78 protein-coding genes and 5 pseudogenes (1 of these 83 running past the window's edge) are annotated in these 94,801 nt (G+C 56.1%); 49 read left to right on the forward strand and 34 right to left on the reverse strand.

Features of this window, described 5'->3' with window-relative positions:
- Positions 1 to 430: the 5' portion of a GNAT family N-acetyltransferase gene (locus tag HA48_RS00240; RefSeq protein WP_128599244.1), read on the reverse strand. Its footprint begins 65 nt before the window's first position; 430 of the gene's 495 nt are visible here — the first part of the coding sequence; it begins with the start codon at positions 428 to 430; its stop codon lies beyond the left edge, outside the window.
- A gap of 342 nt (positions 431 to 772) precedes the next feature.
- On the opposite strand from HA48_RS00240, the gene gntR reads away from it, so the two are divergent.
- The 3 genes from gntR to gntU all read left to right on the forward strand — a co-directional run bounded on the left by gntR (position 773) and on the right by gntU (position 3,789).
- Positions 773 to 1,768, forward strand: coding sequence for a gluconate operon transcriptional repressor GntR (gene gntR, locus HA48_RS00245; protein WP_128599245.1), 996 nt, complete (start codon positions 773 to 775; stop codon positions 1,766 to 1,768).
- Between the two features lie 141 nt (positions 1,769 to 1,909).
- A complete protein-coding gene (gene gntK / locus HA48_RS00250; RefSeq protein ID WP_128599246.1) occupies positions 1,910 to 2,446 on the forward strand; it encodes a gluconokinase in 537 nt (178 codons plus the stop codon).
- Positions 2,447 to 2,448: 2 nt separating this feature from the next.
- The gene (gene gntU, locus HA48_RS00255; protein ID WP_128599247.1) at positions 2,449 to 3,789 is read left to right on the forward strand and encodes a gluconate transporter; all 1,341 of its coding nucleotides are present in this window, start codon (positions 2,449 to 2,451) and stop codon (positions 3,787 to 3,789) included.
- A 79-nt stretch (positions 3,790 to 3,868) separates the two neighbouring features.
- On the opposite strand, the gene HA48_RS00260 is transcribed toward gntU, so the two are convergent.
- The 6 genes and pseudogenes from HA48_RS00260 to HA48_RS00285 all read right to left on the reverse strand — a co-directional run bounded on the left by HA48_RS00260 (position 3,869) and on the right by HA48_RS00285 (position 10,242).
- Positions 3,869 to 5,494: a Na/Pi cotransporter family protein gene (locus tag HA48_RS00260; RefSeq protein ID WP_128599248.1), complete on the reverse strand. Its 1,626-nt coding sequence runs from the start codon at positions 5,492 to 5,494 to the stop codon at positions 3,869 to 3,871.
- A gap of 106 nt (positions 5,495 to 5,600) precedes the next feature.
- Entirely contained in the window at positions 5,601 to 6,593 is a 993-nt protein-coding gene (locus tag HA48_RS00265; RefSeq protein WP_128599249.1) for an ABC transporter ATP-binding protein, read from the reverse strand.
- 2 nt (positions 6,594 to 6,595) lie between these two features.
- Positions 6,596 to 7,381, reverse strand: coding sequence for an ABC transporter permease (locus HA48_RS00270; protein WP_128599250.1), 786 nt, complete (start codon positions 7,379 to 7,381; stop codon positions 6,596 to 6,598).
- A 1-nt stretch (position 7,382) separates the two neighbouring features.
- Positions 7,383 to 8,234, reverse strand: coding sequence for an ABC transporter permease (locus HA48_RS00275; protein WP_128599251.1), 852 nt, complete (start codon positions 8,232 to 8,234; stop codon positions 7,383 to 7,385).
- A complete protein-coding gene (locus tag HA48_RS00280) occupies positions 8,231 to 9,043 on the reverse strand; it encodes an alkaline phosphatase family protein (RefSeq protein ID WP_128599252.1) in 813 nt (270 codons plus the stop codon). Before HA48_RS00280 ends, HA48_RS00275 begins: the two co-directional genes overlap by 4 nt.
- Before the next feature lie 138 nt (positions 9,044 to 9,181).
- A pseudogene (locus tag HA48_RS00285) lies at positions 9,182 to 10,242 on the reverse strand (ABC transporter substrate-binding protein).
- A 226-nt stretch (positions 10,243 to 10,468) separates the two neighbouring features.
- On the opposite strand from HA48_RS00285, the gene HA48_RS00290 reads away from it, so the two are divergent.
- A complete protein-coding gene (locus HA48_RS00290) occupies positions 10,469 to 11,167 on the forward strand; it encodes a UTRA domain-containing protein (RefSeq protein WP_128599253.1) in 699 nt (232 codons plus the stop codon).
- A 70-nt stretch (positions 11,168 to 11,237) separates the two neighbouring features.
- A complete protein-coding gene (gene psiE / locus HA48_RS00295) occupies positions 11,238 to 11,648 on the forward strand; it encodes a phosphate-starvation-inducible protein PsiE (protein ID WP_128599254.1) in 411 nt (136 codons plus the stop codon).
- Positions 11,649 to 11,657: 9 nt separating this feature from the next.
- On the opposite strand, the gene HA48_RS00300 is transcribed toward psiE, so the two are convergent.
- From HA48_RS00300 to HA48_RS00315, 5 genes are all read right to left on the reverse strand, one after another.
- A complete protein-coding gene (locus tag HA48_RS00300; RefSeq protein ID WP_128599255.1) occupies positions 11,658 to 12,764 on the reverse strand; it encodes a CfaE/CblD family pilus tip adhesin in 1,107 nt (368 codons plus the stop codon).
- Positions 12,765 to 12,887: 123 nt separating this feature from the next.
- Positions 12,888 to 15,527, reverse strand: coding sequence for a TcfC E-set like domain-containing protein (locus tag HA48_RS00305; RefSeq protein WP_128599256.1), 2,640 nt, complete (start codon positions 15,525 to 15,527; stop codon positions 12,888 to 12,890).
- A 49-nt stretch (positions 15,528 to 15,576) separates the two neighbouring features.
- Positions 15,577 to 15,987 (reverse strand): CS1 type fimbrial major subunit, encoded by a 411-nt coding sequence (locus HA48_RS00310; protein WP_341864959.1) that lies wholly within the window; start codon positions 15,985 to 15,987, stop codon positions 15,577 to 15,579.
- Positions 15,906 to 16,076, reverse strand: coding sequence for a hypothetical protein (locus HA48_RS22340; protein ID WP_244182772.1), 171 nt, complete (start codon positions 16,074 to 16,076; stop codon positions 15,906 to 15,908). The genes HA48_RS00310 and HA48_RS22340 overlap by 82 nt, the downstream gene beginning before the upstream one ends.
- Positions 16,077 to 16,129: 53 nt before the next feature.
- Complete coding sequence (locus tag HA48_RS00315) at positions 16,130 to 16,834, reverse strand: fimbrial protein TcfA (protein ID WP_128599258.1); 705 nt, start codon at positions 16,832 to 16,834, stop codon at positions 16,130 to 16,132.
- Positions 16,835 to 17,051: 217 nt separating this feature from the next.
- Between HA48_RS00315 and ubiC the strand changes: the two genes are divergently transcribed.
- Both ubiC and ubiA read left to right on the forward strand, forming a co-directional pair.
- Entirely contained in the window at positions 17,052 to 17,570 is a 519-nt protein-coding gene (gene ubiC, locus HA48_RS00320; protein ID WP_128599259.1) for a chorismate lyase, read from the forward strand.
- Between the two features lie 23 nt (positions 17,571 to 17,593).
- On the forward strand, positions 17,594 to 18,460 hold the full coding sequence (ubiA, locus tag HA48_RS00325; RefSeq protein WP_244182773.1) for a 4-hydroxybenzoate octaprenyltransferase: 867 nt from the start codon (positions 17,594 to 17,596) through the stop codon (positions 18,458 to 18,460).
- 62 nt (positions 18,461 to 18,522) lie between these two features.
- Here the strand turns inward: ubiA and plsB are convergent, their stop codons facing one another.
- A complete protein-coding gene (gene plsB / locus HA48_RS00330; protein ID WP_128599261.1) occupies positions 18,523 to 20,946 on the reverse strand; it encodes a glycerol-3-phosphate 1-O-acyltransferase PlsB in 2,424 nt (807 codons plus the stop codon).
- Between the two features lie 127 nt (positions 20,947 to 21,073).
- Here plsB and HA48_RS00335 point away from each other — a divergent pair, with 127 nt between their 5' ends.
- The 4 genes from HA48_RS00335 (at position 21,074) to HA48_RS00350 (ending at position 23,998) form a co-directional block, all read left to right on the forward strand.
- Complete coding sequence (locus tag HA48_RS00335) at positions 21,074 to 21,442, forward strand: diacylglycerol kinase (RefSeq protein ID WP_128599262.1); 369 nt, start codon at positions 21,074 to 21,076, stop codon at positions 21,440 to 21,442.
- A gap of 105 nt (positions 21,443 to 21,547) precedes the next feature.
- Positions 21,548 to 22,162 (forward strand): transcriptional repressor LexA, encoded by a 615-nt coding sequence (gene lexA, locus HA48_RS00340; RefSeq protein WP_128599263.1) that lies wholly within the window; start codon positions 21,548 to 21,550, stop codon positions 22,160 to 22,162.
- A gap of 138 nt (positions 22,163 to 22,300) precedes the next feature.
- Complete coding sequence (gene dinF / locus HA48_RS00345; RefSeq protein WP_128599264.1) at positions 22,301 to 23,623, forward strand: MATE family efflux transporter DinF; 1,323 nt, start codon at positions 22,301 to 22,303, stop codon at positions 23,621 to 23,623.
- A 162-nt stretch (positions 23,624 to 23,785) separates the two neighbouring features.
- Positions 23,786 to 23,998, forward strand: a complete 213-nt coding sequence (locus tag HA48_RS00350) for a CsbD family protein (protein ID WP_128599265.1) — start codon at positions 23,786 to 23,788, stop codon at positions 23,996 to 23,998.
- A 69-nt stretch (positions 23,999 to 24,067) separates the two neighbouring features.
- Here HA48_RS00350 and zur read toward each other — a convergent pair whose 3' ends face one another.
- Positions 24,068 to 24,589, reverse strand: a complete 522-nt coding sequence (gene zur / locus HA48_RS00355) for a zinc uptake transcriptional repressor Zur (protein WP_128599266.1) — start codon at positions 24,587 to 24,589, stop codon at positions 24,068 to 24,070.
- Positions 24,590 to 25,037: 448 nt separating this feature from the next.
- Here zur and HA48_RS00360 point away from each other — a divergent pair, with 448 nt between their 5' ends.
- The 3 genes from HA48_RS00360 to pspG all read left to right on the forward strand — a co-directional run bounded on the left by HA48_RS00360 (position 25,038) and on the right by pspG (position 27,860).
- Entirely contained in the window at positions 25,038 to 26,288 is a 1,251-nt protein-coding gene (locus HA48_RS00360; RefSeq protein WP_128599267.1) for a conjugal transfer protein TraF, read from the forward strand.
- 90 nt (positions 26,289 to 26,378) lie between these two features.
- A complete protein-coding gene (gene dusA / locus HA48_RS00365; protein WP_128599268.1) occupies positions 26,379 to 27,374 on the forward strand; it encodes a tRNA dihydrouridine(20/20a) synthase DusA in 996 nt (331 codons plus the stop codon).
- A gap of 219 nt (positions 27,375 to 27,593) precedes the next feature.
- A complete protein-coding gene (pspG, locus tag HA48_RS00370; RefSeq protein ID WP_128599269.1) occupies positions 27,594 to 27,860 on the forward strand; it encodes an envelope stress response protein PspG in 267 nt (88 codons plus the stop codon).
- A gap of 190 nt (positions 27,861 to 28,050) precedes the next feature.
- Here the strand turns inward: pspG and HA48_RS00375 are convergent, their stop codons facing one another.
- Positions 28,051 to 29,034 carry a quinone oxidoreductase gene (locus HA48_RS00375; RefSeq protein ID WP_128599270.1) on the reverse strand — a complete coding sequence of 328 codons (984 nt, stop codon included), beginning with the start codon at positions 29,032 to 29,034 and terminating at the stop codon, positions 28,051 to 28,053.
- Between the two features lie 73 nt (positions 29,035 to 29,107).
- Here HA48_RS00375 and dnaB point away from each other — a divergent pair, with 73 nt between their 5' ends.
- From dnaB to HA48_RS00405, 6 genes and pseudogenes are all read left to right on the forward strand, one after another.
- Complete coding sequence (dnaB, locus tag HA48_RS00380; protein ID WP_128599271.1) at positions 29,108 to 30,514, forward strand: replicative DNA helicase; 1,407 nt, start codon at positions 29,108 to 29,110, stop codon at positions 30,512 to 30,514.
- A gap of 128 nt (positions 30,515 to 30,642) precedes the next feature.
- Positions 30,643 to 31,134 (forward strand): Lrp/AsnC family transcriptional regulator, encoded by a 492-nt coding sequence (locus HA48_RS00385; RefSeq protein ID WP_128599272.1) that lies wholly within the window; start codon positions 30,643 to 30,645, stop codon positions 31,132 to 31,134.
- Positions 31,135 to 31,364: 230 nt separating this feature from the next.
- Positions 31,365 to 31,979, forward strand: coding sequence for a YitT family protein (locus HA48_RS00390; protein WP_128599273.1), 615 nt, complete (start codon positions 31,365 to 31,367; stop codon positions 31,977 to 31,979).
- A 43-nt stretch (positions 31,980 to 32,022) separates the two neighbouring features.
- Positions 32,023 to 33,214: pseudogene (locus HA48_RS00395) on the forward strand (amino acid aminotransferase).
- Between the two features lie 134 nt (positions 33,215 to 33,348).
- Entirely contained in the window at positions 33,349 to 33,765 is a 417-nt protein-coding gene (locus tag HA48_RS00400; RefSeq protein ID WP_128599274.1) for a secondary thiamine-phosphate synthase enzyme YjbQ, read from the forward strand.
- 2 nt (positions 33,766 to 33,767) lie between these two features.
- Positions 33,768 to 34,118 carry an MmcQ/YjbR family DNA-binding protein gene (locus HA48_RS00405; protein WP_128599275.1) on the forward strand — a complete coding sequence of 117 codons (351 nt, stop codon included), beginning with the start codon at positions 33,768 to 33,770 and terminating at the stop codon, positions 34,116 to 34,118.
- 6 nt (positions 34,119 to 34,124) lie between these two features.
- Here the strand turns inward: HA48_RS00405 and HA48_RS00410 are convergent, their stop codons facing one another.
- Together HA48_RS00410 and uvrA are read right to left on the reverse strand one after the other, a co-directional pair.
- Complete coding sequence (locus HA48_RS00410; RefSeq protein WP_128599276.1) at positions 34,125 to 35,189, reverse strand: NAD(P)-dependent alcohol dehydrogenase; 1,065 nt, start codon at positions 35,187 to 35,189, stop codon at positions 34,125 to 34,127.
- A 277-nt stretch (positions 35,190 to 35,466) separates the two neighbouring features.
- Positions 35,467 to 38,295 (reverse strand): excinuclease ABC subunit UvrA, encoded by a 2,829-nt coding sequence (uvrA, locus tag HA48_RS00415; RefSeq protein WP_128599277.1) that lies wholly within the window; start codon positions 38,293 to 38,295, stop codon positions 35,467 to 35,469.
- Between the two features lie 222 nt (positions 38,296 to 38,517).
- Here uvrA and ssb1 point away from each other — a divergent pair, with 222 nt between their 5' ends.
- A complete protein-coding gene (gene ssb1, locus HA48_RS00420; RefSeq protein WP_128599278.1) occupies positions 38,518 to 39,069 on the forward strand; it encodes a single-stranded DNA-binding protein SSB1 in 552 nt (183 codons plus the stop codon).
- A gap of 60 nt (positions 39,070 to 39,129) precedes the next feature.
- On the opposite strand, the gene HA48_RS00425 is transcribed toward ssb1, so the two are convergent.
- A complete protein-coding gene (locus HA48_RS00425) occupies positions 39,130 to 40,188 on the reverse strand; it encodes a hypothetical protein (protein ID WP_128599279.1) in 1,059 nt (352 codons plus the stop codon).
- A gap of 94 nt (positions 40,189 to 40,282) precedes the next feature.
- A complete protein-coding gene (locus HA48_RS00430) occupies positions 40,283 to 40,810 on the reverse strand; it encodes an isochorismatase family protein (protein ID WP_128599280.1) in 528 nt (175 codons plus the stop codon).
- A 126-nt stretch (positions 40,811 to 40,936) separates the two neighbouring features.
- Between HA48_RS00430 and HA48_RS00435 the strand changes: the two genes are divergently transcribed.
- Together HA48_RS00435 and HA48_RS00440 are read left to right on the forward strand one after the other, a co-directional pair.
- Positions 40,937 to 41,767, forward strand: coding sequence for an AraC family transcriptional regulator (locus HA48_RS00435; protein WP_128599281.1), 831 nt, complete (start codon positions 40,937 to 40,939; stop codon positions 41,765 to 41,767).
- Positions 41,768 to 41,840: 73 nt separating this feature from the next.
- On the forward strand, positions 41,841 to 42,791 hold the full coding sequence (locus HA48_RS00440; protein ID WP_128599282.1) for a DMT family transporter: 951 nt from the start codon (positions 41,841 to 41,843) through the stop codon (positions 42,789 to 42,791).
- Between the two features lie 925 nt (positions 42,792 to 43,716).
- Here the strand turns inward: HA48_RS00440 and HA48_RS00445 are convergent.
- The gene (locus HA48_RS00445) at positions 43,717 to 44,112 is read right to left on the reverse strand and encodes a transposase (RefSeq protein ID WP_128599283.1); all 396 of its coding nucleotides are present in this window, start codon (positions 44,110 to 44,112) and stop codon (positions 43,717 to 43,719) included.
- 526 nt (positions 44,113 to 44,638) lie between these two features.
- Between HA48_RS00445 and HA48_RS00450 the strand changes: the two are divergent.
- Positions 44,639 to 45,893: pseudogene (locus HA48_RS00450) on the forward strand (oligosaccharide flippase family protein).
- Between the two features lie 8 nt (positions 45,894 to 45,901).
- Positions 45,902 to 46,852 carry an ATP-grasp fold amidoligase family protein gene (locus tag HA48_RS00455; protein WP_128599284.1) on the forward strand — a complete coding sequence of 317 codons (951 nt, stop codon included), beginning with the start codon at positions 45,902 to 45,904 and terminating at the stop codon, positions 46,850 to 46,852.
- 54 nt (positions 46,853 to 46,906) lie between these two features.
- Here HA48_RS00455 and HA48_RS00460 read toward each other — a convergent pair whose 3' ends face one another.
- Positions 46,907 to 47,188: a YjcB family protein gene (locus HA48_RS00460; protein ID WP_128599285.1), complete on the reverse strand. Its 282-nt coding sequence runs from the start codon at positions 47,186 to 47,188 to the stop codon at positions 46,907 to 46,909.
- 253 nt (positions 47,189 to 47,441) lie between these two features.
- Entirely contained in the window at positions 47,442 to 47,870 is a 429-nt protein-coding gene (soxS, locus tag HA48_RS00465; protein ID WP_128599286.1) for a superoxide response transcriptional regulator SoxS, read from the reverse strand.
- Between the two features lie 97 nt (positions 47,871 to 47,967).
- Here soxS and soxR point away from each other — a divergent pair, with 97 nt between their 5' ends.
- From soxR to HA48_RS00485, 4 genes are all read left to right on the forward strand, one after another.
- The gene (gene soxR, locus HA48_RS00470) at positions 47,968 to 48,444 is read left to right on the forward strand and encodes a redox-sensitive transcriptional activator SoxR (protein WP_128599287.1); all 477 of its coding nucleotides are present in this window, start codon (positions 47,968 to 47,970) and stop codon (positions 48,442 to 48,444) included.
- A gap of 43 nt (positions 48,445 to 48,487) precedes the next feature.
- Positions 48,488 to 49,153, forward strand: coding sequence for a glutathione S-transferase family protein (locus tag HA48_RS00475; protein ID WP_128599288.1), 666 nt, complete (start codon positions 48,488 to 48,490; stop codon positions 49,151 to 49,153).
- Between the two features lie 272 nt (positions 49,154 to 49,425).
- Entirely contained in the window at positions 49,426 to 50,775 is a 1,350-nt protein-coding gene (locus tag HA48_RS00480; RefSeq protein ID WP_128599289.1) for an NCS2 family permease, read from the forward strand.
- 138 nt (positions 50,776 to 50,913) lie between these two features.
- Entirely contained in the window at positions 50,914 to 52,563 is a 1,650-nt protein-coding gene (locus tag HA48_RS00485) for a Na+/H+ antiporter (protein WP_128599290.1), read from the forward strand.
- A gap of 67 nt (positions 52,564 to 52,630) precedes the next feature.
- Here HA48_RS00485 and HA48_RS00490 read toward each other — a convergent pair whose 3' ends face one another.
- Positions 52,631 to 53,533 carry a LysR family transcriptional regulator gene (locus HA48_RS00490; protein ID WP_128599291.1) on the reverse strand — a complete coding sequence of 301 codons (903 nt, stop codon included), beginning with the start codon at positions 53,531 to 53,533 and terminating at the stop codon, positions 52,631 to 52,633.
- A 101-nt stretch (positions 53,534 to 53,634) separates the two neighbouring features.
- Between HA48_RS00490 and HA48_RS00495 the strand changes: the two genes are divergently transcribed.
- The 4 genes from HA48_RS00495 to HA48_RS00510 all read left to right on the forward strand — a co-directional run bounded on the left by HA48_RS00495 (position 53,635) and on the right by HA48_RS00510 (position 56,057).
- Entirely contained in the window at positions 53,635 to 54,060 is a 426-nt protein-coding gene (locus tag HA48_RS00495) for a CidA/LrgA family protein (RefSeq protein ID WP_128599292.1), read from the forward strand.
- Entirely contained in the window at positions 54,053 to 54,748 is a 696-nt protein-coding gene (locus HA48_RS00500; protein ID WP_128599293.1) for an LrgB family protein, read from the forward strand. Before HA48_RS00495 ends, HA48_RS00500 begins: the two co-directional genes overlap by 8 nt.
- Positions 54,749 to 54,823: 75 nt before the next feature.
- Complete coding sequence (locus HA48_RS00505; protein WP_167377130.1) at positions 54,824 to 55,369, forward strand: YfaZ family outer membrane protein; 546 nt, start codon at positions 54,824 to 54,826, stop codon at positions 55,367 to 55,369.
- 142 nt (positions 55,370 to 55,511) lie between these two features.
- Entirely contained in the window at positions 55,512 to 56,057 is a 546-nt protein-coding gene (locus HA48_RS00510) for a YfaZ family outer membrane protein (RefSeq protein WP_128599295.1), read from the forward strand.
- Positions 56,058 to 56,101: 44 nt separating this feature from the next.
- Here the strand turns inward: HA48_RS00510 and HA48_RS00515 are convergent, their stop codons facing one another.
- From HA48_RS00515 to acs, 3 genes are all read right to left on the reverse strand, one after another.
- The gene (locus tag HA48_RS00515) at positions 56,102 to 57,754 is read right to left on the reverse strand and encodes a cation acetate symporter (RefSeq protein ID WP_128599296.1); all 1,653 of its coding nucleotides are present in this window, start codon (positions 57,752 to 57,754) and stop codon (positions 56,102 to 56,104) included.
- Positions 57,751 to 58,080 carry a DUF485 domain-containing protein gene (locus HA48_RS00520; RefSeq protein ID WP_128599297.1) on the reverse strand — a complete coding sequence of 110 codons (330 nt, stop codon included), beginning with the start codon at positions 58,078 to 58,080 and terminating at the stop codon, positions 57,751 to 57,753. Before HA48_RS00520 ends, HA48_RS00515 begins: the two co-directional genes overlap by 4 nt.
- A 173-nt stretch (positions 58,081 to 58,253) precedes the next feature.
- Entirely contained in the window at positions 58,254 to 60,209 is a 1,956-nt protein-coding gene (gene acs / locus HA48_RS00525) for an acetate--CoA ligase (protein ID WP_128599298.1), read from the reverse strand.
- 580 nt (positions 60,210 to 60,789) lie between these two features.
- On the opposite strand from acs, the gene gltP reads away from it, so the two are divergent.
- The 7 genes from gltP to HA48_RS00560 all read left to right on the forward strand — a co-directional run bounded on the left by gltP (position 60,790) and on the right by HA48_RS00560 (position 74,486).
- Positions 60,790 to 62,091, forward strand: coding sequence for a glutamate/aspartate:proton symporter GltP (gene gltP, locus HA48_RS00530; protein ID WP_128599299.1), 1,302 nt, complete (start codon positions 60,790 to 60,792; stop codon positions 62,089 to 62,091).
- Between the two features lie 250 nt (positions 62,092 to 62,341).
- Positions 62,342 to 62,740 (forward strand): type II toxin-antitoxin system HicB family antitoxin, encoded by a 399-nt coding sequence (locus HA48_RS00535; RefSeq protein ID WP_244182774.1) that lies wholly within the window; start codon positions 62,342 to 62,344, stop codon positions 62,738 to 62,740.
- A gap of 91 nt (positions 62,741 to 62,831) precedes the next feature.
- Positions 62,832 to 63,230 carry a hypothetical protein gene (locus HA48_RS00540; RefSeq protein WP_208613089.1) on the forward strand — a complete coding sequence of 133 codons (399 nt, stop codon included), beginning with the start codon at positions 62,832 to 62,834 and terminating at the stop codon, positions 63,228 to 63,230.
- 443 nt (positions 63,231 to 63,673) lie between these two features.
- On the forward strand, positions 63,674 to 64,585 hold the full coding sequence (murQ, locus tag HA48_RS00545; RefSeq protein ID WP_128599300.1) for an N-acetylmuramic acid 6-phosphate etherase: 912 nt from the start codon (positions 63,674 to 63,676) through the stop codon (positions 64,583 to 64,585).
- Positions 64,585 to 66,024: a PTS N-acetylmuramic acid transporter subunit IIBC gene (gene murP, locus HA48_RS00550; protein ID WP_128599301.1), complete on the forward strand. Its 1,440-nt coding sequence runs from the start codon at positions 64,585 to 64,587 to the stop codon at positions 66,022 to 66,024. Before murQ ends, murP begins: the two co-directional genes overlap by 1 nt.
- A 461-nt stretch (positions 66,025 to 66,485) precedes the next feature.
- A complete protein-coding gene (locus HA48_RS00555; RefSeq protein WP_128599302.1) occupies positions 66,486 to 72,545 on the forward strand; it encodes an autotransporter outer membrane beta-barrel domain-containing protein in 6,060 nt (2,019 codons plus the stop codon).
- A 396-nt stretch (positions 72,546 to 72,941) separates the two neighbouring features.
- Positions 72,942 to 74,486: a methyl-accepting chemotaxis protein gene (locus HA48_RS00560; RefSeq protein ID WP_128599303.1), complete on the forward strand. Its 1,545-nt coding sequence runs from the start codon at positions 72,942 to 72,944 to the stop codon at positions 74,484 to 74,486.
- Here HA48_RS00560 and HA48_RS00565 read toward each other — a convergent pair.
- Positions 74,483 to 75,448, reverse strand: coding sequence for an AraC family transcriptional regulator (locus HA48_RS00565; protein ID WP_128599304.1), 966 nt, complete (start codon positions 75,446 to 75,448; stop codon positions 74,483 to 74,485). The genes HA48_RS00560 and HA48_RS00565 overlap by 4 nt on opposite strands.
- 103 nt (positions 75,449 to 75,551) lie before the next feature.
- Here HA48_RS00565 and HA48_RS00570 point away from each other — a divergent pair, with 103 nt between their 5' ends.
- The 4 genes from HA48_RS00570 (at position 75,552) to HA48_RS00585 (ending at position 80,223) form a co-directional block, all read left to right on the forward strand.
- The gene (locus HA48_RS00570) at positions 75,552 to 76,739 is read left to right on the forward strand and encodes an MFS transporter (protein ID WP_128599305.1); all 1,188 of its coding nucleotides are present in this window, start codon (positions 75,552 to 75,554) and stop codon (positions 76,737 to 76,739) included.
- Positions 76,740 to 76,977: 238 nt separating this feature from the next.
- Positions 76,978 to 77,187 (forward strand): YdgH/BhsA/McbA family protein, encoded by a 210-nt coding sequence (locus HA48_RS00575; RefSeq protein WP_128599306.1) that lies wholly within the window; start codon positions 76,978 to 76,980, stop codon positions 77,185 to 77,187.
- A gap of 215 nt (positions 77,188 to 77,402) precedes the next feature.
- A complete protein-coding gene (gene yncE, locus HA48_RS00580) occupies positions 77,403 to 78,458 on the forward strand; it encodes a 7-bladed beta-propeller protein YncE (RefSeq protein ID WP_128599307.1) in 1,056 nt (351 codons plus the stop codon).
- 121 nt (positions 78,459 to 78,579) lie between these two features.
- The gene (locus HA48_RS00585; protein WP_128599308.1) at positions 78,580 to 80,223 is read left to right on the forward strand and encodes a dihydroxyacetone kinase subunit DhaK; all 1,644 of its coding nucleotides are present in this window, start codon (positions 78,580 to 78,582) and stop codon (positions 80,221 to 80,223) included.
- Between the two features lie 67 nt (positions 80,224 to 80,290).
- Here the strand turns inward: HA48_RS00585 and sbmA are convergent, their stop codons facing one another.
- The gene (gene sbmA / locus HA48_RS00590; RefSeq protein WP_128599309.1) at positions 80,291 to 81,526 is read right to left on the reverse strand and encodes a peptide antibiotic transporter SbmA; all 1,236 of its coding nucleotides are present in this window, start codon (positions 81,524 to 81,526) and stop codon (positions 80,291 to 80,293) included.
- A 296-nt stretch (positions 81,527 to 81,822) separates the two neighbouring features.
- Here sbmA and HA48_RS00595 point away from each other — a divergent pair, with 296 nt between their 5' ends.
- Genes HA48_RS00595 through HA48_RS00605 form a run of 3 tightly spaced genes read left to right on the forward strand, consistent with a single transcriptional unit; the run spans position 81,823 to position 85,663 of the window.
- Positions 81,823 to 82,557 (forward strand): gluconate 2-dehydrogenase subunit 3 family protein, encoded by a 735-nt coding sequence (locus tag HA48_RS00595; protein WP_128599310.1) that lies wholly within the window; start codon positions 81,823 to 81,825, stop codon positions 82,555 to 82,557.
- A 2-nt stretch (positions 82,558 to 82,559) separates the two neighbouring features.
- Positions 82,560 to 84,344: a GMC family oxidoreductase gene (locus HA48_RS00600; RefSeq protein WP_128599311.1), complete on the forward strand. Its 1,785-nt coding sequence runs from the start codon at positions 82,560 to 82,562 to the stop codon at positions 84,342 to 84,344.
- Positions 84,345 to 84,355: 11 nt separating this feature from the next.
- Positions 84,356 to 85,663, forward strand: a complete 1,308-nt coding sequence (locus HA48_RS00605) for a c-type cytochrome (protein WP_128599312.1) — start codon at positions 84,356 to 84,358, stop codon at positions 85,661 to 85,663.
- A 102-nt stretch (positions 85,664 to 85,765) separates the two neighbouring features.
- On the opposite strand, the gene HA48_RS00610 is transcribed toward HA48_RS00605, so the two are convergent.
- The 4 genes and pseudogenes from HA48_RS00610 to HA48_RS00625 all read right to left on the reverse strand — a co-directional run bounded on the left by HA48_RS00610 (position 85,766) and on the right by HA48_RS00625 (position 91,883).
- Positions 85,766 to 87,151 (reverse strand): MFS transporter, encoded by a 1,386-nt coding sequence (locus HA48_RS00610; protein WP_128599313.1) that lies wholly within the window; start codon positions 87,149 to 87,151, stop codon positions 85,766 to 85,768.
- Positions 87,152 to 87,339: 188 nt separating this feature from the next.
- Positions 87,340 to 88,860, reverse strand: a complete 1,521-nt coding sequence (gene abgT / locus HA48_RS00615; protein ID WP_128599314.1) for a p-aminobenzoyl-glutamate transporter — start codon at positions 88,858 to 88,860, stop codon at positions 87,340 to 87,342.
- A 271-nt stretch (positions 88,861 to 89,131) separates the two neighbouring features.
- Positions 89,132 to 90,574, reverse strand: a complete 1,443-nt coding sequence (locus tag HA48_RS00620; RefSeq protein WP_128599315.1) for a M20 family metallopeptidase — start codon at positions 90,572 to 90,574, stop codon at positions 89,132 to 89,134.
- Positions 90,571 to 91,883: pseudogene (locus HA48_RS00625) on the reverse strand (amidohydrolase). The gene HA48_RS00620 and the pseudogene HA48_RS00625 overlap by 4 nt, the downstream one beginning before the upstream one ends.
- 113 nt (positions 91,884 to 91,996) lie before the next feature.
- Here HA48_RS00625 and HA48_RS00630 point away from each other — a divergent pair.
- A pseudogene (locus tag HA48_RS00630) lies at positions 91,997 to 92,895 on the forward strand (LysR family transcriptional regulator).
- A gap of 71 nt (positions 92,896 to 92,966) precedes the next feature.
- Entirely contained in the window at positions 92,967 to 93,404 is a 438-nt protein-coding gene (gene yjdN / locus HA48_RS00635) for a VOC family metalloprotein YjdN (RefSeq protein WP_128599316.1), read from the forward strand.
- Between the two features lie 72 nt (positions 93,405 to 93,476).
- Here yjdN and HA48_RS00640 read toward each other — a convergent pair whose 3' ends face one another.
- Together HA48_RS00640 and HA48_RS22235 are read right to left on the reverse strand one after the other, a co-directional pair.
- Complete coding sequence (locus tag HA48_RS00640) at positions 93,477 to 94,343, reverse strand: nucleoside-specific channel-forming protein Tsx (protein WP_128599317.1); 867 nt, start codon at positions 94,341 to 94,343, stop codon at positions 93,477 to 93,479.
- 250 nt (positions 94,344 to 94,593) lie between these two features.
- Positions 94,594 to 94,801: hypothetical protein (locus tag HA48_RS22235; RefSeq protein ID WP_208613090.1), on the reverse strand; the 208-nt coding region annotated here is incomplete at its 5' end.

Here is a 94,801-nt window from a genome sequence, read left to right on the forward strand (position 1 = left end):
TTGCGGTCCCTTCAATCTCAAAACCAAACTGCCGATACAGGCCAATCGCCTTTTCATTATCGGTAAATACCGTGAGCTCAACGCGCGTGACCTGCAGCCAGTTGTCGCACAGGTCCACCATTGCCGCCATGAGCGCTTTGCCTGCGCCGCGCCGGTGGAAGGCAGGATCAACGCCCATGCCGATCGTTGCCGCATGACGGCGCCGCGCTGTGCTTTGCACCTCCAGCGTTAGCTGCCCGGCAACCCGATCGTCAATGCACGCCACCAGCATAACCATGCCTGGCCGCATGTTATTGAGCCGCTCCTGCCAGAGCGCAGGCGACTGGTACGGCAGATGCAGTGTCCCCGCCTGGGTCTCTTCCTGGCTATACACATGGGTTAGCGCGGCCGCATCGGCGGGCGTAGCGTGGCGAATGACGATCTGACTCATGAGCGACTCCTTGTGCTGAGAGGATAAAATCCCTTTTAACATCAAGGAATTCTCCCAATGCGTCAATGAAAAATAGATCACGAAACAGGTTTACAAACGAGAATGATAATGATTATTATTGCTATGCGAGCTCGGGACGTCTCCTGACTAAACGGGTAAGCACGACATTGCTCACATTGCTTCCAGTATTTCTTAGCCAGCACGGGTGCTGGCTTTTTTTTTGTCTGTGATTCCCGCAGCACGGCAGGACGCGCTCTGCCAGACTCCCTTCCGGCGGCCCTGAAACCTGAACATGACAAAAAAATGATAGACTCAGCGTATCTCCGATTTCAGGCGCATACGATGAAGAAGAAAAGACCGGTACTACAGGACGTTGCCGATCGCGTCGGCATCACAAAAATGACCGTCAGCCGCTACCTGCGTAATCCCGATCAGGTCTCTGTCGCGCTGCGCGATAAGATCGCCGTGGCGCTGGATGAGCTGGGTTACATACCTAATCGCGCGCCCGATATGCTCTCCAATGCCACCAGCCGCGCCATCGGCGTGCTGCTACCCTCGCTCACCAACCAGGTATTCGCTGATGTGCTGCGCGGTATTGAGACCGTAACCGACGAAGCTGGCTATCAGACGCTGGTGGCGCACTTCGGCTATAACCCGCAAAAAGAGGAGTTACAGCTGCGCTCGCTGCTCGGCTGGAATATTGATGGCGTCATCCTGACGGAACGTACCCATACGCCCGGTACGCTGCGCATGCTGGAGGTGGCGGGCATTCCGGTGATTGAGATGATGGATTCAGTGACGCCGTGCCTGGATATGGCGGTGGGTTTCGATAACGTCGAGGCCGCACGCCAGATGACGCATGCTATCCTGAAAAAGGGCCATCGCCATACTGTTTACCTCGGTGCGCGGCTGGATGAGCGTACGCTGCAAAAACAGCAGGGCTATGAGCAGGCGATGCGTGAAGCGGGATTAACGCCGCACAGCGTCATGATGGAGGATGCTTCCTCCTTTAGCGCCGGTGCGCAACTGCTGCGTGAGGCGCAAAAGCGTCATCCGCAAACAGATAGCCTGTTCTGTACCAATGATGACCTGGCGGTCGGCGCAATGTTTGAGTGCCAGCGTCAGGGGCTGAAGGTGCCGGAACAGATGGCCATCGCCGGTTTTCACGGTCACGACATCACCCAGGTGGTCACGCCGCGCCTGGCAACGGTGCTGACGCCGCGCGAACGCATGGGGCGTGAATCAGCAGCTATGCTGCTGGCGCGCATTGGCGGCGATCGCAGCGTGACGCAGCCGCTGGATGTGGGTTTTGAAATTGCCGAAGGTGGCAGCATCTGATTTTGGCGAATATTTGAGTCAGTTCACACTTTCGTGCTTTTCCGGCTAACAAGGGTTGCCAGCGTTTGAGCGCGCTCAGACAATGGCTGCTGAATTTGTTATCGGTAACATTGGCAGAGAAGCTGCCGGAGCGCAAAAACAATGACAACGCCATCTCCTTCGCACCACGTCTTTATCCTGATGGGCGTTTCCGGCAGTGGTAAATCTGCCGTCGCCAACCAGGTTTCACACCAGCTAAGTACCGCCTTCCTTGATGGCGATTTCCTGCATCCGCGCAGCAACATCACGAAAATGGCCGAAGGGCATCCGCTGGATGATCAGGATCGCCAGCCGTGGTTACAGGCGTTGAATGATGCGGCTTTCGCCATGCAGCGTACGCAGGCAATCTCTATTATCGTCTGCTCGGCGCTGAAAAAGTCCTATCGTGACATGCTGCGTAATGGCAATCAGAACCTGAAATTTATCTATCTGAAAGGCGACTTCGAGACCATCGAATCACGTCTGAAAGCGCGTAAAGGTCACTTCTTCAAACCGCAGATGCTGGTCACCCAGTTTGAAACCCTGCAGGAGCCGGGTACGGATGAGCCCGATGTGCTGGTGGTGGATATCAATCACTCACTGGATGAGGTTGTTGCAGCCACGGTTGCGACCATCGAGGATGCCATCAACAAGGGTTAGTCATGAGTACCGCTACGCTGGTGTTAACCGCAGCAGGCTCTGTCCTGCTGCTGCTGTTTTTGGTGATGAAAGCCCGTATGCACGCTTTTGTTGCCCTGATGTTGGTCTCAATAGGGGCCGGTCTGTTCTCCGGCATGCCGCTGGATAAGATCGCCGAAACCATGGAAAAAGGCATGGGCGGCACCCTGGGTTTCCTGGCCATTGTGGTGGCGCTGGGCGCGATGTTTGGCAAGATCCTGCATGAGACCGGTGCAGTTGATCAGATTGCGATCCGCATGCTGAAGACCTTTGGTGAAAGCCGGGCGCACTATGCGATGGGCATTGCCGGGCTGATCTGTGCGCTGCCGCTGTTTTTTGAGGTGGCGGTGGTACTGCTGATCAGCATCGCCTTTGCCGTGGCGCGCCGTACCCACGATAACCTGGTCAAACTGGTGATTCCGCTGTTTGCCGGTGTAGCCGCTGCGGCCGCGTTTCTGCTGCCGGGCCCGGCGCCTATGCTGCTGGCCGCGCAGATGCACGCGGATTTTGGCTGGATGATTCTGCTGGGTCTGTGCGCCGCTATTCCGGGCATGCTGATTGCCGGCCCGCTGTTTGGCAATATTATTGCGCGTCACGTGCGCTTCAGCGCGCCGCCGGAAGATCATCAGCCGGCGATCGAAGAGGGAAAACTGCCGTCGTTCGGTTTTAGCCTGTCTTTGATTCTGTTTCCGCTGCTGCTGGTTGGCCTGAAAACCATCGGTGCACGTTTTACCACGCCGGATACGCAGCTGTATGAGTGGCTGGAGTTTATCGGCCACCCTTTCACCGCCATTCTGCTGGCGCTGCTGGTAGCGATTTATGGCCTGGCGTATCGCCAGGGGATGGATAAAGAGAAGGTGATGCAGGTTTGCGGCAGCGCGCTGCAGCCGGCGGGCATTATTCTGCTGGTGATTGGCGCGGGCGGTGTCTTTAAGCAGGTGCTGGTGGATTCCGGCGTGGGCCCGGTACTGGGCCATGCGCTGACCGGTGCGGGCATGCCGATTGCGCTGGCCTGCTTTATTCTTGCCGGCGCCATCCGTGTAATTCAGGGGTCGGCCACGGTGGCCTGTTTAACTACGGTTGGTCTGGTCATGCCGGTGATTGAACCGCTGCACTACAGCGGCGCGCAGCTGGCGGCGCTGTCGATCTGCATTGGCGGCGGCTCGATCATTATCAGTCACGTTAACGATGCCGGTTTCTGGCTGTTCGGCCGGTTTACCGGCGCCACCGAAGGCGAGACGCTGAAGACCTGGACGCTGATGGAGACCATTCTGGGCACCACCGGCGCGATTGTCGGGATGATTGCGTTTAGTTTGTTGTCGTGAATGACCGGGTGCGCAGAAATGCGCACCCTACAACAATCGTGCACTTTTCACACGGTCGTCATTAATGGCGACCTGATGCTCAATCCACTTCGCGCTCATCATCCGGCTGGTCCAGTACCGTGTACGCCACGGCACAGAACAGGGAGTTCAGGCGCTTCATATCCCCTAACAGCCCCAGATGCAGCGAGCTGGTCTCAATGCTCTGCACATTATTAAGGTGCAACCGCTCGACGTGCGCATGGGAAAAACGGCGAATCAAAATACGGAAGCGATGCTTGGCGCGGCGCAGGCGTTTGGCGCTGGCGATATCGTGTGACAGGAACACCGACAGGCTCAGGCGTAAATTGTTCAGCACCTGCTCCTGCAGCGTATTCAGCTCCTCCAGCCCCTCCGGGGAGAAGGCGCGACGCGCCTGCAGTGATTTATCCGCTACGTCAGCACTCATCCGCTCAATGATATCGCCTGCCTGCTCGAGGTTTAGCGCCATCTCAATGATCTCCGCCCAGCGGCGTGAGTCATCTTCGGCCAGATCCTCTTTGGGCATGCGCGCCAGGTAGAGTTTGATGGCGGTGTAGAGCACATCGACATCATCATCCAGTCGTCGCACCGTGCGCTCTTCGCGCAGCTCGCCCTGAACCACTTTATTAAATGACTCCATCATATGTTCCACCACATCGCCGATGCGCAGCGTTTCGCGTGCCGCGTTCGCCAGCGCCAGCGCCGGCGTATCCAGCGCGCTGCTATCGAGATGCTTTGGTTTGAGATGCAGCTGGTTTTCGGTGTCATCGGCGATGATGCGGCGGCACAGTCGCGCCATCGGGTCAGCAAAGGGCACCATCACCAGGCAGCGCACCAGGTTGTAGAACACGTGGAAGAAGATCACCATCTCTTCATCGTTCACCGGCAGCTTATCCAGCCACACTGCTACGCTATCGACAAATGGCAGGATGGCGATACTGCCGATCAGCTTGAACAGCAAACTGCCGAGCGCCACGCGCTTACCGGCGGCATTTGAACCGCTGGCGTTGATCATCGCCAGCAGGCCGCTGCCCAGGTTGGCGCCAATCACCAGACAGAGCGCGACCTTGAAAGAGATTACGCCAGTGGCCGTCAGCGTGGCGGTAATCAGCACGGCTGCGAGGCTGGAGTAGCTGACGATAGCGAACACCGCGCCAATCAGCGCATCCAGCATGATATCGCCGGTGAGCGTGGAGAACAGTACCTGTACGCCCGCCGCCTGGGTAATAGGTTTGGCGGCGGCGACAATCAGCTGCAGCGCCAGCAGAATCAGGCCGAGACCAATCGCCGCGCGGCCCATCTGCCCGGCACGCGTCTGCTTGCGACTTAAGAAAAACACCACGCCGAAGAAAATAAACAGCGGCGACAGCCACGAGAGATCAAAGGTGAGGATACGCGCCATGATCGCCGTACCGACGTCAGCGCCCAGCACCACCACCAGCGCTGGCGTCAGGCTGACCAGATTCTGGGCGACAAACGAGGTCACCAGCAGCGTGGTGGCGTTGCTGCTCTGTACCAGCGCGGTAACCCCAATGCCGGCGAGAAACGCCATCGGTTTTTTTTCCACGCTGTGGCTGAGCACGCGGCGCAGATCGGCGCCGTACACGCGCATGATGCCGGTACGGACGATATGTGTGCCCCACACCAGCAGGGCCACGGCGGAGAGAAGATTAAGCAGAGTCAGCACAAAGAGGCTCCTATGCGCCAGGCTGAAAACACGCGGCTGTCTGCCTGGCGATAAGCGCAGCCGGTGAAGACCTTCGCCGCGCTGCCTTGCCATTTTTTCGTTAAATTTAAGCGACCTGGCGCAACGTCGACATCTCTAACTGTAGCCCAATCTGCATGCCAGCGGGGTGCAAATCTGCCACGCTGCGGTTCAATACATCTACCGAAAGCTCAACCTGGTTGGCCAGCACGCGATAACGAATCACATTACCGAGCAGGCTGTGGCTGATAATGGTAGCGGCAATGCCGGCGTGCGGCGCACAGAGCTGGATCGACTCCGGACGAATCGCTACCTGACTGCTGAACGGCTGACCGGTAAGTCGGGTCGCCTGTTCAGCGCTCAGCAGGTTGTAGTTGCCAATAAAGCCGGCGGCAAACAGATCCACCGGCTGAGTATAGAGCGCCTCGGCATTGCCGTTCTGCACGATTTTACCGCGATTCATCAGCACAATGCGGTCCGATAAGGTCAGCGCCTCCTCCTGATCGTGCGTGACAAAAATCGTGGTAAGCCTGAGCTCCTGCTGAATGTGGCGGATCTGCTCGCGCAGATGGCGGCGGATGCGCGCATCCAGCGCCGAGAGCGGTTCATCCAGCAGCAGCAGGCGCGGACGCGTCACCAGCGAACGCGCCAGTGCCACGCGCTGACACTGACCGCCGGAGAGCTGATGCGGATAGCGACGCGCGAAGTCGGTCAGCTCAACCAGCTCCAGCACCTCCAGCACGCGTTTATCGATCTCATGGCCCGGCAGCTTCTGCATCTTCAGGCCAAACGCGACGTTTTTCTCTACCGTCATGTTCGGAAACAGCGCATAGCTTTGAAACACCATGCCGATGGTGCGCTTCTGCGGCGGCAGCGGCACCAGATCCTCGCCCTGCAGTAAGATACTGCCGCTATCAACGTCCGTCAGCCCGGCAATACAGCGCAGCAGCGTCGATTTACCGCAGCCGCTCGGGCCCAGCAGGGTAACAAACTCACCCTCTGCGGCGCTGAAATCGATGTTCTCAAAGATGCTGGTTGGGCCATAACGCTTATTCAGGCGGGTGACATTCAGGTAGCTCATAATCAGCCTCGTTCAGGATTGAGGGCATTCGCCAGCCAGGTGACCAGCAAAACGACAGCGAAATAGGAGATCACCAGCGCGCTGGTAAAGTGGCCGCTGCCGGTACGCATGTTGTAGAGATAAACCTGCAGCGTTTCATAGCGGGTGCCGACCAGCAGGTTAGCGAATACAAACTCACCTATCAGAAAAGAGAACGACAGCAGCACCGCAATGAACACACCTTTGCGCAGGTTTGGCAGTACCACAAACAGCGCTGCCTGCCAGGTGCTGGCACCCAGCAGCTGTGCCGCATCGATCAGCTCTTTCAGGTTAATTGCCTGCATATTGTTGGCGATGGCGCGATAGATAAACGGCAGCGCGATGGTGAAGTAGCAGCCAATCAGAATCCACGGCGTGCCGGTCAGCATTAGCGGTGATGAGGAGTAGAGTTGCAGCAGACCCACCGCTGACACCACCGGCGGCACGGCGAACGGCATCAGAATCAGCACGTTCATCACGGCATCCAGCTTTGGATAGTAGTAAGCGATCACAAACATGGCAGGCAGCACCAGCACTAACGAGAAAAGCAGTGCGCCAAAGCAGATCAGCAGCGAATGACCCAGCGCCGTCAGAAAGCGGGGATCGCTCCACAGGGCAGTTAACCACTTCAGGGTGAAGCCCTGCGGCAGGATGGTATCGCTCCATTCGGTCGATATCCCGTACAGCAGCGTCGCCAGCAGCGGCGCGCCCAGTATGATCAGCAGCAGCCAGACTACCAGGCGGTGATAGAGTTTTTCGACGCGGGACATATCAGCGCTCCTGGTTTTTCACATGCAGATAGCTGCGGCGCACCAGATACTGCTGCACCACGGTGATCAGCGCCATAATCAGCACCAGCAGCATCGCCAGCGCGCCGCCGGTATTCGGATCCAGCGAGATATCGCCCGACACCAGCGCCGCAATGCGCACCGGTACGACGTTAAAGTTGCCGGTAGTAAGCGCGTAAATCGTGGCGTAGGCGCCCAGCGCATTGGCCAGCAGGATGACAAAGGTGCCGAGCAGCGCCGGAAACAGGATCGGCAGGCCAATGTGCCACCAGTAGCGCCAGCGGCTGGCCCCGAGCAGGGCGGCGGACTCTTCCCACTCTTTGCGCAAGCCATCAAACGCCGGATAGAGCAGAAGAATCCCGAGGGGGATCTGGAACCAGGTGTAGACCAGCACCATGCCGTCACGCGAAAACAGTTTGAAGCCCTCCAGCCAGCCATAATGGCGCAGCAGCAGCGTCAGGCAGCCGTTGAGCCCCAGCAGAATGACAAACGCAAACGCCAGCGGCACGCCGGCAAAGTTGCTGGTCATGTTGGTAAACGACATCAAAAAGCGTTGAAAACGGCCGCTGCCAAGTCGATGCAAAGAGTATCCTGCCACCAGCGCAATCAGCAGACCGTACACGCTTGACCAGAGAGAGATATCCAGCGACAGGCGAAACGCCTGCAGATAGAACGGCGAAGTAAGGATATCGCTGTAGTTATCCAGGCCCCAGCGCGCGTTGAGATCGCTCCAGAAACTGTTAATGGCGATCCACAGCAGCGGCGCCAGCTGGAAGGCGATCCAGAAAAAAGCGAACGGCAGCAGCAGCAGCGAGGCGAGGGCTTTGCCTTTCATCCGCGCGGCTCCGCCAGCAGCCCCTGACACACCGGCTTGTCGTGGGCGATGTTCAGCAGCGCACACACGGTGCCGCACAGTTCGGTCTGCTGCGGTTGCAGATCCGGCTGTAGTGAAAAGCCAGCGCCAAACACAAACAGCGGTACCTGGGTCTCTTCCGGCAGCGTGCCACCGTGCGAGCGATCATCGTTCATGCCGTGATCGGCAGTGACCAACACCTGATAACCGGCGGCCAGCCAGCCGGGCATCCACTGCGACAGATAACCATCGGCCATACGCGCGCGGTTGCGGTATGGCGGCGATGAGAGGCCGTGCTTGTGGCCGGCATCGTCAATATTCATCGGGTGAATGAGCAGGAAGTCGGGATCGTGCGTCAGGCGCAGGCTCTCTGCATCTTCAAACAGATGCGAATCCGGATAGCTGTCGTCATGGTAAAAGTGGCCGTACTGAATGGGCAGCTCGGGTGCGACGGTATGGCGGTCACGTGCGGCAGTGAATGGTGTGCGGTTATAGAGTTCGCTGACCCAGTGATACGCCGCCGCGGCAGTAGTCAGACCGGCGGCGCGCGCGTAATGGAAGATGCTGCGCTGCGTGCTCAGACGGCTGACGCCATTATGAATGATGCCACTTTGTACCGGCGGGATGCCGGTAAGAATGCACTCATAGAGCGGGCGCGACAGCGACGGCAGTTCACAGCTTAGCGTGTAGTATTGACCATGGCCCTGCCGGCATTCGGCAAACAGATAGCCCATCGCATGCTGCGCGACCTGATTGCTCAGTCCATCCAGTACCACGAGAATTGTTTTCATCCACGCTCCTTACTGCCTGAGTATTGCTGATATAAATTCGGTAAATACCTGTAGCGGCGCAATTTATTGCGCATTGCCGACACGTGGATGCGCGATAAATCACGCCGCTACGGTATGTGCGGTTGGAGAATAACGTCGTTACTGCTTCATATTGATGATGACGTTCTCCTGCCACAGACGCGGCAGCATTTTTGATGATTTATCCCATGCGGCCTGGTCTTTGATCGGCCGGGCATTTTTATACTCTGACTGCGGCAGCAGCTTCGCCTGTACCTCGGCCGGCAGGGTTAAATGTTCCGCACGAATCGGCGTGCATAGCCTTTCGCCAGATTGATCTGGCCTTCGTCAGAGAGGATATATTCACGTGCCAGCTTCGCGGCATTCGGATGTTTAGCGTATTTGTTTATGATGGTGGTATAGCCGGAGGTCACGGAACCGTCTGACGGGATCACGACTTCATAACGGTTTTTATCGATCTGATCGCGGTAGTTCAGGCCGTTAAAGTCCCACACCACTGCAACCTGGATTTCGCCTTTTTCAATGTTAGCGATCACCGGGTCGGTCACGCCAAGTCGCCCCTCTTTGGCCAGTTCACCGAAGAAGGCCAGCGCGGGTTTCAGGTTCTTTTCATCGCCGCCCAGCGCATAGCTGGCCGCCAGTACGCCGTTGGCCGCCTGAGCAGCCGTGCCGACATCACCGATAGTAACCACATACTTACCTTTCTTCAGATCCGCCCAGCTGTGCGGCGCATCTTTCACCTGCTGCTTGTCGATCAGGAAGGCGATGGTGCCGGTGTACGCCAGCATCCAGTTGCCGTCGTTATCTTTAGCCCAGGTCGGGATCTGATCCCAGTGAGTAGGTTTGTACGGCTGGGCAACCCCTTTCGCCACGGCTATCGGCCCGAAAGCCGCACCAACATCACCGATATCCGCACTGGCGTTCTCTTTCTCTGCTGCAAATTTCGCCAGCTCCTGCGCCGATGACATATCCGTGTCGCTGTGCTTCAGACCATATTTACTGCTGAGATCGCTCCAGGTGTCTTTCCAGTTGGCCCAGGTATCGGGCATACCGACGCTGTTTACCTGGCCTTCGGCACGCGCGGCTTTTTCCAGGGCGGCAAGGTCATTATCAGCGGCCTGCGCGGCGGGCAGCGCAAGCAGAATGGCACTGGCTACTACAGAAGAGATAAACGCTTTCATCTCGATTGCTCCAGGTGTAAGTTGTGGGTCGGCTTGGTCTAGTCCAGCAAGAACCGAGCCAATGTAGCCCGCACAGATGAAGGTTTTATGACCGGGCGGGTGAAATGTGGTGTGGCGCGTCGTTCCACATGCGATGACAACGCGCTAAAGCGTGGGATGTGCCTTGTCACAGTGTAGTCATCGAACTGTCATAGTGCAGATTTGCCCCAACATGAGGCTGAATAAAATGTCGTCAAAAGCTGCAGATGTGATCGCCAGCGCATTGCGTGAACGGATTGAAACCGGTGAATTCACCGGCGGACGACTGCCCGCCGAGCGCACGCTGAGTGAACATTACGCCACCACGCGTATCACCCTGCGGGAGGCGCTGGGTCTGTTGGAAGCGCAAGGGATTATCTATCGGGAGGTGCGTCGCGGCTGGTTTGTCGCACCGCCGCGCCTGATCTATAACCCGTCGCACCATAGCCATTTTCATGCCATGGCGCTGGAGCAGGGGCGTGTTGCCACTACGCAGGTGATTGAAGCGCGTGAAGTCTCGGCGCAGCTGACGGTTGCCCGGCATCTGCATCTTTGCGAAGGGGATACCGTTTACCGTATCCGCCGTTTACGCCGCGTTGATGGCCGGGCGGTGCTGTATGTTGAGCACTACCTCAATCCGGCATACTTTCCCGGTTTGTTAAGCGAAGATCTTACCCGTTCGCTTACCGAGCTCTACACGCAGCGTTACGACATTCGCTATGGTGGCGCACGGTTTACCATCCTGCCGGGGCCGTTACCGTCGCGCGCGGCGCCCGCGTTAAATGTCGCCAGCGGCACGCCGGGCCTGCTGATTACGCGCATCAACCGCGACCAGCATGACAGGGTGATAGATTGCGACTGCGAATACTGGCGCTACGACGCGCTGTGTGTGGATGTTGAGGTGTGATGTATTGTGATTCAGATCACATTACAGCATGATAGCGCCTGGAAGCTTTCGCGACATAAGGCGCATAAAAATGACAACAAAATCTGTAGCCGGGCAACTCATTGCAACGGTTTTGCAGTGGGTGCTGAATATTGGCCTGGTGATTCTGGCTATTATCCTCGTGGTGTTTCTCGGTAAAGAGACCATTCACCTGGCAAACGTGCTGTTCAGCACCGGGGAGCAGTCGTCCTCTTTCCTGCTGATTGAAGGCATTGTGATCTATTTTCTCTATTTCGAATTCATCGCGCTGATAGTGAAGTATTTCCAGTCGGGCTATCACTTTCCGCTACGCTATTTTGTCTACATCGGTATCACGGCCATTATTCGCCTGATTATTGTCGATCATAAAAACCCGTTCGATACGCTGTGCTATGCCGGCGCGATCCTCATTCTGGTGGTGACGCTGTGGCTGGCGAACAGTAACCGCCTGAAGCGCGAGTAACCCGCCGCATTATAACGACGGGGTAAACACCATACGCACCTGGCCGCTATAACTGCCGCTCTCTTTATCCATTTGATTAAAAGTGGGCGTAATAAAAGTAAGCGGCGTGGGCACACACATGACTGCCTGTGGAATTTTTGGAAGTTTGACCGGCCTTATCATTGCCTGGTTAATACCTGACAGCGTTAGCGTTTGGTTGTTCTCTAGCGTATGCAGCTGACCGTTATAGCTGAGCTGAATACGATAGTCGACACGCTTACGACGAGCGGCGTCCGGCAAACCGTCGCGAAATACCGAAAAGTCCTGACTGTCACGCCCGCTAATATTTTGGCCGTCGCTGAGCGTAACCTGATAGCTGCTGCTATTGGCGTTAAAGCCATCATATAAACACATATCCAGCAGCGCTTTGCCGCTCATCGTTCCGCCTGGCGTCGCGGGCGTTGGCAACGTGTGCAGCTGTAAATCGACACGCGGTGTACTGGTCTTGAATTGGGGGAACCAGATGGTGATATTGTTTATGTCATGCAGATTGAGAGTGATATCTGCGCTCCAGCTTGCAACATTACGAAATTCGCCGGAAACGATATCTTCAATGGCCTGAAGCAATTTTAAGTTAGCCTGCCAGATACCGCCTATAGGGAGTTTAGCTATTTCATCATCTGTAATCCAAAGCGTAAGAGCTTTACCTTTAGAGTAAAAACCTTCGTCGCACCAGTGATTTGCCGTACTGTTCATCCCGAGAATGAGGTTTTGCCCACAATATGTCGGCCTGTTATAAGCATAGAGATTAAGATCTATTTTTTTTCTGGTCCGTTTCTCAGTAAATATTAATTTAATAACGCTGGGAGCCGGAGATTGAAATGTGCCAGTAGTCGAACATGCGCCGTAAATTGTATAAGATCTATTCAGACATACCCAATGCGTTGTTCGATAAAGATACTGATCATGTTCACCTCCGCTTAGCTCATGCCAGATGAAATGCTTTTTTCTGTGCAAGTTCCCTTTATTGAGATCCAGTATTACTGCTACATGCTGGTCTACTGGATCGATATTCACTGCCTGAGTAAGAGGAGAGAATAATATAACATTAAGTAAACCCATGTATTTTAACTTCATGATAATTCAACTCTATCCGCGATTTATATAGGAGCCATCATCTGCAGTTGCAGCTTGTTAATTTATTTCACGCTCAGCATACTGCTCGCACTGTCAATTCACACAAGTAAAGAGGTAACTGATTTACTGGCTATTTTTTACCAATTGATGTTGCTGTAATGGTACAGGTAACGCTGCCAGTTCAACTTTCTGGCAGGCAATTTCTCCGGCAATATAGATACCGGCGCGCTTCTGTGTCTGACTTAGCGAACAGGAATAAAATTGTTGCTGGCGCAGCACGTACAACGTTTTTAGCAGCGTGGGGCTATCCAGCATAAAACTGCCTTGCTCATCGAAGCGGGTGTTATCCGCATTCAGCGCCAGACCATTACTCAATGGCCCCCCATTGTGTATGGCGCGTCCTACCAGGGTGTAAACCACCCCAGCGCTAACCTCGCGCGTTACCACTCTTCCCGGCAGTACAAAATAAGGTTTCTGGCCCGCGCCCTGGCCTAAAGAGGCAAACAGCGGATTACCCGCCTGGTTAGCTTCCTGAATATCCGTACTACTCTCCTGCCAGCCCGCCAGTGGCAGCGCAATGGTTTCGCCCAAACCCAGCGTTACGCTACGGCCTGCGCTGGTTATCTCAACGGCGGGCCCGCTCAGGGCATCAGATGATCCTGCAACCCTGACAAGAGCCGCTCCGGATGGCATGCCATTACCTGCGGTACCCAGCCAGAATTCGCTGCCGGTGGTGATGAGGGTTGAGTCATATCCACCCGTAAGCGATTGTTGTGGGGGCTGCTGACGCAGTTGGCTGCGGCTCAATGTAGCGTTAAGGTTGCCGTAACGCCCATCCAGGCGCCCGCCTGACTGAGCACTCATATCACCCTGCTGGTTGCCGCTGATGCCTATGCTTGCCTCACGAAAAACGTCGCCTTGTGTTGATTCAAGATGGCTGAGGCTCCAGCTCTGCTGTGCACCATTGCACTGACTGACACGGTAATCTGTCTGCATATTGGTTACGCGATTGCGAGCGGCACTGGCGGAAGGACGAGCGATATTGCCGAGGCTAACGCTGATGAAGGCTCCGCGATCGTTACCTTCTTGCTGGCGGCTGTGAAATAGCCCAACGCGTCCACTGGCTGAAAGATTGCCCCAGATTTTGCTGCGCGCCAGGCCCAGCTGTGAAGTCTGCTGGACACTGCTTTTAGGGTTTACATCGTATGTCAGCTGCCACGGCAGGTTGTGCTGTATCGGTTGTGGCGTTGGTAATTGCTTGCTGCGCGTATGGCCTAAGGAAGCCGTCCAGCCTGCCAGCTGGGTAGACACGCTGGCGCTCAGGGTGTCACTACAGCCTGACGCCTCATAGCCCTGCTGACCCCGGCAGGTACTGCCGCGCTGCTGCTGACGATAAAGCGACCAGCTGACACCATTGTTCAGCGTTATCTGTTGCGCGTTACCGCGAACGCCACCTTTTCCGGTAAGCCAGGCGGTGGAAACACCCAGCGTGCTGCTGCGGAATGCGGTCTGCCAGTCGAGCCGGGTCTCATTAAAATAGCTGTCTCCCAGGCTGGATACGCCACTGCTTAACATTGTTGTGCGCGAGAGTGGTGTGCGCACGCCGCTTTGCCAGCTTTGCTTGCCGCCCTGCATGTCAGGCGTGCGTGAGGCGACAAGCTGGCCAGCCTGCATAAACCACTCCGTCTTATCGCCGCCAAATCCACCGGCAGATTTGCTGAACGCGGCCTGCTCTGTACGGACTAACGTGTCATTTTCATAAATACGTAATTGCAACGGATAGCTGCCGCCAGGCAGTGCGCTGGTATTCAACGTTTGCATGCCGGCAGTTAAATATTGACTACCCAGCAACTGGTTACCTCTGTAGATATCCACGCGCGCATCGCGATTTAGTAGCAGCGTGACTAATGTTGCACTCTCGCCTGTACTCTGCGTATTCCGCCACGCCTGCGTTGTGCCTGCCCGCGCGCCGATGAAGAGCGGCATAGGCAACAGGGAAAAATCAAAATTTCCTCCCAGCGGGCCGGAGAGTGCGGTTTGGTCCATGCGACCCGCCTGCAGATAGTGGTTTTTACCCAGATCCTGGCGCAGATATAAATCCTGCATTTGCGTCTGAAAGTGAGTTTGCTGGTTGGTTCGTGCGAGCACGCTATCCCAGTTACCGGCCAGATAGCGGCTGTTGCCGAGACCCAGCGCGCCGGTACCACGTGCGCTGATGTTGCTGTAGCCATCGCTCAGCGACCAGTTAATAAGCTGGCTGTGTATCAGAGCATTGTGGCCCTCATCGGCCTGGTAATATTTCTGGGCGGTTTCGCCTGCCAGCAACCAGTCTGACGTAATAAAGAGTTCGATGGTCTGGCGGCTATCATCAAAGATAATTGCTACGCTTTCGCTCTTCACGCTGCCGCATGCAGGCTGAGCAGCACCACAGATAAGATGTCCGTTACGTTTAAGCGGCACCGCCAGAGTGGTGGTGAGTGCCGACTGAAACGCGGGTTTAAGGCGTTTATTCGCGATCAGACGACGGATTAACTGCTCAGGGTGGATAAATTGCACCGTGTCAGGTTTCACTTCTGCATCAAACAGGCCCAGTGATTGCCCGAACAGCAGTACATCCACTTTCTCTTTCTGCCCCAGCAGCAGCTCCTCGAAGCCAGCAGGTACCTGCGACTGTGCATGGGATTGATGGGCGCTAAGCGCTCCCGCGACAAGTACACCTGTAATCGCCAGCGCCAGTAGCGACCGGGGAAAATACCTTTTCATTGTCACCTCTGAATAGGGCGCATGTTGCCATGCGCCATAGGGGGAACCATCAAGGTGCGGTTTTTTGTGCCATTACCAGCTGCACCATGCCCTGATACGTACCGGAGGTGTTAATCGTTGTATGGTTTTTCTGTTCGATTTTGAGTGGCAAAATCGCCGAGCTTCCTGTCCCCGTAGCGTTGCTGTAGAGCGACTCAGCGGAAAATTCGGTATCGGTGGTTTTGAGCTCAATGTTGTTGAATGAGACTTTTAAATCGATAGGTGCGGCGGCGGTATTGCTAAGGTGCACCATCTGCGGAGCTGCCTGCAGACGCATGCTGATCGCCTTGGTTGTATCATTGGTAAAAATACGCGTCGGCAGATTGATACCATCCAGGCCTACGCCAGGCGTGTAACCCATGGTTTGGTTGGGTGCCAGCAGAGAGCCGTCGGCGTTACGCAGCTCCAGCGTTGGGTCAATATTTGTGGTAACAGTGATGATGCTTCCGCCGCTAATGCCGAAGTGGCAAAGAGTGACGATAACAGCGTGAGGGTTGTAATCACTTTCATAAAAACTCCTGAGTAATAATAAGCCGGTTGTCCGGCAGGAAAGGAACCTGACGTTAAGGCAACGTCAGGCTTAGGGGTTTATCATCTTCAGTGAGGTAGCGGATGCGCAGTGGCTTTTGCCTTTCAATGTCCGGGAGGGCCATGGATGCGCCGGGGTAAATGCCTTGCGGAATCGCTTTCCAGGTGCATTTGTCATCGCTGATGTGCGGTGGGCACTGGCTATAACCGCGCAGGCGAATTCGTACGTTGCCAGTATTAGTAATGCCGGGCCGGGGATGAACGCGCTGTAAAGCAATGTGTGGCTTATCCGGCAACTGGCGGATAAGGACGCCCCAGACCAGCGTCAGCGCTACCTGCGCCTGCACCGATTTAGCGGAGTTTTTTCCAGTTACATCACCGCTGACCGGTTCAAAATAGGCGCGATACACACGCTCCTGCTCTGGCGCATTTAACGCAACAACGCGTACCGTTTTCGTGCTGCCGGCCGGGAGCGCAAATTTTACCGGCGAAATGACGATGCCCTGGCCCTGCCAGTTAGCTACGTCCTGTTCGCGCTCCTCAGGCGTGGCCGGATTGATAACTTCTTTGAGCACCACGCGGATGTATTGTGTAGTGTCCGATTTCGACATGATCTTTAGCGTCGAATTGGTTTGCTTATCCGCTGTCACCTGCACAGACATGGGATAGACCATTAGGTTGGCTTTTAGTGTGAAAGGCAGTAAGGCGAGCAGGATGAAAATAATTGATTTAAGGTACATTTATCTAACCTTCAGCCAGGTTGAGTGAGCAGTACTACTAATCAAACGACCTGCTTAACGGAAGATTAAGTGAGTGGTGTGCTGGCAGACTTTTTGGTTATCTTCTGTTTATCTTTCCCCTCTATCGGGCAACCTTTCATGACGACACTGCAAGTCTGGTGGGCGTAAAAAGCGCCTTGCGTTACACTAGGGCAACTTTTTTTCCGGAGATGTTCTGATGTCGCATGACGCGCTACGCCAGTTACGCGCACTGCACTGGTTGCCAGCCTCTTCCCCCTTGCTTTCACCGCCCTTGCTCGACTGGCTACTGGAAGAAGACTCCATGACGCGCCGCTTTGAGCAGCACTGCCATCAGGTCACCGTCGAACTGATTCGCGAAAGTTTTATTACCGCCGGGGAGATACCCGCTGAGGCGGAGTTTTTACCGGCTGACGCGCGCTTCTGGCTGCGTGAAATTGTGCTGTGCGGCGACGGTGAGCCGTGGCTGATTGGCCGTACGGTGGTGCCGGAAAGCACGCTTAACGGCCCGGAACAGATGCTGCAAAATTTGGGCACGCGTCCGCTCGGGCGTTACCTGTTTTCATCCTCCACGCTGACGCGGGATTTTATCGATCCCGGCCAAATTGATGGGTTGTGGGGGCGCCGTTCGCGCCTGCGTCTGTCCGGCAAACCACTGCTGCTTACAGAACTGTTTTTACCGGCGTCGCCGCTTTATCGCTCGTCAGAGCAAGGATGATCATTGTGCAAAAAACCTTACCCATGAGCAGATGGCAAGCGTATAGCCATCTGATGCGAATTAATAAACCCATCGGTACGCTGTTGCTGTTGTGGCCAACCCTGTGGGCGCTATGGCTCTCCGGGATGGCGATCCCGCCGCTGTCGGTGCTGATTGTGTTTGTGCTGGGCGTATTTGTGATGCGCGCTGCCGGCTGCGTCATTAACGACTATGCCGATCGCAAAGTAGATGGACACGTCAAGCGCACTGCCGCACGTCCGCTGGCAAGCGGTGCGGTGACGGAGAAAGAGGCAAAGCTGCTGTTTGCTGGCCTGGGGCTGGTGGCGTTTGCGCTGGTCCTGACCATGAACCGCATGACGATTCTGCTGTCATTCGTTGGCCTGGCGCTGGCGTGGGTTTATCCGTTTATGAAGCGCTACACCCATCTGCCACAGGTGGTGCTGGGCGCGGCGTTTGGCTGGGCCATTCCGATGGGATGGGCGGCAGTTAGTGAGTCCTTACCTTTAGTCTGCTGGCTGGTGTTCTTTGCTAACATCTGCTGGACGGTCGCCTACGATACGCAGTATGCGATGGTGGATCGTGACGATGACTTGAAGATTGGCGTGAAGTCGACGGCAATCCTGTTTGGCCGCTTCGATAAGCTGATAATCGGTCTGCTGCAGCTGGCAACGCTGGGGCTGATGGCGCTGACAGGCGTGCTGCTGCATCTGAACGGCGCGTTTTACTGGTCGCTATTGCTGGCTGGCGGACTGTTTGTGCATCAGCAACGTTTGATCGCCCGTCGCGAACGCGATCCCTGCTTCCAGGCGTTCCTGAATAATAATTACGTTGGGCTGGTACTGTTTATTGGCGTCGCCCTGAACGTGCAGCCGTTTAGCGATCTGTTTTAAACGCTGCTGCTTTTCACACCGTGCTGGCGGCCCACCGGACCGCCAGCAACATGGGCCCGGTGCTATTCGTGTGCTACCGCACTCTCTATGGTCAGACGTACATCGCTGGTGACCAGCTCTGCCAGCATTTGCCACAGCGTATGCGTGCGCTCTGCATCAGCATCCCCTGAATCGCTGATATAGCCTTCGTCACGCAGCGACAGCACCAGCGTAGTAAACACCGCTTTATCAAAGAACTCTGGCGCATTAATGCCGTGCAGTACTGAAAGACGCTGAGCCAGGGTACGGCTCTCTTTCTCCAGCGTGCCGCGATTGATGGTCGGTTTGGCGCTGAGAATGGCGAACGTAATGGCAAAGCGCTGCAGTGTCTCGCGGATACCGGCAGCCAGCAGCTGCAAGGTACGATAACGGGACGGGCACATTTTCAGCTGACCATCCTGCATCGTCACCAGCCCCTGACGCGCCATCTCCGCACACAGCGCGTTCAGCAGTGCCGGCAGTTCGCTGCTGTCCCAGCGCAGGAACAGCTCACTTTTCAGCATCGGGTATACCAGGCTCACCTGACGCAACAGCTCCGCTTCGCCGATCTCACGATGTTGCTGCACGATGGCAGCAATCAGCGACGGCATCACCAGCATGTGATGAATGTTATTGCGATAGTAAGTCATCAGTACTGCCTGCTCACGCGGCAGGATGATGATATCGCCAATGCTGTCCTGCTCCGTCTCAAACTTATTCATGCTCATAGCATGGTCGAGCAGGGCTTCAGCACTCAAATCCGGCACGGTGGATTCAGCAGAGTAGGGCACATTACGCAGTAGCTGGGTATAACACTCCAGCTGCTCTATCAGCTGTTCCCGCGTTAGTGAGCGCTGACGCGACGCCAGCAGCGCGGTCACGCACAGGTTCATGGCGTTTGCCGCGCCAGCCTCGTTGATGCGCACCATCAGCGTGCCAGCAATGTCGTTAACAACCGGCGTCATCCATGCCGGACGCTGAGGATCAATCGGGTCGATCGCGTCACGCCACTCCGGCACGTTTTTATTGAGGTAGTTAACCAGCGGCAGCGGTTCGCCAAAGTTGACATAACCCTGACCGAGATTACGCAGCTTACGCAGGCCGCGCACCATCTGCAGGAACCCCTCTTTCTCTTTCGCCGCACCGCGCAGCTCTTTCGCATAGGTACCGACTTCCATCACATGTTCATAGCCGATATAGATCGGTACGAAGGTGATAGGACGGCTACCGCCGCGCAGCAGCGCCTGTAAGGTCATCGACAGCGTGCCGGTTTTCGGATCCAGCAAACGGCCGGTACGTGAACGGCCACCTTCGACAAAGTACTCCACCGAGTAGCCACGACTGAACAGCTCGCCGAGGTATTCACGGAACACCGTAGAGTAGAGCTTATTGCCCTTGAAGGTCCGGCGAATAAAGAAGGCGCCCAGGCGGCGGAAAATCGGGCCCGCTGGCCAGAAGTTCAGGTTAATGCCGGCAGCGATATGCGGCGGTACCAGCCCCTGGTGATAGAGCACATAGGAGAGCAGCAGATAATCCATGTGGCTGCGGTGGCACGGCACATAGACAATCTCATGCCCATCCTGCGCCAGCTGACGCACGCGTTCGCCACCGTTGACGTTAATGCCCTGATACAGGCGGCTCCACAGCCAGCCCATGACGCGGTCGGTTACGCGAATCGCTTCGTAGGAGAAATCCGCAGCCACCTCTTCCATCATCTCGACGGCATTTTGCTGCGCTTTCTCGTGTGAGATTTTTTTGCTGCGCGCTTCATCCTCCACCGCTTTTTCAATAGCTTTAGATTGCAGCAGCTTGTTAAACAGATCCTGACGCGCAGGCAGGCGTGGGCCAACGGCCGCCAGACGCTGGCGTGCAAAATGGATGCGCGCGACACGCGCCAGTTTCTGTGCGATAGACTTATCGGTGCCGTGCTCGGTCGCCATCTGCCGCAGTGAAACGGTTGGTGAGAAGCGCACAAAGCTATCGCGGCCATGCCACAGAATGGCGAAGAATTTCTGCACACCGTTCAGAATGCGCAGATGCGGCGTCTCCTGACCCGGTACCTCGCGGCCCGGCGCGCGACCAAACATCACGGCAACAGGCAGCATCTGCACGTCCAGCGCAGGATTACTGCGGTGCAAATCGAGATAATCATGGAAAAGCTTTACCGATTCCGGATTCGCCACGAAATAGGGGAAAACACGTGGCCCGTCATGGATAAATACGTGGCGCGGTAATAATGCGCCATCGATCTCCAGCGGTGCCAGGGGATCGGGCAGATCGTGCTTCAGACACTGCGCACGCAGCGTTAGCAGATCCGCCTTTGAATCGTAAGGCAAAACATACATCACCGGACGGGTCGGATCGATGCCGTGTTCGGAGACAGGATCGGTCGGAATGACCTTACTTTTTACCAAAATAGAGAGTGGTAAATTCAATAATTTGTAATAGAGTTTACGCCAACCTGACATAGACAACTTGAAGCCTCTTGTTAGCAAAGCGCGGCAAGCATACCAGAAAGTGCAGCGAAGATCTGTGGCTGTGCCATCTCACGCTGCCCACACATTGACGTCAAAATCAACCAAGGGTTCCACAGACATGGCAAATAACGTCACCGGTATTCAAAGAGTAGTGAAAGCCGCGGGTTATTCCTGGCAGGGGCTGCGTGCAGCCTGGCAGCATGAAGCGGCGTTTCGTCAGGAGGCCATCGCGGCGCTGGTGGCGATTATCGTGGCCTGCTGGCTGGATGTGGATGCCATCACACGAGTGCTGCTGATTGGTTCCGTGGTGCTGGTGGTCATTGTCGAGATCCTTAATAGTGCCATCGAAGCAGTGGTGGACCGCATCGGTCAGGAGCGCCATCCACTGGCTGGCCGCGCTAAGGATATGGGCTCAGCGGCGGTGTTGCTGGCTATCTTACTGGCTCTGTTTGTCTGGATCGCGCTGCTTTGGTCGCATTTGCGATAGCGATTCCGGATTCATCAAACTGCCGATTATTCCCTCTGTTTCAGTTTTCATTTCGCCAATACCTGTATATACTCACAGCGACTGTATAAACAACCAGGGGGCGGGATGAAAGCGTTAACCAGCAGGCAGCAACAGGTCTATGATCTGATTCGCGACCATATTAATCAGTCTGGCATGCCGCCAACGCGTGCTGAAATTGCTTCGCAGCTGGGCTTCCGCTCACCTAACGCAGCTGAAGAACACCTTAAAGCGCTGGCGCGTAAAGGGGTCATTGAAATTGTCTCTGGCGCGTCACGCGGGATCCGTTTGCTGATGGAAGAGGAAGTCAGCGAAGGCCTGCCTTTAATTGGCCGTGTTGCTGCCGGTGAGCCTCTTCTGGCGCAGGAGCACATTGAAATGCACTATCAGGTTGATGCCAACCTGTTTAAGCCTTCGGCAGATTTCCTGCTGCGCGTCAGCGGAATGTCGATGAAAGATATCGGTATTATGGACGGTGATCTGCTTGCCGTGCATAAAACTCAGGAAGTGCGTAACGGCCAGGTCGTCGTGGCGCGCATTGATGATGAAGTCACGGTTAAACGCTGGAAGAAGCAGGGCTCCATTGTGCAGCTGCTGCCGGAAAACAGCGATTTTCAGCCAATCGTGGTGGATACGCGTCAGCAGTCTTTGACCGTAGAAGGCCTTGCTGTCGGTATCGTGCGTAACGGCGAGTGGCTGTGATTTCCGACTTGCGTTGAATTCCCCCGCCGCGGCAGCATTATGATGCTGCCCGCGGTCAGATCGTCTTCTTTCTGCAATCCCGTCTCCAGCCTCGTCTGATCGGGTCAGGCTGATTACCGCCAATAACGGAATGCGCTGATGCAGCTCTTCTCCTCCTCTGATAAAGCACTGTGGCGGCTGGCGCTGCCAATGATCCTCTCTAATATCACCGTGCCGCTGCTGGGCGTGGTAGATACCGCCGTTATTGGCCATCTCGACAGCCCTGTTTATCTGGGCGGCGTGGCGGTAGGTACCACGGCGACCAGCTTTATCTTCATGCTCCTGCTGTTCCTGCGCATGAGTACCACCGGGCTGACGGCTCAGGCGTTTGGTGCCAGCGATAAACCCGCACTGGCCCGCGCACTTACGCAACCTCTGCTGATCGCGCTGGTCGCTGGTACGCTTTTTCTGATCCTGCGTACGCCTGCCAGTAGCCTGGCCAGCGCTCTCATGGGTGGCAGCCCGGCAGTGCAGCAACAGGCGCAGATCTTTATCGAAATCCGCTGGCTGAGTGCCCCTGCCACGCTGGCCAATCTGGTAATCCTGGGCTGGCTGCTTGGCGTGCAGTATGCACGCGCGCCCATGGTGCTGCTGATTGTCGGCAATCTGGTCAACATTGTGCTCGATCTACTGTTCGTTTTAAAACTGCACTGGGGCGTCGCCGGTGCTGCAGCGGCAACGGCGCTGGCCGAGTATGTCACGCTGGGTGTCGGCCTGTGGATGGTGGCGCGCGTGCTGAAGCTGCGCGGTATTCACTTCGGTTTGCTCAAAACGAGCTGGCGCGGTGATGCGGCTCGTCTGTTCCGGCTCAACCGTGACATTATGTTGCGCTCACTGATGCTACAGATTTGCTTCGCCTCACTAACCATGCTGGGCGCACGTATCGGACCGGATGTTGTGGCGGTCAATGCGGTGCTGCTGATGTTCCTGACCTTTACTGCCTATGCGCTGGATGGCTTTGCTTATGCTGTTGAAGCCTGCTCAGGCGAAGCGGTTGGCGCAAAAGATCGCAGCCGGTTACTGCTGATATGGCATGCAGCCTGCCGTCAGGCGGGCATTGTCGCGCTGCTGTTCGCGGTGATATACGCACTGAGTGGCCCACAAATTGTGGCCATGCTGACTTCCATTACTGCACTGCGTGAGATGGCCGATCGCTTTTTGATATGGCAGGTGATTTTGCCGCTGACGGGGGTCTGGTGCTATTTGCTGGATGGCATGTTTATCGGTGCAACACGCGGCCGTGAGATGCGCAATAGCATGGTGATTGCCGCGCTGGGCTATGGCGTTACGCTGCTCTCTTTGCCCTGGCTGGGTAACCACGGATTGTGGCTGGCGATTACGGTATTTCTGGCCTTGCGCGGTCTGACACTGTGGCTCATGTGGCGGCACCACTGGCAGAGAGACAGTTGGTTTACGCCCTGATAAGCGAAGCATAAACTCCAGATTAATCTGTATCTTCCTGCAGAATCCGAAGCGGCTACTATAATTATCTCAAACGGCGCAAATGAGTAGCGCGTTGTGTTGATGAATCCTGCTTTAACAGGGATTCATCACATCTCACTCAGGAAGACGTGGAGGATTGTTATGAACAAAGACGAAGCGAGCGGTAACTGGAAACAGTTCAAAGGTAAGTTTAAGGAAAAATGGGGCAAGCTGACGGATGACGATCTCACCGTGATCGAAGGGAAGCGCGATCAGCTGGTCGGTAAAATTCAGGAGCGCTATGGCTATGCGAAAGATGAAGCCGAGCGTGAAGTGACCGACTGGGAAAGCCACAACAAAGACTACCGCTGGTAAATCACCTGCTTTAAGGAAGATGCTCCTACCCGCCGATCTCCGGATCGGAATGGCACAGGGATGTGCCACTTACCCCTTTTTGCCTTTTCTCTTCATTTCTACGTCATGATTGTGATGACAGCTACCGTGCTGGTCACACGCAGCAACTTCGGCACAGTTTTCGCATAATCCGTGTGCTTCAATCACGCTGTTACGCAAGGCAAAGCCCGCCTGTTCTGCTAATCCTGCAATGATACTCTCCACGCCATGCGCATGTTTTTCGCTGACGGCCGCACAATTATCGCATACCAGCATGACCGATGTATGGGCAGGCTCATCAAAATGGTGGCATACCACATAGCTGTTGTTCGACTCCACGCGATGAATAAATCCCTGCTCAAGTAAAAAATCCAGCGCACGATAGATCGTAGGCGGTTTCGCCTGAGGTTCACTAATGCGCAGCTGATCCAGCAGATCGTAAGCGCTAATCGAGCCATTTTGCTCAGCCATCAGGCGTAACACTTCAGCACGCTGAGCGGTCAGGCGTACTCCACGATCAAGGCAGAGCGACTCCGCCTGCGTGAGCAGTTGTTTGGGCGTGAGGGTAGACATAAGCATTCTCCGGAAAACAGGAGATGTTATTTTATCACACAACCTTTTTCGCTGCCGGGATTGCTTTCTCCTGCCTCCAGCGCGCTGAAAAGTCTGTTTTTCAATCCATTACATTAACTGCGCTCAATATTTAAGTCTGCTTTCCTGCGTGTCGTTCTTAGTCCTAAGAATTTTCGTACTGATTTGCAGGGCGTTTTGCTTTACAACTCACTGAGTTAGTGACTATGGTTCAAAAGCCCTTAAGTAATTTCTGGCATCATTTTACCTGATGATCATTTTTCTGCATAAAACTACAGCAGAATGGTTCCGGTGTGACCAATTCTGCGAATAGCAGCGCTATTCCCTTTCAATTCACAGCAATAAAGCGTTAGCCAGCGTTCAGAATAGGGCTAATAAACTATTCCGTTGTTGGGACAGTCAACGACATTTAAAAGGTGATGGCAGGCTCATGGTGAAGACATTATTCATGCGCAAGAAAGTGGCGTATATCGTTGGTTTTAATGCAGTATTAATCTCATCCTCCGCCCTTGCAGCAGGTACCTGGTACGATGCCCGTAATGATGCCATGGGCGGCACCGGCGTTGCCTCTTCAACCTGGAGCTCTGCGGTGCTGGCGAACCCGGCATTGATGACCAAAGCGCAACCGGATGACAACGTCAGTATCATTTTTCCTTCAGCTGGCGTGCAGATTACTGACAAAGACAAATTAGTTGACCGTATTGATGACATTACCGATACGGTGAACCGCTATCGCGATGTAATTAACAACATCACACTGCCCGACATCATTAACGGCTATCCGCAGGTGAAAGCGGCTGCGGGCGATATGGCAGATCAGCTACGTGGCCTGCGTGGTAACAAAGCTAACGGTACAGCCGGCGTGGCGCTGGCGGTTTCCATTCCAAACGAAACGCTGCCGTTTGCCTTTATCACCAAAGCCTATGGCACCGCGCATATCCGGGCCAATGTGGCTGAGAGCGATATCGACTATCTGCAGGGTGTAGCCGACGGCACGGTCATTCCGGCGCCAGGTGATCAGAACAGACTGCGCTCCAGTGCCAACGGCCTGGCGGCATTAATTACGGATTATGGCGTGGCGATGGCGCATGAGTTCTCTGTTGCCGGCCATCCGGTTTCGGTGGGTGTGACGCCAAAGCTGCAAAAGACCTGGCTGTATAACTACAGCGCCAGCGTTTACAACTACGACAAAAACGATCTTAAAAATGGCCGCTATCGCAGCTCGGATACCGGGTTCAACATTGATGCCGGTATTGCTACCGACTTTGCTGAGAACTGGACTTTTGGCGTTACTGGCCAGAACCTGATCTCGCGCGATATCGATACCAAAGAAGTGAACGGCTATCGTGATACCTATCAAATCCGTCCCTTAGTCACAACGGGTCTGGCATGGAATAACGGGCCGTTTACCCTGACAGGCGATGTCGATTTAACGCAAACCAAGCGCTTTAAATCTCAGGAGAGCAGCCAGTATGCCGGCGTGGGTGGCGAATACCGCGTGCTCGACTGGCTGGCGTTGCGTGCCGGTTATCGTGCCGATATGAAGTCGAACGATACGGATGTCTTTACCGCAGGTTTCGGCGTATCACCGTTTAACAATACGGTACATCTGGATCTGGCCGGTTCGGTCGGCAAAGACAATACCTGGGGCGCGATGGCGCAGCTCGGGTTCAACTTCTGACCATCCATCGACGGGCGGCTGTGTCGCCCGTCATTGCTGTGATATCATTGCGCAGTTTCTCATCACTCAACTCCGGATTTACTGCGCTTCATGACCGATACTCTCTCTTCGCAACGTTTTTCCATCGCTCCGATGCTGGACTGGACCGACCGTCACTGCCGTTATTTTCACCGCAAGCTGAGCGGCGATACGCTGCTGTACACCGAAATGGTGACCACAGGCGCCATTATTCATGGCAAAGGCGACTATCTGGCGTATAGCGAAGAGGAGCATCCGCTGGCGCTGCAGCTTGGTGGTAGCGATCCGGCGGCGCTGGCGCAGTGCGCAAAGCTGGCTGAAGCGCGGGGTTATGACGAGATTAACCTCAATGTCGGTTGCCCCTCCGATCGCGTGCAGAATGGCCGCTTTGGTGCTTGCCTGATGGGCGAAGCGGCCCTGGTAGCGGACTGCATCAAGGCGATGCGTGATGTGGTGAGCATTCCGGTAACGGTTAAAACCCGTATCGGCATCGACGAGCAGGATAGCTATGACTTTCTGTGCGATTTTGTCGGCACGGTCGCTGACAAGGGCGGCTGCGACACCTTTATTATTCATGCGCGCAAAGCCTGGCTTTCAGGGTTAAGTCCTAAAGAGAACCGCGAAATCCCGCCGCTTGATTATCCGCGCGTTTATCAGCTGAAACGTGATTTTCCGGCGCTGACCATGGCAATCAACGGCGGCGTAAAGACGCTGGAAGAGGCGAAAGCGCATCTGCAGCACCTCGATGGCGTGATGATGGGCCGCGAAGCCTATCAAAATCCGGGGATTCTTGCGCAGGTGGACCGCGAGTTATTTGGCCGCGATACGCCAGCTGTCGATCCGGTCGCCGTGGTGCGATCCATGTACCCCTATATCGAAGCTGAGCTATCCCGGGGAACTTATCTGGGCCACGTTACGCGTCATATGCTGGGGCTGTTCCAGGGGATCCCGGGGGCGCGTCAATGGCGTCGTCATTTAAGTGAGAATGCCCATAAGCCAGGCGCAGATGTGCGTGTACTTGAAGCGGCATTGGCTCTGGTAGCAGATAAGATTCCGCAGGAAGCATAACGCGAATGCCGGCGCTTTTGCTGAAGCGCCGGCATCAACTCTCTCGCCTTTCAGGTTAACCTTATAACCTGGTTTTTATTTCACTATTTCCTGGTCAATTTGCCCGCACCTTACCGCCTTGTCTTTCATATAATCTTTATAATTCAAAAAGATATTTAAAAATGCGAGTTGGCACATATCTTGTAATGATCTGGCGGTAACTTACTCAGGAGAGCACTCGTGGAAATTTTATTTGTTATCGGCTTTTTTCTCATGCTGCTATTAACCGGCGTGTCGCTGCTTGGGGTCATTGCGGCACTGATTGTCGCGACTGTGCTGATGTTCCTTGGCGGATTGTTTGCTCTTGTTATTAAATTGTTACCGTGGCTGGTACTGGCAGTGGTGGGCGTATGGCTCTACCGGGCCTTCACGACGCCGACGGGAGAGGAAAAATTAAACAGGCTAAAGAGAAAAATCAGAAAGTTAGAGAGAAATAGCTGGCGATAAGTGCGGTTGCGATCACAGAGTTGCCGATTGCTCTGACCTGATTTGCAATTAAACATATTTTTTACTTATGTTTTCTGCCAGGATGCATAAAGAGATACACAACGTATTCATCGCCGCTGTCCCTACACCAGCGCGAACTAAAAAAAAGAAAAACAGGGCTTCCTTCGGGAAGCCCTTGTCATTTCAGCCGTCAGGGAATTAACAGGCTTGAGCCCTGAGTGGCGCGACTCTCCAGCGACTGATGCGCCTGTACTGCATCGCGCAGGGCAAATTTCTGCTGCTCCGGCACGTTAAGTTGAATAGCGCGGCTGGCGATGAGAGAGAACAGTTCACCACTGGCGTGATCCAGCTCTTCACGGTTAGTGATGTAGCCGAACAGCGAAGGGCGGGTCACAAACAGCGAGCCTTTCTTGTTGAGGATGCCGAGATCAACGCCGGTCACCGGCCCGGAAGCGTTGCCAAAACTCACCATCAATCCATGGCGACGCAGACTGTCCAGCGAGGGCTCCCAGGTGTCTTTTCCGACGGAGTCATACACTACCGCGACTTTCTCTCCGTTGGTCAGCTCGCTGACGCGCTTCGCGATGTCCTCTTCCCGGTAGTTAATCGTGGCCCAGGCACCGGCATCTTTGGCTATCTTCGCTTTCTCCGCCGAGCCCACCGTACCAATCAGATGAGCGCCCAGCGCTTTTGCCCATTGACAGGCGATCAGCCCGACGCCGCCCGCTGCGGCATGAAACAGAAAAATTTCATCCGCTTTGACTTTATACGTCTGGCGCAGCAGGTACTGCACCGTCAGGCCTTTGAGGAACGACGCCGCGCCTTGCTCAAACGTGATGCTATCCGGCAGGATCACCAGGCAATCTTCCGCCACATTATGCTGTTCGCTGTAAGCCCCCAGTGCAGCCTGGCAGTAGACTACGCGGTCGCCCGGCTTAAAGCGCGTCACCGCTGAACCGACTCTCTTCACGATGCCCGCAGCTTCGGTGCCAAGGCCGGAGGGGAAACTGGCGACCGGATAAAGACCGCTACGCACATAGGTATCAATGTAGTTGATGCCAATCGCCTTGTTCTCAACCTGAACTTCATGTTCAGCGGGATCGGCTAATTCAAAATCAACCCATTGCAACACTTCCGGGCCGCCATGCTGATGGAACGCGATACGCTTTGCCATTCGGACTCCTGTGATTGTTCATCCCGGGACGGTATACTTGCGCGTCCCCTTCACGATCGGTAATGCATTCACTATGGCAGGAAATAAACCCACCAACAAATCGAGCGAAACCCGCGATCGGCAGCTGGAAGGCGTAAAAATGCCGCCGCACTCTATTGAAGCGGAGCAGTCGGTGCTCGGTGGGTTGATGCTGGATAACGAACGCTGGGATAACGTTTCTGAGCGCGTAGTGGCGGAAGATTTCTTTAACCGCTCACATCGCATGATCTTTGCGGAAATGCAGCGCTTGCTGGAAGCCGGACAGCCCATTGACCTGATCACGCTCTCAGAGTCGCTGGAAACGCGCGGCGAGCTGGAGATGGCCGGCGGTTTTGCGTATCTGGCTGAACTGGCAAAAAATACCCCCAGTGCGGCGAACATCGGCGCGTATGCGGATATTGTGCGGGAACGCGCCGTTGTACGTGAGATGATCTCTGTCGCCAATCAAATTGCCGATGCAGGTTACGATCCGCAAGGCCGCAGCAGCGAAGACCTGCTGGATTTTGCGGAGTCCAACGTCTTTAAAATTGCCGAGCAGCGGGCAAATAAAGATGAAGGCCCTCAGAACATTGAGCAGATTCTGGAAGCCACGGTCTCGCGTATTGAAGCGCTGGTTTCCACGCCGCACGATGGCGTAACCGGCGTCGATACAGGCTATCAGGATCTCAATAAAAAGACCGCGGGCCTGCAGGGCTCGGATCTGATTATCGTGGCGGCACGTCCTTCGATGGGTAAAACCACTTTCGCCATGAACCTGTGCGAAAACGCCGCCATGCTGAGTGATAAACCGGTGCTGATCTTTAGCCTTGAGATGCCCAGCGAGCAGATCATGATGCGTATGCTGGCCTCGCTGTCGCGCGTTGATCAGACGCGCATTCGTACCGGACAGCTGGAGGATGAAGACTGGGCTCGCATCTCCGCCACCATGGGCATTCTGTTAGAAAAGAAGAACATGTACATCGATGACTCTTCCGGCCTGACGCCTACCGAAGTGCGCTCCCGCGCGCGGCGCATCTTCCGGGAAAATGGCGGTCTGAGCATGATCATGATCGACTACCTGCAGCTGATGCGCGTGCCGGCTCTCTCCGATAACCGTACGCTGGAGATCGCCGAGATTTCGCGCTCGCTCAAGGCGCTGGCCAAAGAGCTTAATGTGCCGGTGGTGGCGCTGTCGCAGCTCAACCGCTCGCTGGAACAGCGTGCGGATAAGCGCCCGGTTAACTCAGATCTGCGTGAATCGGGGTCGATCGAGCAGGATGCTGACCTGATCATGTTTATCTATCGTGACGAGGTCTATCACGAAAACAGCGATCTGAAAGGGATCGCAGAGATCATCATTGGTAAGCAACGTAACGGACCGATCGGCACCGTTCGCCTGACGTTTAACGGCCAGTGGTCGCGCTTTGATAACTATGCCGGCCCGCAATACGACGACGAATAAGCCTCTCTTTCGTGATGCATGCACGATTTGTGCATGCAACTCACGTCATCAGAAAATAGTGTTGGACAACCCCGGCTTCAATCAGGTTATCTGTACCAAAGCGAACCCTATAACGCTGTGGACACAGAATGACTCAGGTAGACGATTACGACCTTAAGATATTGACACTCTTGCAATCTAACGGCCGCCTTACCAACCAGGAACTCAGTGATTTAGTCGGGCTTTCGGCGTCACAATGTTCACGCCGCCGCATTAATCTTGAACAGGCAAACCTCATTCTCGGCTATCACGCGCGCCTTTCACCGGATGCCGTTGGCCTTGGTATGGTGGGGCTGATCGAAGTCCGGCTGAAAAATCACACGCCGGATTACGAAGAGAGTTTTCATCGCATGGTGGAACAGGAAGCCGCGATTGTTGACGCTTTCAAAACCACGGGCGATGCCGACTATCTGTTAAAAGTTGCGGTGGCCGATCTCGCTGCGCTGAGCGCGCTGATCAGTCAGTTGGTCGCCGGTCACCAGAGCGTGGCCCACGTCAAAACATCCGTTGTATTAAGCCGGTTAAAAGAGAACGGCTTGATGATTATCCCCGAGCACAAAATGCGCCAAAAGAGTGCATGATGTGCAATGTTGGTGCGTTTCTGATGTTTTTTATGCGTTCATCACGCACCAGATACCTGATTTGTGCATGAACTGATTACTGGTTTAAGCGTTGGTGCACAAAAACCTGCAATAAAGCGCCTTAGTTATCAATTGGATAATCGCTGGCACCCATCGGTGGCCTCAGGAAGCCACCGATGTGGTGCGTTTTTTGCAGATGAATGCCTTCATTTGCACTGAGATTACCCCCCATGGATAACGTTGTTCAGCCTGAAAATATCCCTCACTCGCGCATTGAAGATGCCCTGGCCATTGTGCTGGGCACGCTAATGGTGTCGTTTGGCGTCATGCTGCTGAAGCAGGCCGGGGCGCTGACGGGCAGCTCTGCCGGTATCGCTTTCCTTGTCAGTTATCTGTCACCACTCTCATTTGGCAGCGCCTTCTTCCTGATTAATCTGCCCTTTTACTGGCTGGCTATCCGGCGTATGGGCCGGGAGTTCACGCTGAAAACCTTCTGCGCCGTGGGGCTGGTTTCGCTCTTTACACAGCTGCATCCGCTGTTTATCCATTTTTCTGCGCTAAATCCATTTTATGCGGCATTGTTCGGTAACGTGGTGATGGGGATTGGGTTTATAGTGTTGTTTCGTCACAAGGCCAGCCTGGGCGGCATCAATATTCTGGCGCTTTGGCTGCAGGACCGCATCGGTCTGCGCGCCGGAAAACTGCAAATGGCGGTTGATATCTGCGTGGTGTTAGCCTCGCTGTTTGTGGTATCTCTGCCGATGCTGCTGGCTTCCATCGCGGGCGCGGTGATCCTCAATCTCATCATCGCCATGAATCACCGCCCCGGCCGCTATCGGGTTTGATGACGCCGTTTCTTTTTTATGACCAATCATGGAGATCTGCACCGTGTTTCAAAACGTTGATGCCTACGCTGGCGATCCGATTCTGTCACTGATGGAAACCTTCAGGCAGGACCCGCGTGACAATAAAGTGAACCTGAGTATCGGCCTCTATTACAACGAAGCGGGCATCATTCCTCAGTTGCAGGCGGTGGCCGCAGCGGAAGAACGCCTGCAGGCGCAGCCGCATCAGGCCTCGCTCTACCTGCCAATGGAAGGTCTTGGCCCATACCGTAACGCGATTGCGCCGCTGCTGTTTGGTAAAGATCATCCATGCTGCAGGCTGGCCGTATCGCCTCGATCCAGACGCTGGGTGGCTCGGGGGCGCTAAAAGTGGGTGCGGATTTCCTGAAGCGTTACTTCCCGCAGGCCAGTGTATGGGTCAGTGATCCAACGTGGGAAAACCATGTGGCAATCTTTAACGGTGCCGGTTTTGAGGTGAATACCTATCCGTGGTACGACGCGGAGAGCAACGGCGTGAAGTTTGATGCCTTTATCGCCAAACTGAAAACCCTGCCGAAGCAGTCCATCGTGCTGCTGCATCCGTGCTGCCATAACCCGACCGGCGCCGATCTGACAAACGCGCAGTGGGATCAGACGGTGGATGTGCTGAAAGCGCAGGAGCTGATTCCGTTCCTGGATATCGCGTATCAGGCTTCGGCGCCGGCATGGAGGACGATGCATACGCGATTCGCGCGATTGCAGCGGCAGGCCTGCCCGCGCTGGTGAGCAACTCCTTCTCGAAAATTTTCTCGCTGTATGGCGAGCGCGTGGGCGGATTGTCAGTGGTCTGTGAAAGCGCTGAAGAGTCCACGCGCGTGCTGGGCCAGCTGAAAGCGACGGTGCGCCGTAACTACTCCAGCCCGCCAAACTTTGGTGCACAGGTGGTCTCCTGCGTACTGAATGACGAAGCGCTGCTGAATAACTGGCTGGCAGAAGTGGAGACAATGCGTCTGCGCATTATCGAAATGCGCCAGGCGCTGGTGAAGGTGCTGAGCACCAAACTGCCGGGTCAGAACTTCGATTATCTGCTGAAGCAGCGTGGCATGTTCAGCTACACCGGCCTGAGCGCGCAACAGGTCGATCGCCTGCGTGATGAGTTTGGCGTGTATCTGATTGCCAGCGGCCGCATGTGCGTTGCCGGCCTCAACAGCCGCAATGTAAACCAAGTCGCGGAAGCCTTTGCTGCCGTAATGTAAGGTGTACCTGGCAGGCTATAACCGTCAGCGCTTTTGGGCTGGCGGTTTTTTTATGCCGTGAACGGGAGACATTGCCTTTACCTTTCGCCGACATGCTGCACACTTAAACGGTGTATTTTATTCAGGATCCTGGCATGTGGCATCAACAGACGCTTACGCTGAGCGCTAAAGCGCGCGGCTTTCACCTCATCACTGACGAAATTGTCGGTCAACTCAATGTGCTGGATCGTTTGCGTGTCGGCCAGCTGCACCTTTTACTGCAACACACTTCTGCCTCTCTGACGCTCAATGAGAACTGCGACCCCACAGTGCGCAGCGATATGGAGCACCATTTCTTGCGCCACGTTCCGGAAGACGCGCCTTATCAGCATGATTATGAGGGTGCCGACGATATGCCTGCGCACATCAAATCGTCGCTGCTGGGCGTATCACTGCTGATTCCGGTCAGCCGCGGAAGTCTGATGCTGGGGACCTGGCAGGGAATCTGGCTGGGTGAGCACCGCATCCATGGCGGCGAGCGACGCATTGTGGCGACCTTACAAGGGGAATAAACATGAACATTTCGGATCTACTGACGTACTGCATGAGCAAGCCCGGGGCATCGCAACGTGATAAAGATGAGTGGGATGCAACGCAAATTCAGAGTAATGGCGTGCTGTTTGCCATGCTGCACGAGGTGAAGGGGCGTCCTGCGCTATCGCTTAAGACTTCGCCTGCGCTGGCAGAATTACTGCGTGAAGCGCACAGCGATGTGTTTCCCAGCGAACATCTCAATAAATCGCACTGGAGCACGCTGTGGCTGGATGGTTCGCTGAAAGATTCACAGATTTACTATCTGATTGATGCCTCATGCCAGCAGGCTGACGCCACGCGCGCGGCGGGCGTCAGCCATGGTGATGAGTAGCGGCGTTTAAGCGGCAGACTCTTCACGCAGGGTGTTGATATCAATTACGAAGCGATACTTCACGTCGCTCTTCAGCATCCGCTCGTAAGCCTCGTTAATCTGATTCATGGCAATCAGCTCAATATCCGATGTGATACCGTGCTCGCCGCAGAAATCCAGCATCTCCTGGGTTTCTGCAATGCCGCCAATCAGTGAGCCGGCAATGCTGCGACGTTTGAGGATCAGATTAAACACCTGTGGTGCCGGGTGATCGTGCTCCGGTGCGCCGACCAGCGTCATATTGCCATCGCGTTTCAGCAGGGCGATAAACGGATTGAGATCGTGCTGCGCCGCCACGGTATTGAGGATGAAATCAAAGCTGTTGGTGTGCTGAGCCATCTGATCGGCATCTTTTGAGATCACCACTTCATCAGCGCCCAAACGCTTGCCGTCTTCAATTTTAGACGGCGAGGTGGTGAACAGCACCACATGTGCACCCATCGCATGGGCAATTTTCACCCCCATGTGACCGAGGCCGCCGAGGCCAACGATTCCTACCTTCTTGCCCGGACCCACGTTCCAGTGGCGCAGCGGGGAGTAGGTGGTAATGCCGGCACACAGCAGCGGCGCCACACCGGCCAGATCGAGGTTTTCCGGCACGCGCAGCACAAAGCTCTCATCCACGACCATGCTGGTGGAGTAGCCGCCGTAGGTTACAGCGCCGGTTTCGCGATCCTCACCGTTATAGGTGCCAACAAAGCCGTTTTCGCAGTACTGCTCCAGCCCCTCCTGGCAGCTCGGGCAGCTGCGGCAGGAGTCCACCATACAGCCAACGCCGACTAAATCACCGACCTGGTATTTATGGGTGTGCGCGCCAACCGCGGTCACGCGGCCGACAATTTCATGGCCCGGTACAACCGGAAAGATAGTGTTTTTCCATTCGTTGCGCGCCTGATGCAGATCAGAGTGGCAAACGCCACAGTACAACACGTCAATCTGCACATCATGAGCGCGCAGTTCGCGCGGCTTATAGTCGAACGGGGCGAGTTTGGTTTTCGCGTCCTGTGCGGCATAGGCATGCGTAATATTCATGGTGTCTCCAGTCGGATGTGTCGTGAGTATTTTTGCGAGAGGGTCCATTCAGCAGGCTGAAGGGCAAGGGCGCATGATGCTGCGCCAAAAGGAACGCTGTAAGAGTAGTCAGCGTGACGAGATGCGTATATGCCTGAAGTTGTCTGATTCTTGCCTGTTTCTGCAATTCGCTGCGGAATCTGTCAGGCGGAAGAGCGGTTGTGTCGCGCTAATGCGCAACGCGATGGAGGGAGTGCGTAAAGGGAGTTGGGTGCGCCGCAAAGCGCACCCGGTATACTTACTTCTTCAGCATAGGCTTAAGGAAGCGCGCCGTGTGGGATTTTTCACACTCGGCCACCGTTTCCGGCGTACCGGCAACCAGGATCTCTCCGCCGCCGCTGCCGCCTTCCGGGCCGAGATCAACTATCCAGTCCGCGGTTTTAATCACATCAAGGTTGTGCTCAATCACGACAATAGTGTTGCCCTGATTACGCAGCTGATGCAGCACCTCCAGCAGTTGCTGGATATCCGCAAAGTGCAGACCGGTGGTCGGCTCATCCAGAATGTAGAGCGTCTGACCCGTACCGCGCTTGGAGAGCTCACGCGCCAGCTTCACGCGCTGCGCCTCACCGCCGGAGAGCGTGGTCGCCGACTGGCCGAGGCGAATATACGACAGGCCAACGTCGATCAGCGTCTGCAGTTTACGCGCCAGCGCAGGCACGGCATCAAAGAAGTCGCGTGCCTCTTCAATGGTCATCTCCAGCACTTCGTGGATGCTCTTACCTTTGTATTTAATCTCCAGCGTTTCACGGTTGTAGCGCTTGCCTTTGCACTGGTCGCACGGCACATAGATATCCGGCAGGAAGTGCATCTCTACCTTGATTACACCGTCGCCCTGGCAGGCTTCACAGCGTCCGCCGCGCACGTTAAAACTGAAACGGCCCGGATTGTAACCGCGCGAACGCGACTCCGGTACACCCGCAAACAGCTCACGCACCGGGGTGAAAATACCGGTATAGGTTGCCGGGTTAGATCGCGGCGTACGGCCGATCGGGCTTTGGTCGATATCGATCACTTTATCAAAGTGTTCCAGACCGGCGATCTCACGGTACGGCGCGGCTTCACCACTGGTTGCGCCGTTGAGCTGGCGCTGGGCAATCGGGAACAGCGTGTCGTTGATCAGCGTTGATTTACCGGAACCGGATACCCCGGTGATGCAGGTAAACAGCCCAACCGGCACGGTCAGCGTCACATCTTTGAGGTTATTACCGCGCGCGCCGGTCAGCTTCAGTACTTTCGAAGGATCGCCTTTTACCCGCTCCTGCGGTACGGCAATCTCACGTTTGCCGCTCAGGTACTGGCCGGTCAGGGAGTCTTCATGCGCCATAATGGCGTGCACATCGCCCTCTGCCACCACCTGACCGCCATGTACCCCGGCGCCCGGACCGATATCAATAATATGGTCAGCGGCACGGATCGCATCTTCGTCATGTTCCACCACGATAACGGTGTTGCCGAGATCGCGCAGGTGAATAAGCGTAGAGAGCAGGCGCTCGTTGTCGCGCTGATGCAGACCGATAGAGGGCTCATCCAGCACGTACATCACGCCTACCAGGCCAGCACCAATCTGGCTTGCCAGGCGAATACGCTGTGCTTCACCACCGGAGAGCGTCTCCGCTGAGCGTGACATGGAGAGATAATTCAGACCCACGTTGACCAGGAAGCTCAGGCGATCGCCAATCTCTTTCAGTACTTTTTCGGCAATTTTAGCGCGCTGTCCGCTCAGCTTAAGGTTGCGGAAAAAGTCCATTGCATGCCCGATGCTCATGTCTGAGATGGTAGGCAGGTTGGTGTTTTCCACAAACACATGGCGTGCTTCACGGCGCAGACGTGTGCCCTCACAGCTGGCACAGGCGCGGTTGCTGATAAACTTCGCCAGCTCTTCACGCACCGCATTGGATTCCGTCTCTTTATAACGGCGCTCCATGTTGTGCAGCACACCTTCAAACGGGTGACGACGCACGGAAGTATCACCGCGATCGTTGATATATTTGAACTCAATATTCTCTTTGCCGGAGCCGTAAAGGATAACCTCACGCGCTTTGTCGCTCAGGCTGTTGAACGGTGCCTCAACATCAAAATTGAGGTGCTCAGCCAGCGAGCGCAGCATCTGGAAATAGTAAAAGTTACGGCGATCCCAGCCGCGAATCGCACCGCCCGCCAGCGAAAGCTCCGGGTTCTGAACCACACGGTCAGGATCAAAATATTGCTGCACGCCCAGGCCATCGCAGGTCGGACAGGCGCCGGCCGGGTTGTTAAAGGAGAAGAGGCGCGGCTCAAGTTCGCGCATGCTATAGCCACATACCGGGCAGGCGAAGTTGGCGGAGAACAGCATCTCTTCGGCATCAGCATCATCCATATCGGCGACAATCGCCGTACCGCCGCTCAGTTCCAGCGTGGTTTCAAACGACTCTGCCAGACGCGTTGCCATATCGTCGCGCACGCGGAAGCGGTCAATAACCACTTCAATGGTGTGCTTCTTCTGCAGTTCCAGCTTAGGGGGATCGGAGAGATCGCACACTTCGCCATCGATGCGCGCACGGATGTAGCCCTGCGCGGCCAGGTTCTCCAGCGTTTTGGTGTGTTCGCCTTTGCGATCTTTCACCACTGGCGCCAGCAGCATCAGACGGCGGCCCTCATCCTGTGCCAGTACCTGATCAACCATCTGGCTGACGGTTTGCGCCGCCAGCGTTACGTCGTGATCCGGACAGCGCGGTTCACCCACGCGGGCAAACAGCAGACGCAGGTAGTCATGGATTTCGGTAATCGTCCCCACCGTTGAACGGGGGTTGTGCGACGTCGATTTCTGCTCAATGGAAATGGCGGGCGACAGACCTTCGATATGGTCCACGTCCGGTTTCTCCATTAATGAAAGAAACTGGCGCGCGTAGGCTGACAGCGATTCAACATAGCGGCGCTGGCCTTCGGCATAGAGCGTATCAAACGCCAGCGAAGACTTACCGGAACCCGACAGACCGGTAACCACAATGAGCTTGTCGCGTGGGATGATCAGGTTGATATTCTTCAAATTATGGGTGCGAGCACCGCGGACTTCGATCTTATCCATTCACCTTTCCCGGATTGAGCATGTCCGATTACGCTTTGTCAGCATAATCGGCAGAAACGCATCATTATGGCACAAAAAATAAACTGAATAAATATCCAGTATTTTTGCTATCATGACAGCCACGCAAATTTGGAAGCGCGCTCCGAAGTATCGATCTTAAAGGGGGACGTGGTAGAATTTGTCGTTTAGACTTATTGCAACAACTCATCGGGAGACAGCAACATGGCCAGTCGTGGCGTAAACAAAGTGATTCTTGTCGGGAATCTGGGTCAGGACCCGGAAGTGCGCTATATGCCAAATGGTGGCGCGGTAGCCAACATTACGCTGGCCACGTCAGAGAGCTGGCGCGACAAGCAAACCGGTGAAAACAAAGAGATGACTGAATGGCACCGCGTGGTGCTGTTCGGCAAGCTGGCTGAAGTCGCAGGCGAATACCTGCGTAAAGGTTCTCAGGTTTACATCGAAGGCCAGCTGCGCACCCGCAAATGGCAGGATCAGAGCGGCCAGGAGAAGTACACTACCGAAGTGGTCGTCAATGTGGGCGGCACCATGCAGATGCTGGGTGGCCGTCAGCAGGGCGCCAGTGCCGGTGGTGCACCAATGGGTGGCCAGGGCGGCGGCAACAATAACGGCTGGGGTCAGCCACAGCAGCCGCAGCAGCAGTCACAGGGCGGTAGCCAGTTCAGCGGCGGCGCTCAGCAGCGTCCGCAGCAGCAGAGCGCACCGGCGAACAATGAACCGCCGATGGATTTCGACGACGATATTCCGTTCTGATATCCGGCGATTATGTATTGCACAACCCTCGCAAATGCGAGGGTTTTTATTATGCGCCCTCTATTTATTTATTGCGCTAAAATCATCTAATGCATTTTTCTCGATCGCTTTAAAGTTGCTGGTAACGATCTCTTTTTTACTTTGTATGTCAGACAATCTGAAATACGGCTTTTCTTTATAGCAGTTTAATCTGGCGCTATACCACCCATCATGTTTAAGCGTAAATACACGGTACTCATTTTCCTTTACCAGGAAGTAATAGTGTTCACCTTCCTCAGAAAGCAGCATGGTTGTGCCATTGCATTTGAACGTATCGGTTGTATCCAACGGAATGCTAATTTCTAAGGCCGTGTTAAATATGGGTTTCGCGTTTGACAAGTACAAAAGTAAAACCACTAAGGCTGTCATGAAAAGAGGAATGGTTAAGGGGAATGAATCCCGCGCTATTATCATTGCTCTTCCATTAACGTTAATGCTGACCTTTTCGAAAATAGTTAATACCAGGGATATCGACGTTATCACCAGTGATACGATTGCAATAACAGTTAAACCAGCATAAATAATGACAAAAAACCGCGATGCCGTCTGCTCATACGTTAAATCAGCAAGGCGCATGAAGTCATGTCTGGCAAGCGCGTAGGCGTAGAATGAGCCTCCAATCCAGCCTGTTTTAACGATCCACGAGGCTGCATTTTTGTAATGCTGATTATAGTTTTCACTCTCAGAAAGAAAGATACTTAAGGAGACGAATAATGAGATCAATGAAATCAGCAGAAAGGTAAAAGAGCCCGTTAAATCATCTGATGCAATGTATGTAATGATAGCACAGAGAAAAATGAGTGACGAAAAGAGTGCCAGCGCGACGCTGACGTTATAGGTGATTCTTATCCTCTTTTCTTTATGTTTGCGTTTGACTATTTTTCTGCGGCTCTTTTTAAAGAAGCCCTTAGACATGAATATAAAAAACATAACTAAAAAGAGCATGAAAAAAAGGAGGGATGAAATTGCTCTTTTATCAGGAGGCATCGTGAAAATCAAAATGAGCGACAGGCAAAGGTAATACACGACTGCATAGTAAAAATAGATGATGTCGTTAGCTTTTACTTTGAATGATTTCACAGGATGTCCTTTTCCATAAAGAGGTGCTGCTCCGTACTGACAAGTGTCATGACGTATTATTGACACTTGTCAGAAGATTTCAATAGCAGAACCTTTAATGCGGCCGCCACTCCTGCAGTAACTCTTCAGTACTGCGCACCCGAACCGGATTGCCCGGCATGATCAAATCCGCCCAGACTTCGTTGTGCTGATTGATCAGCTGCTCCGCGCTCACATAGGTGCGATCGGCCGTGGTATGCGCATCTCCGGCCACCGTGACGTGATAGCCCAGGCTGGCCGCCACTTTGATCGTGGTATCAACACAGTAGTCGGTCGCACAGCCGCAGATAATAAAGCTATCAATAGCATGCGCTGCCAGCTGCGCGGCAAGGTCAGTTTGCCAGAAGCTGTCGCAGGCGGTCTTATTGAGGTATATCGCGCCGGCAGGCTGCTCCAGCTCCGGCACGATCTGCCAGCCCTCCGCGCCGACAGCCAAATCCGCAGCGGTATGCTGAATGAAGATAACCTGATCGGCAGCTGCAATAAGCTGATTAATGCGTGCGCAGCGTCCTGCGCGGTCAAAGCGGGGGGTTGCCAGTACGCCATTTTGCATATCGACGACGAGCAGTGCGCGTTGGGCCATGCTTCTCTCCTTTTATCAGTAAGCGACAGTGTCGCCTTTTGATAATGGCGTGGTAAAGCGATTCTGCTTTGCATTTTTTTTGGCTGCCGCGCATGCTTACAGGCGGCAAAAGGACGGAGGTATAACGTGAAGGTGGTTCCTGACATTTTTCCCTGTGAGCAGGATCGCGCGCAGTTTCAGCACTTCGCTGAGCTGCCGGGCATTGAGCTTTATCAGGCCCACATCTCCCGCTATGCCTTTGAGCCCCACACGCACGAAGCGTTTGGTATCGGCACCATTGAATCGGGCGCGCAGCGCTTTCGCTATCGCGGCACCCAGTATGTCGCACCCGTGCATTCGCTGGTGATGATGAATCCCGATGAGTTACATACCGGTGAATCAGCCTGTGAAGAGGGCTGGCGCTACCGCATGATCTACATCGATCCGGAAGAGATGGATCGCTTAACCGGCGATCGCCACTGGTGGTTCAGTGATGCTCTGCGTACAGATGCGCGCCTGGCGCAGCCGTTCTCCCTGCTGTTGGCTAAAATGTGGCAGGCGGGCAGCGCGCTGGAGCGGCAAAGCGTGCTGATGGAGCTGCTGGAGTACCTGCGCCCGCTGGCCCATCAGGGGCAGACGCGTCCGGTTGAGCGCGCGCACCGCTTTGATAGGGTAAAAGCGTACCTGCGCGAGAATCTCGCCGGGCCGGTGCGCCTTGAGGAGCTGGCCGCTCTGGCAAGGCTCTCGCCATGGCACTTCCTGCGCAGCTTTAAGCAGCATTTCCACGTGACGCCACATCAGATGCTCATGGCTTTCCGTCTGTTTGAAGCCAAACAGCGCCTGGCCCAGGGCGAAAGCGCAGCAGCCGTGGCTGCGGTTGTCGGCCTTACGGATCAGGCGCACCTGACACGCGCTTTTGCGCATCGCTATGGCATTACGCCGGGCCGCTATCAAAAACAGGTTTGGACCGGTCGCTAACCGCAATCTGCTACAAGCCTTTCCTGGCCTGTTTCGCCATACTGCGGCGGACTGACTATGAGGAAGCGTTTTTATGTTTGCAGGAGTAGTGTTTGCGCTGGCAGCGGGCCTGATGTGGGGCATGATCTTTGTGGGCCCGCTATTCATCCCCGATTATCCCGGCACGTTACAATCCGCCGGACGCTATGTGGCGTTCGGCCTCGTCGTGCTGCCGCTGGCATGGCTTAGCCGTCGACGTCTTAAACAGCTGGCACGTGAGGATTGGATTGAGGCGATAAAACTGTCGCTAATCGGTAATCTGCTCTATTACGCCTGTCTTGCCAGCGCGATTCAACGCACCGGAGCACCTGTTTCCACCATGATCATCGGCACACTGCCGGTGGTGATTACGGTAACGGCCAATCTCTGCTACGGGCATCTGGAAGGGCGCTTGCCCTGGGGGAAGCTGATGCCTGCGCTGGTGATCATTGCCGCAGGTCTTGGCTGCGTTAATGCTGCTGAACTGCACGGACAGCAGGCTGATTTCGATCCTGTTCGCTACCTGAGCGGGCTGGTACTGGCCGTGATGGCCGTTGCGTGCTGGACCTGGTATCCACTGCGCAATGCGCGCTGGTTGCGACAGCATCCGCAGCATAAGCCCTCAAGCTGGGCGACAGCGCAGGGGCTGGTGACGCTGCCGCTGGCGCTGGTGTTCTATTTACTGGTCTGCGTACAGATTCACTGGCAGCAGCCCGATTTTGCTTTGCCGTTTGGTCCGCAGCCCTATCGCTTTGTGCCGCTAATGCTACTCATCGGTTTGCTCTGTTCGTGGCTGGCGGCACTGTGCTGGAATGCTGCCAGTCAGCGCCTGCCTACCGTCGTTATGGGGCCGCTGATTGTCTTCGAAACGCTGGCAGGGCTGATGTGGACATTTATCTACAGGCAGAGCTGGCCGCCGTTGTTAACCAGTATCGGTATTGGCTGTCTGATCGTCGGCGTCATTTACGCAATGCGTATCAAACCGCAGCTGCCAGCAGCACATTAATAGCCACCGGTATAAGGCTGCTGACGAATAGCGTCAGCAGCCTTTTTCGTGTGTTTTTAGGAATTTGACCTGGTCGATTCGCTCCCTGCTTTGCCACATTTGTGCTCACAAAGAGAGTTGTTATAACCAACCCATGAGAAGCGAAGCGTCTTTTAATTACCTTTTTGCATAATTATCCCTGTCAGCGCTGCGCTTCTCTTCTGTAATTCAGCGTAAAAACCCCTTGTTACGTCTCAGGGTAGCGTTGATTACGCGCTTTTCTTCCCCTTAATGTGCATTTTTCTGCCAGGAAAATAGCGGTTATGACGTCTTTTTATTGCCATTTGGCACTGAAAACTACGCCCGAAAAACCACTCAAGGCTTAAGCCATTCCGTCGCCATTAAGAAACTTTCCCGGGTCAGCCGACAAAAAAAGATTAAACGGAACGATGAATAAACCGCGTTTATTTACCTTTATATACGGTTCAAACCCCCTTTAGTTTAAGTCTCATAAAGTTTCATGCCAGGAAGATTCCTGGTGCTGAATGGATTAAACATCGTTAAAGTTACCGAATAGTATGATCGTAAGCGGAGCGGCCAGATCCAGTTTAAAACAGAGGCAATGTGTGAGCGGTTACACTACGTTGTTCATGATTGCTTAACAGAATTATCTGCAAACAGGTCTGAGTATTAATATCGGTAAAGTAATAAGCGCAGCGCCAATCTCACCGAAATGAGATTGGGCTACGTCTGAACGGCATGCAGAGCAAGACTTTTGCTGGTGTGAATCAATTTTACCGCAAAAAAAGAAGTAATTCCGCGATGATATTCATCAGGAAAAAGTGGTGCGAATCGTTATGTTGTGAACGCCGAATTAATTGATCTTCATCTCTTCTGGTAAGAACAAATCTCAGCATTAAGTCAAATAACATTGGTCTCATTGGCGTTAGCGATTATCAGAACCGGAAGGATAGTGATAAACGCTACGGCTAATATCCAGTAAGCGGCAGCTGCGGCGCGTACCAATGTCGAAAGTGGTCTGCAGGAAGTTCACCGCCTGACGCTTTTCGTTAGTCGTGAAGAAGTTTTTCAGCACGCTCTGCAGCATCTCTTTGTCGGAGCTCAGGGCCTGCAGCTCACGCGTCAGGTTCTGCAGTTTATCCTCCAACTCTTTGATTTTTCGTCCCTCTTCTGAAGAAAGCCCGGAAAACTTCTTCTTCCAGCTGTAGAAGGTAGCCTCCGAAATGCCCAGCTCTTCACAAATCTCCCTGACTTTCACTCCCGTTTCAGAAGCTTTAATGGCATTTGTGATTTGCTCTTCGCTATATCGTGACTTTCTCATAAATGCTCTTACCTTTCTTATCAATTAGTGGATGAGAATTACTGTATTAATATCTGGTACTGCAAAAACGGTATTAATGCAGTATTAAAGTGCGCGATTTGAATTGCGAGGGTTAAATTAAGATATTTGGAATAAATATCATCATGGGATAAATCTTATTTTATTCTGAATGCCATTGAACGCCTTCCTGGCTTTAGGTTTTTGCGATAAATTCATTCCATCCCAAATGCAGAAAATACGACAACCATTGGAAATTCAGCATAGCCTGCTTGCAAATATTGCAGGATATGCCTCTAAGCTTTTGTCCTGAATCCAGGTTGAAATCGTTTACATCCCGAGCACTTCGCACCAGATTTAATCGGAATTTTCCTGAATGTATTCGCTAAATCCTGATGGAAGTCTCATTTTTCGGACCAGCATGGTTTGAAGTAATTAAATTTTGTCAGGCCCACTGCGCGCTTGTTAATTCATTTCAAGGACGTTGTACCGAAAGGCAGTCGCTGTACGTAATACTAAGGACCAGTCAATGAAATTGAGCGTAATGTCTAATGCCGCCTGGATGATGTCTGAAAAGATCGTCTCGGTTTTTGGTGTTATCTTTGTGACCTCCTATGTGGCCAAGTCCTTTGGGCCCACGGTTTTTGGTCAAATGGCGTTTTCGACCTCGCTGTTCTCCATGGTGCAAACCGTGGCGATCTTCGGCACCGAAACCATTTTGTTTAAGCGCATCAGTAAAAGCGCGCCGAAAGGTCTGCGGCTGATGACGGTTGCCCGCACCATGCGGCTGGTGTTACTGCTGCTGACCTCTCTCCCGGTGTTGATTTGGGTCTGGTACAACATGCAGGAGAACTTCCTTGCGTTTGCACTGGCCTCGTTCATCTCGTCAGTGTTTGTTACTCAGGACACGTTCAGCGTTTACAACAATGCGCGGCTGGCATCGCGCCTGAACACCGTGGCGAACTCGGCGGGCCTGCTGCTTGGCTTTGCCCTGAGCTTTACGATTGCCTGGTTGCACCTTAACCCGCTGTGGCTGACCGCATCTATCGTCGCCGTGACGCTGGTGCCGTATGTCATCAAGCGCGCCAGTTTATCGTGAAAACCAGGATTTGGCACCGCCGCAGGAGAAGCGTGGGACTTACCTGCGTTATCTGATGTATGCCGGACTGCCGCTGGCTATCTCCAGCATCTTTATCTCGGTTCAGGTAAAAGCTGCCCAGATGTTCCTGGCAGGGATTGCGTCAGCACGCGATCTGGGGCTGTTCGCTGCCGCCAATACCATTTCGGCATCATGGATTTTTATCCCGGTTGCCATCATTACCTCCTGCTTCTCGGAAATTTTCCGTGAGCGAGGAGAGGCCGCCATCAAGCTTACTGCGCGGCTGAACGGCTATGTCATGGGAGTTTCATTGTTGTTGTTAGCGGTGATCGCCTTATATGGCGAAAAGATCATCATCGCTTTATATGGTCATGAGTACACACAGTCCGGAAGTCTCATTACGTTACTGTCGTTAGCAACCTGCTGTTCGGCAATGGGGACCGTAGCCTATCGCTACATGGTTAAAGAGGGCGGGTTTAACTATCTGCTCAAAAAAATCATCTGTCTGATGGTGATAAGCCTGCCGCTGTCTTACTGGCTGATCCAGGACTACGGCATCATGGGTGCCGCCTGGAGCGTGTTTATCACTGAGCTGCTGTCCCTGACTGTAATGAATTACTTCTTTAAAAAAGGCGTCATCCAGAAGATTCAGGTTTCCTCACTCAACTACAAAACCTACAAATGAGGTCAGATATGGTCAGGTTGAAAGATGAACTCAGAAGAAGCGTACAGTACTTCATCAAGAAGATGCCCTGGGCTTACCAGGACCGCATCTACTATTTTCATAAATTCCGTAAGCTGCCGAACCTGCGCGAGCCAAAGGTGTTTAATGAGAAGGTACTGTACCGCAAATTTATCTACGGCGATTACCAGAACTATGGACGCCTGTCAGATAAGTACTCGGTGCGTGAATACATCGCCGAGAAAGTGGGCGACGAATATCTGATCCCGCTGGTGTATCAAACCAGCGATCCGCATTCGCTGCACACCTTGTCCAGCTGGAAGAACACGGTGATCAAGCCGAACCACGGCTCAAACATGGTGGAGATTCTGCTGGAAGAGCCGGATGCGCTGAAGAAGCAGCAGATCATCAGCGACTGCCACCGCTGGCTGAAAACTGACTTCGCCAATGAAGCGCGTGAAATTCACTACCGCTACATCAAGCCACGCATTCTGGTGGAGAAGTACATTGGTGATGGTAAAAGTGCGCCGATCGATTACAAGTTCCACATGTTCAATAAGCGCGACGGCAGCTTTGAGTATGTGCTGCAGGTGATCTATAACCGCTGTAATGCGCAGCTATCGATGAACTTCTACGTTAATAACCTCAACGAGGCGTATCACAAAATTCGTGATACCGGGCTGGATGTGAAGCCGCTGCTGCCTCAGCTGCAACATGCGCTGGCGCTCAGCAAAAAGCTGGCGACGGATTTCGATTATGTGCGGGTTGACTGGTATATCGACGGTGAGCAGATCTACTTCGGTGAGCTGACCTTTACACCGGGCGCAGGTCTGGTAACCGGGTTAGATCGCGGGCTAAATCAGATGATGGGTGATATGTGGATTCAGGATCGTCGCGATACGCAGAGATCGGGCGTAACGGTACCGGAAGTTACGCTTCCCGCCGTATTGAAGAAAATTTGAAATCACACAGCAAAATAAAAAACCCCGCTAAGCGGGGTTTTTTATTGCCAGCGATTAAGGCATCGGCCACTCGGCTGGGGTCTGACTCATGACATCAATGAATGCATTCTTACTGATTTCCATGAAGTTATTTACGTTCTCCATGCTCAGCGTAATACCCAGCAGGCCCGTGACAAACCAGCAGGACAGGCCAACACCAATACCGCCGCACAGCAGTGCCATCACGTGATGGCTGTTCTGGCGCAGCCTGATTTTCATGGTGCTGGCGAAGAACATCAAAACCGCGCTGAGTAACTCCCAACGCATCACGATCAAACTGGTGGTCAACGTAGCCATCTGCAACAAACCTCTTGATATCAGTCATATCCCTGACACTCATCGGACATCACTGGCGGCAAGGAAGGAAGGTCAGGGAGGCCCTTCTGCCGTCTTACAACAGATATTAAGTGTGACTTGGGTCACATTATATCACTGGATTTTAAATTTTGAACAAAATTTATACCTGGTATGGTAGAGGGATTTTTATCGATAAGAGTAAAAAAGAGGCGGGAAAAGAGGGATGCGCCCGCAAGGGGCGCGACCTGAGAGGTTAGCGGACCGGGCAGCACTCGCCGGTGGTACGCTGAGCAAAGCTGGTTACGCTGTCGGCGCAGTCAAAGTTAACCAGGCGCGGGCGCTGCACCATCGACTGACGCCGCATCGTATGACGATAAGCAGTAGGCGTCTGCGAGAACTGCCGGCGGAACACGCGGGAGAAGGTCTGCTGTGAGTCATAACCGTACTGCATCGCGATATCGAATACCGGCCGTTGCGTCTGGCGTAGCGCCTCAGCAGCCAGCGTGAGCCGACGTTCGCGTATATAGCCACCCAGCGTCTGTTTCGTCACGGAACGGAACATACGCTGCAGATGCCATTTTGAGTAGCCTGATTTGGCCGCAACTTCATCAATTGATAGTGCTTTATCCAGATTCTGATCGATCCAGTTAGTCAGTGAATGAATGATTTCCTGTTGCATCATAGCCTCATCCTTCTGAAGGGTGTCACCTGGTTGACGTTCGACGTTTTGTTGGGGTGCGAGTATAATTCCTCAAGTTAACTTGAGGTAAAGAGCCCAAATGAAAAAAGATCGCAATTACCCAAAACCGGTGCTGACACCGGGTGAAGTCGCGAAGCGGAGCGGCGTCGCGGTATCGGCGCTGCACTTCTATGAAACCAAGGGCCTGATATTCAGTACGCGCAACGGCGGGAACCAGCGGCGCTACAGCCGTGACGTACTGCGGCGCGTGGCGATCATTAAAATTGCCCAGCGCATCGGTATTCCGCTGGCGACGGTGAGCGACAGCCTGATGCATCTGCCGGCGAATAAGCGCATGTCCACGCAGGCGTGGGATGCGCTGACGCAGCACTGGCGCGAGGAGCTGGATAAACGCATTGAGACACTAACGCGCCTGCGTAACGATCTGGATGGCTGCATCGGCTGCGGCTGCCTGTCGATGCGTGATTGCCCGCTGCGTAATCCGGGGGACCGTCTGGCGCAGCAAGGCTCCGGCGCGGTGTTACTCGATCCGGAGCAGGACGAGGAGAAGCGTTAATCCGCTATACTTGGCGAAACTACTCCGCAGCAAGGAACCGCGCATGATCACTGTTCACCATCTGGAAAATTCCCGTTCGCACCGCGTTTTATGGCTGCTGGAAGAGCTGGCGGTACCGTACCAACTTAAACGATACCAGCGTGAAAATACGCTGCTGGCGCCCGACGAGTTAAAGAAGGTCCATCCGCTGGGAAAATCACCGGTAATCACGGATGGCAATCGCGTGGTGGCGGAGTCGGGGGCGATTCTGGAGTATCTGCAACTCCGCTATGACAGCGAGCATCAGCTGGCGCTCATTGATGAAGAGGAGCAGATTCAGGCGCGCTACTGGCTGCATTATGCGGAAGGATCGCTGATGCCCCTGTTGGTGATGAAGCTGGTATTCGGGCAACTGGGCAAAAAGCCCGTACCCTGGCTACTCCGTCCGGTGGGTGCCGTACTGAGCAAAGGGATACAGAGAGCCTGGCTGAACAAGCAACTGGCGCTCCATGGCCGCGTAATTGAGCAGCATCTCAGCCAGCACGACTACTTCGCCGGATCGCGCTTTAGCATCGCCGACGTGCAGATGAGCTTTCCGCTGCTGGCGCTACAGATGCGCGGTGGATTAAGTGATATGCCCGCCACGGCGCGCTGGCTGGAGACGATGCAGCAGCGCGCCGCCTGGCAGCGTGCACTGAAGCAGGGCGGTCCGATACAGTTCAGCAGCTAGCGTTATCACGCTTATTACGTTGTGGCGACCCGTCAGGGCCGCCATTGCCGCTCCACACCGGCGGCTTATGCTGCACGCCTCTCGATTAATGGTTGAAAACACCACCCTAAACGCCAGATAATCGTTTGCCTTTTTTCCACGTCCCCCATTATGACGGGAATACGTGGCCGCGTAATCGTTTGCCTGCTTTCTCACTGAGAAACCTTCACCAGGGCCATGGGCAAACGGCGGTCGCGCGGCGACTCACATCTTAAAAACACAGAGGAAATTTTATGTCTGGCGAATCACGCCCGGCCAGTGGAAAACTGGACGCCTGGTTCCGCATTTCAGCACGCGGTAGCAGCGTGCGTCAGGAAGTGCTGGCGGGCCTCACCACCTTTTTAGCGATGGTCTACTCCGTCATCGTGGTGCCTGGCATGCTGGGCAAAGCGGGCTTCTCACCGACGGCAGTGTTTGTGGCTACCTGCCTGGTCGCCAGCTTTGGTTCGATCATCATGGGCCTGTGGGCCAACCTGCCGATGGCGATTGGCTGCGCCATTTCACTGACTGCGTTCACCGCCTTCAGCCTGGTGCTGGGCCAGCACATCAGCGTGCCGGTCGCGCTGGGCGCTGTCTTCCTGATGGGCCTGCTGTTCACGCTGATCTCCGTGACCGGCATTCGCGCATGGATTTTGCGCAATCTGCCGATGGGCGTGGCGCACGGCACCGGCGTCGGCATTGGCCTGTTCCTGCTGCTGATCGCTGCGGATGGTATCGGCCTGGTGGTGAAAAACCCGGCGGCGGGTCTGCCGGTGGCGTTGGGTCACTTTACCTCGTTCCCGGTCATCATGGCGCTGATCGGTCTGGCAGCCATTTTTGGCCTGGAGAAGCGCCGCGTGCCGGGCGGCATCCTGCTGACGATTATTGCAATCTCGGTTATCGGGCTGATTTTTGACCCGGCGGTGAAGTATCAGGGACTGTTCGCCATGCCGAGCCTGAAAGATGCGAACGGACAGTCGGCGATGTTCAGCCTGGATATCATGGGCGCGCTGCAGCCGATGGTGCTTCCCAGCGTGCTGGCGCTGGTGATGACCGCGGTGTTTGATGCCACCGGTACGATTCGCGCCGTGGCCGGGCAGGCGAACCTGCTGGATAAACAGGGGCAGATCATCAACGGCGGACGCGCGCTGACCACGGACTCCATTAGCAGCCTGTTTGCCGGTTTAGTCGGCGCATCCCCGGCGGCGGTCTATATTGAGTCGGCGGCCGGTACGGCAGCGGGCGGTAAAACCGGCCTGACGGCGATTGTGGTTGGCCTGCTGTTCCTGCTGATACTGTTTATGTCGCCGCTGGCCTGGCTGGTACCGGCCTACGCGACCGCGCCCGCCCTGATGTATGTCGGCCTGCTGATGCTGAGCAACGTAGCAAAAATCGACTTTAACGATTTTGTCGATGCGATGTCCGGCCTGCTGACAGCGGTATTTATTGTGCTCACCTGCAACATCGTGACCGGCATCATGCTGGGCTTTGCCACGCTGGTGATTGGCCGCCTGTTTGCGGGTGAATGGCGTAAGCTGAACGTCGGTACGGTGGTGATTGCTGTGGCGCTGGTGGCATTCTACGCGGGCGGCTGGGCCATCTGACCGCAATCCGGGTGACGTTCCGGATTATTCTCTTTATCGCGCACGCCGCACATCGGGTTGCCCCGTTGCGCGGCGTTTTGTTTTACACTTTCCAGCGCAACACATCGCTCTAATGATTACGATTCGCCTAAGGAAAGCATGGAAATCTTCTTTACTATTCTCATTATGACGCTGGTGGTATCACTCTCCGGCGTTGCCGCGCGCATTTTGCCGTTTCAGATCCCGCTGCCGCTGGTGCAGATCGCTGCAGGTGCGCTCCTCGCCTGGCCCACGTTTGGCCTGCATGTGGATTTCGATCCTGAACTGTTCCTCGTGCTATTTATTCCGCCGCTGCTGTTTGCTGACGGCTGGAAAACGCCGATCAACGAGTTTCTCAGCCACGGGCGGGAGATCCTCGGACTGGCGCTGGTACTGGTACTGATTACCGTGGTCGGGATTGGCTACCTGATTTACTGGCTGGTGCCGGGTATTCCGCTGATTCCGGCGTTTGCGCTGGCGGCGGTACTCTCACCGACCGATGCGGTCGCGCTCTCGGGCATTGTCGGTGAAGGGCGTATCCCGAAAAAGATCATGTCGATTGTGCAGGGTGAGGCGCTGATGAACGACGCCTCCGGCCTGGTGTCGCTGAAGTTTGCCGTGGCGGTTGCGATGGGGACGATGGTGTTTACCTGGGGCGGTGCCAGCGTGGAGTTCCTCAAAGTGGCTATCGGCGGTCTGGTGGCCGGTGTCGCGGTATGCTGGCTGTATGGCCGTTCGCTGCGTCTGATGAGCCGCTGGAGTGGTGACGACCCGGCAACCCAGACGGTACTGCTGCTGCTGCTGCCCTTCGCCTCTTATCTGATTGCCGAACATCTGGGCGTGTCGGGCATTCTGGCGGCGGTCGCGGCCGGTATGACGATCACCCGCTCTGGCATTATCCGCCAGGCACCGCTGGCAATGCGTCTGCGTGCGAACAGCGTGTGGCAGATGCTGGAGTTTGTCTTTAACGGCATGGTGTTCCTGATGCTCGGCCTGCAGCTGCCGGATATCCTCTCCACCTCCATTGCCCAGGCGGATGCCGATCCGAACGTGGAGCTGTGGATGCTGTTTGCTGATGTGGCGCTGGTATATGTTGCGCTGATGGTGGTGCGTTTCGGCTGGTTGTGGATCATGCAGCGTTTCAGCAAACGCATGCTGAAGAAAAAGCCGCTGGAGTTCAGCAACTACTCGCTGCGTGAGCTGCTGATCGCCTCTTTTGCCGGCGTCCGCGGTGCGATTACGCTGGCCGGTGTACTGTCGATTCCGCTGTTCCTGAGTAACGGCGACCCGTTCCCGGCACGCTATGAACTGGTGTTTATCGCCACCGGCGTGATTCTGTTCTCGCTGTTTGTGGGGGTGATTTTGCTGCCGATTCTGCTGCGCGGTATGGATAGCCATGATAAAAGCGGTCACCGCCGGGAGATCCAGAGTGCCCGTGCCGCCATGGCTGGCGTGGCGATCGAGAGTCTGCATAAGATGGAGGCGCGCCTCGAAAAAGACAGCGAAGAGAATATCGATCCTGAGCTGCTGAAAGAGGTAAGCCTGCGCGTCATAGGTAATCTGCGCCGCCGCATGGTGGGCAAGGAGGAGGTCGAGCAGGCGCTGCAGGCAGAGAACCTCGAACGCCGCTTCCGCCTGACCGCACTGCGCGCCGAGCGGGCCGAGGTTTATCATCTGCGCGCCACGCAGGCGATCTCCAATGAGACGATGCAGAAGTTGCTGCGCGATCTTGACCTGCTGGAAGCGTTACTGATTGAGAAAGAGGAGTAACCTCAACCTCGCAACGGCGGCCCTGACGGGTCGCCGCACCGCAAGCCAGGTTGAGGCCCCTCTGATTTTACACTGATAAGGTCGGCGCACTGTCTGGCCAAAACTCCCGGCAGCAGGCGATCCACGCCTCGGCACTACGCGATAAATAACTGCCTTCACGCCAGATCAATCCCAGACTCCACTGCAACTCCGACTCCAGCGGTAGCCACAGCAGCGATTGCTTATCCAGCCGCTGACAAATCGGCTCCGGCAGAATCGCCACGCCCATATCGGCCTGCACCATGGCGGCCAGAAAATCCCACTGCGCGCTGCGCACGGCAATATCCGGCGTTAAGCCCTGGCGCTGAAACGCTTTCATCAGCTGACGATTAAGTGAGAACTCTTCATGAAGAATCAGCAGCGGATGCTGCGCCAGCTCCGTTAATGTCAGGCTGCTGCGATTGAGCCACTGCGGCTGGCGCGGCAGTAAAACGCACAGCGGGTGATGCATAAGCGGCAGCGTATTCAGCGCCAGATCGGGATCGAGCGGCAGGGCGGTGATGGCGATATCCAGCCCGCCATTCAGCACGGCCTGCTGCACCGTCAGCCCGCCGAACTCAGAAATTTTAAGCTGCACGCCAGGGTAACGGCGGCGGAAAGCGGAGATCGAACCGGCAATCTGCATCCCCACCATGGGTGGAATACCCAGCCGCAGCTCGCCGGTTTTGAGTTGATTGATATCGTCAATCTGCGTCTCCAGCTGATGAAACTCCTGCAGAATCGCCAGACCGCGCTGATAGACCGCCTGGCCGCTGTCGGTAAGGTGCAGCTTACGTCCGTCGCGCAGCAGTAGCGTGCAGCCCAGCTCCTCTTCCAGCTGGCGCAGCATTTTGCTGATGGTGGGCTGCGTGACGAAGAGCTTCTCTGCAGCACGGGTAAAACTCTGCTGACGTACCACTTCAGTAAAATAGCGCAGCGCGCGAACGTCCATAATCATTCCTTTTTGGCATGCTTTGAATAATTTTAATTCATTTCTTTCACAGTTTGTGGCGGATTTATACTGAGGCCCTGATTTAACCGGGGAGAAATAGAATGACGCTCGCGGTCGCGCCACGTGCCGTTCACATGTTGCAACGGGCCTTTGTGCCTCTGCAGCTGGTGCTGTATATCGGACTGTTTATCGCCAGTGACCAACTGGTGAGCTGGCTGCACTTGCCGCTACCCGCCAATGTAGTGGGTATGGTGCTGCTGCTGATGCTGATCGCCACGCGGATTGTGCCGCTGCGCTGGGTGAAAGCCGGTGCCAGCTGGCTGCTGGCCGAGATGTTGCTGTTCTTTATTCCAGCTGTGGTCGCGGTAGTCAACTACAGCGACCTCCTGCGCAGCGAAGGGTGGCGCATCTGCCTGGTGATTGCCGTGAGTACGTTACTGGTGCTGGCGACCACCTCGCTGGTGGTGGATCGCCTGTACCGTTTCGAACTGGCGCGCGCTGCGCGCAAGCAGGCGCAACATGACTGACTTCATCATTAGCCTGCTCTGTCTGGCGCTGACGCTGCTGGTCTATTACCTCAATAAACGTCTGTATCGCCGCTGGCGTACGCTGCTGTTGATGCCGCTGGTGATGACACCGCTGGTGCTGGTGGCGCTGCTCCTGCTGACCCACGTAAGCTGGCAGGATTACATTGCTGAAAGCCACTGGCTGATCTGGCTGCTGGGGCCGGCGACGCTGGCCTTTGCTGTTCCGGTCTATGAGAACATGGATATCATCAGGCGCCACTGGCTATCGCTGAGCGCCGGGGTGCTGACAGCCACCTGCGTGGCGGTGTGCAGCTCGGTGTGGCTGGCGCGCCTGCTGACGCTACCGGAGACCATTCAGCGCAGCCTGGCGGTGCGCTCCATCACCACGCCGTTTGCGCTGGCGGCCGCACAGCCGATCGGCGGCCAGCCGGACCTGGTGGCGCTCTTCGTGGTGATCACGGGCGTATTTGGTATGGCCGTGGGCGATGTACTGTTCCTGCGCATCGCCATTAAACAAGGGGTGGCAAAGGGTGCCGGGTTTGGCGCCGCCTCGCACGGTGCCGGTACGGCGCGCGCGTATCAGCTGGGTCAGCAGGAGGGGGTGGTCTCCAGCCTGGTGATGATGCTCTCCGGTGTGGTCACGGTGATCCTGGCGCCGCTGCTGAGCCATCTGCTCTGGACCGCATGATTTTGAGTCAGAGCTTGTATCCGGGTATTAGCGCTTCTCTTACTGTTTGCCCGCGCAAACAACAAGGAAGCAAAAATGAACAAACAGACATTAGCATGGGGCCTGCTGCTGGCCGCCACCGGGGTCCAGGGCGCTGAGGTGGGCGTAAAAGGCGGAAGCCACTACGCTGCCGCCGCGATCAACAGTGAACAACGCGCGGCTGGCGTGCAGTATGGCGTGGAGTATTCGCGCGGTAATAGTGCCCGCTATCTGGCCGAGGCCACGCTCGGCTACGGTTTCAGGCTCGGTGCGCTGCATATCGCGCCGCGTCTTGGCCTATTCCGGACGGACCTCAGCCCCAGCGAGGGCACGGGCGAAGGCATCAATGGCGGGATTCGCCTGATGGCACCAGTGCCGCTGGCCCGCAGCACCTGGCTGTATATCGACTACAGCCTGTCGCCGGATGCCACCAGCCACCATCTGCACTCGCTGCATCAGCTGGAAACCGGCGTCTCACTCCAGCCCGCGCGCTGGCTGACGCTGCGCAGCGGCTACCGCTATATCGCCAGTGACGGCAACTACGGCTGGCAGGATCGTGCTCTGGCCGATGGCCTGTTTTTCGGTGCGGCCTGGCGCTTCTGATAAACCCGTAACGGCCTTCACTGGCCGTTTTTTCTCCGCTGTAACCCATTTTTACGTAAAGCTTTCCAAATAAAGTTGTGTCCTGCCGCCGTGCTGTTTACCCTTTGCGCCCAATTGTTGGTCCTTCATGGAGTGGATTGTTATGTTTAAGCAACTTGTTACTGGAAGCGTATTGGGTCTGGCACTGCTGAGCAGCGGCGCACAGGCGATTGAGGGCAGTGTTGACGTGGGTGAGCACAGCACCAACCTGAACCTTGGCCTCGGCACCACCTCTCCGGGCCTGTTCCTGAAAGGCAACTGGCTGCGCAGCGATCATGACGGCAGCACCTATGGTCTGGGTCTGGGCTACAACATTGATGTCGGTGATTTCCGCGTGGCGCCAACCGCAAAAGCGCTGTTCACCCATCCGGAAGATGGTCGTGACGGTTTCACTATGGCGGTAGGTGCGGGTGCACAGTACAGCTTCAACAGCATGTGGGGCCTGTATGGCGAGTACTACTACGCGCCGGAAGCGTTCTCTGATCGTCTGGATAGCTATCAGGAAGCCTCCGGTGGCCTGAGCTTCACGCCGATTTCACTGCTGAACCTGCGCGTGGGTTATCAGTACATCGAACTGAACAACAAAGGCAGCCGTAAAGACAACGTGCTGGTGGATGGCCCGTACGTGGGTGCATCACTGCGTTTCTGATGCATTAAACCGGTGCGCCTGAAGGCGCACCGGTGTTCTCCTGCTTAATGCGCTTTCCCCTGCGAAATCCCCACACCCGTTTGTGAACGAATAAACTGCCCGCGGAATTTAGCTCTCTCCTCTGCACCCTGTGCGGAGTGGTCGGTAATGGAGAACATCCAGGTTCCGATAAACGCCGCCGCCATCGAGAACAGGGCCGGATACTCATACGGATAGATCGGTTTCGCGTGCCCCAGTACCTGCACCCAAATGGTCGGTCCGAGAATCATCAGCACCACCGCCGTTATCAGCCCCAGCCAGCCGCCAATCATGGCACCGCGCGTGGTCAGCTTCGACCAGTACATTGAGAGCAGAATAATAGGGAAGTTACAGCTGGCCGCGATCGAGAAGGCCAGGCCGACCATAAAGGCGATGTTCTGTTTCTCGAAAGCGATGCCCAGCACAATCGCTACTACCCCCAGAATGAGTACGGTGATCTTCGACACGCGCAGTTCATCCCGCTCGGTAGCCTGACCTTTGCGGATCACGCTGGCATACAGGTCATGAGAGACGGCAGAAGCGCCCGCCAGCGTCAGCCCGGCGACCACCGCCAGAATAGTGGCGAAAGCGACCGCAGAGATAAAGCCCAGGAACAGGCTGCCGCCAACTGCGTTCGCCAGATGTACGGCCGCCATATTGGTACCGCCAATCAGCGCGCCGGTTGCATCTTTAAAGGCCGGATTTGCCCCCACCAGCAGAATGGCGCCAAAGCCGATAATAAAGGTCAGGAAGTAGAAGTAACCCATAAAACCGGTGGCCCAGAACACGCTTTTACGAGCCTCACGCGCATCGGCAACGGTGAAGAAGCGCATCAGGATATGCGGTAAGCCGGCCGTACCAAACATCAGACCAAGGCCGAGCGACAGCGCCGAGATTGGATCTTTCACCAGTCCGCCCGGCTGCATAATGGCCGCGCCTTTCGGGTGAACCGCCATTGCTTCGGTAAACAGGGTATTGAAGCTAAAGCCGGTGGCTTTCATCACCATGATGGCCATAAAACTGGCACCGAACAGCAGCAGCACCGCTTTGATGATCTGCACCCAGGTGGTGGCGAGCATGCCGCCGAACAGCACATAGAGCACCATCAAAATGCCGACCAGCACGACGGCAATATGGTAGTCGAGCCCGAACAGTAACTGAATCAGCTTACCTGCGCCCACCATCTGCGCAATAAGATACAGCGCCACTACCACCAGCGAACCGCAGGCCGAGAGTGTACGAATCGGTGTCTGCTTCAGGCGATAGGAGGCGACGTCCGCAAAGGTATAACGGCCCAGGTTACGCAAGCGTTCGGCGATTAAAAACAGAATCATCGGCCAGCCCACCAGGAAGCCGAGCGAGTAGATCAGGCCATCGTAGCCGGAGGTGTAAACCAGCGCCGAGATACCGAGAAAGGAGGCGGCCGACATAAAGTCACCGGCCATCGCCAGGCCATTCTGGAAACCGGTAATATTACCGCCTGCGGTATAGTAATCGCTGCGGGATCGGGTGCGTTTGGACGCCCAGTAAGTGATACCGAGCGTCGCCGCAACAAACACCACAAACATGATAATGGCTTCATAGTTGGTGGCCTGCTTTTGCACCGCCCCGGTAATGGCGTCGGCAGCAAATACGCTGGCAGGAACAATCGCCAGTAAGGCGAAGATCAGGCGCTTCATGATTTCACCTCGCGCACGATTTGTTTCGTCAGGCGATCAAACTCGCCATTCGCGCGCCACACATAAACACCGGTCAGCACAAACGACACCACAATCAGCCCGACGCCAATCGGAATGCCGCGCGTAACGTTAGTGCCTTCGTGCAGCGGCGTACCGAGCCAGGCAGGCGCAAAGGCGATCAGTAAAATAAAGCCGACGTAGAGCACCAGCATTATCATGCTCAGCAGCAGCGCGAACGCCTGGCGCTTGTGCACCAGCTCCTGAAAACGCGGGTTACTTTCGATCTGTTGCCAGACTGCTTCCTGTTGGTTTAGGGCTTCGTTCATCACAGTTTCTCCAGAGGCAAGGCAGACAGGAATCTCACGGTAAAGTGATTTAACTGGCTGAATATTCTAGTTATATAGGTTGTGCGATGTTGAAAAGCGTACGGCGTAAGGGAGAGATAACGGAGAGTAGCCTGCCGTGGACAGGCTGAAACTCTCCATCGGGCTGCTGCCGGTTACGGCATGGTAATGGACTGTTTCTCCTCCAGCAATTTCTCTACTACGCCAGGATCGGCCAGCGTTGAGGTATCGCCAAAGTTACTGGTATCGCCCGCAGCAATCTTGCGCAGAATACGGCGCATGATCTTACCGGAGCGAGTTTTCGGCAGCGAATCGGTCCAGTGCAGCACGTCCGGCGTGGCAATGGGGCCGATCTCTTTACGTACCCAGTTGCGCACTTCGGTGTACAGCTCCGGCGACGGATCTTCACCGTGGTTCAGCGTGATATAAGCATAGATGGCCTGGCCTTTAATGCTGTGCGGAATCCCGACCACGGCGGCCTCGGCAATTTTGGGATGCGAGACCAGCGCCGATTCAATCTCTGCCGTGCCCAGGCGGTGCCCGGATACGTTGAGCACATCATCAACGCGGCCGGTGATCCAGTAGTACCCATCCTCATCACGGCGTGCGCCATCGCCGCTGAAGTAGCGGTTTTTAAAGGTGGAGAAGTAGGTCTGTTCAAAACGTTCGTGATCGCCAAACAGCGTCCGCGCCTGTCCGGGCCAGGAGTCGGTAATCACCAGATTGCCTTCGGTCGCGCCGTCCAGCGTATTGCCTTCATTATCCACCAGCGCAGGCTGGACGCCAAAGAAGGGCTTCGTGGCTGAGCCCGCTTTCAGTTCTGTGGCACCCGGCAGCGGCGTGATCATGAAGCCGCCGGTTTCGGTCTGCCACCAGGTATCGACAATCGGGCAGCGGCTGTCGCCAATCTTTTTGTAGTACCACTCCCAGGCTTCCGGGTTAATCGGTTCGCCCACTGAGCCCATAATACGCAGGCTGCTGCGATCCGTACCGGCAATCGCTTTATCGCCTTCCGCCATCAGTGCGCGGATCGCGGTGGGCGCCGTGTAGAGCAGGGTAACTTTATGTTTATCCACTACTTCTGCCATACGGCTTGGCTGCGGCCAGTTGGGTACGCCTTCAAACATCAGCGTGGTAGCGCCGCACGCCAGCGGGCCATAAAGCAGATAGCTGTGACCCGTGATCCAGCCGACGTCAGCCGTACACCAGTAGACATCATCCGGATGGTAATCAAAGACATATTTAAAGGTGCTTGCGGCGTATACCAGGTAACCGCCGGTGGTGTGCAGCACGCCTTTCGGCTTGCCCGTTGAGCCGGAGGTATAGAGGATAAACAGTGGATGCTCGGCTTCAACGGCCACCGGCTCGTGCTGCTCCTGGGCAGTCGCCATCAGATCGTGCCACCAGAGATCGCGGCCTTCATGCCAGCCGCCCTCTTTACCGGTGCGTTTGAACACCACCACGTTTTTCACGCTGGTGACGTTCGGGTTGTTAAGCGCGTCATCGACGTTTTTTTTCAGGGGAATCGCCCGGCCGGCGCGCACGCCTTCATCCGCCGTGATCACCAGTTTCGCGTTTGAATCGACCACGCGGCCAGCCACCGCTTCCGGTGAGAAACCGCCAAAAATCACGGAGTGCACAGCACCGATACGGGCGCAGGCCAGCATCGCCACGGCGGCTTCCGGCACCATCGGCATATAGATAGCGACGACATCGCCCTTTTTAACGCCCAGCCTGGTCAGCACGTTGGCAAAACGGCACACATCGGCGTGCAGTTCGCGGAAGGTAATGGTTTTACTTTCGCTGGCGTCATCACCTTCCCAGATGATGGCAGGGTGGTCACCCCGGCTCTGCAGATGGCGATCAAGGCAGTTGGCAGCAAGGTTTAGCGTGCCATCTTCATACCAGCGGATAGCGATATTGCCGGGCGCAAACGAGGTATTTTTTACTGTGCTGTAGGGCGTGATCCAGTCGAGGATTTTCCCCTGTTCGCCCCAAAAAGATTCGGGATCGTCAACCGACTGTTGATACAGCGCCGCATATTGTTCGGCATTAATCAGAGCGTTCGCGGCAATAGCAGCGGGTACAGGATGCTTGTGAATGTGGCTCATGGCTGACCTCCTTGAAGATGTTAATCATATGTCAATCAAAGGTTAATTGAAGAGTGCGATCGGGCTTTGTTTTCGTTTTGCAGTCTGGATCACGACCTTACGGGTGCGTAAAAAGCGTTCGTTTTCATGCGCTCCAGGGAGGACATAAAAGGGGTAAAAGCAGTGATAAGATCAATATAATCATGATCTGCGCTGCTTAAATAAACAGCAAACGCGCCGGAGGATTTTTGCGCAATATTGAATAGCTATGCGAAAAATTATCGAATTAACACTTTTCATAACAGCGAGTTATGGCCGCAACGTGTGAACAGCATTTTATGCTGCCAACCTGTGCAGGATTTAAGCTATCGCCCCAGGGGTTGCATTTACCGTAGTGAAAATGGTACTTATCTCGCCCCTGTTCAGCAGGTAACAACTCAGGCTGCATCATCACGCGGGCAGATCATGTCAGCACAGTGATACCGATACAGTCTTATATAACCCTCTATTTTACCGGGCTTTTGCTCACTTCCCTGTGTGTCATTTCTTCTGCACCTTCGCAGCAGAGCAAAGGGGTTTTTGACTTAGGAAATAAAGCGTTATGAAAGGTTTTAAACTCACTCTTGCCTGGCAGATTTTGATTGCCCTGATTCTTGGCGTTATTGTCGGAACCGTGCTGCATAATCAGCCAGACGATCGTGAATGGTTAATCACTAACATCCTTACCCCGGCAGGCGACATCTTCATTCATCTGATTAAGATGATTGTGGTGCCGATTGTTATCTCCTCCCTGATTGTTGGTATTGCAGGCGTAGGCGATGCAAAAAAGCTCGGACGTATTGGCGTTAAAACCATTGTCTATTTTGAAGTGATCACCACCCTTGCCATTGTGGTCGGCATTACGCTGGCTAACGTATTCCAACCCGGCAGCGGCATTGATATGTCAACGCTGGCAACGGTGGACATCTCTAAATATGAAGCCACGACAGAAGCGGTGCAGGGCGCACCTCACGGTCTGGTGACAACCATTTTGTCGTTGATCCCGCAGAATATCTTCGCCTCGCTGGTGAAGGGCGACATGCTGCCGATTATCTTCTTCTCGGTGCTGTTTGGTATGGGACTGTCGGCACTGCCGTCAGAGCATCGCGATCCGCTGGTAACGGTATTCCGTTCGATTTCCGAAACCATGTTTAAAGTGACGCACATGATCATGCGTTATGCGCCGGTTGGCGTGTTCGCGCTGATCGCGGTCACCATCGCTAACTTCGGTTTTGCCTCGCTCTATCCGCTGGCGAAGCTGGTGCTGCTGGTGTATGTCGCGATCCTGTTCTTTGCGTTTGTGGTGCTGGGTGCAGTGGCGCGTTTCTGTAAACTGCGGATCACCACGCTGATGCGCATTCTGAAAGATGAGCTGATTCTGGCTTATTCGACCTCCAGCTCAGAGACGGTGCTGCCGCGCATCATGCAGAAGATGGAGGCCTACGGTGCGCCAAAAGCCATTACCAGCTTCGTGGTGCCTACCGGGTACTCTTTCAACCTGGACGGCTCCACGCTGTACCAGAGCATTGCGGCGATCTTCATTGCGCAGCTGTACGGTATTGATCTGTCGCTGACCGATGAAATCATTCTGGTGCTGACGCTGATGGTGACGTCAAAAGGGATTGCGGGCGTACCGGGCGTGTCGTTTGTCGTGTTGCTGGCAACGCTGGGCAGCGTAGGTATTCCGCTGGAAGGGCTGGCCTTTATCGCCGGTGTTGACCGTATCATGGATATGGCGCGTACCGCCCTGAACGTGATTGGTAACGCCCTGGCGGTGCTGGTGATTGCGCGCTGGGAGAACCAGTTTGATACCAAACAAGCTGAAGCCTACGAGCTGAAGCTGCGTACGCAAAGCGCCAGCTAACGTCCTGCCTCATACGGCATCGATGCCTGTGGCGGCCGCCCCCAGGGGCGGCCAGCGCTGAACGCCGGTATCACGCTTTCTGGCGGCCCCGCGGCCTGAAGGCCTCGGGGCGCCACTCCGGTTATCCCCTCAGCCACTCTTCTTATGCCTGGCTGGATTTAAACCTCTCAGCCCTCCGTTAAACGTGGTCTCTTCCTGAACGTATTAATCCCTGCCGCTTTCACTTTTGCCCAGGCAGCAGACAGGTCTTATGGATCCTATCGGGCAAAGCCTGCATAAATTTATACCCACTCTAACCACCAGCCCGGAAGTTAGTATGAGATTCCCCGTTTATCTGCACAAAACAGAAAAGGGTACCTGGTCAGGTTTTGTACCGGCCGTACAGGGGTGTTTTTTTGCAGGCGATACCATTGATGAAGCGTTAAGCGATGCATTTTGCGCGATAGACACACATGTTGAATCGTTAGCCGATGCAGGCAAGGTCATTCCTGACGCAACGAATGTTAAATCGCATATTGATGATGAGGAGTGTCGGGGGGGCTACCGGGCTTTCATCGACATTGATCTCAGTCGTTATGAAGGTCGCGCAATAAAGTTGAATATCACCTTTCTGCAAAACTTGCTGACCAAAATCGATAGTGATTTTTAACAACTATCCTAATGCTATGAAAAAACGTTATAAAGTGTCACTGGCCCTGTTAACGTTGCTGACAGCGAGTCTCATTTACGTTGGGCCATACGTGAAAATGAATTTTGCTGAGAGTGCCAGATACACGGAAAAGGATAAAAGGGAGTATGAATTTTACACTCCCGAACTACTTAAACATATGCCGCGTGTAGTTAAAGATTACGAATTTGGTTTCTTTAACGTTGCAGGGCCTGGCCTGCTCATATACGAATTGAAGTTCAGAGGTGCCACTGATACAAGCCAGATTGATGAATACCTGGCAAAGCACGGCTATAAAAAATCCAGTATCTGCGATATTCAGGGGGAGTGCTGGAAAGGCCCTGACCCGAAGATATCCGTATCAGTTGGTGTTATCAGGGATCTGAAGATGCTTATCATTTCTGTTGTGGTTGAGCCATCATATAACCACGAAACAATGGAAAACAGGGGAGTAAATCCTGAATCCAATTGAACACTATAACTGACTCTTGTTATCAAAAAGGAGTTTCTGAAAATGCGTTATTTCATCTCAGAGAGCGGGCTATTTTGAAGGTTAAATGTATCTCTGGCTATGATAACCCACTGGCTTATCCACCCCATTCTGCAATGCCAACCTGATTTTCATTTCCGAGTCAGTTTTAACAATGCGCCCGCCTTAATCTGCTTCAGAGTAAGGACAATCTGTTAGACGATGATTCGTCGACGTTTTACAGACATAAGCTCAGTTCGGAAGAGTAAAATCATGCCTGAAGCCTGTTTCTGCATGGACAGGGGCCCGGAATTCAGTCACATCAGCTGGCGAAATTTTTATGTTCGTTGCCGCAAAAGGCAAAAAATCTCATGCCAGCCTGATGAATTAACAATTCCTTGTGATATATAATTTTGTGAATAAATTATTCATTCACAGGACTATGCATGAAAATCGATCTGAGCCAGATGATCACCGAAGGCCGCAATCCGGCCAGCCAGAATATTGACGAGCTCTCAACCGAAGCGATGCTGCGCGTCATTAACGATGAAGATAAAAAAGTGGCGCTGGCGGTTGAAGCCATCGTGCCGCAGATCGCGCAGACGGTGGATGCCATCACCGCCGCGTTCAGCCACGGTGGGCGCCTCATCTATTGCGGTGCGGGAACATCTGGCCGCCTCGGTATTCTGGATGCCAGCGAATGCCCGCCAACATTTGGTACACCGCGCAGCCAGGTCGTCGGGCTGATTGCCGGCGGCCATACCGCGATCTTACAGGCGGTGGAGAATGCTGAAGATAATGCGGAGCAGGGCGCGCAGGATTTAAAAGATATCAATTTCTCGGCGCGCGATGTACTGGTTGGCATCGCTGCCAGTGGCCGTACGCCGTATGTGCTGGGTGCTCTGGCTTATGCGAAACAGCAGGGCGCGGTCACCGCAGCGCTCACCTGCAATCCGGCGAGCCCGATGTCGCAGGTGGCTGATATCGCCCTCACGCCGGTTGTTGGCCCGGAAGTGGTCACCGGATCCTCGCGCATGAAGGCGGGCACGGCGCAAAAACTGGTGCTGAATATGCTCACCACCGGCGCAATGATTCGCAGCGGAAAAGTGTACGGCAACCTGATGGTGGATGTGGAAGCCACCAACCAGAAACTGGTACAGCGCCAGATCAACATCGTCAGACAGGCTACCGACTGCGACGATGCCATGGCGCAGCAAGCGCTGGCTGCCTGCGGTGGCCACTGTAAAACCGCCATCGTCATGGTGCTGGCAGGAGTGGATGCCGATGACGCGCGCGCACTGCTCGACCACAATCAGGGCTTTATTCGTCAGGCTCTGCGCAACGCAGGAGCGCAATAATGGCCGCCATCACGGAGAGCTTCCTGCGTGACACGCTGCAGGCGATCGGCGGGGCCGGTAACGTGCTGCACTGCGGCAACTGCATGACGCGGCTACGCCTGACGCTGGCCGATGCCAGCCTGGTCGATTATCCGCAGCTGAAAGCACTGCCCGGCGTGCTTGGCGTCATCAACAGCGATGCGCAGCTGCAGATCGTGCTGGGTCCCGGTAAAGCACAGACGGCGGCAGAGAAGATGCAGGCTCTGCTGAATAGTGATGAACCCCAGGCCGCGTCGGATCTGCACACCATTGCTCACGCACAGAAACAGCAGATGAAAGCGAAGCAGACCAGCGCGCTGCACCGCTTCCTTGCCTGTTTTGCCACTATATTTACCCCGCTTATCCCGGGGTTTATCGGTGCCGGGCTCCTGCTGGGCTTTGCCACGCTGATTGAGCAGATCTTCCATCTCAATCAGCCGGGCGATCATGCCCGCTGGCTACTCGATACCGTGGCCTACATGAAAGTGTTCGGCAAAGGGCTGTTTACCTTCCTGAGCATTTTGATCGGCTATAACGCGCAGAGAGCGTTTGGCGGCACCGGGGTAAATGGCGCCATCATCGCCTCGCTGTTTGTGCTTGGCTATCTCCCTAAGGCCACTGTTGGCTACTACAGCGGTATGGAGAACTTCTTTGGTCTGGCGATCGATCCGCGCGGCAATATTATCGGCGTCCTGCTGGCGGCGATGTTTGGCGCATGGGTTGAGAAGCAGCTGCGGAAAATTATTCCCGATAACCTTGATATGATTCTCACCTCGCTGCTGACGCTATTAATTACCGGTGCCGTCACTTTCCTGGTCATTATGCCGATTGGCGGCGAACTGTTTAAAGGCATGTCCTGGCTCTTCATCCACCTGAATAACAATCCTTTTGGCTGCGCGATCCTGGCCGGGTTGTTTTTGATTGCCGTCATGTTCGGCATCCATCAGGGCTTTATTCCGGTCTATTTCGCGCTGATGGAGACGCAGGGGTTTAATTCACTGTTCCCGATCCTCGCCATGGCGGGTGCCGGTCAGGTGGGCGCGTCCCTGGCGCTCTGGTGCAAAGCGGAAAAAAATTCGCTGCTTCGTACGCAGATAAAGGGGGCGATTGTGCCGGGCCTGCTTGGCGTCGGGGAACCGCTGATCTACGGCGTCACGCTGCCGCGACTCAAGCCATTTATCACTGCCTGTTTTGGCGGCGCGCTGGGCGGGTTTTTCATCGGCCTTGTGGCGTGGCTGGGTCTGCCGGTCGGCATGAATACGGTATTCGGCCCATCCGGGCTGGTCACCCTGCCGCTCATGACCTCGTCGCAGGGCATTTTTGCCGGTATGGCAGTCTATCTTGCCGGGCTGGTGGTGGCATGGATCGGCGGGTTTGCCTTTACCTGGTGGGGCGGAACAAAGGGTGTCGATTTAAGCTGAAGCGGACACTGTGTGCCCGATACGGCTGCCTGTAACGGCATCCGTTTCGGGCTCGATTATCGCTCTGCAACTCTGTGTCCGGCTTCACACTTCCCATATTTACCAGGGGCCCGTCATAATGGGTAATAACCCATTTAGCTATTTCTCTTCACACTCGCGTGAAAAATAAAAATTATTCTGAATCAAGAAAATAAATAGCGCATATGCCGTGACGGCGCTGTTTATAATCGCCGTACGCTTATTTCGTCTCGTCAAATATCACCGGCTTCGCTTTTGCGTATTCCAGCCAGAATGTCTATATAACTCGTTAAATTTTCCCTGTTTATCGCAGTCTGCGCCCATCCCCGCGCATTAAATTCACCACTTGATTCATTTTGCGAAAAATAGCGGGCTGACAAATTTTCTGATCTTTTAGCGCGGCTATTTAACCGCGTCGCTGATGCTTGTTGACTGGAGGGTGTATGAGATTCAACCTGAATCCCATTGTGGTTGGGATAGTGGCTGCGCACGTCGTGAGCGGATTTCCCCTGGCCGCGCAGGCCGTTACGCTCGGGGCATATAATCCGCGTGATAACGATCGACAAACGGGATCGCTTATCGTCAACAGCGGCAGCCAGACCTTAACCGGCAACCAGGCCTTTGAGCCCGGCGTGGACGGTGCAGTCAACACGACGCTTGGGCAGGTGACGATTGCCTCCGGCGCACAGTTTATCGATCAGGCCCGGCTTGATCCCGGCCCGCAAAATTTCGCCATCACCGTGCCCGATCCTGCGACCGGCGGCAACACTACCTTTCAGGTTTATGACTCCGCCAACCTGGTGGCGCAGGCGCCGATCGGCCGCAGCACCGTCGTGCCGGATCTGCAAAATGTCAACGGCAATCAGTATATCAATGCGCGTGTGGCCGATGTCTCCGGCAGCGGCAGTACGCTTGACGTCAACATCGGCCGGGCTAACGCCAACAGCAGTGCCAGCACTAACGCCTGGAGCATGGCAGCAAAAGAGACCACGCTGTTTCAGGTAACCAACGGCGGCCTGCTCAACTGGAACAGCAACAACCGCATCAGCTTTAACGGTTCGGCGGCGGATGTGGTCGGTGGCCGGGCCACAGACAGTCTGGCGGTGCAAAACCTTGCCAGCTACAACGGCAGCTTTGGCGTGCAGACGCTGGACGGTAAAACCACGCGTTTTAACGTGACTAACGCCACTCAGCTGCAGAGCTACAACAACTGGCTGGTGAGTCAGCTGCAGTCTGGCAACCTTGCGCCTGCCAGCTACCTGAACGAATTCAACAAAGCGGTCACTATCACCAATGGCGATATTGTGTACAACGTCAGCGCCACGCCGCCGGATGAAGTTACGCAGCCCCTGGGCAACCGTATCGCGATCAACGCTGAAGGTGCCGGTTCTCAGGTGCATATCGCAGCCGGTAAAACGCTGGAGGTGGTGGGCGCCAACGGCGGCGCAGTCCGCGTTGCCAGTAACGCGACCGCCGTGATTGATGGCAAGCTGGCGAGCCGCGGCACCGCGCTGGCGCTGGATGATGCTACTGCGACTAACAGCAGCAGCGGCGTCATCAACGGGGGTTTTCTCAACCGGATTGATGGCACCGGCGTTGGCGCTGCCAGCAACAACGCTACGGCCGTCACGGTGCAAAATAACGGCAACTTTACCAACAACGGTGTGGTGAACCTGGGCACTACCGGCAGCAATCTGCTTAACGGCGTGGCGGGTATCCGACTGGATGCGAATGCGCAGGCCAGCAACAGCGGCAATATCAATGTCGGGGTGAATGGATCGAGTGCGCGCGGCACTACCTCCGGCGTGTTGCTCACCACTGACACCAGCACCTTCACCAATAACAGTGGCGGCACGATCTATATCGGCCGCGGTCCGCAAAACAGTCTGAACGACAGCGTAGCGGAGACCGCGATGAACCAGAGCGGGCTTACCAGCGGCATTGCGTTGCTGGCAAACGGCAGCGCCAGCAATGCGGGCAACATCGTGCTGGGATCACGCGTGCAGAACGCAGCGGGCATGTCGGTGAGCGGCGCGAACAGCGCCACGCTGATCAACAGCGGCACTATCGACGTCAACGGCAGCGCGGCGCGCGTCCCGCGTGAAAACGTCGGCATGCTGGTAACGAACAGCGGCGGTACGCTGGAGAATCGCGGCACAATCAATCTTAACGGCGTGAACGGAACCGGCCTCAAAGTACTGGCCACAAGCGGCGGGAGCGCCTCCGCCAGCTCAACCGGCACGATCAATGTCGCGGGCGGGGCCGATCCCGCCAGCGGCACGCGTAACTTTGGCGTCTGGGTTGAAGGGCAGGGCAGCGGCACGGCACAGGCTGAGATTGATGGGCGCATCAACCTGACCGGCGACGGTGCGATTGGCGTTCACGCGCGCGGCAACGCGACGGTTAACGTGACACAGGACGCGATACCGACCTTTAGCACCGGTAGCAACCAGATCGGTTTTTTTGCCTATGGCCCAAACGCGCTGATCAACGTTGCGGATAACAACGCCTTTGATGTCACTACCCGCAACTCAACGCTGTTCCGCATCGAGCAGGGCGCGACCTTTGACGGAACCAATACTACGCTGACCGCTTCCGGCGCAGGCGCCGTAGCGGTGAACGGCACCGGCAGCGGCGGCACCACGGTGAACACTAACGATGCCACGTTGAATGTCAGCGGCACGGGCGCTACCGGGGTGAATATCGAAGGGGGCGCACAGGGCAATATTGATGCGGCCACCACCATCAATCTCACCGGCAGCAATGCGACAGGCGCTATCGTCGACGGGCAAAAACATACTTTGACCGGTGCCAACAGCCGGGCGCCGGTAGCCAGCACCCGCCTGACCTCAGCGGCGGAGCTGAACTCTGCGCAGAGCGGCATCACGGGCTATCTGGCGCGTAACCGTGCGCAGCTTAGCAACAGCGGCAGCATCAGCTTTAGCGGTGCGAACACCACCGGTATGCGGGTGGAGAGCGGCGCCACCGGCAGTAACAGCGGCAACATCAGTATCAGCGACGGCGGTACCGGCATTGTGGTGAACAGCGACGGCAGTACCTTTGCCACCACCGCCAGTAACAGCGGCAATATCGACGTTAACGGCGGTAGCACCCTTAACCGCACACGCGGCGTGAGTGCCAGCGGTGCGCTGGCCGCCGCCAACCTGAACGGCGGAACGCTTACGCTCAATGGCGCTGGCGCGCTGGGCGCTGAAGCGCTCAGCGGGGCGCAGGTCAATATCGCTGCCGGATCGACGCCGATCTTTAACAACAGCGATCAGATCGCTTATCGCGCCGCCGGGATCGGATCGCGCATTCTTTCCGCCAGCCGGACGCTGGAGATTGATACCCGTGGCTCAACCGGCTACCGCATTGACGAGGGCGCCGCGCTGAGCTTTAGCGCACCCACGACGCTGACCACCCGGGCAGCCAACGCTACCGGCGTGATTGTCTCCGGCAGCGGCAGCCAGCTGGATAGCACCAACGCCAGTTTTATCGCCAGCGGTGCAGGCAGCACGGCGCTGCGCGTCGAGGGCGGGGCGGCCGCGACGCTGGACAGCAGCAGCAACATTAATCTGAGCGGAGAGAGTGCCACAGGCGTGCTGGTGAATAACCTGCGCAGCGACCTGAGCAACGCACTGGATGGCACTGCTGCCCCTACGCGCGTGACCAGCAACGCCAGCATCAGCGGTGCGGGCAGGGACGCTGTTGGCTTTGATATCACGCAGGGCGCTACGCTGCTGAATAACGGGGCGGTGAATCTGAGCGGCAGCAACGCGATCGGCATACGCTCGCGGGCCGGCGCGATTCTGACCAACAGTGGCGTTGTTAACATTACGGATGGCACCGGGCTGGATGTGGCAGGCCGCGGCAGCACCCTGGCGCAGGGTGGCGCGATTAACGTTGATAACGGCATTGCCGGCGTGCGTATCAGTGACGGGGCGCAGCTGGCGCTGACCGGCGACAACAGCGTTATCACCACCCGCGGCAGTGCGCACGGCATTTTACTGGATAGCGGAGCCGCCGCGCTCAGCGCCAGCGATGCCACCCTCAACGTATTGGGCAGCGGTAACGGCATTGAAAACCGCGCGGAGCTGGGCAATGTCACCCTGAACAACCTGACGGTCAACGTGGGCGACGGGAACGGTATTCGCACTGGCGTCGCGTTTGATCCGGCGTCTGTGGTCACCGCGAACGTCAGCGGTCGGGGCAATGGTCTGAACATTGCCAATGCCGATGGTAGCACTGCCGTGGGCGATCTTGCCCTTGGCGCAGGCTATGTGTTCAATGTCACCGGCGCCGGTGGCAACGGCATCCGCGCCAACACCACGGGCGATATCATTACCGCCGCCAGCGTCACAATCGATAATGCGGCAGGCGGTTCGGCGCTGATCTCCAGCACCGCGGGCACCATCATCAATCGCGGAATTTTCCGCTCAAACAGCCTGAGCGCACCGGTGGTGGATTTACGTGGCGGCAAAACGGTGTTTGAGAACTTCGGTACCCTCATTACCGCTAACCCGCAAACGGTGGCCGTCGCCGGCAGCAGCGCTGATGATGTGATCTTGCTGACGCAGGGCGATGTGCAGGGCGATATTAACCCCGGCGGCGGCGCCGACACGTTTCGCTGGAGCGGCGGCACGCTTAACGGCAGTCTGACCATGGGCAGTGATAACAACAACCTTGCCGAGGTCAGCGGCGTCGATCTCAGTACCACTTACCACCTCACCAGCGGTACCGGCACCGGCAACAGCCTGACCTTTGCACAGATCGATGCGCGCGGCGGCAGTTTTGCCGCTGACGATCTCAGTAAAGGGGTTAACCTCGGTAGCGGCTGGAGCACGATTAACTTTGCGGATACGCGCTGGACGCTGACCGATAATCTGCAGCTGGCGCACAGTACTCTCAATATCGATGCAGCTTCTACGCTGTACGCGGGCAACGGCGTACATCCGGTGCTGACGGGCGGCACGGCGACATCTCTGCAGGTAAATAACAGCGGCACGCTGGACCTGACCAACGGCGCGGGTTCACCGGGCAACACGCTGGATATTAACGGATCGCTGGCATCGGCAGGCGGCCGGGCGCATCTGCTTACCCGCCTTAATGAAGGTGGTGCGCTGAGCAATCAGTTTACCGACCACATCAACGTTACCGGCGACGCCAGCGGCACTACGCTGCTGAATATCAAACTGGACGCTGCCAGTAGCGGGGCGTTAACCGATCTCGATCGTAACGGCGGCGTGGAAGGGAATGAGGGGATCTCTCTGGCGCAGGTGGGCGGCCGCGCCGACGCCGGCAGTTTTGCTTTAAAGGATGGATACCTCGGCGCGGGTCCCTGGCAGTACCGGCTGTATACCTTTGCGCCCGGCAGCAGCGATCCCGGCCAGCGGCGGGTGAGCGGCAGCGGCAATAACTACTGGGATTACCGTCTGGCAAATTACTATGTTTGCGCAGACAGCGAGAGCTGCCAGCCTACGTTAGTAAACACGGGGTTTGGCAATGAAACACGCTACGATGCACGCCCCGCCGTCATCCCCCAGGTGCCATCGTATGTGTCCGCACCGGTCGGACTGGCTTACTACACGGCGGCCATTATTGATGACCTGCATAAACGCCTCGGCGAGCTGCGCCACGAGCAGACGCGCACCGCAGGCGACGGCGGCGAGATGTTCCTGCGCTATATCGGCTCAAACCTGAAGTACCAGAGCGATCGCCGCTTCCGGGATTACGGCTACGATTTTGACCTCGACTACAGCGCAGTGCAGCTGGGTGGCAATGTGCTGCGTCTGGATGGTGAAAAAGAGAGTCTGCGCGGCGGCATCGCCTATACGCGCGGTAACACGCGCCTGCGCCCGAACGCGGCGGATGGCTATAGCAGCACCACCTTCGATAGCGACAGCCTGGCGCTGTACGGCACCTGGCAGCGCCAGAGCGGCTTCTATCTGGATGGCGTGCTGTCGTTTGACTGGCATCGTGGCGAGACAGATATCGGCCGCCAGAAGCGTGAAGCAAAGCTGCGAGGACACGGCTGGACGGCATCATTAGAGAGCGGATATCCGTTTGCGCTGGGTAACGGTTACCAGCTGGAGCCCCAGGCGCAGCTGATGTACATGAAGCTGAATATGAATAGCTTTACCGATGAGGACGGTAACCAGGTGCGTTACGGTGATTATGACCAGACGATTGGCCGGTTAGGGGCGCGGTTGGATCGCACCTGGAGCGATGACAGCAACCGGCAGTACACGCCCTATCTGCGCGCAAGCTATTACAAAGGCTGGGGCGGTACGGCCAGCACGACGGTGTCCGCGGCCGATAATCCGGCGCTTGGCGCAAGCTTCACCAGCGGCCGTTTTGGACAGATGTGGGAAACGGGCGCAGGCGGCACCGTTACGCTGCCGCAGGGTGTTTCGCTGTACGCCGAAGCGGATTATCGCAAAGCAATTGATGGCAACGGAGCCAAAGGCTGGCGCTATAACGCTGGCGTGCGGTGGCAATTTTAATGCGTGAAAATAGTGTATCTCACTCTCCCTTCTTCCCTTAACCATTGGAACCGCTGTTTCTGCACACTCACGCTTTTGCCATACGGAGTGGCGACCCTGACGGGTCGCCACTCCGGATAGGGTGCTGGTTTTTCACCACCGTAATGAGCCGCCATACGCCGGCACGGAACTTGTCCCGGACGCCTGCCGTATCGCTTATTTAAACAGCGATTTTATCTACTCTAAATCGCTGTTTATCATTTCCATATGCCCCCTAAAATGTGAATCACTTCCCGAACCCGCTTTATTCAGGATAAAAATTAAATACCCGCGCTAAAGCCAGGCCATTTGTGTGCCGAAAAGATAAAAAAGAGTAATTGGTTCCATTTTCAGTCTGCGTTTTCCAAGGACACACACATGCGTAATAACCAGCCCATCACCCAGCGCGAATTTGATTTCGACGATCGCGCCACGCTGATGTCCACCACTGACCTCAACAGCTATATCACCTATGCCAACGATGCTTTTATTCAGGTCAGCGGTTTCAGCCCGGAAGAGGTGAATGGGCAGCCGCACAATATGGTGCGTCACCCGGATATGCCGCCGGAAGCCTTCGCGGACATGTGGAGCACGCTGAAGCAGGGCGAACCCTGGACGGCGCTGGTCAAAAACCGCCGTCAGAACGGCGATCACTACTGGGTGCGTGCCAATGCCATTCCGGTGGTGCGCGAAGGGAAAGTGCAGGGCTATATGTCGGTGCGCACGAAACCCTCGGCGGAAGAGGTGCGTCAGACGGAAACGCTGTACCGTGATTTCCGTGAAGGGCGCGCCAAAGGCCGACGCTTCCACAAAGGGCTGATTATCGGCACCGGCTGGCGTCGACTGGGGTCGGTACTGAAAACCCTGCCGCTGCGCTGGCGCATCCGCTCTGGCTTGATCACGCTGCTGCCGCTCTCGGTATTCAGCGTCTGGCTGCTGGGCGTGGCGCCGATGGCGCTCGGCTGCTTTACCGGTGGAATGGCGATCATGCTGCTGCTGGTAAGCCTGTGGCTGGAGCAGCAAATCTCCCGTCCGATGGAGCGCATGTGCCGCCAGGCACTCAGCGTGGCGACGGGTGCCAGCCATAAAGTGGATCAGATTGATCGCGTTGATGAGATTGGCGTGACGCTGCGGTCAATCGGACAGCTGGGGTTGATGTTTCGCTGGCTGGTGGATGATGTCAGCGGCCAGGCGATTAATGTACTGAGCGCCAGCGACGCGATTGCGCGCAGCAACGATGAGCTCTCGCGTCGTACCGAGCAGGCGGCCGCGAACGTACAGCAGACTGCCGCCACAATGAACGAGATGACCGCCACGGTGAAAAGCAACACCGAGACCGCCAGCGAAGTGAACAGCCTCTCGGCCAGCACCAGCAGCGTGGCGATCAAGGGTGGAGAAGTGATGCAGGAGATGGTCGGCATGATGGCCGAAATTGCCGATAGCGCCAAACGCATCGCGAATATCACCAGCGTGATTGATAGCATCGCTTTCCAGACTAACATTTTGGCGCTCAACGCCGCAGTGGAGGCCGCTCGCGCCGGTGAGCAGGGCAAAGGTTTTGCGGTGGTGGCTGGCGAAGTGCGTAATCTGGCGCAGCGCAGCGCCAAAGCCGCCAGCGAGATTAAAACGCTGGTGGAGACCAGCGCCAGCCGGGTGCAGTCGGGCAGCGATCACGCCGATGCCGCCGGGCGCACCATGCAGGATATTGTCAGCCAGGTGCAGAATGTTACGTCGCTGATCGCGCAGATCAGCGCGGCGACAGCAGAGCAATCGCTCGCGCTGAGCGAAGTCAGCACTGCGGTAGAAGATCTTGACGATATCACGCATCAGAATGCGGCGCGCGTGGCAGAAGGGGCGGAAGCCTCGGGCCGTATGGCGCATCAGGCTAACCGCCTGGTTGAGGCGATCAGCGTCTTCCGCTAACCCTCAGACAGGGATGCTCGTCCGGCGCGCAAGGCGCCGGGCGGCGTGCCCACAATCCGCTTAAAGGCGCGGCTAAACGCCGCCAGCGAACCATAACCGAGGTGGAAAGCCACGCTCTCCACCGCTTCTCCCTCATTCACAATGCGCTGCACCGCCAGACGCATGCGCAGCTCGGTGAGGTAGCGCAGCGGCGTCATGCCGGTGGCGCTCTGAAAGCGGGCAGCAAACACCGAACGCGAACTGCCGGATTCGCGCGCCAGCCGCTCGACGGTCCAGTTTTCGCCGGGCGCACGGTGCATGGCCGCCATCGCCTGGCTGAGGCGCGGATCGCGCAGCGCCTGCACCAGGCCACTGCCCTGGCCGCAGCCATTCTCCACCCAGCCACGCACAATCTGCGCGGCAACCACATCGGCCAGCCGTGACAAAATGCCGGCAAAACCCGCTTTACGCTGGCGCGTTTCACGCTCCATCGCGTCGAGGATGGGTTGAATCTCCGGATATTGTGCCAGCAGCGTGCTGACCAGCATCACATCCGGCATGGTGTGCACCAGCGGCTGCATGCCGCCAAGCTCAAACGCCATACAGGCGCTAAACAGAATGACATCGCTGTCGTCCGGGCAGCTCTCCGCATCCGGCGCATCGTTAATGGCGCACACGCTGTCGCAGATCGGCTTGCTGGTGAAGGTCGTGATGGGTTCACACACCGCATCCTCTGCGGAGATCAGCGCGTGCGGTTTACCGTGCGGGATCAGCAGCGCATCACCGGCCTGCAGTGGATAGAGCGTGCCCGATGCTGAACGGATCAGCAGCGAGCCGCGGCCGACAAAGTGCAGCTGCGCCCGGCCTGGTGCATCCTCGTACTGCAGGCCAAACGGCGCATGCAGGGCGATACGCTGATATTTAACGCCGTACAGGCGCATCCCCATCAGCAGTTCACTGGTTAAATCCTGATAGCGGCTCACGGTAATCCAGACGAATTATCAAATAACAAAGTTTCTGTATCATAGATCGTCTTGCGTCATCTCACTATGCTTACTACCTAAATTTTTGTGATGGGGATCGCAAATGAGTCTGGATACTGAAGTGGCCGAAACAGGTATAGCGGTGGATAAGCCCGCATGGGGAGCGGTATTTGCTATGGCGTTTGGCGTATTTGGCCTGATTACCGCCGAATTTCTGCCGGTGAGCTTGCTGACACCGATTGCTGACTCGCTGCAGGTGAGCGAAGGGCAGGCGGGTCAGACCGTTACTGTTACTGCGCTGGTGGCGCTGCTCACCAGTCTGGTGATTGGCAACGTGACGCGCAGCCTGGATCGCCGCCGCGTGATGCTGGCGTTTACGCTGCTGCTGATTGCTTCCGCGCTGCTGGTGGCGTTTGCCGACAACCTGCCGATGATTTTGCTGGCGCGCGTGCTATTGGGCATGGCCATTGGCGGCTTCTGGACGCTGTCGACGGCTATCACCATGCGTCTGGTGCCGACCGATCAGGTGCCGCGTGCGCTGTCGATTGTCTTCAGCGGTATTTCGCTGGCGACCATCATTGCCGCACCGCTCGGCAGCTACCTCGGTGGCCTGATTGGCTGGCGTAATATTTTCCTGCTGACGGCGGTGCTGGGTGTGCTGGCGCTGTTCTGGCAGTTCTTCACGCTGCCCTCCATGCCGCCGGAGAATAAAGCGCGCAGCGGTGGCGTGCTGGATCTGCTGCGCCAGCGCGTGATGCGCTGGGGCATGCTGGCGGTCATCATGATGTTCACCGGCCACTTCGCCTTCTTTACTTATCTGCGCCCATTCCTGGAGACCAGCGCGCAGCTGAACGTTAATCAGCTCTCACTGGTGCTGCTGGCGTTTGGCGTAGCAAACTTCTTTGGCACCTCGCTGGCGGGGTTCCTGGTAACGCGCAGCGTGTCACTGACGCTGACCGGTATGGCGCTGGTGATGAGCGTCACGGCGGTCCTGCTGGTGAGCTTTGGTCACTTCTCATGGATAGTGGGCGCGGGCGTTGCGCTATGGGGGCTGGCATTTGGCTCAATGCCGACCGGCTGGTCTACCTGGATTTCGCGTGCGGTGCCGGATGACGCCGAATCAGGCGGTGGCCTGCTGGTGGCAACCATTCAGCTGGCGATTACGGCAGGCGCGGCGGCCGGTGGCTGGATGTTTGATCTGCAGGGCGCTGGCGGTGTATTCCTCGCCAGCGGCGTGCTGATGCTGCTGGCAGCCATCACTATTTTCACCCGCGTACGCCATCACGGCTAAACCGCAGGTCTGAAAGCCGGGCCGTCTGTCAGGGCGACCCGGCACTTCATCTTTTCTGCTGCAGTATCTGCGTTTAACCCTTTGCGCGCCGGTTAATCCATCCGTGCGATAGTTGTTCAAAAATATAGAACAACAATCGCAAATCTCTCCGCTTTTTACCGTTCACTTTCTCCCCTATTATCTCCGTCAACAAGGCAATAACGCCTTACTCTCTCAAACAAACTTTAAGGAATTGACCATGAAAACCATCAAAACTTTTGCTGCTGTTATCGCCCTCTCAGTACTGCCATTCGCCAGCTTCGCCCAGAGCGTGACCGCTTCTGCGACCACCCTTGACGGCGCCGAAGCGCAAATCGCGGCGAAGGCACAGGAGATGGGCGCCTCTTATAAAATCACCGAAGCCAACTTCAATAACGGTGTACACATGACGGCCCAGCTCACCAAATAAGTGACGTTTACCCTCTGAGCTGACAGGGTGCCTCCGGGCGCCCTGGCGGCGTTGAACCGTCAATAAATTCCTGTCCCTTCTCCGCATAAATGATTATTATTCGCAAAAACTAATTCCCCCTTTTTTCGGCTCGCTTCGGGCTGAGTTTTCTATTGGTTGCAATGTCGGGCTTTCATTTCACTGCTATCAGGCAGTGGTTTTGCTATGGAGAAGTTATGAAGGCGAATAACAAAATGTCCTGGGCGTTACGTCCGTTGCTGCTGGCAACGTCGCTGATCGCCTCCTCTGCGGTTGTGGCGGCGGAAACCGCGCCACTCAATCAGGCGATCTCGAAAGGCGCCTACGAACTGGCGTTCAGTAACAGCAACAACGCGTTATTCCTTGCTACGGCCCGGAACAGCAGTAATGAGAAAGGTGGCACCGTTTATCGTCTTGATCCGCAGGATCTGGCGGTAAAGCAAACTATTAACACCGATCTGAAAACCTTTGGCGCTACCATTAACCAGAAAACCAACGTGCTCTATTTTGGTAACACGGTGAACAGCGCGCTGACGGCAGTGGATGCCAGCAGCGGTAAGGTGCTCAACACCCTGGTGCTGGATGGCCGCAAGCGTGGTGAGGATGTGCGTCCGCTGCAGCCGCGCCAGCTGGTGGCGGACCCCGCTACTGACCGCGTTTACATTACCGGTCTCGGTCCGCAGAGTGTTGTATGGGTAGTGGATGGCAAAACGTTGCAGCTGATCAGCACCGTGCCGAATACCGGTAAAATGGCCACCGGGCTGGCGCTGGATGCGGCGGCGCAAAAACTGTATGTCACCAATGCTGACGGGGAGCTGGTGACAATCAATACCCGCCTCAACGCCATTGAAAAACGTCAGAAAATTGATGCCGGTAACGATCACTTCTTCCTGAATATCACCCTGGACACGCAGGGACACCGCGCCTTCCTCAGTGATTCAAAGCAGCCACAGGTGCTGGTGCTGGATACCCGCACGCAGCAGGTGATTCAGCGCATCGATGTACCGGAATCCCTGGCCGTACTGTTTAATGCGGAGCGCGATGAGCTGTACGTTACCCACCGCAAAGCGGGCGAGATCAGTATTATCGATGCCAGCAGCTACAAGGTGAAGCGCACGGTGAAAGCGCCTGGCCTGCCTAACAGCCTGGCGCTGTCGGCAGATGGCAACACGCTGTTTGTCAGCATCAAACAGCCGGGCTCGCGCAAAGAGCCGCCTAAAAATCCGGACAGCGTGCTGAAAATTGCGCTCTGAGTAGTCATTATCTGAATCTGCGGGCGGCCTGTGCCGCCCTTTGCATTTCCCGCCTTTACTGCACCTCTTCTCGCTGCACTTACGCTACCTTTATGACGACAACACCAAAGGGGAGAGTGCAATGAGCCAGTTTTTTATGCATGAGAAAAACAATCTGGTTAACGAAGCGATTGAGGGTATTTTGCTCAGCACGCCGTGGCACAATCTGCGCCGTCTCGATCTCGGGGACGAGATCCGCGTCGTGGTACGTTCAGACTGGGATAAGAGCAAGGTGGCGCTTATCTCCGGCGGCGGATCGGGGCACGAGCCGGCGCACGCGGGCTTTGTGGGCAAAGGCATGTTAACGGCGGCAGTCTGCGGTGATATCTTTGCCTCACCGAGCGTGGATGCGGTACTCAACGCCATCGTCAACGTGACCGGCGACGCCGGCTGCCTGCTGATTGTGAAGAACTACACCGGTGACCGCCTTAACTTTGGCCTGGCGGCGGAGAAAGCAAAAAACCTTGGCTATCGGGTTGAGCTGGTGATGGTGCAGGATGACATCGCGCTGCCGGAAAACCCGCAGCCGCGCGGCATTGCCGGGACGGCACTGGTGCATAAAATCGCCGGTTTCGCCGCCGAGCAGGGGCAATCTCTTGAGGCGGTAAAAGCGCTGGCGCAGCGCGCCATTGACGCCACGTCATCCATTGGCCTGGCGTTTGCCACCTGCCATCTACCCGGTGAGCAGCGCGACGACCGCGTAGCGCCGGGCCACAGCGAGCTGGGGATGGGGATTCACGGCGAGCCGGGCGTTGTCACGCTGGATACGCAGAACAGCCAGAAGATCAGCAGCATCATGACCGACAAACTGGCGCAGGCGCTGCCGGATGGCAAACAGGCGCTGCTGCTGATTAATAACCTGGGCGGCTTTTCGCAGCTGGAGCTGGCGCTGCTGACGCGCGAAGTGTTGCAGTCACCGCTGGCGGCACGCATTACCCATCTTATCGGCCCGGCCACGCTGGTGAGCGCGCTGGATATGAAAGGGTTTTCGCTATCACTGCTGGCGCTGGAGGAGCCCTTCCACGAAGCGCTGAATGCGCCGGTGCAGGTGCTGGGCTGGGCGCCGGTCTATGAGTTCGCGCCGATCAGCCTGCAGAGCGCTGAGCGGGTTGCCAGTGCGCTGGATTTTGATCCCTCACACAACGCAGAGGTGGCGCAGGCGGTGGAGCGCGTCACGCAGGCGCTGATCGATCTGGAGAGTGAGCTGAACGCGCTGGATGCCAAAGTGGGCGACGGTGATACCGGCTCCACTTTCGCAGCCGGGGCGAGGAAGATACAGCGCGCTATGCAGGAGAAGCAGCTGCCGCTGGATGAGCTGCCCACGCTGCTGGCGCTGATTGGCGAGCAGCTGGCGACCGTGATGGGCGGTTCCAGCGGCGTACTGATGTCGATCCTGTTTACCTCGGCAGGACAAAAGCTGGAGGAGGGCAGTCTGCTGCCGCAGGCGCTGATGCACGGGCTGGAGCGCATGAAGCATTACGGCGGCGCGGAGCCAGGCCATCGCACGCTGGTGGATGCCTTGCAGCCGGCGCTGGAGGCGCTGGTGGCAGGCGAGTCGCTGGCGGTTGCCGCTCAGGCGGCGAAGCAGGGTGCAGACGCAACGGCACAGATGCAGAGTGCCAAAGCGGGTCGTTCTGCCTACCTGAATCAGCAGAGTCTTGATGGGGTGAAAGACCCGGGTGCGTATGCGATCGAGCGGGTATTCGCGCTGCTGGCAGGGTTGTAAGGGCGAGTTCTCTCTCCGATCTTCCCTCATGCAGGGGGAAGATCGGGAGGCGCAATCACGGCAAAACCTACTCTGCGGCCTCGCGCAGCATCTCATCGTGCGGGATATCCTGCAAAATCTGCTCAAAGCTGCGCAGACGTTTATAAATCGACATCAGCTCAATCAGCGTGGACCAGGAGGTGATCAGGTACTGGAATGACGAACGTACCTGGTCAAACACATTCAGTATCTGGTTCATGATCCCCAGCGTCAGCGCACCGGCAACAATCGCCGGGAACAGCATCAGGTAACCAAACACGTTATCCACCTGCAGATACAGAAAGCGCGTCACGTTAAAGTAGAGATAGTGAAAATAGAGGCGGAAGTAGTTGTGACGTACGCGGCTGAACAACGCCTGTACCGTCGGCGGCGTCGCGCGTGATGCATCATCTTCGCCATACACCAGCTCCTTACGATAGGCCGCCTCCACGCGCTGATTGCGAAACGCCAGGCCAGGCAACTTAATCCCCACCACGCCCAGCAGCACTGTGCCAAACACCGACCACAGGATCGCAGCAATCACCAGGCCATACGGAATCGCGCCGAGAATCGGAATATCTTTTACGTGGTGCGACAGCGCCAGCAGTACCGGTAAAAAGGCCACCAGCGTCATGATCGCTTTGATAAAGCTAACACCCCAGCCCTCCAGCGTATCGGAGAAGCGCATGGTGTCCTCCTGCACGCGCTGTGCGGCACCCTCCACATGACGCAGGCGCTGCCAGTTGTGCATATAGTAGTTGTTCATCGCGGTACGCCAGCGGAATACCCAGTGGCTAATGAAGAAGGCGTTAGCCACCAGAATGGTGACGGCGATCAGCGCGATACCGAGAAAATCGAGGGTTTCGCTATAGAACTGCCCAATCTGCACCGCGCCCGCTTTGGTCAGCGCTTTCTGAATTAAGTCGTAGAAGGGCTCATACCAGGCGTTAACCGCCACGTTCACCTGCACGTTAAACCAGGTGACGAAGATGATCAGCGCTGTGCCCCATACCGACCAGCGCTGCCACGGATGTTTATCAATCACCATCCAGGTGAGGGCAAACAGCGCTACCGCCGCCCAGTAGTAGGCATAAAACCAGAGCTGGCTGGCGTGGATAAAACGGCTGGCATTCGTCGGCAGTGGCTGTTGCATGGCGGCCTGTAACCCCGGCCAGCGTGCGGGAAAATCACTGAAAAAGCCGAACCAGGCAAATATGACAAGCAAACCCCAAATCGCTGCCGAGCTGAAAAACAGCGCCGGCCGCGGAAAATAAGACTTAAACATAGGTACTCCGCTGTTGTGTGTACGCTTTTATACCGCTTCCGGTATTTATCTGTCTGTTCTGGGTTGTATCTGACGATGACAGCATCGCCGCTTTGATGTAAATCGGCAGTGTTAGTTGTTAAGTATTTTGTGCGGATTTGTTTCAGGAAACTAAATTATCTTCACTCAGGGTGTTACACTATGCGCACTGTTACCGGTAACAGTTGCTCTGTAACCCTGAAACTAAAAATAAAAACCATTACAACGCAATTACTTAACCTTCCATACCGCATTATATGCGGTACTGAGGCAATGTCATGTCAGAACAAAAAAAGGGTCACACCCGCAGGGATTTTCTGCTGAGAACCATCACCCTGGCGCCGGCAATGGCGGTAGGGGGAACGGCGATGGGCGCGCTGGTGACGCCAATGGCCGCAGGCGCTGCCGATCAACCCGTCGCGCCACAACAGGCGCGCAGCTATCAGCCCACCTGGTTCACCGCAGAAGAGTTTGCGTTTATCACGGCCGCCGTCGCGCGGCTGATCCCGCGTGATGAACGCGGTCCGGGCGCGCTGGAAGCTGGCGTGCCGGAATTTATCGATCGCCAGATGAATACGCCCTATGCCACCGGCAGCAACTGGTACATGCAGGGCCCGTTTAATCCCGATCTGCCGAAAGAGCTGGGTTATCAGCTGCCGCTGGTGCCGCAGCAGATCTATCGCCTGGGTCTGGCCGACGCGGATGCCTGGAGCAAAAAGCAGCACGGTAAAGTCTTTGCCGAACTCAGCGCGGAGCAGCAGGATGCACTGCTTACCGCCTTTGAAAACGGCAGCGCTGAGTTTGCCCAGCTGCCCGCCAAAACCTTCTTCTCTTTCCTGCTGCAAAATACCCGTGAAGGTTATTTCAGCGATCCGATCCACGGCGGTAATCAGGGCATGGTGGGCTGGAAGCTGATTGGCTTCCCTGGCGCACGCGCTGATTTCATGGATTGGGTGGAGCGCGGTGAACGCTATCCGTTCCCGTCGGTAGATATTCGCGGAGAGAGAGCGTAACCGTGGCAAATGAATTGAAAAAAGTGGATGTGGCGATCGTAGGATTCGGCTGGGCCGGGGCGATCATGGCTAAAGAGCTGACCGAAGCCGGTCTGAACGTTGTCGCGCTGGAGCGCGGTCCGCATCGCGATACCTATCCTGATGGATCCTATCCGCAGTCGATTGATGAATTAACCTATAACATCCGTAAAAAGCTGTTCCAGGATCTGTCGAAAAGCACCGTGACAATTCGCCACGATGCCTCGCAAACCGCTGTGCCCTATCGCCAGCTGGCGGCGTTTCTGCCGGGCACCGGCACCGGCGGTGCGGGACTGCACTGGTCTGGCGTGCATTTTCGTGTCGATCCGGTGGAGCTGAACCTGCGCAGCCACTATGAGCAGCGCTACGGTAGAAACTTCATTCCGGAAGGCATGACCATCCAGGATTTCGGTGTCAGCTATGCCGAGCTGGAGCCGTTCTTCGATCAGGCGGAAAAGGTGTTCGGCACGTCCGGTAGCGCCTGGTCCATCAAAGGCCAGCTGGTCGGTAAAGAGAAAGGCGGCAACCCGTTTGCACCGGATCGCTCCAGCGACTTCCCGCTGCCGGCGCAGAAGCGCACGTACTCGGCGCAGCTGTTCGCCCAGGCGGCGGAATCCGTGGGTTACCATCCCTACGATATGCCATCGGCCAATACCTCCGGCCCGTACACCAACACCTACGGCGCGCAGATGGGACCGTGCAACTTCTGTGGCTACTGCAGCGGTTACGCCTGCTACATGTACTCCAAAGCCTCGCCAAACGTGAACATTCTGCCGGCGCTGCGTCAGGAGCCGAAGTTCGAGCTGCGTAATAACGCTCACGTACTGCGCGTGAACCTTACCGACGATAAAAAGCGCGCCACCGGCGTGACCTATCTCGATGGCCAGGGCCGCGAAGTCGTACAGCCGGCCGACCTGGTGATCCTCTCTGCGTTCCAGTTCCACAATGTGCACCTGATGCTGCTCTCCGGTATCGGCAAGCCTTACAACCCGATAACGAATGAAGGGGTGGTGGGACGTAACTTCGCCTATCAGAACATCTCCACGCTGAAAGCGCTGTTCGATAAAAACACCACCACCAACCCGTTTATCGGCGCCGGCGGTGCTGGCGTGGCAGTGGATGATTTCAACGCCGACAACTTCGACCACGGGCCACACGGCTTTGTGGGCGGCTCACCGTTCTGGGTTAACCAGGCAGGCACCAAGCCGATCTCCGGTCTGCCGACGCCCAAGGGCACGCCTGCCTGGGGCAGCCAGTGGAAAGCGGCGGTTGCAGATACCTATAACCATCACGTTTCGATGGATGCGCACGGCGCGCATCAGTCTTACCGCGCTAACTACCTCGATCTCGATCCTAACTACAAAGATGCTTACGGCCAGCCACTGCTGCGTATGACCTTTGACTGGCAGGATAACGACATCAAAATGGCGCAGTTCATGATCGGTAAGATGCGCAAAATTACCGAAGCGATGAATCCGAAGATGATCATCGGTGGCGCGAAAGGGCCGGGTTCGCACTTCGATACAACCGTGTATCAAACCACGCACATGAGCGGCGGCGCGATCATGGGTGAAGATCCCAACACCAGCGCGGTCAACCGCTACCTGCAGAGCTGGGATGTGCCGAATGTGTTTGTGCCCGGGGCCTCTGCCTTCCCGCAGGGACTGGGCTACAACCCGACCGGCATGGTGGCGGCGCTGAGCTACTGGTCTGCCAAAGCCATTCGCGAGCAGTATCTGAAAAACCCCGGTCCACTGGTGCAGGCATAAGGAACATGGCGATGATGAAGAGCTTAACAGCCCTGTTTCTGGGCACGATGACCTTTGCCGCCGTGGCGGACGATGCACTGGTGCAGCGCGGCGAGTATCTGGCGCGCGCCGGTGACTGCGTGGCCTGCCACAGCGCTGCCGGCGGTAAACCGTTTGCCGGTGGCCTGGCGATGGCGACGCCGATCGGCACGATTTACTCCACCAATATTACGCCCGATAAAGCCACCGGTATTGGTGACTACAGCTACGACGATTTCCAGAAAGCGGTGCGTCACGGCGTGGCGAAAAACGGTGACACGCTCTATCCGGCGATGCCGTATCCCTCTTACGCGGTGGTCAGCGATGACGACATGAAAGCGCTGTATGCGTACTTCATGCACGGCGTGGCGCCGGTAGCGCAGGCGAATAAAGAGAGCGACATCCCGTGGCCGCTGTCGATGCGCTGGCCGCTGGCGATCTGGCGCGGCATCTTTGCCCCGGACGTGAAAGCGTTCCAGCCTGCGGCTCAGGAAGATCCGGCGCTGGCGCGGGGGCGCTATCTGGTGGAAGGGCTGGGCCACTGCGGTGCCTGCCATACGCCACGCAGCATCACCATGCAGGAGAAGGCGCTGAACAATGGCGAAGGGCATGATTACCTGGCCGGCAGCAGCGCGCCGATTGATGGCTGGACCGCCAGCAACCTGCGCGGTGATAACCGTGGCGGGCTGGGCCGCTGGAGCGAAGAGGATCTCAAACAGTTCCTGCGCTATGGCCGCAACGATCATACCGCCGCCTTTGGCGGGATGACCGAGGTGGTCGAGCATAGCCTGCAATATCTGAGCGATGAGGATATCAGCGCGATAGCGAAGTATTTGAAGTCACTCGGTGCAAAGGATGCGAATCAGGCGGTATTTAAGCCGGATGACGCGGTCGCGCAAGCGCTCTGGCACGGTGACGACAGCCAGTCCGGTGCCGCGGTGTATGTGGATAGCTGCGCGGCCTGCCATAAAACCGACGGCAGCGGTTATCAGCGCTTCTATCCTGCTCTGCGCGGCAACCCGGTAGTAATGGCGGACGATCCCGTTTCGCTGATCCACATCGTGCTGGCCGGTGGAACCCTGCCGGGCGTGAAAGGCGCACCCACGGCGATCACCATGCCGGCATTCGGCTGGCGCCTTAACGATCAGCAGGTTGCGGATGTGGTGAACTTTATCCGCGGCAGCTGGGGCAACGGGGTGAAAACCACCGTGACGGCGAAGGATGTGGCGAAGCTGCGCAAGGATGAAATGCTGCAGGGTAAGCAGGGCAGCGCGGATATTAAGGTGCTGGAAGGGCAGTAAAAGTGAAGCAGTGCGATTTTTAAACTGGCTGGCATGAGTGCTAACCCTGCAAAAATCGCACGGCAAAATCGGCGGGTGCGCAAGTATGTGCACCCGCTACTCTCAGATATTCTCCAGATCCAGCCCGCGCGTCTTCGGACCGTAAATCCCTACCGACAGCATTACCATCAGCATACTCAGCACAATGAAGCCAATCACGCCTTCGCTACCGGCGTATTGCAGGATCAGGCCAATCAAAATACTGCTAAAGGCGGTAGAGATGCGGCTAAACGAGTAGCAGAAACCCACCGCGCGGGCGCGGATGTGCGTCGGGAAAATTTCGGTCTGATACGCGTGATAGCTAAATGTCAGCCAGGCGTTGCTGTAGGTGATCAGGAAACCGCACACCACCATCAGCAGCGGATTGCTGGTCAGTGCAAACAGCGTACCGAACACCACCGTCATCAGCGATGACAGGACAATCTGCCACTTATTCTCGAGCTTATCCGCATAGCGGCTGCAGATCAGTGAGCCGAGCGGATAGGCGAGGGTAATGAAAAAGGCATACAGCAGGCTGTGTGTCACGGTGGTGCCTTTCCCGGAGAGCAGCGCCGGCAGCCAGTTACCGAAACCGAAAAAGCCAATCGCCTGGAAGAAGTTCATGACCACCAGCATCAGCGTGCGTTTACGATAGGCCGGCGCCCAGATCTCACGGAAACGCCCTTTTTTGGGCTCGGATGCAGTGGCAGCGTGCTGAGAGAAATCCTCGCCTGGCGTAATGCCGCAGCGGATCTCCATGGCGCTCAACACCTGATGCGCCTCCTGATGACGTCCCTGCTGGGCCAGCCAGCGAGCCGATTCCGGCAGGTTTTTACGCACCAGCCAGATCACCAGCGAGCACACGGCACCGGCAATCACTACCCAGCGCCAGCCTTCAAGGCCCAGAATCGTTTGCGGCACCAGCCACCATGACATCAGCGCCACGGCCGGCACCGACAAAAACTGGATGAAGAATGAGAAGGCGAACGCGCGGCTGCGCAGATGCGCCGGCACCCACTCAGACAGATAGGTATCAATGGTGACCAGCTCGACGCCGAGGCCAATGCCCACCAGGAAGCGGCAGAGGATGATCATCTCGGCGCTCTGCTGAAATGCCATCAGCAGCGAAAACGCGCCGTACCACGCCAGCGCGCACATAAAGGTCAGGCGGCGGCCAAAGCGATCGGCATAGGGTGCCAGCAGGCTCGCGCCAAAGAACAGGCCGAGAAACGTCGCCGAAGCGAAAGCCGCCTGATCGTTAATGCCGAATACGCCCGCCGTGCCGGTGTGAAACACCCCTGCGGCCAGCAAGCCGGAGCTGATATAGCCCGTTTCGAAAAGATCGTAGAGTTCAAAGAAGCCGCCAAGCGCCAGCAGCGAGATAAAGCGCCAAAGGCCTGCGGAAGCGGGCAGAGCGTCAATACGCCCGGCTAAGGTGCGGCGATCGCTCGCCGTCCAGGTGGTGGTCATGATGGGTTTTACCTCGGTGTTTGCAGGGCTCGCCCGGTTGTCATTGGTTTTTGAAAGCGTTAACCGTTAGCAAGCGAAGAAATAGCAGAATAATCAATTCGTCAGGGGTTGCCGAGAGGCGCAGCGGTGACATTTTTGCAATCTGCGTTGCAGTTCACCGAAATGTGATCGCCATCCGTGGCGCAGCGTCAGGGAAGATGTGGCCAGACACCCGGTCCAATCGGCAGGCCCAGCGCGTACCACACCAGCAGCAGTACGATCCAGGTAATGAAGAACACGACCGGATAGGGGAAGATCAGCACATAATAGGTGCCAAGCTGGGCATCTTTTTGATAACGCTGCAAAAAGCCGAGGAACAGCGGCAGGAACGGTGACATGGGTGCCAGCGGTAATACGGCGGAGTCGGCGATGCGGAAGATCATCTGCGCAAACGCCGGATGGAAGCCGAGCAGCATGAACATTGGCACAAATACCGGAGCCAGAATCGACCAGATTGCCGAGCCGCTGGCGATAAACATGCAGAGAAACGCTGACAGGAACATCAGGCCGAGAAATGCCGGTGCGCCGCTGATGCCTGCGCTCTCCAGCACATCGGTCAGGCCAATCGCCATGAACTTGCCCATGTTGCTCCAGTTAAAGAACGCCACGAACTGCGACAGCGGAAACACCATCACAATAAAGCCCGCCATGCTCTTCATCGGATCGACCAGCAGTTTTGGCACATCGTCAGCGTGACGAATCTGTTTGGTTACCGCGCCGTAGGCAATCGCCACAACAAAAAAGAACAGGATGATGATCGGCACAATGCCCTGAATAAAGGGCGAGGGAATAATGCCGCCGGTTTTTGGATGGCGCAGCGGCGCATGTTCCGGCACCACCAGCAAGGCCAGCAGCGCGATAAACACCAGCGCGGCAATGCCCGCCGCTTTCAGGCCGCGATTCTCCAGCGCGGTGAGCGGCGGCAGGCGATCGCTATTACCGCCGTTCCAGACGGGCAGACGCGGTTCAATAAATTTATCCGTCAGGATGGCGCCGGCCACGGTCAGCACAATCACCGAGCTGGCCATAAAGAACCAGTTATCAATCACGCTCACGTGCACGGTATCGCTCACCGCTTTTGCCGCTTCGGTGCTGATGCCGGAGAGCAGCACATCGGTGGTGACGATCAGCAGGTTGGCGGTAAAACCGGACGCCACGCCGGCAATCGCCGCGAGTAAACCGGCCACCGGATGGCGTCCGACGGCGAGGAAGATCAGCGCACCAAGCGGTGGCATCACCACCAGCGCCGCATCGGACGAGATGTGGCTGAAAAAGGCGATAAACAGCACCATGTAACTGGCGTAGCGACGACTGACGCGCGAGGCCATTTTGACCATCAGCGACTGCAGCAGCCCGATCTTCTCAGCCAGCCCGGCACCAATCACCAGCGCCAGAATCGAGCCCAGCGGGGTAAAGCCGCTGAAGTTTTTGATGATGTTGGGCAGAATCCACTGAATGCCCGCGACGCTGAGCAGGTTGTTGACGCGGACCAGTTCACCGTTGGCCGGGTTTTTTACCGCCACATCGAAGCTGCTGAGAATGGCGGTGGCGATCATCAGGACGACGATCAGGTAGACGAACAGTAAGAAGGGGTTGGGCACTTTATTGCCGACCCGCTCAATCCAGCTAAACAGCTTTCCTGGGCTGCGGTTTTCCGTGGTGGCTTCCATCGATTATTCCTCGTCAGTCGTCTTATTGTGTTTGCATGCCCGCCTGGGGCTCTATTTTTTTGTAATCTTGGGTGGTGCTCAGGTCGCCATAAATGGCGATGTGTATCGTGCGCTTATCGTGACGGTCGCCATGAATGGCGATGTGTATCGTGCGCTCATTGTGACGGTCGCCATTAATGGCGACCCTACGTTGTAGGGTGCGTATTTATACGCACCGTGTTACAGAACGCACGAAATCTGATGACGCATTCATGCGCACCGCGTTGTGCGGTTATTTCAATGTTGACGGCCTGACATCCGCAGGAATCGGACAGGCGTAAGGCTGCTCGCTGCGCACGCGTTGAAACTCTTCGCGGCAGCGCGCCAGCACGGCGTCATCCTGCAACAGCGTCAGGGCGGTGGCGGCCATCACTTTCGCGGCCAGGCACATCCCTTTATGCGCAACCGAACTGCGCCCCTGCGCCACTAACTGCCAGGTGTGCAGTGGCGTGCCGAAGGCGAAGCAGGGCGCGAAACACTGCGCGGTCGGCGTGACCCAACTGACATCGCCCACGTCGGTTGAGCCATACAACAGCTCGCGCGTCACGGCGTAAGGCGCGACCTCATCCATCAGCACTTTGTCACCCAGCGCCTCTGTCCAGGCGAGCCCGGCATCGCCGCCGGTACGCGCCGCGTTAAGTCGTGCATTGCGCAGATCGTCTTTCGTTAAGGTGGCACGGACGGCGGTGGCGAACTGCTGCTCCTCCGCGCTCCATGCCGGCAGACCAAACTGCTGCAAGTTACGTTCCATTACCGCTTCCAGCGCACGGTTTGGCACGTAATTGGAACAGGCTTTATCGAAGCGCACCGTCATCTGTGTATCGGTCATCAGCGCCGCGCCTCTGGCAATGTTGATCACCCGCTGGTAGATATCCTGCGCCTGGTCAAGCTGCGGTGCGCGGATCAGGTAGAGCACTTCGGCATCGGCCTGCACCACATTGGGCGATACGCCGCCGGTGTTCGTTACCGCATAGTGCAGACGCGCTTCCTGTACGATGTGCTCGCGCAGAAAGTTGGCGCCGGTGTTCATCAGCGTGACCGCGTCCAGCGCGCTGCGCCCCAGATGTGGCGAATTGGCCGCATGCGCTGCCACACCTTTGAAGTGGAACGCGGCCTGGATATTGGCAAGCGTGCTGAGGTTGAACATGCCGCTGAAGCCCTCCGGATGCCAGGTCACGGCGGCATCGACGTCATCAAACAGCCCTTCGCGCACCATGAAGGTCTTGCCGGATCCGCCCTCTTCGCCGGGGCAGCCGTAAAAGCGCAGCGTGCCGCGCTGGCCGTGTTGCGCCCACCACGCTTTAATTGCGAAGGCAGCGGCCAGCCCGGCGGTGCCCAGCAGGTTATGGCCGCAGCCATGTCCGTTGCCGTTTTCCACCAGCGGCTGCGGCGTCGCGCAGTTCGCCTGCTGGCTTAAACCGGCCAGCGCATCGAACTCACCGAGGATGGCAATCACCGGCTTGCCGCTGCCGACGCTGGCGATGAATGCCGTCTCGATATTGCCGACGCCGCGCTCTACGGTGAATCCCTCCTGCTCCAGCGCATCGGCCAGCAGCGCGGCAGATTGCGTCTCTTCAAAGCGGGTCTCCGGTACATCCCAGATGGCGTCGCTAATAGCGCTAAAGCGCGGCTGATTTTCATTGATGTAGCGATCAATAAAGTCGTGATGGCTCATCGTGCACCGCCAAACTGCGCCTGATTCAGCGCCAGGGTAGCCAGCGTCTGTACGGCGGTTGCCATGACCGCTTCGTCAAAATCGAACTTCGCATTGTGATGGCCTGCCGCCAGCTCACAGCCGAAAATCACGTATGACGCCTGACCGCCGTGCTGCTGCACGCGCTCCAGCATGTAGGTGGCGTCCTCCGAGCCGGCCGCCTGCGGTTTGGTGTCGATCACAGAGTTAAAGATGCCAAGCGCCACCGCCTGCTGATGGATAAAATCAACCCACGGCTGACTTGGCGTGCAGCTGCGTGCGCCGCCCATAAGCTTCACCTCGTGTTCAACGCCATACATCGCTGCCGCGCCGGCGATCGTGCGCAGCGCCTGCTGATAGATATCATCATTTACCTGATTGCTGACGCCACGTGTCTCTACCTTCATCAGCGCGCAATCGGGCACCACATTGCGGCCGGTACCGGCCTGCAGCACGCCCACGTTAACGCGCGCCACACCGCCGCTGTGCTGTGGCAGGCTATGCAACGCCAGCGTGGCCTGCGCGGCCGCCAGCACGCGTTCCGCCCGGCCTCCGGATTGCCGCCGGCATGGGCACCCACGCCGGTAAAGCTGACGTCCAGCTTGGTGGTCGCCAGGAAGCTGTCACTGCCGCAAACGATTTCTCCGGCAGGCACGCCAGTACCAAGATGGATGGCGGTAAACAGATCCACATCATCGACCACGCCCGCTGCCACCATCGCTTTCGCGCCGCGCACGCCCTCTTCAGCAGGCTGAAAGATGAGTTTGATCTTACCGCTTAGCCGATCTTTCATGGTCATCAGCACCTGTGCCAGCGCCAGACCAATGGTGGTGTGTCCGTCATGGCCGCAGGCGTGCATCATGCCGGCATTGCAGGAGGCAAAGCCTTCACGCGCGGGCAGGTGATCGCTATCGCGGCTTTCGTTCTGATCCAGCGCATCCATATCCACGCGGAAACCCATCACCGGACCGGGACGACCGGTGTCCAGCGTGGCCACCACGCCACAGAAGCCGCCGGAGAAGTGGGTAATCCACTGCGGTAGCGCGCCCTGTTCCACTGCTCGCGTCTCCTGCTGCGCCAGTACGTCTGCCGGGGGCAGCCCCATACGCGCATCAGCATCAATCACTTCACGACCCAGCTGTAGTTGATAACCAAGACGGTGCAGCTCCTCCGCGACCAGCGTGGCGGTGCGGAACTCCAGCCAGCCTGATTCAGCGTACTGGTGCAGATCGCGCCGCCGCGCCTGCATGTGGGGAATCTGCGCGTTTATGAGGTCGGAGAGGGTGTTCATCGGCATTTCCTTAGTGATGTTTTTTTATGCATTCACCCGAATCTACACAATGGTATTGGGGCACATAAGATGCGAATATCTTGTGTCTGATAAACAGCGGTTATCACAAAATCATGCCGGCTAATCTCAAATTACATCAGCTGCGCGCCTTTGTTGACGTGGCGCGCCAGGGCAGTATCCGCGCGGCCAGCCGCCTCTCCGGCTTGTCACAACCCGCTCTGACTAAAGCCATCCAGGAGCTGGAGCTGGTGCTGGGCGCACGGCTTTTTGAACGGCGCCAGCAGGGCGTAACGCTAACGGCTGTCGGCGATAACTTTTTTCGCCATGCCAGTCTGGTGCTGGAGGAGCTGCGCGTCGCGCAGGAGGATATTCAGCAGCGGCTGGGGCTGGCTGGCGGGCGGGTTAACATTGGCGTGGGCGGCAGCATCGCGCGCACCGTGATGCCGCAGGTTATTACCCAGTTTCATCGTGAATACCCGCTGGTGAAGGTGCGTATCGTGGAGGGGCAGCTGGTGTCGATGGTGCATGAACTGCGCCAGGGGGCGCTGGATTTCACTATCAATACCTATGATCGGCACCATCTCGATCAGGAGCTGATTTTTGAGCGGCTGATGCAGCGCGACTATCAGGTGGTGATGCGCAAAGGGCATCCGATGGCGCATGCGCGCTCGCTGGCGGAGCTACAGCACTGCGACTGGACCATGCCGACCCCGCAGGCAGCTACTATCGCCTGCTGCACGATCTGTTTGGCGAGCTGGGCATGGCGCCGAAGATCGTGGTGACCTGCGAAACCTTTATGGCCTGTACCAGTCTGGTCGCAAAGAGCGATTTCGTCAGCATTATCTCACGCGATGTGATTGAAGATCCGACCCACGGCGGTCAGCTGATTGCACTGGATCTGGATGATCCTTTGCCTAAAGCGACGTTTTATTTGATCCAGCGAAAAGATACCGCGCTGACGCCGATGAGTGCCTATATGGCACAGCTTTTCCGGCGTTACTGCCAGCCATGACGGGGCAAAAAGGCGATCGTCTACACTTAATCTGTACGTGAAGCTAACCCAACCCATTGGCGGAGGTAACAATGCAAGTGAGCCCTTATCTGTTTCTGTATGGTCGCTGCGAAGAGGCGATTGAATTCTATCTGCAGGCTACCGGCGGCGAGATTCTGCAAAAAATGACCTTCGGCGATATGCCGGAGCAGGGTGAGCAAGTGGGTGACCAGTCCGCGCCGCCGCTGCCGCCAGAGAAGATCATGCATGCGCATCTGCGTATCGGGCAGGGCGAATTGATGCTCAGCGATGGTGACACGTCAAAGCCGCCCGCGTCTGAACATGCCGGTTACGCCGTCAGCCTGGCAACGCCGGATGAAGCAGAGGGTAAAGCGTGGTTTGAGAAGTTATCGGCAGGCGGGAAAGTGACTACGCCGTGGCAGGAGACATTCTGGTCGAATGGCTTCGGGATGTTTATCGATAAGTTCGGTATTCCGTGGCGTATCAATGTGGTGAAGCCACAGTCTTAATCTGACGCCCGGCAAGTTTTCACTGATAACGCGTTTTTCGGGTCGCCTCTTCTGGCGACCCGACTGTCAGACTTAGAAGTTGTAACCCACCACCAGGTAGTAACCCCAACCGGTCGATTTCACTTCAAACGGACCTCTGCCAAAGTTCAGCTCCTGGCCATCCGCCCACTGTCCACCGTTGTGGAAATAACGCGCCACAGTTGAAACGTGCCAGTGGTCGTAGTTCAGCGACAGGATATGGCTGGAGGCGATGGAGTTGCTGGTGCGCGAGCGGTCAGATTTGTCACGCAGATCGGAACCCCAGTCGAAGTTAGTGAAGCCGATGTAGCTCAGCTTGCCGCCCCACAGGTCGGTGATCGGGACAAAGTACTTCACTTTGAAGCGGTAGCCATCCCAGCTGTTTTCGTTAGCCGCACCGTAGTTTTCCCACTGGTATTTGGCATAGACGTTCAGAGACAGGCCGACATCGCTGTGCGTATCAATATCGGTACCCAGACCCATGTACCAGGTGTTCTGACGGTTATCGCTGTTGCGACCCATGTCATAGATGTAGTTGTTGGCGAAGTACCACTCTTTAAATGGACCAAATGCCAGGCTGGTGCCGGTCAGTTTGTCGATAGAGAAGCGCGGTTCAATCTCCATGAACATCGGCGAACCGTGATCAAACACGCCGTTAGCGTTGCTGTTACCCACGCCGAAGAAGTTGGTCAGATCCAGATAGCCGTAGAAGTCGAACCAATCTTTTTTAGTAAAGGCTTCGTATTCGAGATAGACATCGTTATTGAACTGCGGTCCGAAGCGGGTGTGATAGCTGCCTACCACGTTAACGCTCTGGTGCCACCAGTCGGAGAGGTATTGCGGGTCGCTCTCTGCCGCCTGTGCTGCGCCAGTCCAGCTGCTGGCCAGTAAGGCCCCTGCTATCAATGCTTTAAATTTCATTATTGTTAACCACATGCTTGTGATCGCCGCAGTTGCGCCGCGATCGGGTGAAATCGATCCCAGGGGATGGGCAGTGTGCTGTTTTAGCCGGTCTGAGGTGCCGGTTTTTCAGGCCCGCGTAATGTGCCTGTAACAGGGCGATAGAAAATAGATTTTGATCACGTTTGTCAAAAAGTGTTGCATTTGGATTCAGTAGAAATGTGACAAAGGTCACAATATTGCCGCGTCGCGAACGGAACTGCGCAACCGATTACGTGTCGTTAATGTGTTTTGACAGGCGCGGATGAGATCGCTTGCGCGGAGCAATAGAGCAGGTTTCGTTCGCCATGGGCAATGGCAGTTGCCGGGGAAGGGAGCCGGTTTCGTTCGCCATGGGCAATGGCAGTTGCCGGGGAAGGGAGCAGATTCCGTTCGCTACAGGCAATGGCAGTTGCAGTTTCCGCCGTGCGCGACCGGGC

The organism is Pantoea wallisii, assembly GCF_002095485.1.
In the GTDB taxonomy this organism is placed as follows: domain Bacteria; phylum Pseudomonadota; class Gammaproteobacteria; order Enterobacterales; family Enterobacteriaceae; genus Pantoea; species Pantoea wallisii.

Excerpts from the sequence above, each read along its gene's own strand:
- HA48_RS00475 (WP_128599288.1), top strand. The coding sequence starts at position 48,488 with ATGATCACTGTTCACCATCTGGAAAATTCCCGTTCGCACCGCGTTTTA.
- HA48_RS00270 (WP_128599250.1), bottom strand. The coding sequence starts at position 7,381 with ATGTCCCGCGTCGAAAAACTCTATCACCGCCTGGTAGTCTGGCTGCTG.
- HA48_RS00400 (WP_128599274.1), top strand. The coding sequence starts at position 33,349 with ATGTGGCATCAACAGACGCTTACGCTGAGCGCTAAAGCGCGCGGCTTT.
- HA48_RS00515 (WP_128599296.1), bottom strand. The coding sequence starts at position 57,754 with ATGAAGCGCCTGATCTTCGCCTTACTGGCGATTGTTCCTGCCAGCGTA.
- ubiA (WP_244182773.1), top strand. The coding sequence starts at position 17,594 with ATGAGCAGATGGCAAGCGTATAGCCATCTGATGCGAATTAATAAACCC.
- gntK (WP_128599246.1), top strand. The coding sequence starts at position 1,910 with ATGACAACGCCATCTCCTTCGCACCACGTCTTTATCCTGATGGGCGTT.
- dnaB (WP_128599271.1), top strand. The coding sequence starts at position 29,108 with ATGGCAGGAAATAAACCCACCAACAAATCGAGCGAAACCCGCGATCGG.
- HA48_RS00490 (WP_128599291.1), bottom strand. The coding sequence starts at position 53,533 with ATGGACGTTCGCGCGCTGCGCTATTTTACTGAAGTGGTACGTCAGCAG.
- soxR (WP_128599287.1), top strand. The coding sequence starts at position 47,968 with ATGAAAAAAGATCGCAATTACCCAAAACCGGTGCTGACACCGGGTGAA.
- plsB (WP_128599261.1), bottom strand. The coding sequence starts at position 20,946 with ATGTCAGGTTGGCGTAAACTCTATTACAAATTATTGAATTTACCACTC.
- acs (WP_128599298.1), bottom strand. The coding sequence starts at position 60,209 with ATGAGCCACATTCACAAGCATCCTGTACCCGCTGCTATTGCCGCGAAC.
- zur (WP_128599266.1), bottom strand. The coding sequence starts at position 24,589 with ATGTCTACCCTCACGCCCAAACAACTGCTCACGCAGGCGGAGTCGCTC.
- HA48_RS00280 (WP_128599252.1), bottom strand. The coding sequence starts at position 9,043 with ATGAAAACAATTCTCGTGGTACTGGATGGACTGAGCAATCAGGTCGCG.
- sbmA (WP_128599309.1), bottom strand. The coding sequence starts at position 81,526 with ATGTTTAAGTCTTATTTTCCGCGGCCGGCGCTGTTTTTCAGCTCGGCA.
- HA48_RS00560 (WP_128599303.1), top strand. The coding sequence starts at position 72,942 with ATGCGTAATAACCAGCCCATCACCCAGCGCGAATTTGATTTCGACGAT.
- HA48_RS00390 (WP_128599273.1), top strand. The coding sequence starts at position 31,365 with ATGGATAACGTTGTTCAGCCTGAAAATATCCCTCACTCGCGCATTGAA.
- HA48_RS00405 (WP_128599275.1), top strand. The coding sequence starts at position 33,768 with ATGAACATTTCGGATCTACTGACGTACTGCATGAGCAAGCCCGGGGCA.
- yncE (WP_128599307.1), top strand. The coding sequence starts at position 77,403 with ATGAAGGCGAATAACAAAATGTCCTGGGCGTTACGTCCGTTGCTGCTG.
- gntU (WP_128599247.1), top strand. The coding sequence starts at position 2,449 with ATGAGTACCGCTACGCTGGTGTTAACCGCAGCAGGCTCTGTCCTGCTG.
- HA48_RS00275 (WP_128599251.1), bottom strand. The coding sequence starts at position 8,234 with ATGAAAGGCAAAGCCCTCGCCTCGCTGCTGCTGCTGCCGTTCGCTTTT.
- HA48_RS00385 (WP_128599272.1), top strand. The coding sequence starts at position 30,643 with ATGACTCAGGTAGACGATTACGACCTTAAGATATTGACACTCTTGCAA.
- dinF (WP_128599264.1), top strand. The coding sequence starts at position 22,301 with ATGCAGCTCTTCTCCTCCTCTGATAAAGCACTGTGGCGGCTGGCGCTG.
- HA48_RS00290 (WP_128599253.1), top strand. The coding sequence starts at position 10,469 with ATGTCGTCAAAAGCTGCAGATGTGATCGCCAGCGCATTGCGTGAACGG.
- HA48_RS00445 (WP_128599283.1), bottom strand. The coding sequence starts at position 44,112 with ATGAGAAAGTCACGATATAGCGAAGAGCAAATCACAAATGCCATTAAA.
- HA48_RS00300 (WP_128599255.1), bottom strand. The coding sequence starts at position 12,764 with ATGAAGTTAAAATACATGGGTTTACTTAATGTTATATTATTCTCTCCT.
- HA48_RS00480 (WP_128599289.1), top strand. The coding sequence starts at position 49,426 with ATGTCTGGCGAATCACGCCCGGCCAGTGGAAAACTGGACGCCTGGTTC.
- ubiC (WP_128599259.1), top strand. The coding sequence starts at position 17,052 with ATGTCGCATGACGCGCTACGCCAGTTACGCGCACTGCACTGGTTGCCA.
- HA48_RS00265 (WP_128599249.1), bottom strand. The coding sequence starts at position 6,593 with ATGAGCTACCTGAATGTCACCCGCCTGAATAAGCGTTATGGCCCAACC.
- HA48_RS00455 (WP_128599284.1), top strand. The coding sequence starts at position 45,902 with ATGGTCAGGTTGAAAGATGAACTCAGAAGAAGCGTACAGTACTTCATC.
- HA48_RS00360 (WP_128599267.1), top strand. The coding sequence starts at position 25,038 with ATGGTGAAGACATTATTCATGCGCAAGAAAGTGGCGTATATCGTTGGT.
- HA48_RS00375 (WP_128599270.1), bottom strand. The coding sequence starts at position 29,034 with ATGGCAAAGCGTATCGCGTTCCATCAGCATGGCGGCCCGGAAGTGTTG.
- gntR (WP_128599245.1), top strand. The coding sequence starts at position 773 with ATGAAGAAGAAAAGACCGGTACTACAGGACGTTGCCGATCGCGTCGGC.
- HA48_RS00505 (WP_167377130.1), top strand. The coding sequence starts at position 54,824 with ATGAACAAACAGACATTAGCATGGGGCCTGCTGCTGGCCGCCACCGGG.
- gltP (WP_128599299.1), top strand. The coding sequence starts at position 60,790 with ATGAAAGGTTTTAAACTCACTCTTGCCTGGCAGATTTTGATTGCCCTG.
- HA48_RS00510 (WP_128599295.1), top strand. The coding sequence starts at position 55,512 with ATGTTTAAGCAACTTGTTACTGGAAGCGTATTGGGTCTGGCACTGCTG.
- HA48_RS00585 (WP_128599308.1), top strand. The coding sequence starts at position 78,580 with ATGAGCCAGTTTTTTATGCATGAGAAAAACAATCTGGTTAACGAAGCG.
- HA48_RS00485 (WP_128599290.1), top strand. The coding sequence starts at position 50,914 with ATGGAAATCTTCTTTACTATTCTCATTATGACGCTGGTGGTATCACTC.
- HA48_RS00575 (WP_128599306.1), top strand. The coding sequence starts at position 76,978 with ATGAAAACCATCAAAACTTTTGCTGCTGTTATCGCCCTCTCAGTACTG.
- uvrA (WP_128599277.1), bottom strand. The coding sequence starts at position 38,295 with ATGGATAAGATCGAAGTCCGCGGTGCTCGCACCCATAATTTGAAGAAT.
- ssb1 (WP_128599278.1), top strand. The coding sequence starts at position 38,518 with ATGGCCAGTCGTGGCGTAAACAAAGTGATTCTTGTCGGGAATCTGGGT.
- HA48_RS00640 (WP_128599317.1), bottom strand. The coding sequence starts at position 94,343 with ATGAAATTTAAAGCATTGATAGCAGGGGCCTTACTGGCCAGCAGCTGG.
- HA48_RS00305 (WP_128599256.1), bottom strand. The coding sequence starts at position 15,527 with ATGAAAAGGTATTTTCCCCGGTCGCTACTGGCGCTGGCGATTACAGGT.
- HA48_RS00495 (WP_128599292.1), top strand. The coding sequence starts at position 53,635 with ATGACGCTCGCGGTCGCGCCACGTGCCGTTCACATGTTGCAACGGGCC.
- HA48_RS00500 (WP_128599293.1), top strand. The coding sequence starts at position 54,053 with ATGACTGACTTCATCATTAGCCTGCTCTGTCTGGCGCTGACGCTGCTG.
- HA48_RS22340 (WP_244182772.1), bottom strand. The coding sequence starts at position 16,076 with ATGAAAGTGATTACAACCCTCACGCTGTTATCGTCACTCTTTGCCACT.
- murP (WP_128599301.1), top strand. The coding sequence starts at position 64,585 with ATGGCCGCCATCACGGAGAGCTTCCTGCGTGACACGCTGCAGGCGATC.
- psiE (WP_128599254.1), top strand. The coding sequence starts at position 11,238 with ATGACAACAAAATCTGTAGCCGGGCAACTCATTGCAACGGTTTTGCAG.
- abgT (WP_128599314.1), bottom strand. The coding sequence starts at position 88,860 with ATGGAAGCCACCACGGAAAACCGCAGCCCAGGAAAGCTGTTTAGCTGG.
- HA48_RS00605 (WP_128599312.1), top strand. The coding sequence starts at position 84,356 with ATGATGAAGAGCTTAACAGCCCTGTTTCTGGGCACGATGACCTTTGCC.
- HA48_RS00350 (WP_128599265.1), top strand. The coding sequence starts at position 23,786 with ATGAACAAAGACGAAGCGAGCGGTAACTGGAAACAGTTCAAAGGTAAG.
- HA48_RS00520 (WP_128599297.1), bottom strand. The coding sequence starts at position 58,080 with ATGAACGAAGCCCTAAACCAACAGGAAGCAGTCTGGCAACAGATCGAA.
- HA48_RS00595 (WP_128599310.1), top strand. The coding sequence starts at position 81,823 with ATGTCAGAACAAAAAAAGGGTCACACCCGCAGGGATTTTCTGCTGAGA.
- HA48_RS00555 (WP_128599302.1), top strand. The coding sequence starts at position 66,486 with ATGAGATTCAACCTGAATCCCATTGTGGTTGGGATAGTGGCTGCGCAC.
- HA48_RS00460 (WP_128599285.1), bottom strand. The coding sequence starts at position 47,188 with ATGGCTACGTTGACCACCAGTTTGATCGTGATGCGTTGGGAGTTACTC.
- HA48_RS00535 (WP_244182774.1), top strand. The coding sequence starts at position 62,342 with ATGGATCCTATCGGGCAAAGCCTGCATAAATTTATACCCACTCTAACC.
- murQ (WP_128599300.1), top strand. The coding sequence starts at position 63,674 with ATGAAAATCGATCTGAGCCAGATGATCACCGAAGGCCGCAATCCGGCC.
- HA48_RS00620 (WP_128599315.1), bottom strand. The coding sequence starts at position 90,574 with ATGAGCCATCACGACTTTATTGATCGCTACATCAATGAAAATCAGCCG.
- HA48_RS00410 (WP_128599276.1), bottom strand. The coding sequence starts at position 35,189 with ATGAATATTACGCATGCCTATGCCGCACAGGACGCGAAAACCAAACTC.
- yjdN (WP_128599316.1), top strand. The coding sequence starts at position 92,967 with ATGCAAGTGAGCCCTTATCTGTTTCTGTATGGTCGCTGCGAAGAGGCG.
- lexA (WP_128599263.1), top strand. The coding sequence starts at position 21,548 with ATGAAAGCGTTAACCAGCAGGCAGCAACAGGTCTATGATCTGATTCGC.
- HA48_RS00610 (WP_128599313.1), bottom strand. The coding sequence starts at position 87,151 with ATGACCACCACCTGGACGGCGAGCGATCGCCGCACCTTAGCCGGGCGT.
- HA48_RS00430 (WP_128599280.1), bottom strand. The coding sequence starts at position 40,810 with ATGGCCCAACGCGCACTGCTCGTCGTCGATATGCAAAATGGCGTACTG.
- soxS (WP_128599286.1), bottom strand. The coding sequence starts at position 47,870 with ATGATGCAACAGGAAATCATTCATTCACTGACTAACTGGATCGATCAG.
- HA48_RS00440 (WP_128599282.1), top strand. The coding sequence starts at position 41,841 with ATGTTTGCAGGAGTAGTGTTTGCGCTGGCAGCGGGCCTGATGTGGGGC.
- dusA (WP_128599268.1), top strand. The coding sequence starts at position 26,379 with ATGACCGATACTCTCTCTTCGCAACGTTTTTCCATCGCTCCGATGCTG.
- HA48_RS00570 (WP_128599305.1), top strand. The coding sequence starts at position 75,552 with ATGAGTCTGGATACTGAAGTGGCCGAAACAGGTATAGCGGTGGATAAG.
- HA48_RS00335 (WP_128599262.1), top strand. The coding sequence starts at position 21,074 with ATGGCAAATAACGTCACCGGTATTCAAAGAGTAGTGAAAGCCGCGGGT.
- HA48_RS00315 (WP_128599258.1), bottom strand. The coding sequence starts at position 16,834 with ATGTACCTTAAATCAATTATTTTCATCCTGCTCGCCTTACTGCCTTTC.